We start from the raw sequence: 81,061 nt of genomic DNA on the forward strand, positions 1-81,061 counted from the left end.
ATGCCCACAACCTCAACAACAGACGCAGACAGAGGCCCTCGCGGCCTCATATCAGAAAATCGGAGCGGCGAGAGTTCCAACTAAGAAGGCGGCGTCAGTGGTCCTGCTCCCGGGGTCCACTTCACTGATACGTGTCATCAAATGGATTGTTAGATAACTGACATTCCCGCGCAAGGTGAGGGCCCAAAACCAAGTGCAGGGGGCGCCGCACCGGAAGGACGCGGCGCCCCTGGCTGTATATGCGGCAGGCGAGTACTATTGGCCACTGTCTGATCCAGCGACAGTCACCCGCTCGTATAGCAGGATGGACTAGCCTTGCGACGACGTGGGATTAGCACGACCGCCAAATCCGGTTGGTGGGCCAGCGATCGCATCGGGTTCCTTCCGCGGAGCTGCAGATCGGGTTGCCAGAAGAACCGGTCCTCATAATCGGCACGGGAATTGCTGCCCCCCTCGTCGAACGACTGCTGTCAACGCGCGTCTGGGAGTGTGGCGCCTTAGGGCAGCCTCACCATTTCTATCGTTTGAACCCTCGCACCGAGACTACGAGTGTGCAGCCGCAAAATCTCAGAGCCACAACCTCAACGACGCAATCGTGGTGAGGTGGCTTACTAGGCTCCGTTCGCCACACGGTGTCGCGCGGCGATCAGGATGGAAGGCAGCGTCAATCAAGGTGAGAGAGTTTCGCTGGGCTCGTGACGTAGGGAGGGCGTAGCCCGACCGGAGTTACGAGCCCAGTGTCGGCGCGATCCCGAGGAGGACCGCGCCGACTGGTGATCGCGGCCAGCGGGGTTATGCAAGTGGTTCTTCCGCCAAGAGCAATCACTCGCGTGCCCGGCCGACACATCACAGATCACCAGATGAGGCTCTACATGAAGTACCGTCAGACCGATAGCCCGCCAGTGGCGGCGGCCAAGGCATCATTCAGTGCGTCGACCGCCTATCTGATCGAGAGAGACCCCCGATTTCCATCGCAAAGGAAGGCGCCCCGCGGCCGGCGACCGCCGGACCCGTTGAGCGACGTGTTCGAGACCGAGATCGTCCCGATCCTGAAGGCGGCACCTGGCTTACGCCCGGTGGCGGTGTTCGAGGAGATGCTACGGCGTCATCCGGATCTCGGCAGCGGTATCCGTCGTACCCTGGAACGATCCGTGCATGGCGGGCGATCCACGGCGAGGAGCAGGAGGTGATCTTCCGCCAAACCCACGAGCCTGGCCAACTCGGCCTCTCCGACTTCACAGACATGGACGAGTTGGGTGTTACGATTGCGGGTGCACCGTTGGATCATCGTCTCTATCACTTCCGTTTGGCTTATTGCGGGTTCGAGCACGCCCACGTCGTGCTTGGCGGCGAGAGCTTCGTTGCCTTGGCCGAAGGCCTGCAGAATGCCCTCTGGTCGCTCGGTGGGGCGCCGCGGGAGCATCGGACCGACAGTCTGTCGGCCGCATTCTGCAATCTCGATCGTGATGCACGGGACGATCTGACGCAGCGATACGAGGCCCTTTGTGCCCATTACGGCATGCGGCCTTCCCGCAACAATCGAGGCGTTGCTCACGAGAATGGTTCGATCGAAGGGCCCCACGGTCATCTCAAGCGAGCAATCGCGGACGCCTTTCTGCTGCGCGGAACTGTCGACTTCGACGATCTTGCAACCTATCGCGGCTTCATCGACGAGATCGTCAGCCGCCGCAATGCCCGCAACGCCAAGCGGATCGATAGCGAGCGCGTGGTGTTGCAGGAGCTGCCCGATCGGCGCACCTCCGACTACGAAGAGGTGATCGTCCGCGTGACATCGTCCGGCGGCTTCACCCTGCGCAAGGTGTTCTACACGGTGCCATCGCGCCTGATCGGTCACCGGCTGCGGGTGCGCCTTTACGATGATCGTCTCGACGTGTTCGTCGGCGGCACCCATCTCGTCACCCTGCCGCGTGGGCGGCCGCATCCCAATGGCAAGTACGACCAGGTCGTCGATTATCGGCACGTGATCCATTCCCTGCGGCGCAAGCCGATGGCGCTTCTCAATCTGGTCTACCGAGATCGGCTGTTCCCGCGCGATGCCTATCGGAAGACCTTCGATCGCTTGCGCGAACGCTTGCCGGACAAAAAAGCCTGCCGGATCATGGTCGATCTCCTCGCGCTCGCTCATGAGCGCGGCTGCGAGACCGAACTCGCCGATCAGCTCACCGCCGACCTCGAGGCCGGCCGACTGCCCGACCTCAACCGGCTACGTGCTCACTTCGCCCCCGATCCCGCCAACCTGCCGAACGTCGTGGTGCAGCTCGTGCCGCTTGCCACCTACGAATGCCTCATCGGTACCGCCGAGACCGGAGGTGCCGCATGAGCGTAACGAACACGGTTGATGCCGCGCGCCTCAATCTGTTGCTCAATGAGCTCCGGCTGCCTGCCATCAAGGTGCTGTGGGCGCAATTTGCCGAACAGTCCGACAAGGAAGGCTGGCCGGCCGGCCGCTTCCTCGCGACCATCGCCGAGCACGAGATCGCCGAACGCGGCCGCCGTCGGATCGAACGACACCTTGTCGAAGCACGTTTGCCCGCCGGAAAGACCTTCGACAGCTTCGACTTCGAAGCCGTGCCGATGATCTCGAAGGCGCAGGTGATGGCGCTCGCCGCCGGTGACAGCTGGCTGGGCAAGGGCGCCAATTTGCTCCTGTTCGGCCCGCCCGGCGGCGGAAAGAGCCACTTGGCGGCAGCGATTGGCCTGGCCCTCATCGAGAACGGATGGCGCGTCCTCTTCACCCGCACCACCGATCTCGTGCAGAAGCTCCAGCTGGCGCGACGCGAGCTCAACCTCGAGGCGGCCATCAATCGTCTCGATCGCTTCGATCTCCTGATCCTTGATGATCTCGCTTACGTCACCAGGGATCAGGCCGAGACCAGCGTGCTGTTCGAGCTCATCAGTGCACGCTACGAGCGCCGCTCGATGCTGATCACCGCCAATCAGCCATTCGGCGAATGGAACAGAGTCTTCCCGGATCCCGCCATGACCCTCGCCGCTATCGATCGCCTCGTTCACCACGCCACCATCGTCGAGATGAACGTCGAGAGCTATCGCAGACGGACCGCCCTCGCACGAAAACGCGGACCCGGACGGCCGCCATCGCACGCGACACCTAAAACCGTCGCTGATTGACGCTGCGCGACAATCAGAGTTCAACAAAACTCTTGCGCGCGACAATCATCGCGGCAATCATCATCGGGCCGCGACACTGCCTCGCCATCCTGATCGCCGCGCACTTCCTACCCAGATTGGCGCGCTACAACACGGCAAGGAGGAACGAGAGAAATGTGGCCGAAGTCGATCTTCACAATCAAGAAGTCTTGGATCCGCTGATTGGGCAATGCCAGCAACTGGTCAGGGAAGTGGCAATTCCCTAGCAATGGGAGGTGCTAAACGATCGCAATCCCGGGGCGATACCGAGCCACGCGGTAGAGAACTTCCGCGTTGCCGCCGGACGTGCGAGGGGCGAGTTTCACGGCGCGGTCTTTCAGGACAGTGACGTCGCAAAATGGCTTGAGGCGGCTGCATGGTCGCTATGCCAGACACCAAATCCAGAGCAGGAGAAAGCGGCCGATGAGCTCATTGAATTGATGGCGGCCACCCAATGTGGCGACGGCTATCTCAACACCTATTTCATATGAACGCGCCTCAGGAGCGCTGGACCAACCTAGCGGAGTGCCACGAACTTTATTGCGCGGGGCACTTGATTGAAGCAGGTGTCGCGTTCTTTCAGGCAACTGGCAAACGGCGATTGCTGGAGGTCGTTTGCAGGCTTGCTGACCACCTCGGCACAGTTTTTGGCCCAGAGCGCGATCAGTTGTACGGCTAGGAACGTGGCACGGAGCCGCACTTCTACGACATTGAGTAAGAGAAGCGCCAGCAATCCCGCGTCGCCAAATCCCACGGCACGCCTTGGATGATAAAAAACAAAGCGTACAGCCAAGCGCAGTTGCCGCTTTCGGAGCAGAGGACTGCAATAGGTCATGCGGTTCGTTTTGTATACCTCATGACGGCAGTAGCTCATCTCGCGCGTCTGCGCCAGAACGACCAGCAGCGCCAAACTTGCCTACGGCTATGGCAAAACATGGTTCAGCGCAAGATCTATATTACCGGAGCCATCGGCTCGCAAAGTGCCGGCGAAGCGTACAGCAGCGATTACGATTTGCCGAATGATACGGCGTATGCGGAAAGTTGCGTGTCGATTGGCTTGATGATGTTCGCGCGCCGTATGCTGGAGTTGGAACTGGACAGTCGCTATGCAGACGTGATGGAGCGCGCGCTCTCGGCGGTATCGCGTTCGACGGGCGCCATTATTTTTATGTTAACGGCTCGAAATGCATCCAAAAACGCTGAGGTCTAATGGCATCTACAATCATGTCTCGCCGGTGCGACGACCTTGGTTTGGCTGCGCCTGCTGTCCACCGAACATCGCACGGCTTTTCACATCCATTGGTCATTACATCTACACGCCCAGCACCGATGCGCTCTATGTAAATTTCTACGTTGGTAATATAGTAGCAATATCGGTCGACGGACACGCGCTGCGTTAGCTGATAAGCGGCAGCTATCCCTGGAGAGAAGAGGTAGAAATCGCCGTCGAATCTGCGCCGCCAATTGCCCACACGCTCGCCCTGCGCTGCCAGAATGGTACAGCGTGCCGCAGGCGAGCCTGAACGGCGAGCCCATGAATTGCGAGCCGCGCAGGAGCTATTTGCACATTCGCCGAGCGTAGCAGCAGGGAGATCGCGTCAAATTATCGCTGCCGATGCAAGTGCGCCGCGTATACGGCCATCAACTTTCCAATTTGGCCGGCAAGGTGGCCATCCAGCGTGGCCCCTTAATTTATTGTCTGGAGGAGGCCGACAACGGGACCGAGTTAGACAACGTTTGGCTTCACTCAGACAGCCGGTTTTCCCTTATGGAAGGAACAGGTCTCTTTAACGGCAAGATTATGCTGCAGGCGGACGGGGCGCGGTTGCAACGCACGCATTCTGAAGAAGCGGCGCTTTATAACTACGACAAATCGCCTGGACAGCTAGAACCGCAGCGGCTGACATTCATTCCGTGGTTCAGCTGGGATAATCGTGGCGAAGGCGAAATGCGGATTTAAATAGAGGAGCGCTAACGCCGGACGAGCGGGTCGCGCTTCCACGAGTCGACGTTAGACGGCCTTTCTGGCGCAGGCGATATCGTTGGTCAAAGTCTGGAAATCGGCCAATCTATGGAAGGCGGTGCGCGAGCTCCACTCGAACGTTGAAAAAATCCGAATATGAAGCGGCGGAACTCCGAAAAGAGTACGATCCGATTGGCATCAGCAGGTCAACCAGCGATCGGCCCAATTCCCAATAAAGGAGCTTCCTCGGAGGTGTTCGCGGCCTCTCATCAAACCTGATGAATGCCAATGGCACGAGCGTGCCGCCGTGTAGTTCGAAAGGAAGCCCTATGACAAGCCAAACGTGAGGGCGGCCACGTCAGGTTTTGGTAAGCCAGGCTCCCTATCAGCGCCGCTGGGCCTAACAAGCCTAAACAGATGCGGAAATGTATGTCCGACGGGAGCACCAATCGCCATGTATAATCGGATCAATGGCTCGTCCTACTTCCAATCCTCTGACTATGCCGAAACTGATGAGCAAATGGACGCGGACATCTTTGCGGATGCGTTCGCAAATATGCGCTTAGCCGAATCTGGTTCCAGTAGCAGTTCATCTGCGGCAACAAGACCGTATTCGCTCGTTTCAACCCCTCCCATAATAGAGTTCAAGGATTGTCAGTCATTCCGAAAAGCCGCGGAGGCCTATCATGGTGACGAAATCATGAAAATCGCCAACAACCCCCAAGAGTACTCCGACTTCGTGTCCGGCAAGGCAAGGCGAACTGCCGAAGTTGCCAAAGACTACGGGCGAACCCGAGATTCCGAGAAGGCGCGATACTTCAGCTACCAATTGGGCAACAAGAGTGTCGGACTTCTAAGAACGGAAGGCGGCGACAGCATGACCGAGTTCGACGTCGAAAGGTGGAAGAAGCTATTTCCTGGACGCAACGGGACTACCTCTACTGTGGATCTTCAAGTCGTTCATCCGCTTGTCGAGAACGCTGGCGACATCCTGCTCGAGCACCAGCTTCGACTAGACGGAAAACAGCCGCTGCTCAATTTGCGTCCGGCTAATTCGGAAGCAAGAGCCCGTGCGGCAAAGATGGGATTCGTCGAGGTTGACGCCGACAACATGGTTCTTGACCCAGCGAAGTCAGATAAGTGGGTAAGGAATAGCGACGGCGAATGGCAGCGCAAAGGTACTGCTGCGCGGTATCTTTCCAAAGCTGACGACAGTGAAGGTAGTGATACCGAGATCTCAGCGAGCCCCTCAACATACGACTATGAGGATGATTTTATGTGACAATGGGATCACCGGTGATTTGGCCCGATGGAGTAGACCAATCTAGCGTGCTCCGGGCTCCTCTGTGTTTATCGCCTTTTCGGCTGAGAGTTCCTCTGAGTTGGCTCAGAATACTGTCCGCAGAGTGCTTCTTGGCTTAGCGGTTGCTGATTTGTTTGAGCCTTGGAAGTAGGGGCTCACTGCGGAAGGCAATTGCGACAATGCTCGCTGCGGAGAGGACCTGGATGGGGTGCCGCCAAAGTGCGCCCGGCCGCCGAGGGCCGGGCGTGTTGTGCCGAGTCGTTGGACGGCTTGGAGCCAGAAGTTGTCTACAGATGGCGCCTACGAAGTAGTAAGGGTGTGGGCGCCTGCCGCGAGTCGGTGGGCAAGGAAATGCACAGCGAAGCGGCGCCCGATGGGCAAGACGGCTGGCATGCGTCAACGGACATAACGACGCCGAGAGCACGATCATCGTGCAGAGCACTTTCACCAGAAAAGCCTCAACAGAAGACACGCGGCGGTTGTCCTGGGCGAAGCTCCGTTATCATCGTCACTGCAGTCGGCTGCGAACAGCCAAACTCTTGCTTTGTCGATCGCTCTCGGCCAGCTCCGCTCTGCAATAGAACATATAGAAACGATCCAGACGAGTTAAGAAGGGCTCAGGGTCGTCGATTGCTTTGGGTGAGCATTACATTGAACGTCGATCTGCAGAATGAGTCGAGCTGGCGTACCCTTCCAGCACTCGCAGCGATAAGGTTGTTCTGCACCAATGTAGCCGCCCGGCGATGGTCGCTAAAGTGTCGACAAGCGACAATTGGCCTCTCGCTCGCTTGATTTTAGAGCAAGTAGCATCTTTGACTCGAAGAGGTTGATCGGCGGCGAGATCGACGCGTGGAGCGTTTAGATCGGACACCAACCCAAGCCGCAGATGGATTGCATCAGATGTCGCGCCGGCCGTCATACGCGTTCAGTGCGGTGTCGAGGCATTCGATTAACGCTTGTCCTGCAAAGGGTTTGGCGAGGAAGCCAATCGCCCCGGCGTCCAGGGCTGACGCGCGCACGCGCTCGTTGGGGAAAGCTGTAATGAAAATGAATGGTGCGTCGTAACCACGCGTCCGCATCTCTGCCAGCAGCTCCAGCCCGCTCATAGCCGACATCTGCACATCGGTGATGACACAGGATGTCTCATTCAAGTACGGCGACCGCAGGAGTGCCTCGGCCGACGCAAATATCTGCACGACGTAGCCACGCGATTTCAGAAGGTTTTCTGTCGACGCACGGACGGAGACGTCGTCGTCAACGACGGAAATCAAAGGCGTGGACAAGATGAGCCCTCCAGACGCAGTACAGCGGCAGCCAAAGCGCTAGCCACTTTCGGCGAAAAGTGGGCTTAAGTGATGGAATTGTAAAATCATACTTGCGTTTGTTCGGAACGATCGACGCGAATTCCCAGCGTCTCGCTCATTCTGATCAGGTCGGCCAGCGACCGGGCACGCATCTTTTTCATTACGTGACCCCGGTAAATCTTCACCGTAATCTCGGCGAGCCCAAGTTCGCCGGCTACCTGCTTGTTCATTAGGCCGGCCGCGACCAGTTTCATCACTGCCTGCTCGCGCGGGCTTAAGGTCTCAAATAGAGACTGCAGATTCACGACGGTTCGCTGAGCTTCCCGTCTTTTGCGATCTCGTTCGGTCGCCGCAACCACGGCATCAAGCAGTTCCTGATCGCGGAACGGCTTGCTGAGAAAATCGACCGCACCTCCCTTCATGGCCTTGACGGTCATGGGAATGTCGCCATGGCCGGTGATGAAAATGATCGGGATGTGTATGTTCAACCTGGCCAGCTCGGTCTGGTAGTCAAGGCCGCTCAGGCCTGGCAGCCGGACATCAAGAACTAGACAGCTTGTGACGTCCGGAATTGTGCTCTGCAGCATTTCACGGGCCGATCCAAACGCCACGACCTCCAACCCTACCTGTTGAAAAAGGTTCGTAAGCGAGCGGCGCACCGAGATGTCATCCTCAACGACAAAAACGATGGCCTTCGTCGAGGCCTCGGCATTGCTACCCTCACCTGGCGAGTCAAATCGTCCTGTCACTGGAGGGCCTCCTTGTGTACGGGCAGGACAAACTGGAAGGTCGCGCCCGGTTCATTTTTCTGGAGAAGCGATAGCCGCCCTCCATGAGCTTCCACGATAGAACGGCAGATCGAAAGGCCCATTCCAAGGCCACTCGGCTTGGTGGTGAAGAAGGGATCCAAGACGTGGTCAGCGTCCTTCTCGGCGATCCCGACGCCGCAATCGGCCACTGCAAGCTGCACGTGCCCCAGATCGTCCTTGGATGATCGAATTAGAAGTTCGCGCGGCCGGTCGGTAACTGCGTCCATCGCCTCAATTCCGTTCATTACCAGATTGATGATCACCTGTTGTAGCTGAATTCGGTCACCGAGGATCCTCGGCGGCGCGGCCGCCAACTCGGTTCGCAACGTCACTCGGTGGCTCACCAGCTCTCGTGTTACCAGCGCAATGACCTCCCTAACGACCTCATTAATGTCGAGTGGCACCATCTGAATCTCGCCTTTCTTCGCGAGCGCGCGAACACTGCGGATCACCTCGCTTGCCCGGATTGCGTCTTCGATGATCCATTCCACTGAAGAGCGCGCGGCGGCAAGATTAGGAGCTTCCCGAGCCATCCAGCCGAGGCACGCATCGGCGTTGTTGAGAATAGCGGCGAGTGGTTGGTTTATCTCGTGAGCGATGGAAGTCGTCAGTTCTCCTAACGTCGTTACACGCGTGACATGTGCAAGCTCCGCTTGTGCCTTTCGCAGCTCTTGTTCGGCCTGATCAGCGCGAATGAGAGCCGTTATGTCAGTGCTGACGCCCCGATAGCCCAGAAAAGTTCCGTTTCCATCGAAGAATGGCTTGCCACTCGTACGGACATAGATCGGAGATCCCGTTCGATTCACGGTACGGTAGATGAGATCCCGAAACGGCAGATGCGCCTGCAACGTCGCCCGATGCTGACGCCACTTCTCGGGTTCCTCTTCCGTGTCGCAAGCAATGTCCCAGCGAAGCAGGCCCATCAATCCTGTCGCCAAGATTCCCGCAGCGCTGGTGTGCTCGGACAAGTGAGTGACCCGATGATCCGGCCCAGTTTCCCAGAGCCAGTCGGAAGCTGTCTCGGCGTAGTCGCGAAAGCGCTGCTCGCTTTCGCGCAGCGCGACAAGTGTGTTTTCCAGGCGTTCCCTAGCTGCGTGCTGCTCGGTGACATCCATATGTGTTCCGATCAGCTCGCTGACATTACCATCGCTGCCGAGGACAACGTGTGCAACGGAGTGTATGCGCCTTATCCCGCCATCTGGCAGAAGAATACGAAAATCATACTCGAACCGTTCTTCCACGTGTTCAATCGCCTGCCGCAGCACCTCCTGTAGCCGCGGCAAGTCGTCCGGATGGATGCGCGATCGAATGGTCTCGATCGATACCGGCTCTTGTGGGCTAAAGCCAAACAGACGATCGACCTCGGCGGAGCGATACACGAAATCTAGGCCGTAGACGTCCCAGGACCAGCTGCCTGTGTGAGTGAGATGCTGGGCCTCGGCCAGATAGGCCTCGCTGCGGCGCAGCTGCTGTTCTGCTCGCCTCGCCGCCGTAATATCCGTAGCTGCCCCAACAAACTCGATGTCACCAGAGGCTGTCCTCGTGGCTCGTGCCTGCGCATGAATGTGCTTTACCGAGCCGTCCGGTAGCAGAAGCCGGTATTCGTGCTCGAAATCGCTCGGGTCTCGCATCGCGCGATCGATAATTTCTTTAACCGAAGCCCTATCATCGGGATGAGTGCGCTCAACGACGAGCTGCGGCCCCGGTGGCACTGTCTCAGAATCTAATTGGAAAATCCGAAATGTTTCCTTTGACCAGAAGGCCTCGCCCGTAGCAGGGTTCCAGCTGAAGCTGCCTGTGTGACTCAACTCCTGCGCCTGGGCCAAATGTGCTTCGCTCCGCTGCAGGGCAAGTTCAGTCCGCCTTCGCTCCGTTATATCTTCGCAGGCGACAAGGATAATGGGCCGCTCATCCGCCCAGAGCATGGCTTTGGCGATTTCACGTACCCACAATACCGAGCCGTCCTTCCTGACCTTCTGGACGTCCCACGTGCGCGTTTGTCCGACATCCTCCAGGCACGTCCGAACGCATTCACGAACGAAGGCGCGATCCTCCTCGAGAAATACCTCCAGCACGGATTGACCAATCAGTTCAGCACGAGCATAGCCGAGTTGTGTCGCGCCGAATGTATTGACGTCGAGGACAGTGCCGGCTTCATCGACCATGAAGTACATGGCCGGATTGTGCTCGAAGATGGCGCGCCACCGCTTTTCCCGATCCTCCAAATCGGCCGCACTCCGCTGAAGCTTGGCCGCAGCCACACGCGCAGCCTCGCTTTCCTGGCGCAGCTTTCCGATCAGGTGCGCTCCCACAATCGAGGCAATAAAGAATGCAACAACCACGGGCAGATCTTGGGGGTCATCGATTCGCAGGCTGAACGCCGGCGGCGCAAAATAATAAGCGAGAGCAGCAACGGCTACGATGCAAAGCGCGGACGACGCGATGAAGCTGCCCATCAACGAAAACAGTAACACCACTAACAAATAGGCGAACGCCGTGGGGGCGAAATGCGCGTGAAGGTACAAGCAAGACAGTGTTACCACCGCCAGCGTTATGGAGCCGAAGGTAAACTGAGGGGCTGAGCGCTTTAAACTGCTGATCTGGCTACGCATTTTGATACTGTCCGGCCTGTTCTCCGGCGGGAGAGCTATAACATTTTAGGCAAAAATGGGGCAATACTCGGCACCAGCACCTGCTGTGAGCGGTTCCGAGATCGATTGCTTGCTGAACTGAGCACGCGCGAAGAAAAAACGCATCACAGACATACGTATAGTCGTCCTAAACCTTTCAATATGGCCACTATCGCGCGCTGACACGCCTAGAATCGAAGCTGAGATGTCTACTTTCCTCCGCTGCCGATAACCTCCAGGCAGGCGCTTGAGGCTGCAGCCGAGGACAACTCCCTTACGCCAGCCGGACGAGGACAGCGGCTGCAGTTCGGCCAAGACGTTGAGCCGAAACAATCAGGCGCGCCTCGCCGAACCGGAAAGAACAGGGACAAGCTGCCGGCCGATTCATCTCGCCGTTGCGATCGGCATGCGGAAGAAAGCGCAACCGTCTCGTGCCGAGATACGAAGGCGAAGTTACGCGACTGCCTTGCATGCCCGAGGGCCATCACGCCTAGGTGAGAGGACTTGTCTCCGGTCAGCCGTTGAGCGCGCGCGAACGACGCCGAACCGAACACTAGCCGTGTGCGAGCCGGCATGGCTCCGTCGAGGTGCCATCTAATCCATGCTGATCACACCCATCACGATCTAATGCGGCAGCACGGACCGTAACAAGGGATGACGAGTTGCGTCAGCAAGATCGCTACCACGTCGTTGGTTGGGCGAGGCCAGTGCAGTGACCGCGCGCATTGGCAATTGTAGGCGGAGCAACACCTAGGTCCGTCAGGCTGGACAAGTTCTGTCGCAGTCCTGTTATCTGGCACGGCAAAATGTCGCAGAAGCGTTCAGATGGCGGGAGCTTGACGCGAAAGACGCGCTTGATAATGACCGTTAAAAAGCTCCGGCTCTTTTGCCCGGCTGGCATCTTTTCAGGGCGGCTGCGGGGGGGGGGCGAAGCGGGACAAGATCTGCGCACTGGAGATCGCCCTTGAAAGTTCCGGCTCGTGTCAAGTCGGCTGTGTCTTCGAACTACGAGAAATGTGGCTGCGCTTGCATTTGACGCGTCTTCGAATGGCTGTGGTTAAGATCCGGGACCTATCTCATCGTGCGTCGATAGTGGTGGAAACGTTGGGCTGGTTGAGCCGGGCCTGCAGCGTCGCGTGCTCCAGCTCGTCCTCCCACCAAGATATGAACACGGCCGCGATGCCATTGCCGGTGATGTTAGTAAGGGCGCGCACCTCGCTCATGAACTTATCGATCGAAAACACAATTGCCATGCCCGGCACCAGCGCTGGATTGACCACCGACAACGTCGCAGCGAGCGTGATGAAGCCCGCGCCGGTGACGCCGCTTGCTCCCTTCGACGTCAGCATTGCAACGAGCAGGATGGTGAGCTGCTGGCCAAAGGTGAGCTCGACCCCGAGTGCCTGGGCAATGAACAATGTCGCAAGTGTCATATAGATATTGGTGCCGTCGAGGTTGAAGGAGTAGCCAGTTGGCACCACCAGGCCGACCACGGGCTTGGAGCAGCCCAGCCGTTCGAGCTTCTCCATTAATTGCGGCAGAGCGCTTTCAGAGGACGAAGTGCCGAGCACGATCAGAATCTCATCCTTGATATAGACAATGAACTTGAAGATTGAAAAGCCGACGAGGCGCGCGATCAAACCGAGCACCACCACAACAAACAGCGCCGCAGTCGCGTAAAACAGAGCGATCAGACCGATCAAATTGCCGAGTGCTGCCGGCCCGAACTTGCCGACGGTGAAGGCCATGGCGCCGAAGGCGCCGATCGGAGCCGCTTTCATGATGATAGCGATTACGCCGAACACCGCGTGCGCGACGTCGTCGATCATGCCGCGCAGACGCTCCCCACGCTTTCCGAGCGCCATCAACGAAAAGCCGAATAGAATCGCGAACAAGAGAACCTGCAGAACATCGCCGCGAGCGAAGGCGCCCACCACGGTGTCGGGAATGATGTTGAGAAAGAAATCGACGGTCTTCGAGGCTTCCGCCTGCTTCACGTAATTGGCGACCGCCGCAGCATCCGGCTTGAGCGCAAGACCATGGCCGATTTGGACCAGATTGCCCATAACAAGGCCCAACAACAAGGCAAAGCTGGAGACGATCTCGAAATAGACCAGCGCCTTGACGCCGACGCGCCCGACTTTCTTCGCATCCTGAATATGCGCAATACCGGATGTAACGGTGCAGAAAATAATCGGCGCGATCACCATCTTGATTAGCTTGATGAATCCGTCACCAAGCGCCTTGACCCAGTCGTTGGTCGCGACGGACGGCCATAGGCAGCCGACCATGGCGCCAATCAAAATCGCAATCAGCACCTGCACGTAGAGAATCTTATACCAAGTTTGCGACGCGCGCGCGGGCGCCGCAGTTGACATGGTGGTCATGACGCTTCCTTCCCGAATATAGTCGAATGTGAGCCGCCGCGTCTTTGAGAGGCGACAGCGTCATACGAGACTCATTTTAGCCGTGTGCGATTGAAGACGGTTCCGAGAGTCGGCGCGTCGTTCCAAAGGCAGGCGAGTTGCGTTTATCCTTTCTCTTAAGCAAGATCTGCACCAGATGCCCAAAGTGCGCCGACTAAGCAGTGGCGGACAAACCGTCTGTCTCCGGCGGCATGGGTTTGAGTGCTCGGACCGCGTTCGCAAGGTCGAACAAAAAGTTCTAGCGTGACTCGTAACTTCATCGGCTGGGCGCATTAGCGGAGTCACGTCTCGGCCCCGAAGCTCTAGCGGGATCGATATACGCCGACTGCTGAGATGGATGCAACAGTACGTGACATCGGTAAAATTCATAGTTTGGATCGTAGGCATCCACGCGATGGAAGCCTGGCTTAGGAACTCGATTGCGCGGAAGAATCTTTGATCAATGCACTGCGCTGTCGCTAACGGCAAGGCTCGTTCACGGGGCATTGTCTCCAGGCCTGTGCTAGCGCTGCGCATTAGGCAGATTGGTCGGCAGGCGGCCTTCGCTCTCGGCTCCTCGTGCCTTTTGCCGCGTCGCAGAAGCAGCTTACAGCTAGATCGTTCCCGTTACTTACGGCAGTCTTGCTGAGATCCGTTCCATTGCCAGCGCGGCGAGTGCGGCGGTTGAGCCATCGACGAATCAAACAAGCATGTCTGGGGGCGTCAAAATCTGCCCTTCGTTGCGCGGCGTGTCGCTGTCTGCTCGGCAACAAAGATGCCAGAAATCTGACAGAGCGTTAGGTTCACGCCAGGGTGACGTCGCCGTCTATGCGAATTTCGCACGTTGAGCATAGAACGCGCCACAGTTCGCACGCGGCACAGCAATTGCTGATGACGAACGAGGAGCTTCCGCCGTCGGATGGATGGAAGTGACCCAGTCACAGGAGTTGCCGATGAGGCTTGCGATGCTGCTGTTGCTCGCAGAAACGACGCGCGATGTGGCGGCCGCCACGAAGTGCCGCGCGACTAAAGGGCGATCCGCGCCACATCCCTGGACGAGCCGGACGTGCAGGCGCTCACTCGGCCGACACGGCGACCTGCTCGCACTTTTGGGCTGATCCACATGGATGTCTTTTCGGCAGAGATTTCGCAGTCAGTTGCGCTCACGATTGAGCTCGCCAGCGTGACGACCGTGATCCTCCTCCTGATTGGTGTCCCCCTCGCTTGGTGGCTGGCGCGCTCAAAGACTCTTTTGAGCGAGGCGGTGGCGACGATGATCGCCCTGCCGCTAGTGCTACCGCCTACGGCTCTCGGTTTTTGCGTACTCGTGTTGCTCGGCCCCAACGGACCGGGTGGCGTCCTCGCCTCTTTGTGGGGCGAGCGCACGCTCGCTTTTACCTTCGCAGGAATCGTGGTCGGATCGGTCCTCTCGGCGCTGCCGTTGGTGGTGCAGCCGATCCGTAACGCCTTTGTTGCGATGGCGATTGCCCGTTGAAAACTACAGGGCGCGTTTCGTCGTTGTATGCCTTCATTACCATCAGCGGGCCGCTGGCGCGATTGGAGTTTGTTAAAGCTGCCGTGATTGGGTTTTCTCATACGATCGGCACATTCGGCGTCGTGATGATGATCGGCGGCAACATTCCTGGGCGCACCAAGGTCTTGTCAGCCCACGTCGTAGACTACGTCCAAGCGTCTCGCTGGCGCGAAGCGAGTGTGGTTGCCGGCGGTATGGTGATGTTCGCCTTTGCGGCTATCTTCACCTTAGCCCTCATCGACAGACACTGTGTCAAGAGAGGCATTGAACCGTCCTAGGCTTGCCCGCCGGACACATCCGATCACGACCGAGCAGCAGTATTGCAAGCCGGATCTGCAACCACCGCGCACAGAACGCTTTTACTGGCGGTCTCGCGAGCGAAGAACTCGTCTAGCGAGTTCACCTGGACCGGCGCCTACGGGACACAATTGTTCTGCGACCCAAAGGAGCATCTCGTCGTGGACGGCAGCGCCCGGCCGGATCGCGCTAGTGCTTCAATAACGAGATCGCCTCCGCTATCGAGAAGAAGCTCTTAGCGGGTTTGGTATCGCGATGCGCCAAGACGATCGCGCATTGCTATCGATCGGCTCGCGCGATGAACGCTCCTGTAATAGCTCTGAACATCCAGGCTCTCGCCTAAAATATGCAGCGATGCGGTGCGGCGAGCCGCTTTGAATGAAGGCAGATCGGGTCGATCAGACCTAAAAAGCGAACGCTGCGTGCGCCTCGGGGCTCACATTGCGGCTTCTCTTCGTCGCTCGACAGCCGCTTTGGTACGGGCTGCTTGCGCAGTTGCGACTATGAGCGGCTTTAAGCGCCCCAGGGGCAGTGCGGTCCCCGTCAACTGCACCAATTCTATTCAACAATCGGCATGAGGCATGAGTGTCGCGTCTGCAAGAGCGAGCAGGACGTAGTCACCGTGCAGTGATGAACCATCGTGTCGCTCTGTTGAACTGATCACATCGATGTCCAAAACCGGACACCATTAGCATGACAGATCAATGGCGCAGCTCGTGGCTCGCTGGCTGGTTTCGACTGTCATCAAATCCAGAAGCGGTGGCGTGCCATCTGTCAAGTGTTTCGCTGCTGTGGCTTGTTTCTTGCTGAACGTCAGTAATTCGTTTCGGTCGACGACAACTCACATGGAAGGCTTAATGGGTGGTGCAACAGAAACGTTCTACAGCGTGATCAGACGTCAGGGTATCACGCGTCGTAGTTTCCACAAATTCTGCAGTTTGACTGCCGCGAGCTTGGGACTCGGTCCGCTCGCCGCAGGCAGAATTGCCAACGCCCTAGAGACCAAACCGCGTGTGCCCGTCATCTGGCTGCACGGGCTCGAGTGTACCTGCTGCTCGGAAAGCTTTATCCGCTCGGCCCATCCATTGATCAAGGACGCGCTGCTGTCGATGATTTCGCTCGACTATGACGATACGATCATGGCGGCGGCAGGACACCAGGCCGAAGCCATCCTGGAGGAAACTCGTGCCAAGTACAAAGGCAGGTATGTGCTCGCCGTCGAAGGCAATCCGCCGCTGAACGAGGGTGGCATGTTCTGCATTGACGGCGGCAAGCCGTTCGTTGAAAAGCTCAGGTACATGGCGGAAGAGTCCATGGCGGTCATCGCTTGGGGCACGTGTGCGTCCTGGGGATGCGTGCAAGCGGCCAAGCCCAATCCGACTGGCGCGGCGCCGATCGATAAGGTGATCACCAACAAGCCGATCATCAAGGTGCCCGGGTGCCCTCCTATCGCAGAGGTTATGAGTGGCCTCCTGACTTTCATGACCACGTTCGGAAAGCTTCCGGAGCTCGATCGCCAAGGCCGTCCCAGTATGTTCTATTCCGAGCGGATTCACGACAAGTGCTATCGGCGTTCCCATTTCGACGCTGGCCAATTCGTCGAAGAGTGGGACGATGAGTACGCACGCAAGGGCTATTGCCTGTACAAGATGGGCTGCAAGGGGCCAACCACCTACAATGCTTGTTCGGCCATTCGGTGGAACGGCGGCATTTCATTTCCGATTCAATCCGGCCACGGCTGCTTCGGCTGCTCCGAAGACGGCTTCTGGGATAAGGGATCATTTTACGACCGCCTCACAACCATCAAGCAGTTCGGCATCGAGGCGAACGCCGACCAGATCGGCATGGCCGCTGCCGGCGTAGTTGGGCTAACCGTCGCTGCCCACGCGGCGCTCACCGCCGCGAAGCGGTTGACCCACAAGCGGGATCGCGCAGCCCACAAAAGCAAATCGACTTGAGGAGGGGGCGACGGTGGCCGTCCAGACACCGAATGGGTTCAATCTCGATCGTTCCGGCAGGCGAATCGTCATCGATCCGCTGACGCGGATCGAAGGCCACCTGCGTGTCGAAGCCAATCTCGATTCAGACAATGTGATCCGCAATGCGGTCTCAAGCGGCACGATGTGGCGTGGCATCGAAGTTATCCTGCGCGGGCGCGATCCGCGCGACGCCTGGGCGTTCACCGAGCGGATTTGCGGGGTATGCACCGGAACCCATGCGCTCACCTCCGTGCGCGCGGTTGAAAATGCACTAGGAATTGCGATTCCGGAGAATGCCAATTCGATCCGCAACATCATGCAGCTGTGCCTGCTCGTGCATGATCACCTCGTACATTTCTATCACCTGCACGCGCTGGATTGGGTCGACGTGGTCTCCGCGCTCAAGGCCGATCCCAAGTCGACCTCCGCGCTCGCGCAGTCTATCTCGCCCTGGCCGCTATCGTCCCCTGGCTATTTTAAGGATTTGCAGATCCGGCTCACCAAATTCTTCGGATCAGGCCAACTCGGTCCGTTCAAGAATGGCTATTGGGGGCATCCGGCCTACAAGCTGTCACCGGAAGCGAACTTGATGGCTGTAGCGCATTATCTAGAAGCGCTCGACTTTCAGAAGGAGATCGTCAAGATCCAGGCGATCTATGGTGGCAAGAACCCGCATCCGAACTGGTTGGTCGGCGGCGTGCCCTGCGCGATCAACGTCGACGGAACTGGTGCGGTGGGTGCGATCAATATGGAGCGATTGAACATCGTGTCCTCGATCGTCGACCGTTCGATCGAGTTTGTCGAGCAGGTCTACCTGCCCGACATTGCCGCGATCTGCTCGTTCTATAAGGACTGGCTCCATGGCGGCGGACTTTCGAGCAAAAGCGTGATGTCCTATGGCGACATCCCCGAAAACGCAAATGACTGTTCCGCCAAAAGCTTCAAGCTGCCGCGAGGGGTCATTCTTGGTGGCAATCTCAAGGAGATACTGCCGATCGACCATGGTGATCCCGAGCAGATCCAGGAATTCGTCCCGCATTCATGGTATAAATACCCCAGCGATTGCTGCGGACTGCATCCCTGGGACGGTCTCACCGAGCCGAGTTTTGAACTTGGGCCAAAACTCAAAGGCAGCAAGACAGATATTAAGGAACTCGACGAGGGCGGCAAGTATTCCTGGATCAAAGCGCCGCGCTGGCGCGGCCACGCCGTGGAGGTCGGGCCGTTAGCGCGATACATCATCGGTTATGCGCAAGACAAAGCCGAGTTCAAGGAGCCCGCCGAGAGACTGCTCAAGGGGCTCAATCTTCCCCTGAGTGCGCTGTTCTCGACGCTTGGCCGTACTGCGACGCGAGCGCTCGAATGCCAGTGGGCGGCGCATCAGATGCGTTATTTCCAGAATAAGCTGGTAATCCACATCAAGGCAGGCAATACGGCAACTGCCGATGTCAGCAGGTGGAAGCCGGAAACCTGGCGCAAGGAGGCCAAGGGCTACGGGTTCACTGAGGCGCCGCGCGGTGCGCTTGGGCACTGGATCAAGATCAGGGACGCCAAGATCGACAATTATCAATGTGTTGTGCCGACGACGTGGAATGGATCTCCTCGCGATCCCAAGGGCAATATTGGCGCCTTTGAAGCCTCCCTGATCGGTACCCCGATGGCCGATCCGCAGCGGCCCCTGGAGATCTTGCGCACGATCCATTCCTTTGATCCATGCTTGGCTTGCTCGACCCATGTGATGAGTCCTGATGGCCAGGAAATGGCTTCAGTCAATGTTCGTTAGGGGCATGCCGGACAGGGCTCGGAAGCTCCTTGCCGCCGTCGATGCGGCACCGACTGAAGGCAGGATCGGCGGTGGCATCGCCTCCGCGCCGGTGCGACTGTGGCATTGGGTCAATGCCGCGACCATTCTGATGCTGAGCTTAACCGGCTATCTCATTGGAACCGGGACACCGGCGATGTCGGGAGAGGCAACCGGCAATTTCCTGTTCGGCTACATCCGCTTTGCTCATTTCTCGGCGGGATATGTGCTCAGTACCGGCTTTCTTCTGCGAATCTACTGGGCTTTAATGGGAAATGCGCATGCCATGCAGATCTTTTGGGTGCCGCTCTGGCGCAGGTGCTTTTGGCGCGAGGTCTACCACGAGATTCGCTCGTATGCGTTCCTTACAGTTGAGCCCGAGAGGCGCGTCGGGCGCAACCGTCTTGCTCAGCTCGCAATGTTCTTTATGTTTACGCAGACGATCACGTTCATGGTTGTCACAGGATTTGCACTTTATGGGCAAGGTGCAGGCACTGACAGCTGGCAGTACAAGCTGTTCAGCTGGGTATTTTCAATTTGGCCGAACAGTCAGGACGTCCATACCTGGCATCATCTCGGCCTGTGGGTGATCGTGACCTTTGCGCTGGTCCACATCTACGCGGTGATCCGTGAAGACTCATGTCGCGCCGGAGCATCTAGTCCATCGGGTGAGCGCGGGTCTCGCGATTGACTGGGAGGCGGATGCTGAATCCGGAAACCAAGAAGAGGATTCTGGTGCTCGGCATCGGCAATATCTTGTGGGCCGATGAGGGATTTGGCGTGCGGGTGGTCGAGGAGTTTCATCGCCGCTATGCCATCGATGACAACGTCACCGTTCTCGATGGCGGCACACAGGGGCTCTACCTCATTAGTTTTCTTGAGCAGGCCGATTGCCTGATCGTGTTCGATGCTATCGACTATGGATTACTGCCCGGGCAGTTGAAGCTTGTGCGAGATGACGAAGTGCCAAAATTTACCGCCGCCAAGAAGGTGAGCCTGCATCAGACCGGCTTTCAGGAGGTCTTGAGTGCGGCCGACCTGCTTGGCCGCCGCCCGCGAGAGCTCGCTCTCATCGGCTGTCAGCCGCTGGACCTGGAGCATTGGGGCGGTCCGCTGACTGCCCCGGTACGCTTTCAGATTGCGCCTGCGATTGAACTGGCTTGCAAACTCCTGGCGCAGTGGGACTCGCCGGCAAAACCGCGGACCGCGCCGCTGCCTGCATCAGAACGACTATTGGCGAACAATATCGACCATGCAAATTATGAGATGAGGACGCAGCCGATCTAGCGGCCCGCGAGTGACCATGTGCCTTGGATTGCCAATGACGATTCTCGAGACCGACGGCATCACGGCGCTGTGCGAGTATGGCGATAAACAGCGGCGCGTCTCGGTCATGCTGCTCTCGGACGCCGTGGTCGGCGCAAAGGTGCTCGTTCATATCGACAGCGCGGTGCGGCTTTTGGATGAAAATGAAGCAACGCTGATCTCGCAAGCACTGGACGGGCTTGAGGCCAGCCTCAACGGCCAGGACTGCGATCCCTTCTTTGCGGACTTAATCGGTCATGAGCCGCAATTGCCGGAGCACCTACGCTAGCGATTCCGCTTGCGGATATTGCGCCGATTGCTTGCTCACACATTGGCTTCCAGTCGCACGTAACCTTTGCATGGAAAATGTCAGGCGCTTCGAGCCTCTGGTTCGAGGGGGAGACGCGGCCAGACGATGATTGGCATGCACCTTGCTAATAGCCTGTTAGCAGAAACCGAAGATTTTCAGAAGGCGTGTGATGAAGTTGCAGCCGGCGCAGCGTGGTCTTTCGCGGCCCGCTCCATCCGAGGTGGGGGGCGTCAGCGGAGGTGCGTGCCTAGTCGCACACGCTCCCGTGAGGGCGGACGTGATGCCGCAGTCACCGGCCGATCTCCTATATTTGCTCCGAATCATCAAGCCCGCGTACTTCCGTCCTGAAATGGTCAACTCGTTTCGGCGGCGCATGCAAGGCGCAGTGCCTGCGGGCGGCGTTGGTGGCGAACTGGTCGGCCGGCTCGGCCTGCGCGGCCCGTCGAGCCCGAGCCTGCGCCGTCGGCGCAATACACTCCGCGTGATCGGCAAGAGACCGGTCCGTTTGGTCAGGATCAGCCGTATCTCGGTACCGATCGTTCGGCCACACGCCGGCAGCACTTGTGTCGGCAAGGGCATTGCTCCTCGAGACAGCCAACGGAACATCGCATGATGAAAACAGCGCTCCGCGTTGCATCGGACGGCGACGAGCGGGTGGCGAGCAAGCTTGCCATGGGCTCTGGGAGCCTCGATGTATTCCATGGCGGGTCGAGGAGTGCGCTCGCCAGCGGTTGGCGCGATGGCGACGGGCTTGCAAGGAACTATCCAAATGCCACCGCGCTCTTATCGAATGCCGCTGCTGCCGTTGCCAGCCAGAGAAGGGGCGCTCGGACGCAACAGTACGGACTCGCGAATCTCAGCGATCCCGAGCGCAAGCTGATTGGCGAAGTGCTCGGAGAAGGTGAGATTGCTGGCGTGGTTGCGCTGCCAGATGGCACTTTGGCGCAAATCCGGGAGTCCGTGCTTGCGGGAATCTGGCGCGTGCGCATCGGGACCGATCCGGCGCACGAATATGTCGAGGTCGGAGCGATTCCGCAAATTGTCCGGCGCGCCGCAAGTGACCTGACGTCCGCCGATATTGTGATCCGCGCGGCGCCGGACGGCGCGATGAACGTGCAACCTTTGCTCGCGGAAATACGCGAGCGGTCGCGCGTCTGGCGGTTTGGCATGCGCGCTCACGTCATCAATCTCACGTTGCTGCCGATGAGCGTTATCGATCTGGCATTCCTGCAGCTCAGCCTGGGCAATGGCCCGGTCCAGCTCATCTTCCGCGGTTACGGAACGTGCCGAGTGCAGGCGACCGGGATCAGGAATGTCTGGTCGGTGCAGTTCTTCAATTCTACGGACAACATCATCCTTGATACGCTGGAGGTCGGCGGCGTGCCGATTGTTGCGTTGGCTGCCGACGAGGATTTCCAGGACTCTGCCGAACGCATGCAGGAAATTATTAAGGCGTACGTCACATGAAGAGCTTGGAGAACGTTCGGCGTCCGGGGGGATCCCGTAGACGGCGCGTGCGCAGCGACCGCCGGCATACCTTGCGCAGGATGTTTGCGGAGCGGTGCGCATGAGCCTTGCTGCCCACAACAAGATCGATGTCACCGTATCGCTTGCTGCCGACGTAGTCGCCGCGGTCGAGATCCTGCCGCGAGTCCGGCCGCCGCTGGGGCAGCTGTTCGCTGGCAAACAAGCTTCGTCGCTGCTTAAGGTGCTGCCGCGGCTCTTCGCATTGTGTGCCGCTGCGCAGCAAACCGCACTGCTGTCCGCGATCGAGACGGCGCGCGACGAAGTGATCACACGCACAACAAAACAGCATCGTATTGCGCTTATCGTTACCGAGCGCATCGCGGACTTGCTAAGGGGCCTCTTTGTCGGACATCTTGCGCAAGACGTCATCAGTGCGGCGGCAGTCCGCTCCGTGATGCGGGAAATCTCAGCGCTTGTCGGCACCACCCAGCCACCCTGGGGCTCCACTCAATGCGAAGCAACGGTGCGGATTGTGGCTGCGCTGGCCGCGCTCGGCATACCGAATGAGGGTGGCGCGCTGACATCCGGTAGCCCATTGGCGCTTCGCATTGCAGCGCTTGATGAGATCGACCTGAAGTCAATTCCGGCGGAGCACTCGTTCCTGTCCGTTGCTGACGACCGCAACATCATTAAACGGCTGCTCGTGGATGACGCTACATTTTGCCATTGTCCCGATCTTGACGGACATGCGCCCGAGACGGGTCCATGGGCGCGCCAAATGGCGCGTGATCAACTCTCGCCGAGCCCCTCCGGAGCGGCCGAGCGGCTGAGGGCCAGAATTGCTGAAATCCTCCGGCTATGCGCCTGGCTCAAGGCCGGTGCTCAGATTGAGTCGGCGGAGCATGGGATTATCGAAAGATATAGGCTAGGGCCCGGCCGTGCAGCGGCCGCGGTCGAATGCGCCAGGGGGCGTCTCTACCAAGCGGTTGAGCTTGATCCTCAGGGCCGGATATCCCGCTTCGAATTCCTTGCGCCGACGGAGTGGAATTTCCACCGCCGCGGACCGCTTGTCCGCAGCCTGCAGGGCGCGGTGCTGACGGCTAGACGGCGTCGGGATGCAGTCCATGCAGTGATTGCATCGCTCGATCCGTGCGTCGGATTCACCCTCAATTTTCGCGAAATTGGCGATGCATGAAATGGCGATTTGTCTTGGCATCATTCAAATCATCGAGGAGGAGGCACGTCACCGATCGTTTTCGCGCGTACGGAGCGTCTGTCTAGAGATGGGAGCGCTGGGCCATGCTGCGCCTGAAGCGATCAGGTTCTGCTTTGCTGTCGTTGCAACGCGGACCGTTGCCGAGGGCGCGGTCCTTAATATCGTCGAACGGCCAGGCATTGTCTGGTGCATGAGCTGTTCGAAAAGCGTTGAAATTGCACGGCGCGGTGAGTGCTGTCCTCGCTGCGGCAGCTATCAGTTGCAGGTAACCGCGGGCGAACAGATGCGCGTGAAAGAGCTGGAGATCGATTGATGTGTACCGTTTGCGGCTGCACCGACGGGACGCCGTCGACCGAACGCGCCAAGGCGCATGACGCGGAGAGCCACGCGCGTTACTATGTTGATATGCAGGACGATTTCGATCGCGGTTACCATCCGCATGGCGACCAAGGCCTGCAACGTTCATACCATGTTCGCGACAGTCATAGTCACGATCATCGCTTTGCCCATCACCAGGCTCATGGCGGGCAGGCGCTGCTGAGCGGCGGCGCCGGGCCGGCTGGCTTGAAGGCTGCGGGCATGAGCAGAGAGCGGGTCATTCAGATCGAGCGCGACATTCTTGGCAAGAATAATCGGATTGCGGCGGACAACCGCGCGCTCTTCGTAGCTGATGACCTGCTTGTATTTAATCTTCTGTCTAGTCCTGGTGCAGGTAAAACGACCCTGCTTGTCCGCGCCGTGTCCGAGCTCAAGCGCAGCCGTCCGGTCGGGGTCATCGAAGGCGACCAGCAGACCTCGAACGATGCCGAACGCATTCGGGCCGCCGGCGTGCCGTCCGTTCAAGTCAACACCGGCAAGGGTTGCCATCTCGATGCTGCAATGATTGGCGAGGCTCATCGGCGCTTGCCGCTGCTGATTGGCGGTATTCTCTTCATCGAGAACGTCGGTAATCTGATCTGTCCCGCAGCCTTCGATCTTGGTGAGGCCTGCAAGATCGTAGTCTTGTCGATTACCGAAGGTGAAGACAAGCCGCTCAAATATCCTGATATGTTTGCCGCTTCTTCGCTCATGGTGATCAACAAGATTGATCTAGCCCCGCTGCTCGATTTCGATTTGGGTAAGACGATCGAATACGCCAGACGCGTCAATCCGAAGATTGACGTGCTTGTAGTTTCGGCTCGTACCGGCGAGGGGTTTGGCGCGCTCTACGCCTGGATCGATAGACAGGCGAGGCCCAGAGGCCCATCGTAGAGGACACAAGGCGATGAACGCCGCAACCTCCTGCGACCGAACACGGCTACGCGTGCGCGTGAGTGGGGCCGTACAAGGGGTCGGCTTTCGTCCTTACGTCTATGGACTCGCTATGCGGTACGGATTGGCGGGATTTGTCATCAATGGCCCCGACGGTGTTACGATCGAGGTCGAGGGGCATCGGGCCTCGGAGTTTATCGCCACGTTGCCGCTCGAGGCGCCGCCATTGGCACGCATCGACCACATCTGCGTTCGGGAGACTGCGGCGCTCGCGGCGAAAGACTTTTCGATCGGCACGAGCGAAGGCGGCAAATTGTCAACGCAGATCGTCGCTGATGCTGCGGTCTGCCAGCAATGTCTCAGTGAGCTGTTCGATCCAGAAAATCGGCATTACCTTTACCCCTTCATCAGTTGCTGCCATTGCGGCCCACGCTACACCATCGCCGAACGGCTTCCCTACGATCGCCGCAACACCGTCATGAGGGTTTTTAGGCTGTGCGCAGCCTGCGCGGCCGAATATGGCGATCCGGAGAGCCGCAGGTTTCATGCGGAGGCGATCGCGTGTCCGACATGCGGTCCTCGGCTCAGCCATGAGATCAGCGCCATTGTCGCGGCAATCGCGGGTGGACAAATCGTGGCGATAAAGGGGCTGGGCGGATACCAGCTGCTTTGCGATGCGCGTAACCAGGACGCGGTGCAGCGTTTGCGCAGGAGAAAGCAGCGCCTTCAGAAGCCGTTCGCGGTTATGGTCGATTCGATAGAGCGCGTCAGCGAGATCGCGGAGGCGAACGTGCCCGAGCTTGCGCTGCTCGAATCCGTAGCACGTCCCATCGTCCTTCTGCCTTCGCGAAACAACCTGGCGCCCGACATAGCTCCTGGCTTGTCACGTGTGGGTGTCATGCTGCCTATAGTGCCGCTGCATCACCTCATCTTTCATGCGCTTCGCTCGGCAGGTGCATGGGCGGGGGCCGGCGCGGTCATCGTGGCTACCAGTGCCAATCTTGGCGGCGAACCGCTCCTGATCGACAACGCGCAGGCGCTGCGGCGGCTCGATGAGATCGCCGACCTTGTCGTGACCCATGACCGCGATATCCTGACGCGTGCTGATGACTCCGTGGTGTCAGTGGTGGCTGGCCGGCCACAATTCATTCGTCGTGCCCGTGGCTATGTTCCCGAACCCATCAGGCTTCCGAAGTCTGTGCCCCCCGTGCTCGCCGTCGGCGGCGCGCTGAAATCGACCATCACCATCACGCGGGACAACCAAGCGTTCGTCTCTCAGCATATTGGCGATCTGGATACGGCCGAAGGCGTTCGTGCGTTCGAGGAGACGATCCGACACCTCACATCGAGCCTTGACGTGGAGCCTGTCGTCGTCGCCCATGATCTGCATCCCGATATGGTTTCTACCCGGTTTGCGGAAGCAAATGGCCGCGAGCTGGTGGCTGTCCAACATCACCACGCACACGCTGCCGCAGTGATCGCCGAGCATGGCCATGCGGGACCTGCGCTTGCCCTGGTGCTCGATGGCCATGGCTTTGGTTCCGACGGCGGCAACTGGGGTGGCGAACTATTGTTGTGCGAAGGCCCGAGGTGCCGACGCATCGGGCACTTAGCGCCGCTGCAAATGCCTGGTGGAGATCGTGCAGCTCGCGAGCCCTGGCGCATGGCGAGCGCAGTACTACACGGGCTCGGCCGGGGTAATGAAATCGGGCCGCGCTTTGCGGCGCAAAGGCGGGCTGGATGTGTGTCGGCCTTGCTCGATCAGCCGGGCGGGCCCACCACGACCAGTGCGGGCCGGTTGTTCGACGCGGCAGCGGCGCTGCTGGGGATTGCGAGTTTGCAGAGCTATGAGGGCGAAGCGGCGATGAAGCTCGAGGCGCTGGTGGGGCGGACTGCGATTCTCGAAGCCGGCTGGACGATCGACGGCGGCGTGCTGTCGCTTCGTCCGCTGTTTGCGCAGCTGATTGCACATGACATTGACGCCGTGGGCGGAGCCGGGCTTTTTCATGGCACCTTCGCTGCCGCCTGCGTTGACTGGGTCACACGCTCTGCGCGGACAACCGGCGTTAATACTGTCGTTCTGAGCGGCGGCTGCTTCCTGAACGCGGTGCTGGCTGATGAGATCCCGCGCGGTTGCAGCGCTGCCGGCCTTACCCCGCTCGTGCCACGGCGGGTGCCGCCCAATGATGGCGGTTTGAGCCTTGGCCAGGCCTGGATTGCCGCTCTGCAGATTGCTCAACGGTCGTCCGCCAGGGAAGGAACAGCCTGATATGTGCCTTTCAGTGCCGGCAAGGATTGCGAAAATTCATCCCAACGACATGGCTACGGTGTCCATCGATGGCATCAGCCTGGAGATATCGATTGCTCTCATCGACGAGCTCGAGGTCGGCGATTGCGTCCTTGTCCATGTCGGCTATGCGCTGGCCAAGATCGATCCGACGGAAGCCAAGCGCACGCTGGAGCTCCTGCAGGAGCTAGGCAGTGCAGGAGAACGCCGATCATGAAATATGCCGACGAATTTCGCGACAAGGCCATCGCGCAGGGAATTGCGCGTGCGATTGGCGCCGAGGTCAGTTCGCAAAGAGCCTATCGGTTCATGGAATTCTGCGGCGGACACACTCATGCGATCTCCCGCTACGGCCTGGAGGATCTGCTGCCCGCGAACGTTCGCATGATCCACGGGCCCGGTTGTCCCGTCTGCGTTCTGCCCGCCAGCCGAATTGATATGGCGATCCGGCTCGTCGACCGACCAGAGGTCACTCTGTGCGTCTACGGCGACCTGATGCGCGCGCCTGGGTCGCAAGGACAGTCCCTGTTGCGAGCCAAAGCGCTCGGCGCAGACATTCGGATGGTCTACTCGACGCTCGACGCTATCCGGCTCGCCGAACAGGCGCCGAGCCGCGAGGTGGTCTTCTTTGCCATTGGATTTGAGACCACTACCCCTCCGACGGCGGTGATGATCCGGATTGCCGAGAAGAAGCGGTTGAAGGGCCTCAGCGTGTTCTGCAATCACGTGCTTACACCCTCTGCGATGCACAGCATTCTCGAGAACCCCAAAATCCGCGACACCGGCGGGGTTCCAATCGACGGCTTCATCGGGCCTGCACATGTGAGCACCATTATTGGCACGCAGCCTTACGAGCCTCTGGCGGAACAATTCGGCAAGCCGATCGTGATCGCGGGTTTTGAACCGCTCGATGTGATGCAGGCGATCCTGATGCTGGTGCGGCAGGTGAACGAAGATCGCTACGAGGTAGAGAACCAATACAGTCGTGCGGTGACGCGTGAAGGCAATCGGCGCGCCAAGGAGGAGGTATCGCAGATATTCGAACTGCGCGAGCAGTTTGAATGGCGAGGGCTCGGACTCGTCCCCAACAGCGGACTGAAGCTGAAGCAGGCTTACGCGCAATTCGACGCCGAGACGCGTTTTGCGATCCACGACCTGCGTATCGCAGACAATCCGGCATGCGAGTGCTGCGCGATCTTGCGTGGCGCCAAGCGGCCGGTCGACTGTAAGCTGTTTGGAACCGTCTGCACGCCGGAAACTCCCATAGGATCCTGCATGGTGTCATCAGAAGGCGCTTGTGCGGCGTATTGGGCCTACGGCCGAGTTCGCGATGAACAGTTGAGGCGGACGTCATGAGCGTAAAGGCTTATCAACGCAAGCTCGACATCGAGAACGGACGCGTTGATCTTTCCCATGGATCCGGGGGCCGTGCCATGGCACAGCTGATCTCCGGCCTTTTTCACCAAGCCTTTGGTAATGAATGGCTCGCCCGCTGCAATGATCAGTCCGCGTTTGACGTTGCGGCAGGCAGGATGGTGATGACGACCGACGGCTATGTGGTTTCCCCGCTGTTCTTTCCGGGCGGTAATATCGGGTCACTGGCTGTGCACGGCACGATCAATGATGTCGCGATGTCCGGCGCGCGTCCCCTCTATCTGTCGGCCAGTTTTATCATCGAGGAGGGCTTCCGGTTTTCGGATCTGAAGGCGATCGCGGATTCGATGGGCGCGGCAGCGCGCGGCGCTGGCGTTTACATCATTGCCGGAGACACCAAGGTGGTCGAGCGCGGCAAGGCCGATGGTTTGTTCATCTCTACGACCGGCATCGGGATTGTGGCCGATGGGCTCGATCTCTCCGCCGACAAGGCAAGGGTCGGGGACCGTGTGCTGGTGTCCGGTAGCGTCGGCGATCATGGGGTGGCGATCATGTCAAAACGTCAGAACGTCGCTTTTCAAACCGAGGTCGTCTCGGATTGCGCAGCGTTGCATAATCTCGTAGCGGTCATGGTTGCCGCCGGCGGTAGCAGCATCCGGGTGATGCGCGACCCGACGCGGGGTGGGCTTGCCGCGACCCTCAACGAGATTGCGCATCAATCTGACCTCGGGTTCCATCTGGAGGAAACATCCATTCCGGTGAAGCCCGCGGTTGCAGCTGCCTGCGAGCTCCTTGGTCTCGATCCGATCCATGTCGCCAATGAGGGCAAGCTCGTTGCGATCGTCGCGCCTGATTTGGCCGATGCCGTGCTTGCAGCCATGAAGGCGCACCCGCTCGGGTCCGATGCAGCTGATATTGGCGAGGCGGTGGCTGACGATCGGAAATTTGTGCAGATGGCGACCGGTTTCGGCGGCCGGCGAATCGTTGATTGGTTGTGGGGCGAACAATTGCCTCGGATCTGTTGAACACGTTGCGCATCGTCCAGTTTTTTGGAAACCAAATTTATGATCAATGGTCATTAGCCAAGCGCCATCAGCTTTGGAAACGATCCCTTCTATGGGCAAGTCTACCCAACCGGCACACTGCGACTCGGCTCTTCAAGAAGTTTCGGCGAGGCTGGATTTCGGTTGTTAGCTTTTTCACGAGCCGAGAACGCAATTCGAAACTTCATCGCGATCACGCATTTTCGACGGTTAAGCTCAGCGAGCATGGTCACTCGATCCGCTCGGCACCAGTGGGTTTGAAATCCTGCGAAGCTTGCCAAATATCGCTGAATTTCTGCGTCATTTTGACGGCTGCGTCGCAATATCCCTGCTCGCTTCCGATTAGAAAGGCGCTCCAGGTAGGGAGTTTTCAAATGAAGGTCGGAGTCCCCAAGGAAATCAAGGCGCACGAATATCGCGTCGGCCTTACCCCGGGAGCTGTCCGCGAATACGTGGCAGCGGGCCACCGCGTGATGATCGAGACCAATGCCGGCGCTGGCATTGGTGCAACCGACGACGATTATCGCAATGCTGGCGCAACGATTCTAACTTCCGCAGTTGAGGTATTCGCATCGAGCGAGATGATCGTAAAGGTTAAGGAGCCTCAGCCGTCCGAATGGTGTCAGCTGCGGGAAAATCAGATCCTTTTCACTTATCTGCATCTGGCCCCCGACCCGGATCAGGCCAAGGGCCTCCTGAAATCTGGATGCACCGCGATCGCCTATGAGACCGTAACTGATGCGCATGGTGGTCTTCCGCTGCTGGCGCCGATGAGCGAGGTCGCGGGTAGGCTTGCGATCGAAGCGGCGGGTAGCGCCCTGAAGCGGAGTGCAGGCGGACGAGGGCTGTTGATCGGTGGGGTGCCCGGTGTTCAGCCTGCCCGTATCGTGGTGATCGGAGGTGGTGTCGTTGGTACGCACGCGGCACGCATGGCGGTCGGTCTGGGCGCAGAAGTGACCATCATCGACCGTTCGATACGCCGGCTCCGCGAGCTGGACGAGCTATTCGAAGGACGCGTTCGCACCAGGTTTTCGACTATCGACTCCGTGGAGGAAGAGGTATTTGCGGCGGATGTGGTGATTGGTGCGGTGCTCGTTCCAGGTGCGAGCGCGCCGAAGCTGGTCCGCCGGAGCATGCTGAGCTCGATGCGCAAGAGGGGGGTGCTCGTGGATGTCGCTATCGATCAGGGCGGCTGCTTTGAGACATCGCACCCAACCACCCACGCTGATCCTACTTACGAAGTGGATGGCGTCATTCATTATTGCGTGGCCAATATGCCTGGGGCTGTACCGCTGACCTCGAGCCAGGCACTGAATAACGCGACGCTGCCGTTTGGTTTGGCTCTGGCCAACAAAGGTTTTTCCGCCGTGCTCGAAAATCCGCATTTGCGCGCGGGCCTCAACGTCCATCGGGGCCGACTAACTTACAAAGCGGTGGCCGAAAGCCTCGGGCTGCCCTTCTCACCGATCGAACAGGCTGCGGCCTGATCCCAGAGGCCCTTATGGGCGTTTCCTCCCTGACTTAGGCCACCCCTCGGGGTGGCTTTTTTTTGGCTCCATCGATCTGCTGACCGCCGTCGGCATAAGTGAAGGATCACCAGACGAGCGCCGGCTTCAGTCGCTCGCACGATGCGAGACAATGTACGTTCGCCCATACAGCGCATATGAATGCCGGTCTTGCCAGGTAATCGAAGGCAATTGAGAATGCGTCCCGCGGGTCCGCAGGGGACCCGCAATCACGGGCGACTTTATCTGGCGCGATCGCCGCGACCCTTTCTGGCTGGCTGTGGAACGCCGACCGGACCGGTGATGACTGCGCGGGCTGTTTATCGCGGTGCCGTCGCCGAGGCCGCCGGTGTCCCGTGACTGGGGCTTGGGGTCGACCTGATACACCGGCGGAGAACCTTGTGAAGTCGCGCGGCGCATCGATCATAGCCGCGGCACGACCACCTTAGGATGCATCGCAGGCTGGCTAACGCGGTTCACCTGATCGCTGACTGCCGAGAGATCGACCATGCGCAAACCACGGCATCGAGATCAAGCTGCTGTCATGCGCGTTGTAGGAATTGCGACACCGTGTCGAGGCGGCGACTTGCGTTATCGAAAATAGCCCAGACAAATCAAGGTTAACTGTCTGGCACAAGACTTGAAAGCAAGAAACTGTCGCGCAACTTTTGCTCATGGAATCGCAGTGATGGCCTACAAGATAATCGCATCCCAGTGCACCGTCTGCGGTGCGTGTGAGTTCGAATGTCCCAATGCCGCGATCAGCCTGAAGAACGATATATATGTGATCAATCCGACCCAGTGTACGCAATGTGAGGGGCATTTTGACGCGCCGCAATGCGTGGTCGTTTGCCCGGTGCCCGATACCTGCGTGCCGGCATAGGTGGGGTAGCCGATGAGAGGAGCTCCGGCGCGAAGCATGATGAAGAGGCTATCGTCAGCCGCCGCCGTTTGGATCCGTGTCCTGTTTCTCTCACTCGCTGGCCCAGAGTTGGCGGCGACTTGCACGATCCGCTCAGAGAGATTGCGGCGCTATCCTCGCCGGCGGGAGTTGTCGCTGCGTGAGTGGAGCGGGCAATGGTAGCCGTACAAGAGACGGTCGAGCGCGTGAAGCGCATCGACGTCGACCAGTATCGTTATGGGTTTGAGACCCTGATCGACACCGAGAAGGCTCCCAAGGGGCTGTCGGAAGAGATCGTAAAATTCATCTCACAGAAAAAGAACGAATCCGCCTGGATGCTCCAGTGGCGGCTGGAGGCCTATCGGCGCTGGCTGACCATGCAGGAGCCGACCTGGGCCCGCGTCGACTATCCCAAGATCGACTTCCAGGATCTCTATTATTACGCGGCGCCGAAGCCGAAGAAGACGGTCTCGTCTTTGGACGAGATCGATCCGGAGATCCTGAAAACCTACGAGAAGCTCGGCATCCCCTTGCGGGAAGTCGCCATGCTCGAAGGCGTCGAGCCGAAGGTCGGCGAGGAAGATCCGGCCCGGCGCAAGATCGCGGTCGATGCGGTGTTCGATTCGGTCTCGGTTGCCACCACGTTCAAGGCGGAGCTGAAGAAGGCCGGCGTGATCTTCATGCCGATCTCGGAGGCGATCCGCGAGCACTCTGAATTGGTGCAGAAATATCTCGGCTCGGTGGTTCCGACCTCGGACAATTTCTATGCGACGCTGAACTCGGCGGTGTTCTCGGACGGCTCATTCGTCTATGTGCCGCCGGGCGTGCGCTGCCCGATGGAGCTGTCGACCTATTTCCGCATCAACGAGCGCAACACCGGCCAGTTCGAGCGCACGCTGATCATCGCCGACAAGGGCTCCTACGTCTCCTATCTCGAAGGCTGCACCGCGCCGCAGCGCGACGAGAACCAGCTGCATGCCGCCGTGGTCGAGCTCGTCGCGCTTGACGATGCCGAGATCAAATATTCGACGGTGCAGAACTGGTACCCCGGCAATTCGGAAGGCAAGGGCGGCATCTACAATTTCGTCACCAAGCGGGGCGACTGCCGCGGCAACCACTCCAAGATCTCCTGGACCCAGGTCGAGACCGGCTCCGCCATCACCTGGAAATATCCGAGCTGCATCCTGCGCGGCGACAATTCCCGCGGCGAGTTCTATTCGATCGCGATCTCGAACGGCTTCCAGCAGGTCGATTCGGGCACCAAGATGATCCATCTCGGCAAGAACACGTCGAGCCGGATCATCTCCAAGGGCATCGCCGCCGGCAAGTCGCAGAACACCTATCGCGGTCTCGTCACCGCGCATCGCAAGGCGACCGGGGCGCGCAACTTCACGGCCTGCGACTCGCTGCTGATCGGCGACAAATGCGGCGCGCACACCGTGCCGTACATCGAGGCCAAGAACTCCTCGGCAACCTTCGAGCACGAGGCAACGACCTCGAAGATCTCCGAGGACGTGCTGTTCTACTGCATCCAGCGCGGGCTCAGCCAGGAAGAAGCGGTGGGCCTCGTCGTCAACGGCTTCGTCAAGCAAGTTCTGCAAAGACTGCCCATGGAGTTCGCAGTGGAGGCGCAGAAGCTAATCTCGATCTCGCTCGACGGATCCGTTGGATAACGAAACCTCCCGCGAGCCCCTCGAATGCGGCTCGCCAGACGACGCATTTCAGGGGGCAGATCAGAATGGCGCTACTCGAAATCCGAGATTTGCATCTTGGTGTCGAAGACCGCGAAATCATTCGCGGGCTGCATCTTAGCGTCCATGCCGGTGAAGTGCACGCGATCATGGGGCCGAACGGCTCCGGCAAATCGACGCTCTCGCACGTCATCGCCGGCAAGCCGGGCTATGAGATCACCGGCGGACAAATCTTGTTCAGGGGCGAGAACCTCTTGCGGATGGAGCCAAATGAACGCGCCGCCAAGGGCGTGTTCCTAGCATTCCAGTATCCAGTCGAGATCCCCGGCGTGACCACCATGAACTTCCTGCGCGCGGCACTGAACGCCCAGCGCAAGGCGCGCGACCAACAGGAATTCTCCACCCCCGAATTTCTGAAAAGAGTCCGCGAGGTGGCCGGTTCGCTCAACATTCCCCGGGACATGATCAAGCGCGGCGTCAATGTCGGCTTCTCCGGCGGCGAGAAGAAGCGCAACGAAATTTTGCAGATGGCGTTGTTCGAGCCGAGCCTGTGCATCCTTGACGAGATCGATTCCGGCCTCGATATCGACGCGCTGCGTATCGTCGCCAGTGGCATCAACGCCTTACGTTCGCCGGAACGAGCGATGATCGTGATCACTCATTATCGGCGGCTTCTCGAGCATATCGTGCCGGACATTGTGCACGTGATGTCGAAAGGGCGGGTCATGAAGAGTGGCGGCAAGGAACTCGCGCTGGAGCTCGAGGCTTGTGGCTACGCCCAATTCGAAGACGCGGCCTGACGGCTCTAGGGACTTCCCGATGAAGCAGGTTTTGGTCAAAGCCGACGCCGAACGCGCAATGGGCAATGTTTTCGCTGCGGCGCGTGGACGGCTGCCTGGTGCAGGCCCTGTCCCCCAAATACGGGCGAGAGCATTCGAGGTCTACGAGCGTACCGGCCTCCCGCATCGGCGCATGGAGGATTGGAAATACACAGATCTGCGCGCCCTGATCAGCGAGGTGCTGCCACTCGCTCCGCGGCCGGATGCGGAGGCGCTGGTGCGCGCAAAGGTCTCGGTCAAGCAAGTGGCTGCCGATCAGGCGGTCAAACTGGTTTTGGTGGATGGCATATTCGCGCCGGAGCTATCCGATCTCGGCAGGCTGGAAAACGAAGTCGTTGTGCGGTCGCTGCGAGAGGTTCTGGAGAACTCGGCTACTGGGGGCATGGCCGGTCTGGTGCTGTCGACGACGAGCGACTCGGCGATCGCGCTCAACGCCGCAATGGCGACAGATGGCTTGGTGATTACGGTCGCCGACGGCAATGCGGTGGAGCGTCCAATTCAAATCGTTCACGTCGCAACCGGACTGTCGGTGTCCACCTTTACACGTTGCTATCTGCAACTCGGTAAAGGAGCGCATGCGGCCATCGTAGAAAGTTTCGTCCCGGCTGAACGCGCGAGTGGCTATCAAGCCAACGATGCGATAATCGCCCTGGTTGGTGACGAGGCGAGCCTTTCGTATATCCGCGTGGCAGCTGCTGCCTCTGACGCCGTGAACATCTCGTCGGCGATCATCGCAGTCGGCGCCAGGGCTAAGCTCGACCTCTTCAGCATGACCTGCAGCGGCTCCATCAGCCGCTATCAGGGATTCATCACGCTGGCCGGCGAGGGAACCAAGCTCTCGGCGAATGGGGTTAATCTCATCAGGGACAAGCTCCACGCGGACACAACGGTCGTGGTCGACCACGCCATGCCACATTGCACCAGTCGGGAGAAGTTCCGCGCGGTCGTAGACGATTGCGGTCGCTCGGTGTTTCAGGGCCGAATTATCGTTCGTCCCGCCGCCCGGAAAACGGACGCCACCCTGACGACGCGAGCGTTGCTCCTATCCGACCAGGCCGAGGTCGACAACAAGCCGGAACTCGAAATCTTGGCCGACGACGTGACCTGCGGCCACGGAGCGACATCGGGTGCGCTGGACGACACTCTCGTGTTCTATCTGCGCGCCCGGGGGCTATCAGAGAAGGATGCGCAGATGTTGCTGATTAAAGCGTTCGTTGGCGAGTCGATTGAGGAGATCACTTCCGAGAATCTGCGCGATTTTGTGACGGCGCAAGCTGAACACTGGCTAAAGGCGGGGCGATGAGCGCACATACCGCCGTGAGCAATGGCATTTACGAGGTCAACCGTCTGCGTACAGACTTTCCTGCGCTCGCCATGACGGTGTACGGCAAGCCGCTTGTTTACCTCGATAACGCTGCATCCGCGCAAAAGCCCAACGCGGTGCTTGACCGTATGACGCAGGTGTACTCCAGCGAATATGCCAACGTTCATCGCGGCTTGCACTACCTCGCTAACGCGGCGACGGAGGCGTATGAAGACGCCCGTGCCAAGGTGGCGCGGTTTGTGAACGCGCATTTAAACGAAGAGATCATCTTCACCCGGAGCGCCACGGAGGCAATCAATCTGGTGGCGCAGACGTTTGGCCGTGAACGCATTAGCGCGGGTGATGAGATCGTTCTCTCGATTATGGAACACCACTCCAACATTGTGCCATGGCACCTTCTCAGGGAACGACTCGGTGCAGTGATCAAATGGGCCCCAGTGGATGATGACGGAAACTTTTTGCTCGATGATTTTGAGCGACTGCTGACCCCGCGCACCAAGATGGTTGCAATCACACAAATGTCGAACGTGCTCGGCACGGTGTTGCCGGTGAAAGACGTGGTGAGGATCGGGCATGCTCGTGGTATCCCGGTGCTGGTCGACGGCTCGCAAGGATGCGTCCATCTGAGCGCCGACGTCTGCGACATTGATTGCGATTTCTACGTCATGACGGGCCACAAGCTCTATGGTCCGACGGGGATCGGTGTGCTTTACGGCAAGTCTGAGCATCTGGCATGGATGCCGCCCTTCAATGGCGGCGGGGAGATGATCCGCGACGTCTCGCGTTCCGGCGTCATTTATGGTGATCCGCCACATCGCTTCGAAGCGGGTACGCCGCCGATCGTCGAAGCCATCGGTTTAGGGGCGGCTATCGATTACATCAACTCAATAGGCAAGGTGCAAATCCGCAGGCACGAGCGCGCACTGCTCGCTTACGCGCAGGAGAGGCTGACGGACATCAACTTCGTGCGCATGATCGGGACCCCGGCCGAGAAGGGGCCGATCATTTCCTTTGATATGAAGGGTACGCATGCCCATGATATTGCTACCGTCGTCGACCGCGCTGGTGTAGCGATGCGGGCGGGGGCCCATTGTGCGATGCCGCTGCTCAAGCGCTTCGGCGTGCTGGCGACGTGCCGTGCGTCACTCGGACTTTACAATACACGTGAAGAGATTGATGTGCTCGTGCGTGCGCTTATCAAGGCGCGGCAGCTGTTATCGTGATCGGCGAGCCTACGACGCCGGGTGGCGAGGCAGCTCGCATTGAGATCTGGAGCATGAGGTCATGCACCTCATCGTCATCGTAGCACGTAAGCACCTGTAGATCTCAGCAGGCATAGATAGCATTGGCGAGCCTGTGTAGGCCACTCGGCCTTGCAGCCGGTCTTCCTGTTCGGCCGCTTTCGGCGAGCGCCGATTGCAGAGTATTGCGATCGCGGACACGCTCGAGTATTGGGCGGGCAATTTCACCCATAACCAGCCCTTGTTCCATTTCGAACAGGGCCAAGCCAAGAGTTCTCTGCCCAAAGCGTGATGTCGGGTTCGCAACAACACCCCCTATCACCGCACGAGGCGCGCTAAGCGATTTTGATTGCTCTGTTTTTTGTGCTCACGAGATGCTGGCATGCTGGTTGCAGAAGTCTTGGCAAGAAGCCGCCCTCGCAACAGCTAACCTTTGAAGGACATCAGATGAGTCTCGCCACGACCCAGAGCATCGCAGAAATCAGGGCTCGCAACAAAGAGCTGATCGAGGAGGTGCTGAAGGTCTATCCGGAGAAAACCGCGAAACGGCGTGCCAAGCACCTCAACGTTCACCAAGCCGGCAAATCAGACTGCGGGGTGAAGTCCAACATCAAATCCATACCCGGCGTGATGACGATCAGAGGCTGCGCCTATGCAGGGTCAAAGGGGGTGGTCTGGGGACCGATCAAGGATATGGTTCATATCAGCCATGGCCCGGTCGGCTGCGGTCAGTATTCGTGGGGCTCGCGACGCAACTATTACGTTGGCACGACGGGCATCGATAGCTTCGTGACCCTGCAGTTCACCTCCGACTTCCAGGAAAAGGATATCGTATTCGGTGGCGACAAAAAGCTGGTCAAAATTCTTGACGAAATCCAGGAGCTGTTTCCACTCAACAACGGCATCACGATCCAATCGGAATGCCCGATCGGATTGATCGGTGACGACATCGAGGCCGTGTCAAGAGCGAAATCCAAGGAATATGGCGGCAAGACCATCGTGCCGGTCCGTTGTGAGGGCTTTCGGGGTGTGTCGCAGTCACTAGGCCACCACATTGCCAACGACGCGGTGCGCGATTGGATTTTCGACCAGCTCGAGCCGGATGGCAAACCAAAGTTTGAGCCGACGCCGTACGATGTTGCGATCATCGGAGACTACAATATCGGCGGCGACGCCTGGTCATCACGAATTCTGCTGGAGGAGATGGGCCTGCGGGTGATCGCGCAGTGGTCCGGCGACGGTTCTCTGGCTGAGCTCGAGGCAACCCCGAAAGCAAAGCTCAACATTCTGCATTGCTACCGTTCCATGAACTACATCTCACGCCACATGGAAGAGAAGTTCGGTATCCCTTGGTGCGAGTATAACTTCTTCGGACCTTCAAAGATCGCAGAGTCTCTGCGCAAGATTGCGGGCTATTTCGACGACAAGATTAAGGAAGGCGCCGAGCGGGTGATTGAAAAGTACCAGCCGCTGGTGAACGCTGTGATCGCAAAATATCGCCCGCGCCTGGAGGGCAAGACGGTGATGCTGTACGTCGGCGGGCTCCGTCCGCGTCATGTGATTGGTGCATACGAGGACCTCGGGATGGAAGTCATTGGCACCGGATACGAGTTCGGTCACAACGACGACTATCAGCGCACAGCTCAGCATTACGTAAAGGACAGCACGCTCATCTACGATGACGTCAATGGCTATGAGTTCGAGCGCTTCGTCGAAAAGCTCCAGCCTGACCTCGTCGGCTCGGGTATCAAGGAAAAGTACATTTTCCAAAAGATGGGTGTGCCGTTCCGGCAGATGCACTCCTGGGACTATTCGGGCCCATATCACGGCTATGACGGCTTTGCGATCTTTGCGCGCGACATGGACATGGCGATCAACTCGCCGGTCTGGAAGAAAACGAAGGCCCCCTGGAATCAAGCTTCGAGGGCGAAGCTCCTGGCTGCTGAATAAATCAACTTATCTCGCTCTTTGGGAAAGCCGGGGCGACACCAACCTCGATAGTGAAGGATTTCAACAATGGCGCAGAGTGCCGAACACGTGCTCGATCATCTCGAGCTGTTCCGCGGTCCAGAATACCAGCAGATGCTGGCTAAGAAGAAGATATTCGAGAATCCTCGCGATCCCGCCGAGGTCGAGCGTATCAAGGAATGGACAAAAACGGCCGAATATCGCGAGAAGAACTTTGCGCGGGAGGCGCTAGCGGTAAATCCGGCCAAGGCATGCCAGCCGCTTGGCGCCGTATTCGCCTCTGTTGGCTTTGAGGGCACGCTGCCCTTCGTCCACGGCTCTCAAGGTTGCGTGGCTTACTACCGCAGCCATCTGTCGCGGCACTTCAAGGAGCCTAGCTCCTGCGTCTCTTCGTCGATGACGGAAGACGCTGCCGTATTTGGCGGCCTGAACAACATGATCGACGGGCTCGCGAACAGCTACAACATGTACAAGCCCAAGATGATTGCGGTCTCGACGACCTGCATGGCCGAGGTGATCGGCGATGACCTCAACGCCTTCATCAAGACGTCGAAAGAAAAAGGCTCGGTTCCGGCAGACTTCGACGTGCCATTCGCCCACACGCCAGCGTTCGTCGGCAGCCACGTTACCGGTTATGACAATGCGCTCAAGGGCATTCTGGAGCATTTTTGGGACGGTAAGGCCGGAACAGCGCCGAAGCTGGAGCGCAAGCAGAACGGGGCGATCAACATCATTGGTGGGTTCGATGGCTATACCGTCGGAAACCTTCGCGAGATCAAGCGCATCTTGGCGTTAATGGACATCCAGCACACGATTCTAGCGGACAATTCTGACGTTTTCGATACTCCGACAGACGGCGAGTTCCGGATGTATGACGGAGGCACGACCCTGAAAGATGCGGCCAACGCGGTTCACGCCAAGGCGACAATCTCCATGCAGCAGTGGTGCACCGAAAAAACGCTGCCATTCGTGGCTGAGCATGGACAGGACGTCGTATCCTTCAACTACCCCGTGGGCTTATCGGCAACGGATGACTTTATCCTGGCGCTGTCACGCATCAGCGGCAAGGAGATTCCCGAGCAACTCGCGCGAGAACGTGGCCGCCTGGTCGACGCGATCGCTGACTCCAGCGCGCATATCCATGGCAAGAAGTTCGCGATCTATGGCGATCCGGATCTTTGCTATGGGTTGGCTGGGTTTCTGCTCGAACTCGGCGCCGAACCGACCCATGTGCTGTCCACCAACGGCAACAAGGCGTGGCACGAAAAAATGCAGGTGCTGCTTGCAAGCTCGCCATTTGGGCAGGGCTGCCAAGCCTATCCGGGCCGAGATCTCTGGCACATGCGCTCACTCCTGTTCACCGAGCCAGTCGATTTTCTGATTGGCAACACCTATGGCAAGTATCTGGAGCGCGATACTGGAACGCCACTGATCCGCATCGGCTTTCCCGTTTTTGATCGGCATCATCATCACCGCTCCCCCCTGTGGGGCTATCAGGGCGGCTTGAATGTGCTGGTGAAGATCCTGGACAAGATCTTCGATGAGATGGACAAGAAGACAAACGTTCTTGGCAAAACTGACTACAGTTTCGATATCATTCGTTGATGAGCGACCGTGCGCGTGCCATCGCCAAAGCACTTGAAATGACACAAGCACACGAGGGTTGACCACGCAATTAGTTTGCGCTGAGAGGAAAAAGGATGAATTCACTAGCGGCCACGCTCCAGAATATTTTCGACGAGCCGGGCTGCGCCAAGAACGGCAGTAAGTCGGAGGCTGAACGCAAGAACGGCTGCACCAAACAGCTGCAGCCGGGTAGCGCTGCCGGCGGCTGCGCTTTCGATGGCGCCAAGATTGCGTTGCAGCCGTTCACCGACGTCGCTCACTTGGTGCATGGTCCGATCGCGTGCGAAGGAAATTCCTGGGACAATCGCGGCGCGGCGTCGTCCGGCGCGAATCTGTGGCGCACTGCATTCACAACCGATTTGAGCGAAACCGATATTGTATTCGGAGGCGAGAAGCGGCTCTGCAAAGCGATCAAGGAGATCATCGAGAAGTGCGACCCGCCCGCCATCTTCGTCTATCAAACCTGTATTCCGGCGATGATCGGCGACGACATCAACGCAGTCTGTAAGGCAGCATCTCAAAGGTTCGCAAAGCCGGTGATCCCGATCAATTCGCCGGGCTTCGTCGGCTCGAAGAACCTCGGTAACAAGCTCGCCGGCGAGGCCTTGCTCGAGTATGTGATCGGGACGCAAGAACCGGACTATACCACGCCGTATGACATCAACCTGATCGGGGAATACAACCTTTCGGGAGAGCTCTGGCAAGTGAAGCCATTGCTAGACGAGCTTGGAGTACGGATTCTCTCCTGCATCTCCGGGGATGGCAAATATCGCGAAGTCGCGTCATCTCATCGCGCGCGGGCGGCGATGTTGGTGTGCTCAAAGTCCATGATCAACGTCGCACGCAAGATGGAGCAACGCTACGGGATCCCGTTCTTCGAGGGGTCGTTCTACGGTATTCAAGATTCGAGCGAATCGCTGCGTCAGCTTGCCCGCTTATTGGTTGAACGCGGCGCGCCGACAGATCTGCTCGGGCGCACCGAAGCAGTGATCGCGCGCGAGGAAGCGTGGGCGTGGGCTGCGATAGAGCCGTACAAGCCGCGATTCGAAGGTAAGAAGGCCTTGTTGATTACCGGCGGCGTCAAGTCGTGGTCGGTCGTTGCGGCACTCCAGGAAGCAGGGCTTGAATTAGTCGGAACCAGCGTCAAGAAATCAACCAGGAAGGACAAGGAGCGCATCAAGGAGCTCATGGGGCAGGATGCCCACATGATCGAGGACATGACGCCGCGCGAAATGTATAAGATGTTGAAGGACGCAAAAGCGGACATCATGCTATCGGGCGGCAAGTCGCAGTTCGTCGCGCTGAAAGCGGCGATGCCCTGGCTCGATATCAACCAGGAGCGTTGCCACGCCTATATGGGCTATGTCGGAATGGTCAAGCTGGTGGAGGAGATCGATAATTCGCTCTCCAGTCCGATGTGGGAGCAGCTACGTCGACCGGCACCATGGGAAGCATTGGCCAAGGCGATGGTGCAGATACAATCGCCGATGGCCGCGATCGCCCGCGATCCGGCGCTCGCCGAAACCGCGCGCCGCGCGAGGAAGATCTGCGTGTGTAACAGAGTCGATTTGGGCACGATTGAGGATGCAATCTATGCGCACGGCCTGAAGAGCGTCGCAGCGGTCAGAGAGCATACCAATGCGGTCGGTGGCTGCTGCCAAAGACGCATCGAAGATATCTTGGTGTCCGAACCATCTGCCATGCGACAGGCCGCAGAATAGCGAGGCGTCATGGCAATCGTCACGGCGCCGACAAAAGCGTGCGCTGTCAACCCGCTGAAGATGAGTCAGCCGATCGGCGGCGCATTCGCGTTCATGGGGCTGCGCGGGGCGATGCCGCTTCTGCACGGCTCCCAGGGGTGCACATCCTTCGGTCTCACGCTCTTTGTCCGGCATTTCAAAGAGGCAGTACCGCTGCAGACCACCGCGATGAGCGAGGTCGCGACCGTACTCGGCGGCTATGAGAATCTCGAGCACGCTATACTGAACATCTATAACCGAACCAAGCCAAAGATCATCGGAATCTGCTCGACCGGTATCACCGAGACCAACGGCGACGATGTGGATGCCTACCTCAAGCTAATCCGGAGCAATCATCCGCAACTCGCAAAGTTGCCACTGGTGTATGTCTCGACGCCGGATTTCAAGGGCGCGTTCCAGGACGGCTGGGAAAAGGCTGTGGCGCGCATTGTGGAGGTGCTGGTGGAAGGGCCCAACGCCAGCGGCCTGCGGGATCCATCGAAGGTGAATGTTCTGCCGGGATGTCACCTCACGCCCGGCGACCTTGATGAACTCCGTGTCATACTGGAGGATTTCGGGTTGATCCCGTCCTTCCTCCCTGATCTGGCGGGATCGCTCGATGGGCATATCCCCGATGAGTTTACGCCAACGACCATCGGCGGCATCAGCGTCGACGAAATTGCGAGCATGGGCCGCGCCGGGTGGACAATTGCGATCGGCGCGCAGATGCAGCGGGCGGCAGAGGTCATGCAGGGCAAGACCGGCGTGCCTTTTCGTGTCTTCGAGCGGTTGTGTGGCCTGTGTCCGAATGACGAATTCATGACGTTCTTGAGCGAGATCAGCGGTCGCCCCATACCGTTGAAGTATCGGCGCCAGCGCGGTCAGCTCGCCGATGCAATGCTGGACGCGCACTTCCATATTGGCGGTCGCAAAGTTGCGATCGGCGCTGAGCCAGACCTCCTGTTCGATCTATCCGGCATGCTCCACGATATGGGCGCGCAGGTGACGGCGGCCGTGACGACCACTCAGTCGGGGGTGATCGAGCGGATTAAGACCAAGGAGGTACTCATTGGCGATCTCGAGGATCTGGAAGGGCTTGCCAAAACAAAGCATTGCGACCTGCTGATCACGCACTCGCATGGCAGGCAAGCGGCTGCTCGGCTGAAAGTCCCGTTCTATCGTACGGGTTTTCCGATGTTCGACCGACTTGGTGCGGGACACCAACTATCCGTGGGCTATCGTGGTACCCGCAATCTGGTCTTCGATATCGCCAATCTCGTGATCGCGCATCGTGAGGAGAACGATCGGCCTACGCCCGACAAATGGCGAACTGCGGCCGGATCGCCGCGATGCTCGGGATATCGCAGTTCCACCGGCGCAGCTGAGAGGTCGAGTGCATGAAGGTCGCGTTTGCCACTCAGGACCTGAAACGCGTCGATGCCCATTTTGGTTGGGCAAAGAATATCGCGATCTACGATGTCACGCCTAGCGGGCACGTGTTTCTCAAAGCGGTTGAGTTTGAGGGCGATCTAAAGGAAGACGGCAACGACGACAAGTTGGCGCCCAAGATCGACGCAATCAAGGATTGCGCAATCCTTTACGTCGGCGCCATTGGCGGTGCTGGGGCTGCGCGAGTGGTCGCCAACAAGATCCATCCTATCAAGGTGAACAAGCCAGAAAGCATTCTGGTGTTGCTCGAGAAACTCGAGCGCGTACTGAAGGGCACGCCACCTCCCTGGCTACGCAAGGCTATGGCAAAAGACCGACGGCGAACCTTCGAGTTCGACGAATGAGGTGATATGACCGCTAAAATAGAGCAGCAGGGAAACGCCGCCGACGCGCCGTTCCTCGTGGAGTTGATCAAGGTTTGGCGTGCTCAGGACACCAACGGAGCCTTGGAGGCGAGGAGCGATCTCGATCTGCTCGAACTCTATATTCTGGACAAGGAGAAACGGCGCGCATTGCCGATTATCGGTGATCCTGATCCCGATCCACTGTGGCGGCTTAAGCTTTTCTTCGATGCGGTCGCGCTCTCGATCGAGAGGGAGACCGGCGCGATGACCCAGCCGATTCTGGATCTGCATCATGAAGGATTCGCCCGCATGGTGCTCATCTCAGGCCGTCTGATCGCCGTGAACAAGCAGCTGCGCGATGTGTATCGCTTCGGATTTGATAGTTTGGTGAAGCTCGCGCAGCAGGGCGACAAATGTGTCAGCGACGGAATCGGCCTGATTCGGAAATTTCCGGACGTGGCGAACTATTGGGGATATTCATGAGCGATCGTGAAACACTGAAGGCCGAACTAAGGAAAGTGTCCGCCAAGGCGATACAGGCCAAGCTGGATCTGCACGACCTTTCGGAAGAATTGCCCATCAACTGGACCTCGATCATGGTGGTCGCGCAGAAGGCGTACGATGCTTATGCCGAACTTGAGCGCGAGAGTCTCGCCTTGAAGGCGCTAGAGAATACTTAAAAGGGGCAATGCATGTCGTTCCAAACACGAGACGGACGCGACTGGACGCCACAATACTTGATCACGATCGATGCAAAGAAATGCATCGGCTGTGGCCGCTGTTTCAAGGTGTGCGGTCGAGATGTCATGACTTTGAAAGGAATCGGTGAGGGAGGCGAACTTGTCGACCTCGACGACGAGGACGATGAGATCGAAAAGAAAATTATGGTTCTGAATGATCAAGGCGCCTGCATCGGCTGCGGTGCATGCGCCAGGGTTTGCCCGGCCAACTGCCAGACGCACACTTTGGCGGTACCTGAAGCAGCGTGAGCGAACACACTCGTCCTGTTGTGGCAGGCGAGATATACGTGAGGCAAGGCGCAATTGTGATCAGGTGAACTCAGGTGAGGACGGCATGCCAGAAGGATGTCGACCAAGCATCGAATAGCAAGATCGAGCGGCGAAAGCGTAAGCATTACCGAGGCGATGGTTGGCGCCTCGGGCTATGTCATGCCGGCATAATATCCGTTGCTCACGAACCACTCGTCCCCAAGGTTCGCGTATTCGTAGGAGGCGAGCTGCGCCTCGCGCCGCACTAGGTGGATTGAAGCCTGTCATGATTGAGGCCGAGGAGTCTACTTTGAAAGGCAGTTAGCCACTACATCTGGCGATTTGATCCGAGCGGATCCTGTGCATGTCTGCTTGCGGATCAGGAGAAGCTTATGTTCCCGCCGCGCCGCCGATCGTGGACAATGGTGTCTGCCTAGATGGTCGATTCTACAGGGACGGGATGCGCCGGGAACACCTTAGTTGGTCTTTTGCACACGCCCAGCGGGGACGACATTTCGCTGCCCCACATGGGCATCGAGCGCACATCGCAAAATCAGGACGCGGAACAATTGGCACGCAGGTCTCTAATTCTCGTTGCGGGTTCATGGGTCGATGTACGTGGTCGGGCGGGGTAACCCATCTGCTAATAGGAACGTGCAAGTCATTATCATAAGCATCGGTTTCTTCGACGGATCGTAGCCGCCGATATTACGTGCGATTCCACCCACAGATCGCGGCTAGTCGCAGCTACGCGCAGACTGCGCGGGGTAGCCACGTGTAAACGCTGAGTGCTTTGGTCAGGTTGTGGTCAGCTAGGAATTCTATCCTCGCAGGCAGAGCCGCGCGTGGGCGAGCTCGATTGCGTGCAACTTTTCTCATAGGAGAGCGGTCTGATGTATGGCAGAATCGTTGGCTCATCCAGCCAGTTCACAACCGGTAATGACGATTCGTCAGAAGCGGGAGATAGTCCCCGATTTGCGGAAACAGTTGCAGGGATGGAGCCAAGTGGGTCGTCATCCGAACCAGCGGCGTCATACTCTCTCGTTTCCGAACCGCCCATTAGAGAGATCCCCGACCGCGAAACCTTCAGGAGAGGAGTCGAGAGGTTCTTGCGCAGCGATATCATGCAGATCGCCGAGAACCCACAGGAATACTCAGATTTCGTCTCCCAGAAGGCTGAGCGCGCAGCAACCGTTGCTGGAAGTTACGCCTACACCTACGACGATCCAAATAAGCCAGCACGATTTTACAGCTACCGGTTGGGCGACGAAATTGTCGGGCTATTAAGAGCAGGAGGCCCGGTTCGGATCAAAGGAGACCAATTTCAACAACAGTTTGGGCGGAACGATATCACGTCCGTGGTAGATCTTAGGGTAACTCATCCGCTTGTCGAGAACGCTGGCGACATCTTGCTACAACATCTACTGCGAGAGGACGGCGACCATCCGCTGATCATGTCGAGGCCGGCCTTACCAGGCATGGAACCCCGCCTTGCGGACATGGGTTTTGTTCACGTGGGCCGTAACCACTGGGTGCTTGATCCTCACCAAAATCCCGAAGTGTGGACGAAGAACGAGAATGACAAGTGGCAGCGTGTAGACAAGCCTACGAAGTATCTTTCCAAAGCTGGGGGCAGTGATGTCGGTCCTCAGAGAAGCTACGACTCGGATTCCTCGGACGACGGCGCTTCAATTTACCTGGAGCGCGCTCTTAGGCGAATGCCCCTCGAGTAAATTGGCTGCATAGCAGCACCGGGCCTGAAATGATGGGCTTTCGACCGTTCTATAGCGGACGCAATGGTCTTACTTCAAGGGGCGACGCTCGCAGCGTCGCCCCGGCGGCCGAAACGACCGTCTAGCCCCTCTCCGAGGCTCTTACGATGCTCGCGGGGGATAGGCGATCCGAGGGGCCCTAACGGGGTTGCCACGGCCGTGGCCATCAACGAGCAGCAACGACCAGCCACCGCATGTAGCTATCCGGCAAATCGTGCAGAATGCTTGAAGCCGAAAGCTGTAGCTGGGCGGGCTTCATGGAAGGGCAGCACGGCCCAATCGTCGAACGAACTGGCCTAATTGTGCGTTGGTAATGGGGTGAGCTGCAATAAGCTTGCGCATTGGATTACCACAGACACGATCCGCTCAGGCACTTGCACACTTCTTGCACGTTGATTGCACAACGCAATGAAAAGCGCCTTGCAATAAGCGAGTATGAATGCAGCCAAATCCCATCTATGCAATTTGCGGCTTTAACGACATTCCGAGCCGCCAAGCCATGGGATTCCATCTTATGGTCGTTGAAGATGACGGCAATCACCGGCCGTGGTCCATCATTGTGGTGCGCTGGGGCAAAAAAGTGCTTGGCTATGTCAATAAATGCCCGCACAACAGCGTCAAATTGGATTGGGAGCAGAACCAATTCCTGGATCCTTGCGGCATCCGGCTGATGTGCGGCAAGCACGGTTCGACCTTCGAACTCGGCACCGGGCGGTGCGTCGAAGGTCCATGTCAGGGTAGAGCGCTCACGCCGATCGCGTTGGCAGTTCTGGATGGTGATATCTGTGTCCTCGGCGTGCGTCTTGTCGAAGACGATGCATCGCCAAACAACTGAAGACCGCCTCAGACCGGGCGGTTCTCGTTGCGGTTTTTCACCGGCTCCATCCTCTTTAGCCCGCCGTCGTAAGAGATCTCCTCATAGGACAGATCGAGATCCTTTGCGGCATCGAGGAGGTAATCAAGCTTGCCGCCCGGATCGAGCTTCTTGATGTCGTCCTTGTTGAGCCCGACCAGCTCCATCATCTCCTTCCAAACGGTCGATTCATCGCAGGGCAAGACGTGAAAGTTGATATCACCGAACTTGATTCGATATTTCGCCAGCAAATCGATGTTGTTGCAAAACATGAAGTAGCTGCCGGTTGGGCTTAAGGCGCCGTCAAGGACGGTCGCGACGTCAGCAAGATACGCGAAGGAGTGTAGGTAGCCGGCCAGCACCGGAATAGTGCGTTCTCCGTCCTGCGCGATCGTCAGAACCTGCTCGATCGAATAGTCCGGCGGTCGCTTCTCGTCGGCGACCTGAGTCTGGAACTTCAGTGCGACGTCGCCACGAAAGCCGAACCGGCCCGGCTTGGTAGTCGCGCCTTTGAGTACGGCGTTGAGCAGGCGGCCCTCCTTCTCAAATCTGCCGAGTGCGGTGTTCTCGATTGCAGTCATTAAATTCGTCCTCGATCTAAGCTCTTCACCGACGCCTTGGCCGGTGCCAGATGCGATGCAAATTGCTTGCCGTTGCATGCGTAGCTGCCCGCGCGTAGCTTAGAAAGAAAACGCGTCAGGGGGCCGCGCCTAGTCGTGTCAGGAACCCAACACCGGTTCCAAAGTCAACAGGCGCGGTCCGAAAAAGTGCGCATCATCAAGCGCCTGCGCGCTGGCACGTGACTTGCCCTTAACAGCTAGATCCAAGCTGATGAGGGAAAGCCGTGATCAACCTGACGGACAGCGCAGTGAATGCAATCAAGAGCGCGATTTCATCGTCGGCGCACCCGACCGGCGGTCTGCGCGTCATGATCGAAGCAGGCGGCTGCAATGGATTTAAATACAAGATGGGCCTGGCCGAGGAACCGAAGCCTGACGACACCGTGATCGAATGCGACGGGTTGAAGGTGTTCGTCGATAACAAGAGCCGTGAGCATCTGGTCGGCACGACCATCGATTTCGTGATGGCACTGGAGAGTTCTGGCTTTACCTTTCACAACCCGAACGCCACCGCGAACTGCTCCTGCGGAAAATCGTTCAGCTGATGAAAAAAATCGTTCAGCTGATGAAGAGGACATATCGAAGCATGCCGGCCGAACAACTGAGGCAATCGTCGTCCACTGCGACAGACCTAAAGCGTCGCATTCGCGGGGCTCTCGAAGAGATACGCCCCAATCTGCCACGCGATGATGGCGACTGTCAGCTGATAGGCATCGATGGCAGCAGCAGGATCATGGTCACGCTGACCGGTGCCTGCACGGTTTGTAGACTTCGCGGGTGACGCTGGAAGGCATTCAGGCGCGGCTGGTTGATCAATTCGGCGAATTGAATCTGGTCCCCGTTGCTGCTGCAGGCGAGGCAATGGATGAGCGAGGAATAGAATGCCGATCTACCTCGATAACAATGCAACGACCCGGACCGATCCATCCGTTGTACAAGCCATGTTGCCGTTCTTCACCGAGCAATTCGGCAATGCCTCGTCGACGCATGCCTTTGGCGACGAGGTCGCGGTCGCTGTGAGGCAGGCCCGGCATAGCTTGCGGGGCCTGTTAGGGAACGCATACGATCAAGAAATCGTTTTCACTTCGGGAGGGACCGAGGCGAATAATGCCGCGATCCTCTCTGCGCTTGCGACGCAGGAAGACCGAGACGAGATTGTCACCACCTCGGTAGAGCACTCCGCCGTTCTTGCGTTAACCAAGCAATTGGCGGCAAGAGGAGTCAAGACGCACATCGTACCCGTAGATTCCCGCGGCCGGCTCGATATCGAGGCGTTTCGCTGCGCGCTCGGGCCACGCACAGCGATCGCCTCGGTTATGTGGGCCAACAACGAGACCGGAACGATATTCCCTGTGGAGTTTCTGGCCGGGTTGACCCGTGAGGCGGGCGCGCTGTTTCACACCGATGCAGTCCAGTCCATCGGTAAGGTGCGCGTAAACCTAAAGGACAGTGCGATCGACATGCTGTCGCTATCCGCGCACAAACTGCACGGCCCCAAGGGAATCGGCGCGCTATATTTGCGCAAAGGGACAAAATTCCGGCCGCTGATCTGCGGCGGATCACAGGAACGAGGACGCCGCGGCGGGACTGAGAATATTCCCGGCATCGTCGGCCTGGGAAAGGCTGCCGAGCTCGCGGCGGAGCGGCTCGAACCGGAGCGCGTTCGCATTGGCGCGTTGCGCGACCGCCTAGAGCAGGGAATTTTGCACAATGGCGAGTGCGTTGCGCTCGGCGATATCAGCAATCGGTTAGCGAACACGGCCACTATTGCCTTCGATCATCTCGAAGGCGAAGCCATCGCCCACCATCTCAATCGGGCCGGTATTGCCGTGTCGCTCGGATCAGCCTGCAACTCCGGCTCAATGCAGCCTTCGCATGTTCTGCGTGCCATGCAGGTGCCGGCGTGGCGGATGCGCGGCGCGGTGCGCTTTTCTCTGTCACGTGAAACCTCGTTCGCGGAGGTCGATGAGGTCGTGTGCGCAGTGTCCGACATCGTGGCTCGCCTGCGCGCCACCTCCTGCGTCACAGCCAAGGAGTTGACCACGTGAAAATCATGATCCGCCGGTCTCCGGACGCGGGCCTGTCGATATACGTGCCAAAAAAGGATCTCGAAGAGCCAATCGTGGAATCCGAGCACGAGACGCTATGGGGCGGCTGGATCAAAGTAGCTAATGGCTGGGTGCTCGATTTGCCCGAGATGGCGAGCGACACACGGCTACCGATCACAATCAACGCTAAAAAACGGGGCGAGAACGGGGACGATCCCTGAAGGCGCCCCCGAAGATCGACTTTGTCGATGCGGCCGATGCAAAAGCCACGCTCGTGGACGAGGGCCGCGAGCATTGTTCCCCATCTCGGTCCTGGCCTCGCCGAATTGTGCAGATCCGATATGTCGACCACGCCAGAGGCGTTGCCCGGCTTCTTCGAGCGAGGTTCCGCTGCCGCGGCCGGCTAGGGGCAATGCGTTGGCGTCGGCGCGACAAGTCGAGATCAGCAAAGATCGGTCCGCCGTGACGGCATTGATGGCGCGGGCTTTCGCTCGGCCAGTTCAGCCGACGCGGTCGCGCCATCATCTTGCGTCCCTGTCGCTGCGAGTCATAGTCGACATCTGGTATGATGCCGCCAGGCGCCCGGCGCTGGATAAGCGCGATGGATGGGTCGAAGTGCAGGGTATCACCCGCGTCGGCATTGGCGAAAATCGCTGGTATCGCCTTTACGATTCGCTTGCCGAGAGGTCGGCAGTGCGGTGGCCGTCAGCTGGGCGACGGGGGTGCTGTACAAGTCGCATGGCAGCGTGCAGCCGGCCAACACCTTCCTTATCTCCGACGCGGACTACGTCAGGCGTTGACCGAAATCGACATTCAGACGCCAGTTCCGGACATCCATCAAGGAAAGGCGAACAGACCTTTCTCTTGATCGGCTGTCGCTTCAACGAACAGCTGTTGCGTAGCTATGCGGCGGTAGATCATCAAGCGCTCGGCCAGCACCCACTATGCCATCGTTGATGGGGACGCGCTCTCTCGCAACGAGCTCCGCTTTCTACTCGAGCAACGCCTGACACCGCTTGCGATTGGGTTCCCTTGCACGGTTGAGATACTGCTCACCCATTAGTGGCCTTATGAAGCCCGGATCCCCCAGCTCCTATCGTGGGAGCCGCAACGCGAGAAAACCCGTTCAGATGGAGCCGGTTCCGGCGAGCTTAGCGCGAGCATGCGCAAGCCGTGGAGCTCTGCGTGAGAATGACGACGTATCTGTCGCATCGTCAACAAGCGCATCATTGCTCTTCTTTCGTGCGCCAGCGACGATGGTTTCCGCTAACTCCTTGGCGTATGGCTGCAATTTCATCGTCTGCGCCATGGCATGCAAGTTGCTATCCAGCTTCTTTGATCGTCCTGGGGGGCGATGATGCCAGCAGGGAAAAATGAAAATGAACGCGGAAAGTATGTCAAAGCTGCAGTGGATAGCGGCAAGATGATGCAGCCCGCCCCCGAGCATAAGCGCTGCCGCGCTTCGGCCAAGACCGGACAGGCGAGCTGCGGCTCGCACGCAGGCCAAGGCGATCTGCCGACCGAAATCTGGGAAAAGGTCAAGAACCATCCCTGCTACAGCGAAGAAGCGCATCATCATTACGCCCGTATGCATGTCGCGGTCGCGCCTGCCTGCAACCTCCAGTGCAATTACTGCAACCGAAAATACGACTGCGCCAATGAATCGCGTCCGGGTGTGGTGAGCGAGAAGCTCACGCCTGAGCAGGCGGTCAGAAAAGTGCTCGCGGTCGCGACCAGCATTCCGCAGATGACGGTGCTTGGCATCGCTGGACCGGGCGATGCTCTGGCCAATCCAGCAAAGACGTTCAAGACGTTCGAGCTGGTCGCCAAGGCCGCTCCCGAAATCAAACTGTGTCTGTCAACGAACGGACTCGCACTGCCGGACTATGTTGATACCATCGTCAAGTCCAAGGTTGACCACGTCACCATCACCATCAACATGGTTGATCCCGAAATCGGAGCCAAGATTTATCCGTGGATCTTCTTCAACCACAAGCGATACACGGGTATTGACGCGGCAAGAATACTCACCGATCGCCAACTGCAAGGTCTCGAGATGCTTAGCGAACGAGGTATCCTGTGCAAGGTCAACTCGGTGATGATCCCAAACATCAACGACGACCACCTGATCGAGGTCAACAAGGCGGTGAAGTCGCGCGGTGCCTTCCTTCACAATATCATGCCGCTGATCTCCGCGCCCGAACACGGCACAGTATTTGGCCTCAACGGTCAGCGCGGACCGACGGCGCAAGAATTGAAGGCGCTGCAAGATGCTTGTGAAGGAGAGATAAAAATTATGCGCCATTGTCGCCAGTGCCGGGCCGATGCGGTCGGTCTGCTCGGGCAGGACCGCAGCGCAGAGTTCACCACCGATCAGGTCATGAAAATGGACGTCGAATATGACCTAGAGATGCGCAAGGCATATCAGGGCAGGGTAGAGCATGAGCGTGCCGCCAGAGTCGCGGTCGCCCAAAAGGAGCTTGCGAAATTTGCCGGGGAGATGAGCGCGATCACTCTTCTAGTGGCCGTCGCAACCAAGGGCTCGGGGGTGATCAACGAGCACTTTGGGCATGCAAAGGAATTCCAGGTCTACGAACTTTCTACATCCGGCGCCAAATTCGTCGGCCACCGCCGCGTGGACGTTTACTGCCAGGGCGGTTATGGCGAGGAGGACAGGCTTTCCGCCATCATGCGTGGCATCCATGACTGCCATGCGGTCTTCGTCTCCAAGATAGGCGGCTGCCCGAAAAGCAATCTGATCAAGGCAGGGATCGAGCCGGTCGATCAATATGCCCATGAGTTCATTGAGAAGTCGGCGATCGCCTGGTTCAGATCCTATCTGGATAAGGTGAAACGCGGGGAGATCCAGCACGCGCAGCGCGGCGACGCCGCGATCCCGCAAGGATCTCTTTTCTCCGCAGGCTAAGGGGGATATATGCCATTCAAGATCATCGCCTCGCAGTGTACGAGCTGTTCAGCCTGCGAACCCTTATGCCCGAACGTTGCTATCTCGGAGAAGGGGGGCAGCTTTGTCATTGAAGCGGCGAAATGCACTGAATGTGTTGGCTATTTCGACGAGCCGCAATGCGTCGCCGCCTGTCCGGTCGACAATACCTGTGTGGTTGACACGTCCTTTCCTCGCTACCAGGCGCCAGTCTAAAGTGTGAACCCCATGAACGGCACGCCAAGAGCGGGTGCTGAAAACGTCGCAAGCTTCGTGCTGCGCGTTGGCGGCGGCGCGGACGCCGACGTTCGGTCCTCCATCACGGACGACGACTGCGCTGGCTTGCCCTGCGATCGTGCTGTTGCTGGTCGGCAGCACGGCCCTGGCGGGCATTTCATTCTGCGCGGCGGTCCAAGGCGTTTCGCGATTCCGAGAGCGGCCTTCCTACCCAGCGCTGCTGTCGTCGATGAGACTGACCACGCCGCGCGAGTATGAAGTGATGCAGGATCTCGCCTGCCGTGGGCGAGGCAGCTTCCTACATCTCTAGAGGGAGCGATGCATGAGGAGCGGTACATGAACAGCATTGTTCGCGACAGCGACGTCGTCGAGCTCAGCGACCCGCCCGTCTTCAGCTTTGGCCAAAAGCTGCGAGCCAATCGCACCATCCGCAATGATGGCACCTATCGCGGCAAGGAGATTGGCGACGTCTTAGTCAAGAAGGGGGAGGTCGGTTATGTCGTCTCGATCGGCACGTTCCTGCAGCAATTCTACATCTACGGCGTTGAGTTTTTGGAAAGCGGCTACCGCGTTGGCATGAAGCGCAAGGAGCTAGAGCCGGTGGACACGTGCGAGGAGATCGATGATCTGCCATTCCCGGAGGAGTCATGACTCAGCCCGGCGTTCCGAAATATCAGCGGGGCCAGCGGGTCAAAACCGCAGTCGACCTCATCAACGACCACTCATATCCCGACATGGAGCCCGAGGGAGTCTTGCTCGCGGCCGGAGCGACCGGCGAGATCATCAACGTCGCGATCCATACCGAAGCGAACGTGCCGATCTATATTGTCGATTTTGGTGAGCAGATGCTCATCGGCTGTCTTGAAGAAGAAATCACAGTGCTTTGAATGGAGGCTTCGCGATGAATGCCGCGCTGATGAGAACGGTAAAGGCCGGGCTGGTGCCTCACCCCAACGAACTCGATCGCAAACGGATCGAGCGCGGCTTGAGCTCGCGCAAGCGTTATCTCTACGTCTCGCCGAACGTGACGCCGGTGAGGGGCGGCTACCTCGTCGAGAGCCCCTGTTGCTCGCGCAACATCGACAAGGATGGCGCTCTCATCGATGTCGCACTGATTCATTATGATGCCGTGAGCGGGATCTGGAAGCTGTTTCGCAAGAACCACGCGCGAGGAACCTGGGAATTTTACAGCCTTTACCATCGGTTGACTTCTGCAATCGACGAATTGAATGCGGATCCGGAGCGTCTGTTCTGGCAATGACGCCGCGCCTTTGACGAGTCATAGAGGAGCCACGATGGCGCTCACCGCGGAGGAATTGATCGAAATCGAGCGGCTGCTTGCAGCCGATCGCGCCGAGATGGGTCCGTTTGTCGAGCTGCGGCACCGCTTTCCACAGCTTGCTTGGGTGCGCTGTGATGCGTCGGATGTGGCGGATCAGCCGTTCCGGCAGTTTCCGCGTTTCGACCTTCATCTGATCGATGGATCAGATCACTGCGTGCAGATTACGGCCGATCCGACGCGGGCGACCGGCATCGTATTGGCCAAAAGGAATGTGCGGCGGTGAGCACTGAACTAGCAGAGTATCGGCTTGATGGTGCGCACACTGTGGAGGAGAATACATCATTCATTCCACTGTTCGATTCCGATATCACCTTCTCTGAGCTCTCTGCCGTGGAGACGCTGCTGTGTTCGCCGCAAATTTCCAACGGGCGGATCACTGAGGCGTTTGAGCACGCTTTCGCCGCCTATCTTGGTCGCAAATATGTTGATGCGGTCTCGAGTGGTACCATCGGGCTCCTGCTTGCGCTGAAGGCGCTCGGCATCGGCCCGGGGCAGGAGGTTTTCGCCTCGCCCTACTCCTTTCGCGAAACCGCGCATGCCACCAGTCTCGCGGGCGCACGAGTGGTATTTGCAGATGTCGATTATTGGTCGGGAGCATTAGTCCCAGCGAAGGCCAAAGAGCGCATCACGGCCAACACGCGGGCGATTGTCGCCGGCAATCCTAACGGTCATCCCGCGCCGTGGTCGGAACTGCGTGCGGTCGCGCAGCGCCATCAGCTGCTGCTTTTGGAGGATTACACCGAGGCGATTGGATCGAGCTACAAGGACGGATTGAGCATACGTCGCTTGTGGCAGCGTTGCCTGGTGCGGATCGTGATCCACACAAATGCGGGAGCACGCCGTGCGGTTGGAGGCACGCACTCGTGTTAAGTCCGCGCGAGAAATGCTCCAAGCGGGTGAAGAATACCTGCTCGATAGTACAAAAGGCGCGGCGTCTAAGGCGCGGCTTGAGCCCCCACGCGCCAAGGTGCCCGAGTCGAGATCGTCGGTGTACGGTCGGGATCCTTAGAGTTGCCAAAACAGGGGATCGGTATGAGCTCGCAAGAAGTCATCATCCACGTCCGCTTCGGTCCGGACGGGAGGGTGATCCAGATCAGTGAGCGTCCGGCGAAGCTCACGCCGATCCAATGGTTTGATGTCCTGAACGCCCGTGCCAGCTCGGCTTATCGGCCGCTCGCTCGTGGCCGCGGGATTTTTCGGCTGAGCCGGACTGCGATCGAAGCCTTCAAGCAGGAAACTGCGAGGCCGGGATGAGCGAACCGATAATCGGCGACCTGATGAGCGATAAGACGGAGGTTTTTGCCGTCTGCCCGGCCGATGCCCTCGAGCGGAGTGGGGCCATGGGCTTCAGCCTGTCGCGGATCGATGATAGGGGCGAGAGCCGCCCGTTTCCAATTATTGTGGTGCGCACCTTCGGCAACGACTATTTTGGTTACGTCAATCGTTGTCCGCATGAGAGCGTCTGGCTTAACATCGGCACCGGTGCGTTTTTCTCGTCAGACCGTTCCTTTCTCAGATGCGGCCGGCACGGCGCAAGATTCGAGATCGACACTGGGATGTGCATCGACGGCCCCTGCGATGGACAATCGCTTGAGCCGGTACCGCTCGCCGTGATCGAAGGTGACGTCTGCCTGTGCGGCGTCAGGCTGCTGGAGGACGATCGGTCTGCCGACCCGTTCGCGGACAGCGACGAAACCATGGATATCACGATCCATCCGGACTAACGGGCCTATCGCTTTGTTATGCTCAAGCTGCTTGAGGCGCCTTGCCGTCGGATGAAGCCGTCGTACTCGTGAGCGTTGGCAGATGCGTGTCACGGCTGTTGATTTGTGAGACAAAACGGGCACCTTGCGCGGATTGCAGCCCTGCCACTCCGCGACCTCCGTCGCACCAAGAAGCTGCCCTTGCACTAGCTCGCCAAATCGAGCGGGCAGGCAGGACATGCTTCCTACTGCAGGCGATATGTTGGAGAGGGAAATGCCCCCGGCGGCTGGAAGTTCGCCGAGGGCATCGTCTGGGCTGGGAGAATGTGGGGCCCAGACTGACAGGACCGTTTGGGGAGGAGGAATGACGATCCTGTGTCAAAACTCTTTGGCCGGCGGACGCAGCTGGCGTTATTGCCTGCGCTGCAACTGCCATGCCACTCCGTTCGTGCGAGGCCCTTAGCGGATGTCAGCTAGGACCCGTTAGGAGCAAATGCATGTGAGCAGGTGCTCGTTGTTCGTCGCAAATTTGCCGCTGCAAGCGCGTCTTGACGTGTATCGTGGGAAGCCTGCGGGCCGCTGCGTTGCCGGTTTAACGTTCCTGCCAATCGGGATTGCGGCCGGCTTGGTCTGCAGCCTCAAAGGTGGCTCAGCAATCATCGCTGTCTCGTTGGGCTCTTGCGACAGGCGCTATCTGTTGAGCAAACGATAGATCGGCAGCGACGGAACACAGCAGCAGGCCGAGGCGGGAGGTCAAATGCTATGCGAGTTTTGTCGTGTCCGAAACAGAAGCGAACGACGTTGTCGCAACCTGCGCAATAATTGTGAGTCGCGCCGCGAAAAGGAAGGGATCGTTGGACAAACGAACGTTACGCATCTGGTGTGCAACTTGCTTTGGAGAAGTTGAATGATGAGCAAGTGATGCGGGAGTAAAAAGGTCGCGATGATGGCAGAAGAGGTTGGAATTGATCAAAGAGGCTGATCCGGACGCGAAGGTGTCTATCGCTGATCTTCAGCGATGACAACCACTATGGCACCCGCTCATTTCGCCAGCATTGGCAAGCGCGAGTGGGAATCAGTAGCATCAAAGTCTTCGATGCAGCGTTTAATCGTAAGAGATTGTGGGAGCGACGTGCTCGCACCTTGTCATCTTTTCAGATGAAGCCCATTGATCACAGGACAGGCGCATGAACTCAGAAGCCGAATTCGAACTTCCTCAACTTTATAGGCATCATGTCTTTGCCTGCAACATGCAGCGTCCGCCAACTCATCCGCACGGCAGCTGTGGCGCCTTTGGCGCGCAAGCCCTGTGGGATCGAATGAGCAAGGCGGTCGAAGCGCAAGGCCTCAACGATATTGGCTTCACGATGGCAGGCTGCCTTGGCTTTTGTAACGCTGGTCCCTTGATGGTAGTCTATCCCGATGGAGTGTGGTATCGCGCGACCACGCCTGAGGACGTTGACGAAATCGTAAACTCCCACCTCAAGCAGGGCAAACGTGTCGACCGCCTTGTGATGGTGCTAAAGCGAAGCTAGAGGCTTCGCCCAGCGGCCACGTGCCCGGGCTAGCAAGCATGGACGGCTTGTCAGTCCATGAGCTGGCCGCCCGGAGCTAGGATCGTCTGAGGTTGAGCGGAGGCCTCACGCTCTGGGTCTGCGAACAGCAGGTCATTGACCTCGGCGCGGGTGTTGCCTTTTTTCTCCGGGCCGATCGGCAAATGGCGCCTTTTGCAACGCGAACAAGAATATGAACACATGCTGGGTCGATCTGTTTGTGTACCGTCACTCCATGCCGCGCGATCCGTAGCTTACAGCGAGAGCAATGCTGCGAATGGCTCCCCGCTTCTCGTGAGATGACGCGTCCTTGACGCGTCATCTCGCTCCCTGCTTGCACAGCGGTGAGGTTAGGGGACGCGCTCGATGAGCTCGTACGTCCGGAATGATCAAACGGATTCCCCATTCTGCTCCTGTTCTAGCGTCAGAACCTGTAAGTGACGCCGCCGCTGACGAGCCATGGATCGATATTGGCGCGCCCGGTGACGGCAATCGCATTGTTTACGGTCGCGGAGTACTCCGGCCGCAGCCACAGCTTCTTCACGTCAAAGTTGAGGCCCCAGTGACGATCAAGCATGTAATCGAAGCCGAATTGGACCGCCGCGCCGAATTGGTTGCTGATGTGCAAATCCGTCACCGCAAGACCGGCGGGCGACGTATTGGCTGCCGATTGGTTGAAGAATGCGGTGTAGTTGATGCCCGCACCGATATAGGGTTTGAGCGCGCCGAATTCGGTGAAGTGATATTGCAGGGTCAGTGTTGGCGGCAACAGCCAGGCTTTGCCGATATCGAGGCCAGTGAGCGCGCCATTGCCGCTGATGTGATGGCTGGTCACGCCGAGAATGAGTTCGGCGGCAACGTTTTTTGTGAAGAAATAGGTGATGTCGAGCTCGGGTACGGCTTGATCGCTGATCGAAAGGCCAGAACTTGGTGAGGACAGCGAGGGGGCCCCGGCGATGCTGACCGAGCTGCCTGCGGTATCCGGCAAAACGCCAAGCACGCGCAGGCGGATCATCCATGGATTGAAGGGTTCGATCGGAGGCGCTTTATAGTAGACCGGCGTCCGACCCAGATCCGCAGCCTGTACCGAGATGCTGGCCAACGAGGTCGCGAGCGCGAGGAGCGATGCCCTCGTCAGAACTGTCCTTGTTCTCATCGAATTCTCCATTCCAAAATCGGCGCGAAGAGCCGCGCGAGATCTCTGTGACACTGGGGAATGGCGGAGGATTTGATACCGATCAAATGGGAGCGGCCATAGCGCAATTATGCCGCTAAGTTGCATAAGGATCACGGCCGCGAAGCGTTGTGATCTGTTCTGATCGTTATTCAATTGAATAGAGCAGAATGTCTTCAAGAAACCGCTTCTCGCCTTGGTGCTGTGATCCAATCCGTGCCGCGGAGGTCATGCGCGATAAAGGCGGCAACTGCGGCGGCCTCTCACACACTACACAGGCGAGAAGCGCGGCATTCGAGCGCAATAGAGGCGATGCCCCTTACGGAGCAGTCACTCGTGCGAGCGTCTCAGGGAAGGTCCCGTCGCTTACTACCGGTGAAGGAAGCCGGAAGTGGGAAACGGCATCTCTGCCTCGCTTGATAGCGGTGGGTACCCTCCGCCCGTTTCTCACGTCTGCGGACAACGCGTACGGTTTGCTTCGTGCAAGCATCCGCCGAGATCATCTTGCGTGTTGCCGCCAAGCAGGGACAGCACGGGCTCATGATCGAGTCCGGCACATCGTGCCCCGTCTACGTCGATCAGCGGTCGTCGTATCAGGAGCGGATCGACTATCATCAATGCGAGCGCGCTTGCCGGGTCGATAGTATCGGATTGACTTCGCCTGACTTGATACGGGGGGCAGCTCGGTTGAACCAGGCTTTGACCGGCACATTGCCGAAGAAGCCGCGCAATTTCTCCGCATCCCATGAATCTTTCAAGATGTCTCGGGCGATCACGTCGGACTTCAGCTTGAATCTGACGCGCGTTAGTGGCGCAGCCGGGCTTCTGATAAAAGATGATTGTCGCCACGACATACCTATGTAGGCGCGCTGAGCTGAACGATTGGCATGGCGCGGCTGCTTTCGGGAGCCCATTCGAATTTCTTGCCGATCATCTCCAATGTCAGCGCATCAAGCGCCGTACCGTATTTGCAACACTCGCGGCTGGTCCGCCAGGTTTCGAGCCCGACCGGCATATTCACTGTCCTAGGATCGCCCGGCTTGCGAGAAGAGGACAAAGTGCCGTTCCACACCAGAAGGCATCGGAACAGGTCTCGCCAAATCGGCTTTTCGCGTAGATTGTTGTGGTCGTTGTTAGTTTTCTGACAGTCGCGCAGATCCTGTCAGATCCAAAATAGCCAAGGCCTCACTCACCGGCTGGTGTTTTTTAGAAACGTAATCAGAAGCTTAAGGAGCGCGGTCAAGCGTTGGCACGGCGGTTGCTAATAAGCGACAGCAACACTGAGTGAGGGCTGAGTGCACGCCGACGCGTAACACGAGCGATGCGCTCCTTCCCTCGAACCCGTGTGCCCCCGTTTCTGAGAGAGAAACAAGCTCGCGCGCAAGAAGCGCGCAACTTTTGGCAAATCGGTTGATGGAGAGCAACATGTCTTCACTGAGACAAATCGCGTTCTACGGGAAGGGCGGCATCGGCAAGTCGACCACTTCGCAGAACACGCTGGCGGCGCTGGCCGAGATGGGTCAGAAAATTCTGATTGTAGGGTGCGATCCGAAAGCGGACTCGACCCGCTTGATTCTGCACGCCAAGGCGCAAGACACGATTTTGAGCCTTGCAGCGAGCGCCGGCAGCGTTGAGGACCTCGAGCTCGAGGACGTAATGAAGGTCGGCTACAAGGACATTCGCTGCGTGGAGTCCGGTGGTCCTGAGCCGGGTGTCGGCTGCGCCGGCCGCGGCGTCATCACCTCGATCAATTTCCTGGAGGAGAACGGAGCCTACGAGAACATTGACTATGTCTCATACGACGTGCTCGGCGACGTCGTTTGCGGTGGTTTTGCGATGCCAATCCGCGAGAACAAGGCGCAGGAAATCTATATCGTGATGTCCGGTGAGATGATGGCGATGTATGCTGCGAACAACATTTCCAAAGGCATCCTGAAATACGCGAACTCTGGCGGCGTGCGGCTGGGCGGTCTGATCTGCAACGAGCGGCAGACCGACAAGGAGCTGGAACTGGCGGAAGCGTTGGCCAAGAAGCTAGGCACTCAGCTGATCTACTTCGTGCCACGCGACAACGTGGTGCAGCATGCCGAGTTACGCCGCATGACGGTGCTTGAATATGCACCCGATTCCAAGCAGGCCGATCACTATCGCAATCTTGCGACCAAGGTTCATAACAATGGCGGCAAAGGCATCATCCCGACCCCAATCTCCATGGACGAGCTCGAGGACATGCTGATGGAGCATGGCATCATGAAGCCCGTGGATGAATCCATCATCGGCAAGACCGCCGCCGAACTCGCGGCCTCGTAAAGGTCGCGAGTCGCGGCCTTGTAAAGGCGCGCGACGGATGCCGGTCTCCCTCACCGCCCATCCCGGGAGGCCGGCATTCTGACGATCGACCCTGATCAAAACCAGGATGCGGCACGCAAACCTGACCATTGTGGAAACCCGCAAAATTATGTTCGAAGCGCACTTCCTTCCGTCGCCGGCTGCTTGTGCCGTTGATATCAACAGCCAGATGCACAGGGGAATTGCAACCTATCGCATGCTCACCGGTGTGCCTCCTACAGATGCCGATATTACCATTGACAGCGATCTCGATCGCCATGTCCTGGCGTCTATCCTGGCGGCTGCCACAATGGATGGTGGCTCTCTTCCCGAGAAGGCTGGCCTGTCCGGCCTTGAACTGGTGGCCTTGCTGGAGCAGTACTTTCCCTCGCTTGAGATCAAGCTCGCGGAGCAGCTCTCGGATTTCGAGTGCGAAGAGGACGACGAGATCGCAATGTTGCGCGATCTCTTGCTCGAGCAACGCTCGACGGAAGGGGATATCGGCCGCTGGCTGGCTGCGATGATCGCGCGCCGTGCCATTGAGCCAGACCACCTGTGGGAAGCGCTCGGCTTGCGCAATCGTGGCGAGCTCTCTCGGCTGCTGAGCCGCCATTTCGCGCCGCTCGCCGCGCGCAATGTCAACAATATGCGCTGGAAGCGTTTCTTCTACCGCATGCTTTGCGAGAATGAAGGGCTCGTGATGTGCACAACACCTGTGTGCAAGCAATGTGACGACTTCAACCTGTGCTTCGGCGAAGAAAGCGGTGAGAGCCGGATGGCCGAGCGCCGGCGCGATCTTCTGTTCCGGGCGGCTCGGCCGGTCGTTGCCGGAGACTGTCCATCTGAACTGCCAGGAGCGTCCGCTATCGCCCCGTCATCCGAGAAAGCCTCGCCGGATTTGGTAAGTCGCGCGGGAGGTTGAGGGCGCGGCCGACGCCGCTTCGATGTGAGCGAGTGACCATGTGTCCAAGGCGGCGGCGGGCCCAAGTGGACCGCGACAATTCTCACATCCTGGCGAGCCGCAATTGCTAACGTTCGAACTCGGCGTAGCAACAGGCAAGGCGTCCGCTTCATGACCTGTCGCATTTGCGACAATTCATTTGCTCAAGAAGGTCGAGGACGGAAGGGGTCATTCGTCAATGGGTTGGACGGGATGGCAGGCTGGCATGCTGGTTGCTGAAGCGTAGGTAGGTCAAACAATGAGGAGCTCTCGCGTGATTGCCGCCAGCACCGCCGCCAAATCGTCCTGGTCCGACCAGGTGCGCGCCAAGCCTACCGTGCTCAACGACACGACATTGCGCGACGGCGAGCAGGCACCTGGCGTTGCGTTCACCACAGAGGAAAAGCTGGCGATCGCGCAGGCGCTGGCGCGGGCCGGAGTCACGGAGATCGAAGCGGGAACGCCGGCGATGGGCAACGAGGAGATCGCCGCCATCCGCGCCATTGTCGAAGCAGATCTTCCGCTGACCACCATAGGCTGGTGCCGGATGCGGGAATCTGACGTCGACGCGGCGATCGAAGCAAAGGTGTCCATGATCAATATCTCGATCCCGACCTCCGATGTTCAGATCGCGGCCAAGCTAGGTGGTCATCGCGACCTGGCGCTAGAACGGGTGAAGCGAGTGGTAGGCTATGCCTGTGAGCGCGGACTTGAGGTCGCCGTCGGTGGTGAGGACTCCTCCCGCGCCGACATTGATTTTCTCATCAGGCTGATGGCGACTGCAGAAGCCGCGGGCGCGCGTCGTTTTCGTATTGCAGATACGCTCAGTGTGCTCGATCCCGACGCGACCTACGCGCTGGTCGGAAATTTGCGTGCGACAACCGATCTCGAACTCGAATTTCACGGTCACGATGATTTAGGACTCGCAACCGCGAACACGCTCTCCGCCATCAGGGCTGGCGCGAGCCACGCCTCAGTGACCGTCATCGGGCTGGGCGAGCGGGCCGGAAATGCACCGCTCGAGGAAATCGCGGTCGCACTCAAGCAGCTCTACGGGCGCGAGACCGGCATCATACTCCGGGAGCTCGAGAACGTCGCCACGGTGGTAGCAGCCGCGGCCGCACGTGCGATTCCTATGAACAAGGCGATCGTCGGACAGCATGTATTTACGCACGAATCCGGCATTCATGTCGCTGGCCTTTTGAAGGATCGACGCACCTATCAATCGCTTGATCCCGTTTTGCTTGGCCGCTGCAACCGCTTTGTGTTCGGCAAGCATTCCGGACTTGCGGCGATCACCGCGTTACTCGATGAACTGCAGCTCGTCGCCAGCGACGATCAAGCCAGGCAGATCCTGTCGCAAGTCCGCAAGTATGCGATCGAGCACAAGCTGCCAGTCGAGCGCGAAACCGTGGCGGCGATCTGGCGCGACGTGTGCGGATGCTTGGCAACCCAGCCCGCGTGAAAAGCCGTGCCCAGCAACGTTTGCGTCGACCCTTCGCAAACCGACGCGCCGCAAGGACAGTGTCCCATGTCGCTGATGGCGCAAGCGGCGCCCAGCTTTCGCACGTCAGATCCCTGGCGCGATCTCACCTCCAAATCTTAGTTCCCGTTCCGCCATACATGCTGTGATCTCCTACACAATGACGAGCCGTCCCCGGACTGCCAATCGGCATCTTCTCGCGCGGCTGATTTCCGGTCCGACGACCGTCCTGACGAGCGTCAACCTAGATCGTGGTTTGGCCATTGATCCCGGATCTTCATCGGGACTGGCTTCGTCACCGGCGGACCCGCCGATCTGGGCAGCGAAGTTGAGAGCACCGCTTTCCGGGTTGTGGCGTGCGCATCAGCTGTGCGAGGCAGGACGGCAGCAGTCAACAGGCGCAACCCCATCTCATTGACCGTCCAGAGCTAATCTGAAGGAGAAGTTTCGATGATCAACTCATCCCCGGCAGCCGGTATCCTGGTTCGGCTCAGCAAGGCCTCGTCGGCAGAGGATTTTTTTTCGCTGCTAGGCGTCGATTACGACCCTAAGATCGTGAATGTCGCGCGCCTTCACATCTTAAAGCGCATGGGACAGTATCTTGCCAAAGAGCAATTTGCTGGTGCCGCCGAGCCGGAAATCAGAGCTCGGTGCAAGGCGATGCTGGAGCAGGCCTATGCCGATTTCGTGGCATCGTCACCGATCGACCAGCGAGTGTTCAAGGTTTTGAAGGATGCCGTCGCAGACCCTAAGAAGGCCGCTGCCTTTGTCCCGTTGAGCGAGCTGAAGTGATCTCGCGGTCCACTGCAAGCAAGGTTTGCCGGCGGGGCGCCATGGCAACCCGATGTGCAGCCTTCGTCCTTATCCGGGTCAACTCTCTGCAACCACGACCCGAGCGGCGCCTGTCGTATTCCCGACCCATGTCTGGACTGGTCGTGTCCACGGTATCAGCGGCTATTTCAAGTGTCTCCCAAACCATTACTTTCGACTGACTTTCAAGGGTTTTTGCAACTGGTACGACACTTGCTGTTGTCCTGCCGGTATGATCATCGCTGCCGACAGATGCTAGTCGTCCGAGATGAGATTGAAGGAGACCCATGATGCTGCTTTTACTGCCTGCCGAGCGCTGCGGCATCATCTCGTGGCCTACGATCGCGCAGGTCCGTTCGAAATGGTCTTTGACGCGATCGAAGTTCCGTATCGACGGTCAGATGGTGGTCAATGGATAAGTCGCCCGTTCGCGCTACACCTGGAGAGGGTATGCACAGCGTCATCCCCATCAAATCGGCCCCCGATTCCGCTCAGATTTGTATCCATCTCATGGCGGACAGCACGTTAGGAAGAGGGCCAAGGTCGGCGCATGCGGGTTGTCGGCGCTGGAGGCTCGGGATGGATTGCGTGACAGGTGCGTTGCGGGGATCGCCCTCGCCGTCACAGTCAATGTGGAGCCGCTGGGCCGAAAGTGAGGCGCAGGTATTGCGCAGCGAACGGACACGCCAACTCAGGCATGGAAGCGACCGGTCAGAATCACCGCGGCCGCATTCGTCGAACCCGGCGCGCAAGGGTCCAGTGTGGAAGACCTCTCCAAATCCGGCCGGACCGGTACGTCTATCGCGACGACGGGTCTTGTTGTGCGGCCGGTCGGACCAGGCTGACGGGGCAGAGCAACCGGCCACCTGCTGACCAAAAGTGATCTTCAGTCAACGAAGCTAAAAAGCGACCTGTGGCGCGGGCGCGCCTATCTTTGAGGGGAATTTTGAGTATGAGCAATGTCACCAGAACGGCCATGCCGGCGGCGGCCGGCCGCGCAGCAGCAAAAAAGGAACTGCCGGAGCACTTTAAGGCGTACAAACACGTTTGGGTCTTTGTTGAGCTGGAGCGCGGCCAGGTGCATCCGGTTTCCTGGGAACTCATGGGGGCGGGGCGCAGGCTTGCCGACAGGCTAAAAGTGAATCTTGCCGCTGTCGTTATCGGTCCGGAGGGGCAGCACACACGTAACGCCGCGCTTGATGCCTTTTGCTATGGCGCCGACCTGGCCTATCTCGTGAGCGACAATGTTTTGTCGGATTACCGCAACGAATCCTATACAAAAGCGCTAACCGAACTCGTCAACACATACAAGCCCGAGATCCTGCTATTGGGGGCGACGACGCTCGGTCGCGATCTCGCAGGTTCCGTGGCGACGACCCTGTCGACCGGGCTCACTGCCGACTGCACCGCGCTGGACGTCGACGCCGATGGTTCGCTTGCGGCAACGCGTCCGACCTTTGGCGGCTCGCTGCTCTGCACAATCTATACTTTGAATTATCGTCCGCAGATGGCAACCGTCCGCCCGCGGGTCATGCCGATGCCTGAGCGCGTCGTACGCGATGCCGCTCGTATCATCGTCCATCCGCTCGGTCTTATCGAAGACGATATTGTCACAAAAATATTGTCGTTCCTACCCGACCGCGATGCAGAAACGTCCAATTTGGCCTATGCCGATGTCGTGGTTGCGGGCGGTCTGGGACTGGGATCGCCTGAGAACTTTCGGTTGGTGCGCGAGCTCGCAACGCTGCTTGGCGCTGAATATGGCTGCTCGCGTCCTCTGGTGCAAAAAGGCTGGGTCACGTCTGACCGGCAAATCGGCCAGACGGGCAAGACCATCCGGCCAAAGCTCTATATTGCCGCCGGCATTTCCGGCGCGATCCAGCACCGGGTTGGTGTGGAGGGCGCGGATCTGATCGTCGCCGTCAATACTGACAAGAACGCTCCGATCTTCGACTTCGCCCATCTCGCGATCGTCAGTGACGCCATGCAATTGCTACCCTCGCTCACGGCCGCATTTCGCGCCCGGCTTTTGCCGAATTCGCGCGCCCGGATCGCGACGGCCTAGAGGAGATGATGATGATTGAAGAGAGATTCGATGCGATCGTGGTCGGAGCCGGTATGGCCGGCAATGCGGCGGCATTGACCATGGCCAAACGCGGCATGAAGGTGCTGCAGCTCGAGCGGGGCGAATATCCCGGATCGAAGAATGTGCAGGGCGCCATCCTCTATGCCGACATGATGGAAAAGCTGGTCCCCGAGTTTCGAGAGGAGGCGCCGCTCGAACGTCATCTGATCGAGCAGCGGTTCTGGATGATGGACGATCGCTCCCATGTCGGCATGCATTACCGCTCAGACGACTTCAACGAGGAACGGCCGAACCGGTATACGATTATACGGGCCCAGTTTGACAAATGGTTCTCTTCCAAGGTGCGGGAGGCTGGCGCGACCGTGCTGTGCGAGACGACCGTCACCGAGCTTGTACGGGACGAGCGTGAAAGAATCGTCGGTGTTCGTACAGATCGCCGAGACGGCGAAATACATGCCGATGTCGTCGTGCTGGCCGAGGGGGTCAATGGCCTGCTCGGGACGCGCGCGGGCCTGCGCGCGCGGCCGAGACCCGATAACGTTGCGCTCGCGGTGAAGGAGATGCACTTCTTGCCTCGCGAGACTATCGAGGCGCGCTTCAATCTCAAGGGCGATGAAGGCGTCGTGATCGAGGCGGCCGGTACCATTTCCCACGGCATGACAGGGATGGGTTTCATCTATGCCAACAAAGAGTGCATTTCGCTCGGCATCGGTTGTCTCGTTGCCGACTTCCAGCGCACGGGCCGGACGCCCTACGGCCTGCTCGATCAATTCAAGAGGCATCCTTCTGTGGCGCCCCTGATAGCAGGGTCCGAAGTCAAGGAATATTCGGCGCATCTCATTCCTGAAGGCGGGTACAAGTCGATCCCGCAGCTTTATGGCGAAGGCTGGGTCGTCGTGGGCGATGCGGCCCAACTCAACAATGCCATTCATCGAGAGGGCTCCAATCTCGCGATGACTTCCGGCCGTATCGCCGCCGAAGCGATAGGTCTGGTGAAATCGCGCGGCGAGCCGATGAGTGCAACAAATCTGGCGATCTACAAGAAGATGCTGGACGACTCCTTCGTCATCAAAGATCTAAAGAAGTACAAGGATTTGCCGCCCCTGATGCATACGCACTCACAAAACTTCTTTCTCACCTATCCGCAGCTCATCTCCAAGGCGATGCAAAACTTTGTGCGCGTCGATGGTACGCCCAAGGCTGAGAAGGAGAAGGCGACCCTGAAATCCTTTGCCAAGGCGAGGTCATGGACAGGTCTGTTCGGCGATGCTTATCGTTTTGCACGGGCCTGGCGCTGACCGGGACAGCGTGAAGGCTAACAATGGAAGGTCAAAGCATGAATGTCGAACCCCCAGTGCGCGTCGAAGACAAGCTGTATTACAACCGCTATCTTGTCGACATCGGTCATCCTCACGTCAAGGTCCGTGCGCACACGACGCCATCGCCGCAGCTACTTGCACTTTTGAAAGCCTGCCCCGCGCGATGCTACGAGCTCAATGACGACGGCCAGGTCGAGATAACCGTTGACGGCTGCATCGAGTGCGGTACCTGCCGCGTGATCGCCGAGCCCACCGGCGACATCGAATGGAGCCATCCGCGCGGCGGATATGGAGTGCTGTTCAAGTTTGGGTGATGGTGGAAAAAAGGGCGGGCCGTGGTGCGACCGAGGTTAGGCGATAGGATCTCACCGCATGTGTGGCGCATTCCGCGTCAGTTGCACGGCGCCTGGAATTCGAGCAAGACGCTCTTCATGCGGACGCTGCGCAAGACATGATTTGCAGATGTCCCGCTCGTTCGGGAGCCGCAAAGGGCTCGTTGTGGCGTCACTGAGTGGCGCCACAACGCAGTCGATCGTATGGCAGAAGAAGGATCAGCCCCTCGCCCGAGAGGGGGTGGGCCCAGCGGCCTCGATTGCGATCGCCACTGACTGCATGATCGCGGCAAAGCGTACGGCGGTCTGGATCGCTTCGGAACTGACGCCCGCGGCTCTCAGTGTCTTCTCATGGGCATCGATGCAAGCACCGCAGCCGTTTATGGCCGAGACCGCAAGCGACCACAGCTCGAAATCGGACTTGTCGACGCCGGGATTGCCGATGATGTTCATACGCAGCCGTGGCGGCATCGTCTTGTATTGCGAGTTGGAAACGAGGTGAGCGAAGCGGTAGTAAACGTTGTTCATTGCCATGAGGGAGGCTGCGGCTTTTGCTGCGGCGATCGCCACAGATGTCATCACGGCGGCGGCAGCCGATTCGATCGCGGCAATCAGGGCTGCGTTGCGGGTGGCAATAGCGCTCGCCAGCAGCAGCCCGTATTTTTGCTGTGGCGAAAGCGTCTCATCGGCCACCAAGGAGGTCAAGTTAAGCCTGACATCCTTCGCAAAATCTGGAATCCTGTCGCTTAGTTGTTCGATCGACGACATGCTGCCTCAAGCAACCTTCAAGGTTTCGCCGCCGATTTCGCGGTTGCAGGGACAGAGCTCGTCGGTTTGCAGCGCGTCCAAAACGCGGAGCGTGTCCTTAGGACTGCGCCCGACACTGAGATTGGTCGCATAGACGTGCTGGATCGTATTTTGGGGGTCAACAATAAAGGTGTAACGATAAGCAACCCCTTCAGGTGAACGCACGCCAAGACCATCGACGAGCGTTCCCTTTGTGTCTGCAAACTGCCAGATTGGCAGATTGTGCAGGTCGACATGTGAGCGCCGCCAAGCGAGCTTGCAGAACTCGTTGTCAGTCGAACCACCGAGTACAATCGCATCGCGGTCGGCGAATTCCTTGGAGAGCCGCGCAAACTCAGCGATCTCTGTCGGGCAGACGAAGGTAAAATCCTTGGGATAGAAGAAGATGACCTTCCATTTTTCTGCAAAACTCGCCTCGGTCAGCGTCTCGAATGCACTCTGTCCTCCTTCTTCCTGCGCTTGAAAACCTGGCTTCACGCCTGTGATTTCGAACGGCGGCAACTGACTTCCAATTCCGAGCATGCTGTCCTCACAAATTTGCTTTTGTAGATCGTGATTTCACTGTTGAAGCAAACTATATGCCATCCGTTCTCGGGAGTGGATTCCAGCGGCTTTGATACGAGCATGCTCGCGCGCTTGGAGAGTCGATCAGCGCTAAGTTCTGAAAAATCAGTAGCCAAGCGCTTCGCTCCAACTATTTACGATCACAAGGCAGCAGCGTGCCAACGCCCGCGCTGAAGGGTCGCCAGTCGGCAAGGCATTTCTTCGGAACGGCCGTTAGGACTACGCCTCGGGTGATCGCGTCAACGAATTCGGCGCGCAGGCCCCGGCCAGCTGCTTCTTGTCTGGCGAATTTGTTGGTCATGAGAAGATCGAACTTGTTGCGAAGTGCCTGGGAAAGGACAGCTGCGGCCTTGGCAAGCGCATTTGTACCGAGATTACAGGACCTCCGCTGCTGAGTGGCTGGGAGATCGAGATCTCTTGTCCCGTCGCAACGTCGATTGTGATCATGACGTGCGTCACATTTGCGCGCATCGAGTGTCGCTGCACGATGCCGCCGAAGCGTAGGCCTTGCTGCGCGATATCCTGAGCGAACTGGGCGAGTAGCCTATCGGCATCGTCTTTTGGGCGGTAGTGAATTGCCCCCACACTATACGGACCTATCTGATCCAGATCATCGATCACGGCTGGGATCCTGTTGATGTGTTTCTCTTGTCGGGGAATATCTGTCGAGGTTCTCATGCGGGTCGTGGCGGGTGTTGCAAGCACCGCTCGGCAGCCGCAAGCGGAACGGCGCGAGCGACCTCGGCGAATACGTCCGCTCCATCGCTGAGCCGTAGCGCATCAAAGGACCGGCGCGTGATGCGCGCCAAGAGCTACGCCAGAACGGCCAATTTCAACAGTCAGAAGAAGGTGACCTCTGCCTCGTCGAACGGCAGAGAGGCTTTGTGCGTGCCGGAAATACGTTGAGGATAGAGCTTGCACGCGGGCGCTCACACGCAATGCTGACGTCGCCGGCTGCGATGCGGAGCCGCAGCTGCGCGCCCGGTCTAAGCGGCACTCCAGGTATCAGAAGGCGTGCCCCCTCTAGGCGGAGCATGATCAGCCCATAGCGTCCGTAGCCGCCGACCACGGTATCAAGACAGACTGCCGCGTCGCGGCGCCTGGCAAGCGCCGGTTCGCTCTAAACGACATGGAGCGGCCCTGCCGCAGTCATGACGCCATCTTTCATCATGACAAGATGATCGGCAAAACGCTCGATATCAGCGATGTCATGGCTGATGTAGATCATCGGCAGTGGGAGCTGTTCCCGCAGGCGCTCGAGAAATGGTAGGATCTCGCATTTGGCGGAGCGGTCGAGCACAACGAGTGGATCGTCCAGCAAATGCAGCCTAGGCTGGCCTAACAACGCGCCGCCAAGCGCAAGTCGCTGTCGCTCGGCCGCGGAAAGATGCGATGGCGAACGCTCGAGCAGTGGCGCCAAGGCGAGTAATTCGACCACACCATCAAAATCGATCAGTGTCGGTGTCGATTTTGACGCGTTATGTAGAAGGGTGCGCCGTACAGACCAATGAGAGAAAAGAGTTGGTAGCTGGAATACATATGCGACGGGACGCAGATGAGGCGGTCGAAATGTCGTCTCATCCTGCCAAATCTCTCCATCGACCGCACAAAATGCGTTCGGCAGACGCTGCACGCCCGCGATGCAGCGCGCGAGTGTGGTCTTGCCGCACCCGGGCGGACCAAAAGTCGCTGTGACGCCTTTGGCTGGTACGCTGAATTGCGCATCTAGCGGAATGTTTGCGAGAGAGCCGTTGAACGTAACCTCTATATAGCCCGCTTTTGCTTCTCTCATGAACCTGCGCCGGTGCTGTATCTTCCCATCCAAGACACGAGCACAATCACTGCAATGGAGATCATGACCATGCCTCCGAAAATCCAGTCCGTGCCGCTCCAGCACGGCGTCTCTACTCGGGTGAGGGCATAAGGTGCGGCGGCGAACTGCAGAACGGTGTTAAGACCAGAGGCGTCTTCATCTCCCAGCCGCGAGGATTGTGACAATCGGACGCTGCCCGGTTGCGCTTGCCAATGAGACACCTAGCAACGCGACGTTCTCAGCCTGCTTGGCAAAGCCGAGGGCTTCTGCTGAATGTCCAAATGGCCCGGCTTGAGAGGTTTGACGGTAAAGATGTCGGCTCGCGCCAGAGCTGAATACTGGCTCGGGATCAGAAATCCGCATCAAGCCTCCCACAGCGTTGCTAGCCGATTTGAAGTTTGCGCCGGTCGCCATAGTCGTGGCCCCTGCATTCTCGGGTGCGAGCAGCATCAAAGCTAGATCGATCTGGATGAATCGGATAAGCCTCATTGGAACTCCGGCTCCGCCGTCGCGACTGGTTGATCCCTGCCCAGCAATCCGCGTGCCGCTTCAATGAATATCTGCGCGTCTAGCGGTGAAGGAGGCTTTGTATCGGGCTCCACTCGGCGTAAATCGCCGCATGTCATTGTAGGGCTTTGGACGCTCGCGTCACCAACCGCACATGCAGGAGCTACGAAGTGGAAGCTGAGGATGATCGATCGCCTCTTGCATTGGAGATGGTGCTTTGGCGAACATGCGGCCGTAAAACTCGTCAATGATGCACAAGTCCATGTCACCCGATTTGGCGCACCTTCCGGTGTGCGCGGAGGTGAAAGTCGGCAGCGGGGCGCTTGGGAAAAAGGGCTGATGTGAGATGAGATGCTGTGCCCGCGAGCTACGGGAGAACGTCTTCCTGGCCGCACCGGTCGCGGGCGCATCTCAGGCGCGCGGGCCTTTGTTGCAACGCGAGGTGACCCAGGATTGAGCTGCCCAAGTTGGATACTTTTACAGGCTCCGAAGGAATTCTTGCGTCAGCGACGAACCGTTGGGACTCGAGGCTCGCAATTGCAGCCTGCTAAATGCTCCAGCTTGGACCGCGATATCGCCTGATTTCGCTGCGGCAGCGGTATCTTCCTCGCTAATCACAACGCCGCGTGTCGCTATCGTGAAGGCTTATTTGTCTAGGCAAGGTTTTGGGGTTGCAATGGTCCGCGTTGGCAGCATCGGGTAATCGATCTTTGGCAGCTGCCCGGTGAGCGAATTCAGAAACGCTACAATCTCGTCAGATTCTTCATCACTGAGCTTTGCGCCAAGCTGAACCTCACTCATCACGCCAACCGCTTGCTTAAGACTCCAAACCTGACCGGAATGGAAGTAAGGAGGGCGCAACGCGACGTTCCGCAACGGCGCGGAGCGGAAAACATATTCGTCCCCGAGATCCTTGGTGATGGCAAAGCGACCCTTGTCCTCCCTCGGAAGCAGCCTTTCGGCGGGCTTTTCAATCATGCCGAACGGGAAGTATTCTTGTCCACCGACGTTGATTCCGTTGTGGCAAGAGGAGCATCCCTTTGCGATGAATAGCTTTAGCCCAGCTTTCTGCTGATCAGTGAGAGCATATTCATCGCCCTCGAGGTACTGATCGAATGGGGCGGCGGGAGTAATCAAGGTCGCCTCGAAAGCCTCGATGGCCTTGGCGAAATTTTCAAACGTAATTGGCGTCGCATCGTTGGGAAAAGCCTTGCTGAACATAGCGACATAATCGGTCATTGAATTCAATGTTCTGAGCACGCGATCGGGCGTCGCATTCATTTCGATGCTGGCCTGGACAGGGCCCGCGGCCTGCGCCTTAAGATCCGCCGCGCGTCCATCCCAGAACTGCGCCACGTTGAAGACTGCGTTATAGACTGTTGGCGCACGACGTGACCCCAGCTGCCAGCGATGACCAATCGACGTCGGGCCGGCATCTACCCCGCCCGTCCCAAGGTTATGACACGTGTTGCAGCTAATAACCCCGCTCGCCGATCGCCTCGGATCGAAAAACAAGGATTTGCCAAGTGTGACCTTTTCATGGGTAATAGGATTGTCCTTCACCGCTGGAACGGTTGAGGGAATCGGCTTGAAAATGCGCTTGGCGGCGCTCATCAAATCCTCATTGGCGCCTGCTGCTGGCGAAACCAGAATGGCTGAGGCCATAACACTTAACCTGCCGACCCTGGAAAACTCGCGTACCGCTAATCTCCTCATGTGAAGTCTCGCTTTTCTCCTAGATCGTGGATTCGCGAACATAGCCCTCGGTCCCAGAAAGACCTGTAGCAGTCAACGTCGAATGGTGTCTTCCGTGTTCCGGCTAGGCCGCACCAAGGCTGACGTTCTGCCGGTGTTACTAGCAACCGGTGTGCCAGCGGGGCTCAAGGTCGAAGCTGCTGAGCCGGTTTCAAGCAATTGCGCACCGTGAATAGCAGCAGGCCGCATGAGGCTGTCATGGACGGTACGTGGCAGTTGCGACAATCACCACCAGGCAAGGTATCCTGGCCTGTCGGTCCAAACCTCTGTGCTTCTCGGAAAACCCATCTACCGAACTCTTTTGACTCTGCAAATCGGATCGCGAACAAAAGGAGCTGCGTCGACGCAGTTTGTTACTGATCGTCTCGATGCGTGCCCTTTGCGGCTTCAACCGCTTCACTAAGCTAAGCGTCATCCACCAGCATCGGTAACGTTCCTACCCCGGAGGCAGCCGGTCCGGCGCGCAGTTGTCGGGAGTTCGTCCTGCTGCGCCCAATGAGGGCATGCCCGTCTCAGAGCGATTCACACATGCCGGACGACGCTCAAAGTGCTTGAATCGACCGTAGCGTCAGGTTGTAGGCCTTGCGAAGGCAGAACGCCATATTGGGAGCCAGCATCGCCGCACATGCTAAACAGCCGATCTCTGTTGGACCTCCGTGTCTTCGCAACGAGCGTGTTATTCGTGGCGGGACGATGATTCGGGAGGCCGTAATCATTGCGGCTGCCCCGCAACAGCGCGACCATGGCTGCCGAGGCGCCGGTAAACAGATTGAGGAAAGAGTAATAGTTACCGATATGCGGCTTAAGACAGATTTGGTGGGTCATGAGCGACGAATGAGCTGGATTCCCAATGCGCATCGCTGTGCAGCGGCCCTCATTGCGATCGTGATCGCGATCGCAACGGCGTGGTGCACAGGCTACGCTCGCGCGCGAGATCGGCGGGCCGAGGAAGTCTTGACCTCCTGCAGACCGGACGTGATGCGCTTCTGTAACCGCTTTACAGGGCGTGGCGATGCGGACGTGGCCATGTTTTGTCTTAGGGACAATTTCAAGAACTTGCGCGGAGAATGCCGCCGCAGGATGCCAATCGCGGCGGAGAGAAACGACCGACCGAGACGGCGTCTCAACAGGCTTCCGGTCGTCCTCCATCGAGAGTGAGGCGTCCGAGCGGCAGTCGCAGAAATCGAGCGACAGTTAGGTGTTCCAGACTGACGGGAGCCGGAGTTTGGCCCTTGGCCGAAAGTCGATCGGGCTGAAGCATCAGCCTGCCGAGCCGCAGTTCATTTATCAGGGGCACTGAGCTCTGTGAATCGATTCGCCTCGATCAACGATCGATGTGCGCCCACGCGTGTTACGAGGTTGTAATGCGCTCCGAACTTCGATTTCGTACTGCAGCAGTTGGCGCTTTATTCTGAGCTGCTGCCATTCGCTGACTTTGAGGCCGTCGTGAGATTGCCATCGGCCTAACTGGTCGGAAGGGGAATCTGCGTAAACTGCAGTGGTTGCGGCCGGACATTTGCAGAAATCCGTGCTGCTCATCATGGTATGGCGTTGTGCCCGGCAACCAAGTATTTTCCGGCAGCTGGCTAAATCGGCTACAACTGGCAAAAGATCGCCGGTATCCTCGCGTTGGATGTTTCTTCAATAGCGGTCTTCCTCAGATTTCTCAGCTGGGAATTAGCCTGGTCTTGACTGGCGGGCTCAAGGTACAGATACAGCTAGGAAGCCTCTTAGCCGCCCATCGACTTCCCGGAGGAACCGCTTGATGCCATTGCGGGGTTCTCGATGGGCGCTTCAGGGGAGTCGCTTCGTCCGATCGTGGTGCTCTTGGCCGAATACACTTTAGGGCTCAAAGTCAAAGGAAACGACGTCGACAAGAGCCGTTCAAAGGCAGAAAGCTGTTCAAGCAGACGCCTCTCAACGGCCTTGCGCTCTGCGTCAGGTAGGTCCCTTTTAAGGAATCGACGGCAGCGCCAGACTTCGTTCCGCAGCCATCTGATCTCACTTAATGTATCATCAATTGAAGTCATCACAGATCTAGTTCACTTCGTCCCTGGGGTATCAAGCATATCTATCGTCACCGAGCGGCCATTCCTTGGCTCCGCATTCCTGCCGAATAGTTGATCCGAGAACTTGCGACCTCCCGCCTGTTCTTCGCGGTAGGCGGCGAGCAGTTGGATGTATGCAACTCTATCAATCAATATCACCCTACACCGCGCGTGTGACGAGAAATCGCGGCAGATCCTCGCGTTTTCACGGCGCCGCGGTCGTGTGCCTTGCACAATTCCAGCGCTCATTGATTGGTGCGCCAACACCGGAGAGCAGTTAAGCCCATGCCCGCCACGCAGACGGCTCAAGCAGGAGCTGGTAACACACAACGCATGTCCCCATGGTCGATGGCAGCGGAATATGCAAGCGTTTGACGGCTTTGTTGCCTGTTCAGGCGCTGGGCGCGACCTGACTTAGGCCAGCAGCTCGCGAGCCCGAACGTAGCGATGTCGACCTCTAGCGGCCCAAGCGGCATAAGGCGATGGCGGCTTCATTGCGAGCTCCGATGGTGGTCGGTCCCGCGCTGCTACGGCCATTCGCAGTCGCTTACCCGATGAATCATCGATGGGCCGAGGTGGACCTCATCAACATAATGGGAAAGCCGCGGTGGTGCGATTTTGAGGAAGGCGAGCCAGGCTGACTGCGATCCACGGCGCGCGCCAGCCAATCAAAGAAACGCACGCGCCGGGATTGGATCCAAGGTAAAATGTCGGCTGGACGCAGTGTCGAGCCAAATGAGCATTCCACAGACAATCATTGCTATCGACATCCGCTGTGCACGCCTCAGAAGACCGATTTATTAGCTTGAATCTCACGTTGCGACAGGTTGTCCGCTTGCTGATGCGTTGACGGCGCAACGCAAATGGAGACCGAGAGGACGGCCTGCTGATTGCTAGTTTTCTCGTTTTGCGGGCGATGGCCAGGAAAGCCATTTCCGTCGTCACACGGGGCGCCGGGCCAGCCATTGCCCCTACACTGATCAGTTGGAGTCGCCAGATCGCAATGATGGAATGATGCAGGCAGCAGAAATATGGTTGACCACAGCCGTAGGCGCTTTTAACGCAACAGCGAAAGCGCGCTGGCTAAACAGCCCGCGCTCGCAAGCAGATACTCCAACGGAATAGCCGGTCACTCCGGCCAGAGGCGATGACCCGCAGCACTGATGCCGCGCAGAACGCTGCGGTGAAAGCTCGGAAGGCCTTATGTCCTTTCAAACCACCCTCACGAGGGCGCTAGGCGAAATCGATTGCGCCGGCGACATCGTTAAATGCTCAACAGTGGTGGTCACGCGCAACAAGCAACTGCGCACCGTCGACCTTTCGATGTTCCGGAAAGGGGCGGCGGTTGAGTTTCAATCTAGATTTCTGGAGTTTCGAGGAAAGCATCCGCGTCGGAAGATCGTGGGCTACGCCACGACATGCAATGCGTTGAGCCGAAAGGCCGGAGGCTAGGCCGGCCAGGACGTTTGCCAGAGAATAGCTTCTCGAGTGTCGCATCTTGACGGCGTTCTGATTGGGAAGGTCGGAATTAGGGCCCCTTCCATATTTGTACCATCATTCGGTCGGCACACTCCAAAAGAGCGGAATGCCGCTGTGGAGCTATCAGAATCGTGCAACTCACGCAATCTGAAGCCGTGCGCGTGTGCTGAGGATAAGCGGTCCGAGCAGGTGAGGTAAACGACCATCTCTCGAAAGCAGAGTTCAACGGGCATGAAGCTGCGATGTTGAAGATGACTGTCCGTCGCAGCGACACTCTATGCGATGTGGTCGCCAAAGGAACTGAACAAAAAATCAGAAGGACTAGGTCTTGAGCCAGGCGGAGAATGACGTCGTCGAGCACATGCTCTCGTCATTGACGACCAGCGTGTTGCAGAATCGTATCGCACCCTCCGAGGAGCAGGTGATGCATCATTTTGGGGTAGCCTGCGAGAGAGTGGGGCTGATTGCGACCGAGGAGATAGCAATACGTATACTGAAACGAGTTTCATGCGAGATCAACAAGTCTCAGTCGATGCTCAAGTTCATTGATCGCGGCGCCGCTCGATTACACTGAGCTCGACATATAAACTCTGTCGCATCAGTGCAGATACAGCCGTCCGGTCATTCAGTCGAACGTGCACGGATCAAGAGCGTCTCATGGGCGCTTGCCTGTCGAGGTCTGCGACGGTAAGCCGAGGGGGATGGCCGGTTCACGTGGCCGATGTCAAAAACGCAAGGAACTCGTCATCGGAGAATTTAACGGGCCCGTGTTGTTAGCATTTGAGTGCGCGCGGGTCTCGTAGCCAAGGGCGAGCGGCGTTAGGCGCGATGGGCTGCAAGCTTTTAAGCTCAGCTATAACACAAGCGTTTGAACGCGGGGAGAAGTGGGGCCGCCTCGCCGCAAGCGACAGCAAAGTTGCCGGCGCAAGCGCGCCGCTGCCGGCGTGCCGGCGCCCGGCATCAGTCGGCCCAGCTCGAATTCATTCGCCTGCGGGGCGCTGAGCCTAAGGTTGAGAAATTGATGGGGACCATTCGCCATTTTGTCGCTCCGCGGTCCGTCAGCTTATCGACAGCTAGCTCTCGTATCATGAACGTCGCTACTCGCTTGCAGGCTCGGCTCAATGGGCACAGATCTGGCAGGCGAGACCAGGGTGGACCTCAACATCAACCGATCCAGGAGGCGAGACTTCGCCCGGGTTCGCTGCACCGTCTGCAGTTCCTCGGTGTCGCAGCAGCGTATTCGCGCCAGTCGTGCGTGACGGCCCCGCTCTGTGATCGCAGCTCATTGCAGTTAGCCGGTGGAGCGCCATCCATGGTTGGGGATTACCGGTTCTAAGATGCGCCGCCCCGGCGAGTTCGCTTAATTTTTGCTACCGAAAAGACGACATCGATGAATGCAGAACAGCTCGGCCCTGGTACTCCTTCCGCAACTTCCAATTCGGAAAGCTCCGAACTGGGCTCTGCGGGCGCATCGCAATGGGGAGAGGCCTTGACGGACGTGCAGGCGTCCGCTGCCGAGGCCACTGCCTGGCAGGAGGAGGTGTTGACGGATTGGGCTGCCGAAGACGGGCAGGGGCAAAATGAGGATCGGCAACAGGCGGTCAGTCGAACGAGGGCTTGGCGGCGCGCGGGTGATATCAACGAGCTGCTAGATCTGTCGTCTCTGTCCCTGACCGCCTTGTCTGCGCCCATTCTGGCCGGGGTGCGCCGCCTGAATGTCGATGACAATCAGCTCAACAGCCTGCCCGAACGCCTACCAGCAACGCTTCAGGAGTTGGACGCCCGCGGTAACCGCCTGACCCAACTGCCCGGGCTTCCAGCAGGGCTCCAGCGTCTGAACGTCGAGTACAATCAGCTGACGGACCTGCCCGAACCTCTTCCCGGCGAGCTCGAATGGCTCAGCGCCAGCCACAACCGGCTGACCAGCCTGCCTGAGACGGTCCCGCCCCAGCTGATATGGCTCGGCGCCAGCAACAACTATCTGACCAACGTACCCGAGACCCTGCTGACGCAGCTAAGCAGTGACTCGAGCGTTGATCTGGAGAATAATCCGCTCGCCGAGCGGGTGCAGGCCGGCTTGGCAACGGCGATGCATGCCGGAGACTATGCCGGCCCTCAGGTTTTCTTCTCAACCGCGGATGGACCGGTGGAAGTTCAGCCGCGGTCCCTGCAAGAGGTTGCCGCGGACTGGCTCGAGGGCGAGCCCACGGCAATGGCCACTTGGCAGCACTTCGCCCATGAACCGGGGGCCGCGGACTATGCACGCTTCCTCGACAGGCTCCGGGGCACGGTGAACTATGGCAACGAGGCGTTCCGCCAAGCGGTCGCCGAAGATTTGCGGCAGGCAGCCGTCAGGCCGCATTTGCGCGAGGAGTATTTCGAGTTGGCTTCGGGAGCGAATGCGAGCTGCGAAGATCGCATTACTTTGGCCTGGAACGGCATGCAGACTGCACGCCTGAACGCTGATGTCGAGGACGGCGTCTATGATGGGCGACTGGGCGAACTGCTCCAGCACGGCCGCGTCATGTTTCGCTTGGAAGCTCTGGACGGAATCGCGCGCGAGAGGGTCAACTCGCTTCGTCGTGCCTATCCCGACGTCGATGAGATCGAGGTCTACCTTGCCTATCAGACCCAGCTGCGGGACGCGCTGGAGCTGCGGCACATCGCTCCCGACATGCGCTTCATGAACGTCTCTCACGTGAGCGAGGACGATGTGGCCAGGGCCGAGGCATCGGTGCGGAACCAGGAAGCCGCGGAATTTCCGGACTATTTAGCAGCGCGCTGGCAACCATGGGAAAGCGTGGTGAGGCGCATCGCACCCGAAGACTATGCTGAAATGCAGGAGCGCCTCGTCGACGCGATGGGCGTACAGTTTCAAACCCGCTTGGATGAGCGACTGGCCGAGCATGGTCTGACAGGCGATGCCGATGCCGAGCGGGTGCTCGGTGCCCAGATACGCAACGAGATCGCCCGCGAGATCAAAAGCGCGGTCATGCACCAGGTGCTCGGGAAACTCGGCATTGAGCTAAGAGCGCCCTCCGACGCAAGGGCCCGTCGATCTGCCTAGTCGTCCGTTAAGAAGGCGAATTGAGCGCGGCGCGACAGCCGAACGTGCGCCATAGCTGGAGCAGGATGAGGCACAAGAGTTCTCTGAGCCAGGCGAGGATGCGGCGGAAGTTGTGGCCCACGGCTGAGAGGATGACGTTAGCCGCATCGCCGGCGCGGCCTTTGAGGTAGCAGCGGCCGAGGTGACCATCGGCCTTCAGGTGTCCGATGATGGGTTCGATGGCGGAGCGGCGGCGCAGCTCGCGCTTGATGACACCGAAGACGCCGCGCTTCTGGCCGGAGATGAAGATCCGTCGGGGATTTTGTGCGTCGTGGCCGCGGTATCCCTTGTCGACATAGGCCCGCTCGATCGCGCAGCCGGTGAGTGTCTCGGTGCGGTCGATGACGTCCCGCAAGGTGTGACCGTCGTACGGGTT

The 81,061-nt window shown here is 58.6% G+C and carries 69 protein-coding genes and 6 pseudogenes; 61 read left to right on the forward strand and 14 right to left on the reverse strand.

Going from position 1 to position 81,061, the window contains the following annotated elements; all coding sequences use genetic code 11:
• Positions 1-830: 830 nt before the first annotated feature.
• The 7 genes and pseudogenes from istA (at position 831) to ACTEK7_RS35245 (ending at position 6,413) form a co-directional block, all read left to right on the forward strand.
• Positions 831-2,341, forward strand: a pseudogene (gene istA / locus ACTEK7_RS35215) (IS21 family transposase).
• A complete protein-coding gene (istB, locus tag ACTEK7_RS35220; RefSeq protein WP_225129633.1) occupies positions 2,338-3,150 on the forward strand; it encodes an IS21-like element helper ATPase IstB in 813 nt (270 codons plus the stop codon). Before istA ends, istB begins: the two are co-directional and overlap by 4 nt.
• Positions 3,147-3,395 (forward strand): hypothetical protein, encoded by a 249-nt coding sequence (locus tag ACTEK7_RS35225; RefSeq protein WP_225129631.1) that lies wholly within the window; start codon positions 3,147-3,149, stop codon positions 3,393-3,395. The genes istB and ACTEK7_RS35225 overlap by 4 nt, the downstream gene beginning before the upstream one ends.
• Positions 3,396-3,404: 9 nt before the next feature.
• Positions 3,405-3,659, forward strand: a complete 255-nt coding sequence (locus ACTEK7_RS35230; protein ID WP_345944108.1) for a beta-L-arabinofuranosidase domain-containing protein — start codon at positions 3,405-3,407, stop codon at positions 3,657-3,659.
• Positions 3,656-4,378 (forward strand): annotated as a pseudogene (locus ACTEK7_RS35235) (beta-L-arabinofuranosidase domain-containing protein). The gene ACTEK7_RS35230 and the pseudogene ACTEK7_RS35235 overlap by 4 nt, the downstream one beginning before the upstream one ends.
• 405 nt (positions 4,379-4,783) lie before the next feature.
• Positions 4,784-5,128 carry a hypothetical protein gene (locus ACTEK7_RS35240; protein WP_249786627.1) on the forward strand — a complete coding sequence of 115 codons (345 nt, stop codon included), beginning with the start codon at positions 4,784-4,786 and terminating at the stop codon, positions 5,126-5,128.
• A 457-nt stretch (positions 5,129-5,585) separates the two neighbouring features.
• Positions 5,586-6,413: an Effector protein NopP gene (locus ACTEK7_RS35245; RefSeq protein WP_225129630.1), complete on the forward strand. Its 828-nt coding sequence runs from the start codon at positions 5,586-5,588 to the stop codon at positions 6,411-6,413.
• A 917-nt stretch (positions 6,414-7,330) separates the two neighbouring features.
• Here ACTEK7_RS35245 and ACTEK7_RS35250 read toward each other — a convergent pair.
• The 4 genes from ACTEK7_RS35250 to dctA form a co-directional block, all read right to left on the reverse strand.
• Entirely contained in the window at positions 7,331-7,717 is a 387-nt protein-coding gene (locus tag ACTEK7_RS35250) for a response regulator transcription factor (RefSeq protein ID WP_225129628.1), read from the reverse strand.
• An 86-nt stretch (positions 7,718-7,803) separates the two neighbouring features.
• Positions 7,804-8,487, reverse strand: coding sequence for a response regulator transcription factor (locus ACTEK7_RS35255; RefSeq protein ID WP_225129626.1), 684 nt, complete (start codon positions 8,485-8,487; stop codon positions 7,804-7,806).
• Positions 8,484-11,159: a PAS domain S-box protein gene (locus tag ACTEK7_RS35260; RefSeq protein ID WP_225129624.1), complete on the reverse strand. Its 2,676-nt coding sequence runs from the start codon at positions 11,157-11,159 to the stop codon at positions 8,484-8,486. Before ACTEK7_RS35260 ends, ACTEK7_RS35255 begins: the two co-directional genes overlap by 4 nt.
• 1,094 nt (positions 11,160-12,253) lie before the next feature.
• A complete protein-coding gene (dctA, locus tag ACTEK7_RS35265) occupies positions 12,254-13,564 on the reverse strand; it encodes a C4-dicarboxylate transporter DctA (protein WP_225129623.1) in 1,311 nt (436 codons plus the stop codon).
• 1,141 nt (positions 13,565-14,705) lie between these two features.
• On the opposite strand from dctA, the pseudogene ACTEK7_RS35270 reads away from it, so the two are divergent.
• From ACTEK7_RS35270 to ACTEK7_RS35420, 31 genes and pseudogenes are all read left to right on the forward strand, one after another.
• A pseudogene (locus ACTEK7_RS35270) lies at positions 14,706-15,394 on the forward strand (molybdate ABC transporter permease subunit).
• Positions 15,395-16,270: 876 nt separating this feature from the next.
• Positions 16,271-17,371: a hydrogenase small subunit gene (locus ACTEK7_RS35275; RefSeq protein WP_225129656.1), complete on the forward strand. Its 1,101-nt coding sequence runs from the start codon at positions 16,271-16,273 to the stop codon at positions 17,369-17,371.
• Between the two features lie 13 nt (positions 17,372-17,384).
• Positions 17,385-19,175, forward strand: coding sequence for a nickel-dependent hydrogenase large subunit (locus ACTEK7_RS35280; protein WP_225129622.1), 1,791 nt, complete (start codon positions 17,385-17,387; stop codon positions 19,173-19,175).
• A gap of 4 nt (positions 19,176-19,179) precedes the next feature.
• Entirely contained in the window at positions 19,180-19,884 is a 705-nt protein-coding gene (cybH, locus tag ACTEK7_RS35285; protein ID WP_225140454.1) for a Ni/Fe-hydrogenase, b-type cytochrome subunit, read from the forward strand.
• A gap of 11 nt (positions 19,885-19,895) precedes the next feature.
• Positions 19,896-20,480 (forward strand): HyaD/HybD family hydrogenase maturation endopeptidase, encoded by a 585-nt coding sequence (locus ACTEK7_RS35290; protein ID WP_225129620.1) that lies wholly within the window; start codon positions 19,896-19,898, stop codon positions 20,478-20,480.
• 16 nt (positions 20,481-20,496) lie between these two features.
• Entirely contained in the window at positions 20,497-20,787 is a 291-nt protein-coding gene (locus tag ACTEK7_RS35295; protein WP_225129618.1) for a HypC/HybG/HupF family hydrogenase formation chaperone, read from the forward strand.
• Between the two features lie 301 nt (positions 20,788-21,088).
• Positions 21,089-21,421 carry a hypothetical protein gene (locus ACTEK7_RS35300; RefSeq protein WP_225129616.1) on the forward strand — a complete coding sequence of 111 codons (333 nt, stop codon included), beginning with the start codon at positions 21,089-21,091 and terminating at the stop codon, positions 21,419-21,421.
• Positions 21,421-22,275 (forward strand): hydrogenase expression/formation protein, encoded by an 855-nt coding sequence (locus tag ACTEK7_RS35305; protein ID WP_225129652.1) that lies wholly within the window; start codon positions 21,421-21,423, stop codon positions 22,273-22,275. Before ACTEK7_RS35300 ends, ACTEK7_RS35305 begins: the two co-directional genes overlap by 1 nt.
• Before the next feature lie 100 nt (positions 22,276-22,375).
• Entirely contained in the window at positions 22,376-23,470 is a 1,095-nt protein-coding gene (locus ACTEK7_RS35310) for a hypothetical protein (RefSeq protein WP_225129614.1), read from the forward strand.
• Positions 23,463-23,804, forward strand: coding sequence for a hydrogenase maturation nickel metallochaperone HypA (hypA, locus tag ACTEK7_RS35315; protein ID WP_225129612.1), 342 nt, complete (start codon positions 23,463-23,465; stop codon positions 23,802-23,804). Before ACTEK7_RS35310 ends, hypA begins: the two co-directional genes overlap by 8 nt.
• Positions 23,804-24,742 carry a hydrogenase nickel incorporation protein HypB gene (hypB, locus tag ACTEK7_RS35320; protein WP_225140385.1) on the forward strand — a complete coding sequence of 313 codons (939 nt, stop codon included), beginning with the start codon at positions 23,804-23,806 and terminating at the stop codon, positions 24,740-24,742. The genes hypA and hypB overlap by 1 nt, the downstream gene beginning before the upstream one ends.
• A gap of 13 nt (positions 24,743-24,755) precedes the next feature.
• Positions 24,756-27,011 (forward strand): carbamoyltransferase HypF, encoded by a 2,256-nt coding sequence (gene hypF / locus ACTEK7_RS35325; protein ID WP_225129607.1) that lies wholly within the window; start codon positions 24,756-24,758, stop codon positions 27,009-27,011.
• A 49-nt stretch (positions 27,012-27,060) separates the two neighbouring features.
• Positions 27,061-27,246: a HypC/HybG/HupF family hydrogenase formation chaperone gene (locus ACTEK7_RS35330; RefSeq protein WP_306469171.1), complete on the forward strand. Its 186-nt coding sequence runs from the start codon at positions 27,061-27,063 to the stop codon at positions 27,244-27,246.
• Entirely contained in the window at positions 27,243-28,385 is a 1,143-nt protein-coding gene (hypD, locus tag ACTEK7_RS35335) for a hydrogenase formation protein HypD (protein WP_225129604.1), read from the forward strand. Before ACTEK7_RS35330 ends, hypD begins: the two co-directional genes overlap by 4 nt.
• On the forward strand, positions 28,382-29,428 hold the full coding sequence (hypE, locus tag ACTEK7_RS35340; protein ID WP_225129602.1) for a hydrogenase expression/formation protein HypE: 1,047 nt from the start codon (positions 28,382-28,384) through the stop codon (positions 29,426-29,428). Before hypD ends, hypE begins: the two co-directional genes overlap by 4 nt.
• A gap of 392 nt (positions 29,429-29,820) precedes the next feature.
• On the forward strand, positions 29,821-30,933 hold the full coding sequence (gene ald, locus ACTEK7_RS35345; RefSeq protein WP_225129650.1) for an alanine dehydrogenase: 1,113 nt from the start codon (positions 29,821-29,823) through the stop codon (positions 30,931-30,933).
• A 706-nt stretch (positions 30,934-31,639) separates the two neighbouring features.
• Positions 31,640-31,834, forward strand: coding sequence for a 4Fe-4S dicluster domain-containing protein (locus ACTEK7_RS35350; RefSeq protein ID WP_225129601.1), 195 nt, complete (start codon positions 31,640-31,642; stop codon positions 31,832-31,834).
• A 194-nt stretch (positions 31,835-32,028) separates the two neighbouring features.
• Complete coding sequence (sufB, locus tag ACTEK7_RS35355) at positions 32,029-33,525, forward strand: Fe-S cluster assembly protein SufB (RefSeq protein WP_225129599.1); 1,497 nt, start codon at positions 32,029-32,031, stop codon at positions 33,523-33,525.
• A 65-nt stretch (positions 33,526-33,590) separates the two neighbouring features.
• Entirely contained in the window at positions 33,591-34,343 is a 753-nt protein-coding gene (gene sufC / locus ACTEK7_RS35360) for a Fe-S cluster assembly ATPase SufC (protein WP_225129597.1), read from the forward strand.
• A gap of 19 nt (positions 34,344-34,362) precedes the next feature.
• Complete coding sequence (gene sufD, locus ACTEK7_RS35365; protein WP_225129595.1) at positions 34,363-35,685, forward strand: Fe-S cluster assembly protein SufD; 1,323 nt, start codon at positions 34,363-34,365, stop codon at positions 35,683-35,685.
• Positions 35,682-36,929: a cysteine desulfurase gene (locus ACTEK7_RS35370; RefSeq protein WP_225129593.1), complete on the forward strand. Its 1,248-nt coding sequence runs from the start codon at positions 35,682-35,684 to the stop codon at positions 36,927-36,929. The genes sufD and ACTEK7_RS35370 overlap by 4 nt, the downstream gene beginning before the upstream one ends.
• A gap of 465 nt (positions 36,930-37,394) precedes the next feature.
• Positions 37,395-38,897 (forward strand): nitrogenase molybdenum-iron protein alpha chain, encoded by a 1,503-nt coding sequence (gene nifD / locus ACTEK7_RS35375; protein ID WP_225129591.1) that lies wholly within the window; start codon positions 37,395-37,397, stop codon positions 38,895-38,897.
• A gap of 66 nt (positions 38,898-38,963) precedes the next feature.
• A complete protein-coding gene (gene nifK / locus ACTEK7_RS35380) occupies positions 38,964-40,520 on the forward strand; it encodes a nitrogenase molybdenum-iron protein subunit beta (protein WP_225129590.1) in 1,557 nt (518 codons plus the stop codon).
• 95 nt (positions 40,521-40,615) lie between these two features.
• Positions 40,616-42,262, forward strand: a complete 1,647-nt coding sequence (gene nifE / locus ACTEK7_RS35385; RefSeq protein WP_225129588.1) for a nitrogenase iron-molybdenum cofactor biosynthesis protein NifE — start codon at positions 40,616-40,618, stop codon at positions 42,260-42,262.
• A gap of 9 nt (positions 42,263-42,271) precedes the next feature.
• On the forward strand, positions 42,272-43,681 hold the full coding sequence (gene nifN, locus ACTEK7_RS35390; protein ID WP_225129586.1) for a nitrogenase iron-molybdenum cofactor biosynthesis protein NifN: 1,410 nt from the start codon (positions 42,272-42,274) through the stop codon (positions 43,679-43,681).
• The gene (gene nifX, locus ACTEK7_RS35395) at positions 43,678-44,073 is read left to right on the forward strand and encodes a nitrogen fixation protein NifX (RefSeq protein WP_225129584.1); all 396 of its coding nucleotides are present in this window, start codon (positions 43,678-43,680) and stop codon (positions 44,071-44,073) included. Before nifN ends, nifX begins: the two co-directional genes overlap by 4 nt.
• A 6-nt stretch (positions 44,074-44,079) precedes the next feature.
• Positions 44,080-44,556, forward strand: coding sequence for a NifX-associated nitrogen fixation protein (locus ACTEK7_RS35400; RefSeq protein WP_225129582.1), 477 nt, complete (start codon positions 44,080-44,082; stop codon positions 44,554-44,556).
• On the forward strand, positions 44,553-44,753 hold the full coding sequence (locus ACTEK7_RS35405; RefSeq protein ID WP_225129580.1) for a CCE_0567 family metalloprotein: 201 nt from the start codon (positions 44,553-44,555) through the stop codon (positions 44,751-44,753). Before ACTEK7_RS35400 ends, ACTEK7_RS35405 begins: the two co-directional genes overlap by 4 nt.
• 12 nt (positions 44,754-44,765) lie before the next feature.
• A complete protein-coding gene (gene fdxB / locus ACTEK7_RS35410; protein WP_225129578.1) occupies positions 44,766-45,062 on the forward strand; it encodes a ferredoxin III, nif-specific in 297 nt (98 codons plus the stop codon).
• 893 nt (positions 45,063-45,955) lie between these two features.
• Entirely contained in the window at positions 45,956-46,795 is an 840-nt protein-coding gene (locus ACTEK7_RS35415; RefSeq protein ID WP_225129576.1) for a host specificity protein, read from the forward strand.
• A 478-nt stretch (positions 46,796-47,273) separates the two neighbouring features.
• On the forward strand, positions 47,274-47,669 hold the full coding sequence (locus ACTEK7_RS35420; RefSeq protein ID WP_225129574.1) for a Rieske (2Fe-2S) protein: 396 nt from the start codon (positions 47,274-47,276) through the stop codon (positions 47,667-47,669).
• A gap of 8 nt (positions 47,670-47,677) precedes the next feature.
• Here the strand turns inward: ACTEK7_RS35420 and ACTEK7_RS35425 are convergent, their stop codons facing one another.
• Positions 47,678-48,268, reverse strand: a complete 591-nt coding sequence (locus tag ACTEK7_RS35425; RefSeq protein WP_225129648.1) for a hypothetical protein — start codon at positions 48,266-48,268, stop codon at positions 47,678-47,680.
• A gap of 263 nt (positions 48,269-48,531) precedes the next feature.
• Between ACTEK7_RS35425 and ACTEK7_RS35430 the strand changes: the two genes are divergently transcribed.
• The 13 genes and pseudogenes from ACTEK7_RS35430 to ACTEK7_RS35490 all read left to right on the forward strand — a co-directional run bounded on the left by ACTEK7_RS35430 (position 48,532) and on the right by ACTEK7_RS35490 (position 58,116).
• Positions 48,532-48,852 (forward strand): HesB/IscA family protein, encoded by a 321-nt coding sequence (locus ACTEK7_RS35430; RefSeq protein WP_225129572.1) that lies wholly within the window; start codon positions 48,532-48,534, stop codon positions 48,850-48,852.
• Between the two features lie 41 nt (positions 48,853-48,893).
• Positions 48,894-49,088, forward strand: coding sequence for a NifU family protein (locus tag ACTEK7_RS35435; protein WP_225129570.1), 195 nt, complete (start codon positions 48,894-48,896; stop codon positions 49,086-49,088).
• A gap of 100 nt (positions 49,089-49,188) precedes the next feature.
• Positions 49,189-50,355 (forward strand): cysteine desulfurase NifS, encoded by a 1,167-nt coding sequence (gene nifS / locus ACTEK7_RS35440; RefSeq protein WP_225129568.1) that lies wholly within the window; start codon positions 49,189-49,191, stop codon positions 50,353-50,355.
• The gene (gene nifT, locus ACTEK7_RS35445; protein ID WP_027571421.1) at positions 50,352-50,576 is read left to right on the forward strand and encodes a putative nitrogen fixation protein NifT; all 225 of its coding nucleotides are present in this window, start codon (positions 50,352-50,354) and stop codon (positions 50,574-50,576) included. Before nifS ends, nifT begins: the two co-directional genes overlap by 4 nt.
• Before the next feature lie 1,205 nt (positions 50,577-51,781).
• Entirely contained in the window at positions 51,782-53,281 is a 1,500-nt protein-coding gene (gene nifB, locus ACTEK7_RS35450) for a nitrogenase cofactor biosynthesis protein NifB (RefSeq protein ID WP_225129646.1), read from the forward strand.
• A gap of 9 nt (positions 53,282-53,290) precedes the next feature.
• Complete coding sequence (locus tag ACTEK7_RS35455; RefSeq protein ID WP_225129566.1) at positions 53,291-53,515, forward strand: 4Fe-4S binding protein; 225 nt, start codon at positions 53,291-53,293, stop codon at positions 53,513-53,515.
• Positions 53,516-53,872: 357 nt separating this feature from the next.
• Positions 53,873-54,187, forward strand: a complete 315-nt coding sequence (locus ACTEK7_RS35460; protein ID WP_225129565.1) for a nitrogen fixation protein NifZ — start codon at positions 53,873-53,875, stop codon at positions 54,185-54,187.
• Positions 54,184-54,423 carry a nitrogen fixation protein NifZ gene (locus tag ACTEK7_RS35465; protein WP_225129563.1) on the forward strand — a complete coding sequence of 80 codons (240 nt, stop codon included), beginning with the start codon at positions 54,184-54,186 and terminating at the stop codon, positions 54,421-54,423. Before ACTEK7_RS35460 ends, ACTEK7_RS35465 begins: the two co-directional genes overlap by 4 nt.
• A 14-nt stretch (positions 54,424-54,437) precedes the next feature.
• The gene (locus ACTEK7_RS35470; protein WP_225129561.1) at positions 54,438-54,797 is read left to right on the forward strand and encodes a DUF3024 domain-containing protein; all 360 of its coding nucleotides are present in this window, start codon (positions 54,438-54,440) and stop codon (positions 54,795-54,797) included.
• A gap of 34 nt (positions 54,798-54,831) precedes the next feature.
• Positions 54,832-55,101: a DUF6129 family protein gene (locus ACTEK7_RS35475; RefSeq protein ID WP_225129559.1), complete on the forward strand. Its 270-nt coding sequence runs from the start codon at positions 54,832-54,834 to the stop codon at positions 55,099-55,101.
• 41 nt (positions 55,102-55,142) lie between these two features.
• A pseudogene (locus ACTEK7_RS35480) lies at positions 55,143-55,652 on the forward strand (aminotransferase class I/II-fold pyridoxal phosphate-dependent enzyme); the annotation flags it as partial.
• A gap of 476 nt (positions 55,653-56,128) precedes the next feature.
• Entirely contained in the window at positions 56,129-56,602 is a 474-nt protein-coding gene (locus ACTEK7_RS35485; protein WP_225129556.1) for a Rieske (2Fe-2S) protein, read from the forward strand.
• Positions 56,603-57,768: 1,166 nt separating this feature from the next.
• Positions 57,769-58,116, forward strand: a complete 348-nt coding sequence (locus ACTEK7_RS35490) for a (2Fe-2S) ferredoxin domain-containing protein (RefSeq protein ID WP_225129554.1) — start codon at positions 57,769-57,771, stop codon at positions 58,114-58,116.
• Between the two features lie 442 nt (positions 58,117-58,558).
• Here the strand turns inward: ACTEK7_RS35490 and ACTEK7_RS35495 are convergent, their stop codons facing one another.
• The 3 genes and pseudogenes from ACTEK7_RS35495 to ACTEK7_RS35505 all read right to left on the reverse strand — a co-directional run bounded on the left by ACTEK7_RS35495 (position 58,559) and on the right by ACTEK7_RS35505 (position 60,323).
• The gene (locus ACTEK7_RS35495) at positions 58,559-59,290 is read right to left on the reverse strand and encodes an OmpW/AlkL family protein (protein ID WP_225144493.1); all 732 of its coding nucleotides are present in this window, start codon (positions 59,288-59,290) and stop codon (positions 58,559-58,561) included.
• A gap of 465 nt (positions 59,291-59,755) precedes the next feature.
• Positions 59,756-60,157 (reverse strand): annotated as a pseudogene (locus ACTEK7_RS35500) (thioredoxin domain-containing protein).
• Between the two features lie 7 nt (positions 60,158-60,164).
• Positions 60,165-60,323 (reverse strand): hypothetical protein, encoded by a 159-nt coding sequence (locus ACTEK7_RS35505; RefSeq protein ID WP_225129550.1) that lies wholly within the window; start codon positions 60,321-60,323, stop codon positions 60,165-60,167.
• A 410-nt stretch (positions 60,324-60,733) separates the two neighbouring features.
• Here ACTEK7_RS35505 and nifH point away from each other — a divergent pair, with 410 nt between their 5' ends.
• From nifH to ACTEK7_RS35540, 7 genes are all read left to right on the forward strand, one after another.
• The gene (gene nifH / locus ACTEK7_RS35510) at positions 60,734-61,618 is read left to right on the forward strand and encodes a nitrogenase iron protein (protein ID WP_027571409.1); all 885 of its coding nucleotides are present in this window, start codon (positions 60,734-60,736) and stop codon (positions 61,616-61,618) included.
• A 148-nt stretch (positions 61,619-61,766) separates the two neighbouring features.
• Positions 61,767-62,558: a nitrogen fixation protein NifQ gene (locus ACTEK7_RS35515; RefSeq protein ID WP_225129644.1), complete on the forward strand. Its 792-nt coding sequence runs from the start codon at positions 61,767-61,769 to the stop codon at positions 62,556-62,558.
• A gap of 292 nt (positions 62,559-62,850) precedes the next feature.
• Positions 62,851-64,041: a homocitrate synthase gene (gene nifV / locus ACTEK7_RS35520; RefSeq protein ID WP_463671688.1), complete on the forward strand. Its 1,191-nt coding sequence runs from the start codon at positions 62,851-62,853 to the stop codon at positions 64,039-64,041.
• Positions 64,042-64,509: 468 nt separating this feature from the next.
• Positions 64,510-64,851, forward strand: coding sequence for a nitrogenase stabilizing/protective protein NifW (gene nifW / locus ACTEK7_RS35525; protein ID WP_225129548.1), 342 nt, complete (start codon positions 64,510-64,512; stop codon positions 64,849-64,851).
• Positions 64,852-65,821: 970 nt separating this feature from the next.
• Complete coding sequence (locus ACTEK7_RS35530) at positions 65,822-66,934, forward strand: electron transfer flavoprotein subunit alpha/FixB family protein (RefSeq protein WP_225129546.1); 1,113 nt, start codon at positions 65,822-65,824, stop codon at positions 66,932-66,934.
• A gap of 11 nt (positions 66,935-66,945) precedes the next feature.
• Positions 66,946-68,253 carry an FAD-dependent oxidoreductase gene (locus ACTEK7_RS35535; RefSeq protein WP_225129544.1) on the forward strand — a complete coding sequence of 436 codons (1,308 nt, stop codon included), beginning with the start codon at positions 66,946-66,948 and terminating at the stop codon, positions 68,251-68,253.
• 38 nt (positions 68,254-68,291) lie between these two features.
• Complete coding sequence (locus ACTEK7_RS35540; protein WP_027571403.1) at positions 68,292-68,588, forward strand: ferredoxin family protein; 297 nt, start codon at positions 68,292-68,294, stop codon at positions 68,586-68,588.
• A 237-nt stretch (positions 68,589-68,825) separates the two neighbouring features.
• Here ACTEK7_RS35540 and ahpD read toward each other — a convergent pair whose 3' ends face one another.
• From ahpD to ACTEK7_RS35560, 4 genes and pseudogenes are all read right to left on the reverse strand, one after another.
• Positions 68,826-69,374, reverse strand: coding sequence for an alkylhydroperoxidase, AhpD family (gene ahpD / locus ACTEK7_RS35545; protein ID WP_225129542.1), 549 nt, complete (start codon positions 69,372-69,374; stop codon positions 68,826-68,828).
• Positions 69,375-69,380: 6 nt separating this feature from the next.
• Entirely contained in the window at positions 69,381-69,935 is a 555-nt protein-coding gene (locus ACTEK7_RS35550; protein ID WP_225129540.1) for a peroxiredoxin, read from the reverse strand.
• Positions 69,936-70,107: 172 nt separating this feature from the next.
• Positions 70,108-70,655 (reverse strand): annotated as a pseudogene (locus tag ACTEK7_RS35555) (DUF2478 domain-containing protein).
• Positions 70,656-71,097: 442 nt separating this feature from the next.
• Complete coding sequence (locus ACTEK7_RS35560) at positions 71,098-71,769, reverse strand: ATP-binding cassette domain-containing protein (RefSeq protein WP_225129538.1); 672 nt, start codon at positions 71,767-71,769, stop codon at positions 71,098-71,100.
• Between the two features lie 711 nt (positions 71,770-72,480).
• Here ACTEK7_RS35560 and ACTEK7_RS35565 point away from each other — a divergent pair.
• Positions 72,481-72,642, forward strand: coding sequence for a hypothetical protein (locus tag ACTEK7_RS35565; protein WP_225129537.1), 162 nt, complete (start codon positions 72,481-72,483; stop codon positions 72,640-72,642).
• A 300-nt stretch (positions 72,643-72,942) separates the two neighbouring features.
• On the opposite strand, the gene ACTEK7_RS35570 is transcribed toward ACTEK7_RS35565, so the two are convergent.
• Complete coding sequence (locus tag ACTEK7_RS35570; RefSeq protein ID WP_275945351.1) at positions 72,943-73,962, reverse strand: cytochrome-c peroxidase; 1,020 nt, start codon at positions 73,960-73,962, stop codon at positions 72,943-72,945.
• Between the two features lie 3,945 nt (positions 73,963-77,907).
• Between ACTEK7_RS35570 and ACTEK7_RS35575 the strand changes: the two genes are divergently transcribed.
• Together ACTEK7_RS35575 and ACTEK7_RS35580 are read left to right on the forward strand one after the other, a co-directional pair.
• The gene (locus ACTEK7_RS35575) at positions 77,908-78,153 is read left to right on the forward strand and encodes a hypothetical protein (protein ID WP_225129534.1); all 246 of its coding nucleotides are present in this window, start codon (positions 77,908-77,910) and stop codon (positions 78,151-78,153) included.
• 816 nt (positions 78,154-78,969) lie between these two features.
• Positions 78,970-80,646: an NEL-type E3 ubiquitin ligase domain-containing protein gene (locus tag ACTEK7_RS35580; protein WP_463671687.1), complete on the forward strand. Its 1,677-nt coding sequence runs from the start codon at positions 78,970-78,972 to the stop codon at positions 80,644-80,646.
• 7 nt (positions 80,647-80,653) lie between these two features.
• Here the strand turns inward: ACTEK7_RS35580 and ACTEK7_RS35585 are convergent.
• On the reverse strand, positions 80,654-81,061 hold a 408-nt coding region (locus ACTEK7_RS35585), incomplete at its 5' end, for a transposase (RefSeq protein ID WP_474810752.1).

The sequence above is a fragment of the Bradyrhizobium sp. JHI2711 genome (assembly GCF_056156565.1).

What these genes read in the sequence shown, in the direction of transcription:
- nifX (WP_225129584.1), top strand. Translation starts at nt 43,678, where the DNA reads ATGAAGGTCGCGTTTGCCACTCAGGACCTGAAACGCGTCGATGCCCAT.
- nifW (WP_225129548.1), top strand. Translation starts at nt 64,510, where the DNA reads ATGATCAACTCATCCCCGGCAGCCGGTATCCTGGTTCGGCTCAGCAAG.
- sufC (WP_225129597.1), top strand. Translation starts at nt 33,591, where the DNA reads ATGGCGCTACTCGAAATCCGAGATTTGCATCTTGGTGTCGAAGACCGC.
- ACTEK7_RS35275 (WP_225129656.1), top strand. Translation starts at nt 16,271, where the DNA reads ATGGGTGGTGCAACAGAAACGTTCTACAGCGTGATCAGACGTCAGGGT.
- ACTEK7_RS35400 (WP_225129582.1), top strand. Translation starts at nt 44,080, where the DNA reads ATGACCGCTAAAATAGAGCAGCAGGGAAACGCCGCCGACGCGCCGTTC.
- ACTEK7_RS35570 (WP_275945351.1), bottom strand. Translation starts at nt 73,962, where the DNA reads ATGGCCTCAGCCATTCTGGTTTCGCCAGCAGCAGGCGCCAATGAGGAT.
- sufD (WP_225129595.1), top strand. Translation starts at nt 34,363, where the DNA reads ATGAAGCAGGTTTTGGTCAAAGCCGACGCCGAACGCGCAATGGGCAAT.
- ACTEK7_RS35530 (WP_225129546.1), top strand. Translation starts at nt 65,822, where the DNA reads ATGAGCAATGTCACCAGAACGGCCATGCCGGCGGCGGCCGGCCGCGCA.
- sufB (WP_225129599.1), top strand. Translation starts at nt 32,029, where the DNA reads ATGGTAGCCGTACAAGAGACGGTCGAGCGCGTGAAGCGCATCGACGTC.
- hypE (WP_225129602.1), top strand. Translation starts at nt 28,382, where the DNA reads ATGAGCGTAAAGGCTTATCAACGCAAGCTCGACATCGAGAACGGACGC.
- ACTEK7_RS35350 (WP_225129601.1), top strand. Translation starts at nt 31,640, where the DNA reads ATGGCCTACAAGATAATCGCATCCCAGTGCACCGTCTGCGGTGCGTGT.
- ACTEK7_RS35565 (WP_225129537.1), top strand. Translation starts at nt 72,481, where the DNA reads ATGATCGATCGCCTCTTGCATTGGAGATGGTGCTTTGGCGAACATGCG.
- ACTEK7_RS35470 (WP_225129561.1), top strand. Translation starts at nt 54,438, where the DNA reads ATGAATGCCGCGCTGATGAGAACGGTAAAGGCCGGGCTGGTGCCTCAC.
- nifN (WP_225129586.1), top strand. Translation starts at nt 42,272, where the DNA reads ATGGCAATCGTCACGGCGCCGACAAAAGCGTGCGCTGTCAACCCGCTG.
- ald (WP_225129650.1), top strand. Translation starts at nt 29,821, where the DNA reads ATGAAGGTCGGAGTCCCCAAGGAAATCAAGGCGCACGAATATCGCGTC.
- hypD (WP_225129604.1), top strand. Translation starts at nt 27,243, where the DNA reads ATGAAATATGCCGACGAATTTCGCGACAAGGCCATCGCGCAGGGAATT.
- ACTEK7_RS35435 (WP_225129570.1), top strand. Translation starts at nt 48,894, where the DNA reads ATGCCGGCCGAACAACTGAGGCAATCGTCGTCCACTGCGACAGACCTA.
- ACTEK7_RS35505 (WP_225129550.1), bottom strand. Translation starts at nt 60,323, where the DNA reads ATGCCGGTCGGGCTCGAAACCTGGCGGACCAGCCGCGAGTGTTGCAAA.
- ACTEK7_RS35560 (WP_225129538.1), bottom strand. Translation starts at nt 71,769, where the DNA reads ATGAGAGAAGCAAAAGCGGGCTATATAGAGGTTACGTTCAACGGCTCT.
- cybH (WP_225140454.1), top strand. Translation starts at nt 19,180, where the DNA reads ATGCCGGACAGGGCTCGGAAGCTCCTTGCCGCCGTCGATGCGGCACCG.
- dctA (WP_225129623.1), bottom strand. Translation starts at nt 13,564, where the DNA reads ATGACCACCATGTCAACTGCGGCGCCCGCGCGCGCGTCGCAAACTTGG.
- istB (WP_225129633.1), top strand. Translation starts at nt 2,338, where the DNA reads ATGAGCGTAACGAACACGGTTGATGCCGCGCGCCTCAATCTGTTGCTC.
- ACTEK7_RS35310 (WP_225129614.1), top strand. Translation starts at nt 22,376, where the DNA reads ATGAGCCTTGCTGCCCACAACAAGATCGATGTCACCGTATCGCTTGCT.
- ACTEK7_RS35490 (WP_225129554.1), top strand. Translation starts at nt 57,769, where the DNA reads ATGAACTCAGAAGCCGAATTCGAACTTCCTCAACTTTATAGGCATCAT.
- ACTEK7_RS35460 (WP_225129565.1), top strand. Translation starts at nt 53,873, where the DNA reads ATGAACAGCATTGTTCGCGACAGCGACGTCGTCGAGCTCAGCGACCCG.
- ACTEK7_RS35540 (WP_027571403.1), top strand. Translation starts at nt 68,292, where the DNA reads ATGAATGTCGAACCCCCAGTGCGCGTCGAAGACAAGCTGTATTACAAC.
- ACTEK7_RS35515 (WP_225129644.1), top strand. Translation starts at nt 61,767, where the DNA reads ATGTTCGAAGCGCACTTCCTTCCGTCGCCGGCTGCTTGTGCCGTTGAT.
- ACTEK7_RS35420 (WP_225129574.1), top strand. Translation starts at nt 47,274, where the DNA reads ATGCAGCCAAATCCCATCTATGCAATTTGCGGCTTTAACGACATTCCG.
- ACTEK7_RS35425 (WP_225129648.1), bottom strand. Translation starts at nt 48,268, where the DNA reads ATGACTGCAATCGAGAACACCGCACTCGGCAGATTTGAGAAGGAGGGC.
- ACTEK7_RS35295 (WP_225129618.1), top strand. Translation starts at nt 20,497, where the DNA reads ATGTGCCTTGGATTGCCAATGACGATTCTCGAGACCGACGGCATCACG.
- nifS (WP_225129568.1), top strand. Translation starts at nt 49,189, where the DNA reads ATGCCGATCTACCTCGATAACAATGCAACGACCCGGACCGATCCATCC.
- ACTEK7_RS35485 (WP_225129556.1), top strand. Translation starts at nt 56,129, where the DNA reads ATGAGCGAACCGATAATCGGCGACCTGATGAGCGATAAGACGGAGGTT.
- hypB (WP_225140385.1), top strand. Translation starts at nt 23,804, where the DNA reads ATGTGTACCGTTTGCGGCTGCACCGACGGGACGCCGTCGACCGAACGC.
- ACTEK7_RS35300 (WP_225129616.1), top strand. Translation starts at nt 21,089, where the DNA reads ATGCCGCAGTCACCGGCCGATCTCCTATATTTGCTCCGAATCATCAAG.
- ACTEK7_RS35455 (WP_225129566.1), top strand. Translation starts at nt 53,291, where the DNA reads ATGCCATTCAAGATCATCGCCTCGCAGTGTACGAGCTGTTCAGCCTGC.
- nifH (WP_027571409.1), top strand. Translation starts at nt 60,734, where the DNA reads ATGTCTTCACTGAGACAAATCGCGTTCTACGGGAAGGGCGGCATCGGC.
- ACTEK7_RS35580 (WP_463671687.1), top strand. Translation starts at nt 78,970, where the DNA reads ATGAATGCAGAACAGCTCGGCCCTGGTACTCCTTCCGCAACTTCCAAT.
- ACTEK7_RS35370 (WP_225129593.1), top strand. Translation starts at nt 35,682, where the DNA reads ATGAGCGCACATACCGCCGTGAGCAATGGCATTTACGAGGTCAACCGT.
- hypA (WP_225129612.1), top strand. Translation starts at nt 23,463, where the DNA reads ATGCATGAAATGGCGATTTGTCTTGGCATCATTCAAATCATCGAGGAG.
- ACTEK7_RS35550 (WP_225129540.1), bottom strand. Translation starts at nt 69,935, where the DNA reads ATGCTCGGAATTGGAAGTCAGTTGCCGCCGTTCGAAATCACAGGCGTG.
- ACTEK7_RS35415 (WP_225129576.1), top strand. Translation starts at nt 45,956, where the DNA reads ATGTATGGCAGAATCGTTGGCTCATCCAGCCAGTTCACAACCGGTAAT.
- nifK (WP_225129590.1), top strand. Translation starts at nt 38,964, where the DNA reads ATGGCGCAGAGTGCCGAACACGTGCTCGATCATCTCGAGCTGTTCCGC.
- ACTEK7_RS35495 (WP_225144493.1), bottom strand. Translation starts at nt 59,290, where the DNA reads ATGAGAACAAGGACAGTTCTGACGAGGGCATCGCTCCTCGCGCTCGCG.
- fdxB (WP_225129578.1), top strand. Translation starts at nt 44,766, where the DNA reads ATGTCGTTCCAAACACGAGACGGACGCGACTGGACGCCACAATACTTG.
- nifD (WP_225129591.1), top strand. Translation starts at nt 37,395, where the DNA reads ATGAGTCTCGCCACGACCCAGAGCATCGCAGAAATCAGGGCTCGCAAC.
- ACTEK7_RS35475 (WP_225129559.1), top strand. Translation starts at nt 54,832, where the DNA reads ATGGCGCTCACCGCGGAGGAATTGATCGAAATCGAGCGGCTGCTTGCA.
- ACTEK7_RS35260 (WP_225129624.1), bottom strand. Translation starts at nt 11,159, where the DNA reads ATGCGTAGCCAGATCAGCAGTTTAAAGCGCTCAGCCCCTCAGTTTACC.
- ACTEK7_RS35290 (WP_225129620.1), top strand. Translation starts at nt 19,896, where the DNA reads ATGCTGAATCCGGAAACCAAGAAGAGGATTCTGGTGCTCGGCATCGGC.
- ACTEK7_RS35240 (WP_249786627.1), top strand. Translation starts at nt 4,784, where the DNA reads ATGCAAGTGCGCCGCGTATACGGCCATCAACTTTCCAATTTGGCCGGC.
- ACTEK7_RS35465 (WP_225129563.1), top strand. Translation starts at nt 54,184, where the DNA reads ATGACTCAGCCCGGCGTTCCGAAATATCAGCGGGGCCAGCGGGTCAAA.
- nifB (WP_225129646.1), top strand. Translation starts at nt 51,782, where the DNA reads ATGCAGCCCGCCCCCGAGCATAAGCGCTGCCGCGCTTCGGCCAAGACC.
- ACTEK7_RS35245 (WP_225129630.1), top strand. Translation starts at nt 5,586, where the DNA reads ATGTATAATCGGATCAATGGCTCGTCCTACTTCCAATCCTCTGACTAT.
- ACTEK7_RS35535 (WP_225129544.1), top strand. Translation starts at nt 66,946, where the DNA reads ATGATTGAAGAGAGATTCGATGCGATCGTGGTCGGAGCCGGTATGGCC.
- ahpD (WP_225129542.1), bottom strand. Translation starts at nt 69,374, where the DNA reads ATGTCGTCGATCGAACAACTAAGCGACAGGATTCCAGATTTTGCGAAG.
- ACTEK7_RS35330 (WP_306469171.1), top strand. Translation starts at nt 27,061, where the DNA reads ATGGCTACGGTGTCCATCGATGGCATCAGCCTGGAGATATCGATTGCT.
- ACTEK7_RS35405 (WP_225129580.1), top strand. Translation starts at nt 44,553, where the DNA reads ATGAGCGATCGTGAAACACTGAAGGCCGAACTAAGGAAAGTGTCCGCC.
- hypF (WP_225129607.1), top strand. Translation starts at nt 24,756, where the DNA reads ATGAACGCCGCAACCTCCTGCGACCGAACACGGCTACGCGTGCGCGTG.
- ACTEK7_RS35305 (WP_225129652.1), top strand. Translation starts at nt 21,421, where the DNA reads ATGAAAACAGCGCTCCGCGTTGCATCGGACGGCGACGAGCGGGTGGCG.
- nifE (WP_225129588.1), top strand. Translation starts at nt 40,616, where the DNA reads ATGAATTCACTAGCGGCCACGCTCCAGAATATTTTCGACGAGCCGGGC.